The 115,343-nt window shown below is 67.3% G+C and carries 102 protein-coding genes, 5 tRNA genes, 1 pseudogene and 1 other annotated feature (1 of these 109 running past the window's edge); of the genes and pseudogenes, 70 read left to right on the top strand and 38 right to left on the bottom strand.

Going from position 1 to position 115,343, the window contains the following annotated elements:
• The 10 genes from IEW87_RS00535 to IEW87_RS00490 form a co-directional block, all read right to left on the bottom strand.
• A protein-coding gene (locus IEW87_RS00535; RefSeq protein WP_188710376.1) for a uracil-xanthine permease family protein crosses the window boundary here: on the bottom strand, positions 1-824 show its 5' portion. It extends 532 nt beyond the left edge of the window; the window shows 824 of its 1,356 coding nt (coding positions 1-824); the start codon lies at positions 822-824; the stop codon falls past the left edge of the window.
• Between the two features lie 71 nt (positions 825-895).
• Complete coding sequence (locus tag IEW87_RS00530; protein WP_188710375.1) at positions 896-1,840, bottom strand: phosphoribosylaminoimidazolesuccinocarboxamide synthase; 945 nt, start codon at positions 1,838-1,840, stop codon at positions 896-898.
• A 22-nt stretch (positions 1,841-1,862) separates the two neighbouring features.
• Positions 1,863-2,237: a nuclear transport factor 2 family protein gene (locus IEW87_RS00525; RefSeq protein ID WP_188710374.1), complete on the bottom strand. Its 375-nt coding sequence runs from the start codon at positions 2,235-2,237 to the stop codon at positions 1,863-1,865.
• 52 nt (positions 2,238-2,289) lie between these two features.
• A protein-coding gene (locus IEW87_RS00520) for an IS3 family transposase (RefSeq protein ID WP_229730800.1) occupies positions 2,290-3,554 on the bottom strand; the annotation gives its coding sequence in 2 pieces (ribosomal slippage) (positions 2,290-3,251 and positions 3,251-3,554; 1,266 coding nt in all).
• Positions 3,121-3,255, bottom strand: a sequence feature (AL1L pseudoknot). (Overlaps the previous gene by 135 nt.)
• A gap of 98 nt (positions 3,555-3,652) precedes the next feature.
• Entirely contained in the window at positions 3,653-4,957 is a 1,305-nt protein-coding gene (locus IEW87_RS00515; RefSeq protein WP_444543204.1) for an IS256 family transposase, read from the bottom strand.
• A 420-nt stretch (positions 4,958-5,377) separates the two neighbouring features.
• Complete coding sequence (locus IEW87_RS00510) at positions 5,378-7,411, bottom strand: glycoside hydrolase family 31 protein (protein WP_188710373.1); 2,034 nt, start codon at positions 7,409-7,411, stop codon at positions 5,378-5,380.
• Between the two features lie 36 nt (positions 7,412-7,447).
• Positions 7,448-8,272, bottom strand: a complete 825-nt coding sequence (locus tag IEW87_RS00505) for a carbohydrate ABC transporter permease (RefSeq protein ID WP_188710372.1) — start codon at positions 8,270-8,272, stop codon at positions 7,448-7,450.
• A complete protein-coding gene (locus tag IEW87_RS00500; RefSeq protein WP_188710371.1) occupies positions 8,269-9,216 on the bottom strand; it encodes a carbohydrate ABC transporter permease in 948 nt (315 codons plus the stop codon). The genes IEW87_RS00505 and IEW87_RS00500 overlap by 4 nt, the downstream gene beginning before the upstream one ends.
• Before the next feature lie 4 nt (positions 9,217-9,220).
• Positions 9,221-10,321 carry a sugar ABC transporter substrate-binding protein gene (locus tag IEW87_RS00495; protein ID WP_188710370.1) on the bottom strand — a complete coding sequence of 367 codons (1,101 nt, stop codon included), beginning with the start codon at positions 10,319-10,321 and terminating at the stop codon, positions 9,221-9,223.
• A 248-nt stretch (positions 10,322-10,569) separates the two neighbouring features.
• On the bottom strand, positions 10,570-11,607 hold the full coding sequence (locus IEW87_RS00490; RefSeq protein ID WP_188710369.1) for a LacI family DNA-binding transcriptional regulator: 1,038 nt from the start codon (positions 11,605-11,607) through the stop codon (positions 10,570-10,572).
• Positions 11,608-11,994: 387 nt separating this feature from the next.
• On the opposite strand from IEW87_RS00490, the gene IEW87_RS00485 reads away from it, so the two are divergent.
• The gene (locus IEW87_RS00485) at positions 11,995-13,305 is read left to right on the top strand and encodes an ISL3 family transposase (RefSeq protein WP_188710368.1); all 1,311 of its coding nucleotides are present in this window, start codon (positions 11,995-11,997) and stop codon (positions 13,303-13,305) included.
• Positions 13,306-13,733: 428 nt separating this feature from the next.
• Here IEW87_RS00485 and purD read toward each other — a convergent pair whose 3' ends face one another.
• The gene (gene purD, locus IEW87_RS00480) at positions 13,734-14,999 is read right to left on the bottom strand and encodes a phosphoribosylamine--glycine ligase (protein ID WP_188710367.1); all 1,266 of its coding nucleotides are present in this window, start codon (positions 14,997-14,999) and stop codon (positions 13,734-13,736) included.
• Between the two features lie 65 nt (positions 15,000-15,064).
• On the opposite strand from purD, the gene IEW87_RS00475 reads away from it, so the two are divergent.
• Genes IEW87_RS00475 through purF form a run of 4 tightly spaced genes read left to right on the top strand, consistent with a single transcriptional unit; the run spans position 15,065 to position 18,423 of the window.
• Positions 15,065-15,418: a sterol carrier family protein gene (locus tag IEW87_RS00475; RefSeq protein WP_188710366.1), complete on the top strand. Its 354-nt coding sequence runs from the start codon at positions 15,065-15,067 to the stop codon at positions 15,416-15,418.
• A gap of 46 nt (positions 15,419-15,464) precedes the next feature.
• Positions 15,465-15,809 carry a potassium transporter Trk gene (locus tag IEW87_RS00470; protein WP_188710365.1) on the top strand — a complete coding sequence of 115 codons (345 nt, stop codon included), beginning with the start codon at positions 15,465-15,467 and terminating at the stop codon, positions 15,807-15,809.
• 9 nt (positions 15,810-15,818) lie between these two features.
• On the top strand, positions 15,819-16,940 hold the full coding sequence (gene purM / locus IEW87_RS00465; RefSeq protein ID WP_188710364.1) for a phosphoribosylformylglycinamidine cyclo-ligase: 1,122 nt from the start codon (positions 15,819-15,821) through the stop codon (positions 16,938-16,940).
• Positions 16,941-16,947: 7 nt separating this feature from the next.
• Complete coding sequence (purF, locus tag IEW87_RS00460) at positions 16,948-18,423, top strand: amidophosphoribosyltransferase (protein ID WP_188710363.1); 1,476 nt, start codon at positions 16,948-16,950, stop codon at positions 18,421-18,423.
• Positions 18,424-18,433: 10 nt separating this feature from the next.
• Here purF and IEW87_RS00455 read toward each other — a convergent pair whose 3' ends face one another.
• A complete protein-coding gene (locus IEW87_RS00455; RefSeq protein ID WP_188710362.1) occupies positions 18,434-19,339 on the bottom strand; it encodes an alpha/beta fold hydrolase in 906 nt (301 codons plus the stop codon).
• A 167-nt stretch (positions 19,340-19,506) separates the two neighbouring features.
• On the opposite strand from IEW87_RS00455, the gene IEW87_RS00450 reads away from it, so the two are divergent.
• The 12 genes from IEW87_RS00450 (at position 19,507) to IEW87_RS00395 (ending at position 32,243) form a co-directional block, all read left to right on the top strand.
• Positions 19,507-19,998 carry a DUF3237 domain-containing protein gene (locus tag IEW87_RS00450; protein ID WP_188710361.1) on the top strand — a complete coding sequence of 164 codons (492 nt, stop codon included), beginning with the start codon at positions 19,507-19,509 and terminating at the stop codon, positions 19,996-19,998.
• 158 nt (positions 19,999-20,156) lie between these two features.
• Complete coding sequence (locus IEW87_RS00445) at positions 20,157-21,095, top strand: ABC transporter permease (protein WP_188710360.1); 939 nt, start codon at positions 20,157-20,159, stop codon at positions 21,093-21,095.
• Positions 21,095-22,858: a dipeptide/oligopeptide/nickel ABC transporter permease/ATP-binding protein gene (locus IEW87_RS00440; protein WP_188710359.1), complete on the top strand. Its 1,764-nt coding sequence runs from the start codon at positions 21,095-21,097 to the stop codon at positions 22,856-22,858. Before IEW87_RS00445 ends, IEW87_RS00440 begins: the two co-directional genes overlap by 1 nt.
• Positions 22,851-23,693 carry an ABC transporter ATP-binding protein gene (locus IEW87_RS00435; protein ID WP_188710358.1) on the top strand — a complete coding sequence of 281 codons (843 nt, stop codon included), beginning with the start codon at positions 22,851-22,853 and terminating at the stop codon, positions 23,691-23,693. Before IEW87_RS00440 ends, IEW87_RS00435 begins: the two co-directional genes overlap by 8 nt.
• Positions 23,694-23,740: 47 nt before the next feature.
• A complete protein-coding gene (locus IEW87_RS00430) occupies positions 23,741-24,346 on the top strand; it encodes a MarR family winged helix-turn-helix transcriptional regulator (RefSeq protein ID WP_188710357.1) in 606 nt (201 codons plus the stop codon).
• Between the two features lie 62 nt (positions 24,347-24,408).
• Entirely contained in the window at positions 24,409-26,496 is a 2,088-nt protein-coding gene (locus IEW87_RS00425) for a 3-hydroxyacyl-CoA dehydrogenase NAD-binding domain-containing protein (RefSeq protein WP_188710356.1), read from the top strand.
• Entirely contained in the window at positions 26,493-27,668 is a 1,176-nt protein-coding gene (locus IEW87_RS00420) for an acetyl-CoA C-acyltransferase (protein ID WP_188710355.1), read from the top strand. The genes IEW87_RS00425 and IEW87_RS00420 overlap by 4 nt, the downstream gene beginning before the upstream one ends.
• Positions 27,669-27,703: 35 nt before the next feature.
• On the top strand, positions 27,704-28,192 hold the full coding sequence (locus IEW87_RS00415) for a DUF3237 domain-containing protein (RefSeq protein WP_188710354.1): 489 nt from the start codon (positions 27,704-27,706) through the stop codon (positions 28,190-28,192).
• 1 nt (position 28,193) lies between these two features.
• Positions 28,194-28,676: a nuclear transport factor 2 family protein gene (locus tag IEW87_RS00410; RefSeq protein WP_188710353.1), complete on the top strand. Its 483-nt coding sequence runs from the start codon at positions 28,194-28,196 to the stop codon at positions 28,674-28,676.
• Positions 28,673-29,581: a nuclear transport factor 2 family protein gene (locus IEW87_RS00405; RefSeq protein WP_188710352.1), complete on the top strand. Its 909-nt coding sequence runs from the start codon at positions 28,673-28,675 to the stop codon at positions 29,579-29,581. Before IEW87_RS00410 ends, IEW87_RS00405 begins: the two co-directional genes overlap by 4 nt.
• Positions 29,582-29,720: 139 nt before the next feature.
• Positions 29,721-31,244 carry an ABC transporter substrate-binding protein gene (locus IEW87_RS00400; protein ID WP_188710351.1) on the top strand — a complete coding sequence of 508 codons (1,524 nt, stop codon included), beginning with the start codon at positions 29,721-29,723 and terminating at the stop codon, positions 31,242-31,244.
• 126 nt (positions 31,245-31,370) lie between these two features.
• Positions 31,371-32,243, top strand: coding sequence for a DUF8021 domain-containing protein (locus IEW87_RS00395; protein WP_188710350.1), 873 nt, complete (start codon positions 31,371-31,373; stop codon positions 32,241-32,243).
• A 26-nt stretch (positions 32,244-32,269) separates the two neighbouring features.
• On the opposite strand, the gene IEW87_RS00390 is transcribed toward IEW87_RS00395, so the two are convergent.
• Both IEW87_RS00390 and IEW87_RS00385 read right to left on the bottom strand, forming a co-directional pair.
• Positions 32,270-32,692 carry a PaaI family thioesterase gene (locus tag IEW87_RS00390; protein WP_188710349.1) on the bottom strand — a complete coding sequence of 141 codons (423 nt, stop codon included), beginning with the start codon at positions 32,690-32,692 and terminating at the stop codon, positions 32,270-32,272.
• Complete coding sequence (locus tag IEW87_RS00385; protein ID WP_188710348.1) at positions 32,689-33,519, bottom strand: PaaX family transcriptional regulator; 831 nt, start codon at positions 33,517-33,519, stop codon at positions 32,689-32,691. The genes IEW87_RS00390 and IEW87_RS00385 overlap by 4 nt, the downstream gene beginning before the upstream one ends.
• Positions 33,520-33,684: 165 nt before the next feature.
• Here IEW87_RS00385 and IEW87_RS00380 point away from each other — a divergent pair, with 165 nt between their 5' ends.
• Genes IEW87_RS00380 through IEW87_RS00360 form a run of 5 tightly spaced genes read left to right on the top strand, consistent with a single transcriptional unit; the run spans position 33,685 to position 38,270 of the window.
• A complete protein-coding gene (locus IEW87_RS00380; protein ID WP_308420903.1) occupies positions 33,685-34,509 on the top strand; it encodes an amidohydrolase family protein in 825 nt (274 codons plus the stop codon).
• Positions 34,506-36,098: an AMP-binding protein gene (locus tag IEW87_RS00375; protein ID WP_188710347.1), complete on the top strand. Its 1,593-nt coding sequence runs from the start codon at positions 34,506-34,508 to the stop codon at positions 36,096-36,098. The genes IEW87_RS00380 and IEW87_RS00375 overlap by 4 nt, the downstream gene beginning before the upstream one ends.
• Positions 36,095-36,592: a nuclear transport factor 2 family protein gene (locus IEW87_RS00370; protein ID WP_188710346.1), complete on the top strand. Its 498-nt coding sequence runs from the start codon at positions 36,095-36,097 to the stop codon at positions 36,590-36,592. Before IEW87_RS00375 ends, IEW87_RS00370 begins: the two co-directional genes overlap by 4 nt.
• Positions 36,589-37,428: an SDR family NAD(P)-dependent oxidoreductase gene (locus IEW87_RS00365; protein ID WP_188710345.1), complete on the top strand. Its 840-nt coding sequence runs from the start codon at positions 36,589-36,591 to the stop codon at positions 37,426-37,428. Before IEW87_RS00370 ends, IEW87_RS00365 begins: the two co-directional genes overlap by 4 nt.
• Positions 37,425-38,270 (top strand): SDR family NAD(P)-dependent oxidoreductase, encoded by an 846-nt coding sequence (locus tag IEW87_RS00360; RefSeq protein WP_188710344.1) that lies wholly within the window; start codon positions 37,425-37,427, stop codon positions 38,268-38,270. Before IEW87_RS00365 ends, IEW87_RS00360 begins: the two co-directional genes overlap by 4 nt.
• 60 nt (positions 38,271-38,330) lie before the next feature.
• Here IEW87_RS00360 and IEW87_RS00355 read toward each other — a convergent pair whose 3' ends face one another.
• Both IEW87_RS00355 and IEW87_RS00350 read right to left on the bottom strand, forming a co-directional pair.
• Positions 38,331-38,909 carry a DUF308 domain-containing protein gene (locus IEW87_RS00355; RefSeq protein ID WP_188710343.1) on the bottom strand — a complete coding sequence of 193 codons (579 nt, stop codon included), beginning with the start codon at positions 38,907-38,909 and terminating at the stop codon, positions 38,331-38,333.
• A gap of 18 nt (positions 38,910-38,927) precedes the next feature.
• Positions 38,928-39,689 (bottom strand): MerR family transcriptional regulator, encoded by a 762-nt coding sequence (locus tag IEW87_RS00350; RefSeq protein ID WP_188710342.1) that lies wholly within the window; start codon positions 39,687-39,689, stop codon positions 38,928-38,930.
• A gap of 128 nt (positions 39,690-39,817) precedes the next feature.
• On the opposite strand from IEW87_RS00350, the gene IEW87_RS00345 reads away from it, so the two are divergent.
• The 3 genes from IEW87_RS00345 to IEW87_RS00335 all read left to right on the top strand — a co-directional run bounded on the left by IEW87_RS00345 (position 39,818) and on the right by IEW87_RS00335 (position 42,672).
• A complete protein-coding gene (locus IEW87_RS00345; RefSeq protein WP_188710341.1) occupies positions 39,818-40,672 on the top strand; it encodes a DUF4097 family beta strand repeat-containing protein in 855 nt (284 codons plus the stop codon).
• The gene (locus IEW87_RS00340) at positions 40,672-41,271 is read left to right on the top strand and encodes a PadR family transcriptional regulator (RefSeq protein ID WP_188710340.1); all 600 of its coding nucleotides are present in this window, start codon (positions 40,672-40,674) and stop codon (positions 41,269-41,271) included. The genes IEW87_RS00345 and IEW87_RS00340 overlap by 1 nt, the downstream gene beginning before the upstream one ends.
• A 141-nt stretch (positions 41,272-41,412) precedes the next feature.
• Positions 41,413-42,672, top strand: a complete 1,260-nt coding sequence (locus tag IEW87_RS00335) for an MFS transporter (protein ID WP_188710339.1) — start codon at positions 41,413-41,415, stop codon at positions 42,670-42,672.
• A gap of 42 nt (positions 42,673-42,714) precedes the next feature.
• On the opposite strand, the gene IEW87_RS00330 is transcribed toward IEW87_RS00335, so the two are convergent.
• Positions 42,715-42,900, bottom strand: a complete 186-nt coding sequence (locus tag IEW87_RS00330) for a DUF3073 domain-containing protein (protein WP_188710338.1) — start codon at positions 42,898-42,900, stop codon at positions 42,715-42,717.
• Between the two features lie 160 nt (positions 42,901-43,060).
• On the opposite strand from IEW87_RS00330, the gene IEW87_RS00325 reads away from it, so the two are divergent.
• Both IEW87_RS00325 and IEW87_RS00320 read left to right on the top strand, forming a co-directional pair.
• Positions 43,061-43,594, top strand: coding sequence for a universal stress protein (locus tag IEW87_RS00325; RefSeq protein ID WP_188710337.1), 534 nt, complete (start codon positions 43,061-43,063; stop codon positions 43,592-43,594).
• Between the two features lie 208 nt (positions 43,595-43,802).
• Entirely contained in the window at positions 43,803-47,279 is a 3,477-nt protein-coding gene (locus IEW87_RS00320) for an efflux RND transporter permease subunit (RefSeq protein ID WP_188710336.1), read from the top strand.
• Positions 47,280-47,442: 163 nt separating this feature from the next.
• On the opposite strand, the gene IEW87_RS15195 is transcribed toward IEW87_RS00320, so the two are convergent.
• Entirely contained in the window at positions 47,443-48,435 is a 993-nt protein-coding gene (locus IEW87_RS15195) for a hypothetical protein (RefSeq protein WP_373285073.1), read from the bottom strand.
• Between IEW87_RS15195 and IEW87_RS15190 the strand changes: the two genes are divergently transcribed.
• The 3 genes from IEW87_RS15190 (at position 48,427) to IEW87_RS00305 (ending at position 51,830) form a co-directional block, all read left to right on the top strand.
• Positions 48,427-49,638 (top strand): DEAD/DEAH box helicase, encoded by a 1,212-nt coding sequence (locus IEW87_RS15190; RefSeq protein ID WP_373285072.1) that lies wholly within the window; start codon positions 48,427-48,429, stop codon positions 49,636-49,638. The two genes, IEW87_RS15195 and IEW87_RS15190, sit on opposite strands and share 9 nt — an antisense overlap.
• Before the next feature lie 235 nt (positions 49,639-49,873).
• Positions 49,874-50,800: an aldose 1-epimerase family protein gene (locus IEW87_RS00310; protein WP_188710334.1), complete on the top strand. Its 927-nt coding sequence runs from the start codon at positions 49,874-49,876 to the stop codon at positions 50,798-50,800.
• Between the two features lie 28 nt (positions 50,801-50,828).
• Positions 50,829-51,830: a M15 family metallopeptidase gene (locus IEW87_RS00305; RefSeq protein ID WP_188710333.1), complete on the top strand. Its 1,002-nt coding sequence runs from the start codon at positions 50,829-50,831 to the stop codon at positions 51,828-51,830.
• Position 51,831: 1 nt separating this feature from the next.
• Here the strand turns inward: IEW87_RS00305 and IEW87_RS00300 are convergent, their stop codons facing one another.
• Positions 51,832-53,970: an ATP-binding cassette domain-containing protein gene (locus IEW87_RS00300; protein WP_188710332.1), complete on the bottom strand. Its 2,139-nt coding sequence runs from the start codon at positions 53,968-53,970 to the stop codon at positions 51,832-51,834.
• The gene (locus tag IEW87_RS00295; protein WP_188710331.1) at positions 53,967-54,521 is read right to left on the bottom strand and encodes an ECF transporter S component; all 555 of its coding nucleotides are present in this window, start codon (positions 54,519-54,521) and stop codon (positions 53,967-53,969) included. The genes IEW87_RS00300 and IEW87_RS00295 overlap by 4 nt, the downstream gene beginning before the upstream one ends.
• Positions 54,522-54,708: 187 nt before the next feature.
• Between IEW87_RS00295 and recQ the strand changes: the two genes are divergently transcribed.
• The 6 genes from recQ to IEW87_RS00265 all read left to right on the top strand — a co-directional run bounded on the left by recQ (position 54,709) and on the right by IEW87_RS00265 (position 64,953).
• Positions 54,709-56,694, top strand: coding sequence for a DNA helicase RecQ (gene recQ / locus IEW87_RS00290; RefSeq protein WP_188710330.1), 1,986 nt, complete (start codon positions 54,709-54,711; stop codon positions 56,692-56,694).
• Positions 56,695-56,862: 168 nt separating this feature from the next.
• A complete protein-coding gene (locus tag IEW87_RS00285; RefSeq protein WP_188710329.1) occupies positions 56,863-60,333 on the top strand; it encodes a choice-of-anchor G family protein in 3,471 nt (1,156 codons plus the stop codon).
• Between the two features lie 142 nt (positions 60,334-60,475).
• Entirely contained in the window at positions 60,476-61,228 is a 753-nt protein-coding gene (locus tag IEW87_RS00280) for a DUF5819 family protein (RefSeq protein WP_188710328.1), read from the top strand.
• Positions 61,225-62,364, top strand: coding sequence for an HTTM domain-containing protein (locus tag IEW87_RS00275; protein ID WP_373285071.1), 1,140 nt, complete (start codon positions 61,225-61,227; stop codon positions 62,362-62,364). Before IEW87_RS00280 ends, IEW87_RS00275 begins: the two co-directional genes overlap by 4 nt.
• Before the next feature lie 141 nt (positions 62,365-62,505).
• Positions 62,506-64,560: an acyl-CoA dehydrogenase family protein gene (locus IEW87_RS00270; RefSeq protein WP_188710327.1), complete on the top strand. Its 2,055-nt coding sequence runs from the start codon at positions 62,506-62,508 to the stop codon at positions 64,558-64,560.
• 99 nt (positions 64,561-64,659) lie between these two features.
• Positions 64,660-64,953, top strand: a complete 294-nt coding sequence (locus IEW87_RS00265; protein ID WP_188710326.1) for a hypothetical protein — start codon at positions 64,660-64,662, stop codon at positions 64,951-64,953.
• Here the strand turns inward: IEW87_RS00265 and IEW87_RS00260 are convergent.
• Positions 64,950-65,315: a recombinase family protein gene (locus IEW87_RS00260; RefSeq protein WP_188710325.1), complete on the bottom strand. Its 366-nt coding sequence runs from the start codon at positions 65,313-65,315 to the stop codon at positions 64,950-64,952. The two genes, IEW87_RS00265 and IEW87_RS00260, sit on opposite strands and share 4 nt — an antisense overlap.
• 42 nt (positions 65,316-65,357) lie before the next feature.
• Positions 65,358-65,618, bottom strand: coding sequence for a glutaredoxin domain-containing protein (locus IEW87_RS00255; RefSeq protein ID WP_188710324.1), 261 nt, complete (start codon positions 65,616-65,618; stop codon positions 65,358-65,360).
• Between the two features lie 36 nt (positions 65,619-65,654).
• On the opposite strand from IEW87_RS00255, the gene IEW87_RS00250 reads away from it, so the two are divergent.
• The 7 genes from IEW87_RS00250 to IEW87_RS00220 all read left to right on the top strand — a co-directional run bounded on the left by IEW87_RS00250 (position 65,655) and on the right by IEW87_RS00220 (position 73,915).
• The gene (locus IEW87_RS00250; RefSeq protein ID WP_308420902.1) at positions 65,655-66,770 is read left to right on the top strand and encodes a glycosyltransferase; all 1,116 of its coding nucleotides are present in this window, start codon (positions 65,655-65,657) and stop codon (positions 66,768-66,770) included.
• A gap of 307 nt (positions 66,771-67,077) precedes the next feature.
• Positions 67,078-68,859, top strand: a complete 1,782-nt coding sequence (locus IEW87_RS00245; RefSeq protein ID WP_188712588.1) for a BCCT family transporter — start codon at positions 67,078-67,080, stop codon at positions 68,857-68,859.
• 83 nt (positions 68,860-68,942) lie between these two features.
• Entirely contained in the window at positions 68,943-69,836 is an 894-nt protein-coding gene (gene trhO / locus IEW87_RS00240) for an oxygen-dependent tRNA uridine(34) hydroxylase TrhO (protein ID WP_188710323.1), read from the top strand.
• A gap of 172 nt (positions 69,837-70,008) precedes the next feature.
• Positions 70,009-71,379 (top strand): ABC transporter substrate-binding protein, encoded by a 1,371-nt coding sequence (locus IEW87_RS00235; RefSeq protein ID WP_188710322.1) that lies wholly within the window; start codon positions 70,009-70,011, stop codon positions 71,377-71,379.
• A gap of 64 nt (positions 71,380-71,443) precedes the next feature.
• Positions 71,444-72,421: a carbohydrate ABC transporter permease gene (locus IEW87_RS00230; protein WP_188710321.1), complete on the top strand. Its 978-nt coding sequence runs from the start codon at positions 71,444-71,446 to the stop codon at positions 72,419-72,421.
• Positions 72,418-73,332 (top strand): carbohydrate ABC transporter permease, encoded by a 915-nt coding sequence (locus IEW87_RS00225; RefSeq protein ID WP_188710320.1) that lies wholly within the window; start codon positions 72,418-72,420, stop codon positions 73,330-73,332. Before IEW87_RS00230 ends, IEW87_RS00225 begins: the two co-directional genes overlap by 4 nt.
• Positions 73,333-73,432: 100 nt before the next feature.
• Positions 73,433-73,915: a DUF3817 domain-containing protein gene (locus IEW87_RS00220; RefSeq protein WP_268234585.1), complete on the top strand. Its 483-nt coding sequence runs from the start codon at positions 73,433-73,435 to the stop codon at positions 73,913-73,915.
• A 20-nt stretch (positions 73,916-73,935) separates the two neighbouring features.
• Here IEW87_RS00220 and IEW87_RS00215 read toward each other — a convergent pair whose 3' ends face one another.
• Positions 73,936-74,412: a DUF3237 domain-containing protein gene (locus IEW87_RS00215; protein WP_188710319.1), complete on the bottom strand. Its 477-nt coding sequence runs from the start codon at positions 74,410-74,412 to the stop codon at positions 73,936-73,938.
• A 153-nt stretch (positions 74,413-74,565) separates the two neighbouring features.
• Between IEW87_RS00215 and IEW87_RS00210 the strand changes: the two genes are divergently transcribed.
• The 4 genes from IEW87_RS00210 to IEW87_RS00195 all read left to right on the top strand — a co-directional run bounded on the left by IEW87_RS00210 (position 74,566) and on the right by IEW87_RS00195 (position 78,249).
• A complete protein-coding gene (locus IEW87_RS00210; protein ID WP_188710318.1) occupies positions 74,566-75,849 on the top strand; it encodes an MFS transporter in 1,284 nt (427 codons plus the stop codon).
• A gap of 65 nt (positions 75,850-75,914) precedes the next feature.
• Positions 75,915-76,829, top strand: a complete 915-nt coding sequence (locus IEW87_RS00205) for a LysR substrate-binding domain-containing protein (protein ID WP_188710317.1) — start codon at positions 75,915-75,917, stop codon at positions 76,827-76,829.
• A gap of 173 nt (positions 76,830-77,002) precedes the next feature.
• Complete coding sequence (locus tag IEW87_RS00200) at positions 77,003-77,623, top strand: hypothetical protein (protein WP_188710316.1); 621 nt, start codon at positions 77,003-77,005, stop codon at positions 77,621-77,623.
• On the top strand, positions 77,620-78,249 hold the full coding sequence (locus tag IEW87_RS00195; RefSeq protein WP_188710315.1) for a hypothetical protein: 630 nt from the start codon (positions 77,620-77,622) through the stop codon (positions 78,247-78,249). Before IEW87_RS00200 ends, IEW87_RS00195 begins: the two co-directional genes overlap by 4 nt.
• Positions 78,250-78,374: 125 nt before the next feature.
• On the opposite strand, the gene IEW87_RS00190 is transcribed toward IEW87_RS00195, so the two are convergent.
• The 4 genes from IEW87_RS00190 to IEW87_RS00175 form a co-directional block, all read right to left on the bottom strand.
• A complete protein-coding gene (locus IEW87_RS00190; RefSeq protein ID WP_188710314.1) occupies positions 78,375-79,571 on the bottom strand; it encodes a hypothetical protein in 1,197 nt (398 codons plus the stop codon).
• A 109-nt stretch (positions 79,572-79,680) separates the two neighbouring features.
• Positions 79,681-80,601, bottom strand: coding sequence for a hypothetical protein (locus IEW87_RS00185; RefSeq protein WP_188712808.1), 921 nt, complete (start codon positions 80,599-80,601; stop codon positions 79,681-79,683).
• Positions 80,546-80,866 (bottom strand): DUF4357 domain-containing protein, encoded by a 321-nt coding sequence (locus IEW87_RS15185; protein ID WP_188710313.1) that lies wholly within the window; start codon positions 80,864-80,866, stop codon positions 80,546-80,548. The genes IEW87_RS00185 and IEW87_RS15185 overlap by 56 nt, the downstream gene beginning before the upstream one ends.
• Positions 80,867-81,196: 330 nt before the next feature.
• Positions 81,197-82,447 carry an IS256 family transposase gene (locus tag IEW87_RS00175; RefSeq protein ID WP_188710312.1) on the bottom strand — a complete coding sequence of 417 codons (1,251 nt, stop codon included), beginning with the start codon at positions 82,445-82,447 and terminating at the stop codon, positions 81,197-81,199.
• Positions 82,448-82,495: 48 nt separating this feature from the next.
• Between IEW87_RS00175 and IEW87_RS00170 the strand changes: the two are divergent.
• Positions 82,496-82,819: pseudogene (locus IEW87_RS00170) on the top strand (integrase core domain-containing protein); the annotation flags it as partial.
• Between the two features lie 149 nt (positions 82,820-82,968).
• Here the strand turns inward: IEW87_RS00170 and IEW87_RS00165 are convergent.
• The 5 genes from IEW87_RS00165 to IEW87_RS00145 form a co-directional block, all read right to left on the bottom strand.
• Positions 82,969-84,507 (bottom strand): alpha-N-arabinofuranosidase, encoded by a 1,539-nt coding sequence (locus IEW87_RS00165; RefSeq protein ID WP_229730797.1) that lies wholly within the window; start codon positions 84,505-84,507, stop codon positions 82,969-82,971.
• Between the two features lie 86 nt (positions 84,508-84,593).
• Positions 84,594-86,387 carry a DUF5605 domain-containing protein gene (locus IEW87_RS00160; RefSeq protein ID WP_188710311.1) on the bottom strand — a complete coding sequence of 598 codons (1,794 nt, stop codon included), beginning with the start codon at positions 86,385-86,387 and terminating at the stop codon, positions 84,594-84,596.
• 5 nt (positions 86,388-86,392) lie between these two features.
• Positions 86,393-87,286 (bottom strand): carbohydrate ABC transporter permease, encoded by an 894-nt coding sequence (locus tag IEW87_RS00155; RefSeq protein ID WP_188710310.1) that lies wholly within the window; start codon positions 87,284-87,286, stop codon positions 86,393-86,395.
• Positions 87,283-88,221 (bottom strand): carbohydrate ABC transporter permease, encoded by a 939-nt coding sequence (locus IEW87_RS00150; RefSeq protein WP_188710309.1) that lies wholly within the window; start codon positions 88,219-88,221, stop codon positions 87,283-87,285. Before IEW87_RS00150 ends, IEW87_RS00155 begins: the two co-directional genes overlap by 4 nt.
• A gap of 64 nt (positions 88,222-88,285) precedes the next feature.
• Positions 88,286-89,554, bottom strand: a complete 1,269-nt coding sequence (locus IEW87_RS00145; protein ID WP_188710308.1) for an ABC transporter substrate-binding protein — start codon at positions 89,552-89,554, stop codon at positions 88,286-88,288.
• Positions 89,555-89,786: 232 nt separating this feature from the next.
• Here IEW87_RS00145 and IEW87_RS00140 point away from each other — a divergent pair, with 232 nt between their 5' ends.
• Complete coding sequence (locus IEW87_RS00140; RefSeq protein WP_268234584.1) at positions 89,787-90,836, top strand: LacI family DNA-binding transcriptional regulator; 1,050 nt, start codon at positions 89,787-89,789, stop codon at positions 90,834-90,836.
• 546 nt (positions 90,837-91,382) lie between these two features.
• Here IEW87_RS00140 and IEW87_RS00135 read toward each other — a convergent pair.
• The 3 genes from IEW87_RS00135 to IEW87_RS00125 form a co-directional block, all read right to left on the bottom strand.
• Positions 91,383-91,455, bottom strand: a tRNA-Phe gene (locus IEW87_RS00135).
• A gap of 64 nt (positions 91,456-91,519) precedes the next feature.
• Positions 91,520-91,593 (bottom strand) — tRNA-Asp (locus IEW87_RS00130).
• Between the two features lie 43 nt (positions 91,594-91,636).
• Positions 91,637-91,709: transfer RNA gene (locus IEW87_RS00125), tRNA-Glu, on the bottom strand.
• Positions 91,710-91,901: 192 nt separating this feature from the next.
• Here IEW87_RS00125 and IEW87_RS00120 point away from each other — a divergent pair.
• Positions 91,902-93,374 (top strand): M23 family metallopeptidase, encoded by a 1,473-nt coding sequence (locus tag IEW87_RS00120; RefSeq protein WP_188710307.1) that lies wholly within the window; start codon positions 91,902-91,904, stop codon positions 93,372-93,374.
• A gap of 60 nt (positions 93,375-93,434) precedes the next feature.
• Here the strand turns inward: IEW87_RS00120 and ppa are convergent, their stop codons facing one another.
• Positions 93,435-93,971, bottom strand: a complete 537-nt coding sequence (gene ppa / locus IEW87_RS00115; protein WP_188710306.1) for an inorganic diphosphatase — start codon at positions 93,969-93,971, stop codon at positions 93,435-93,437.
• 68 nt (positions 93,972-94,039) lie between these two features.
• Here ppa and tilS point away from each other — a divergent pair, with 68 nt between their 5' ends.
• From tilS to lysS, 12 genes are all read left to right on the top strand, one after another.
• Positions 94,040-95,050: a tRNA lysidine(34) synthetase TilS gene (tilS, locus tag IEW87_RS00110; protein ID WP_229730795.1), complete on the top strand. Its 1,011-nt coding sequence runs from the start codon at positions 94,040-94,042 to the stop codon at positions 95,048-95,050.
• A 64-nt stretch (positions 95,051-95,114) separates the two neighbouring features.
• Positions 95,115-95,666 carry a hypoxanthine phosphoribosyltransferase gene (gene hpt, locus IEW87_RS00105; protein ID WP_188710304.1) on the top strand — a complete coding sequence of 184 codons (552 nt, stop codon included), beginning with the start codon at positions 95,115-95,117 and terminating at the stop codon, positions 95,664-95,666.
• Positions 95,667-95,786: 120 nt separating this feature from the next.
• On the top strand, positions 95,787-97,784 hold the full coding sequence (gene ftsH, locus IEW87_RS00100) for an ATP-dependent zinc metalloprotease FtsH (protein WP_188710303.1): 1,998 nt from the start codon (positions 95,787-95,789) through the stop codon (positions 97,782-97,784).
• A gap of 21 nt (positions 97,785-97,805) precedes the next feature.
• Complete coding sequence (folE, locus tag IEW87_RS00095; RefSeq protein ID WP_188710302.1) at positions 97,806-98,441, top strand: GTP cyclohydrolase I; 636 nt, start codon at positions 97,806-97,808, stop codon at positions 98,439-98,441.
• Entirely contained in the window at positions 98,438-99,238 is an 801-nt protein-coding gene (gene folP / locus IEW87_RS00090; RefSeq protein WP_188710301.1) for a dihydropteroate synthase, read from the top strand. The genes folE and folP overlap by 4 nt, the downstream gene beginning before the upstream one ends.
• Positions 99,229-99,603, top strand: a complete 375-nt coding sequence (gene folB, locus IEW87_RS00085) for a dihydroneopterin aldolase (RefSeq protein ID WP_229731157.1) — start codon at positions 99,229-99,231, stop codon at positions 99,601-99,603. The genes folP and folB overlap by 10 nt, the downstream gene beginning before the upstream one ends.
• The gene (gene folK, locus IEW87_RS00080; protein ID WP_373285070.1) at positions 99,600-100,124 is read left to right on the top strand and encodes a 2-amino-4-hydroxy-6-hydroxymethyldihydropteridine diphosphokinase; all 525 of its coding nucleotides are present in this window, start codon (positions 99,600-99,602) and stop codon (positions 100,122-100,124) included. Before folB ends, folK begins: the two co-directional genes overlap by 4 nt.
• On the top strand, positions 100,121-100,609 hold the full coding sequence (locus tag IEW87_RS00075) for a DUF3180 domain-containing protein (RefSeq protein ID WP_188710299.1): 489 nt from the start codon (positions 100,121-100,123) through the stop codon (positions 100,607-100,609). The genes folK and IEW87_RS00075 overlap by 4 nt, the downstream gene beginning before the upstream one ends.
• Positions 100,610-100,883: 274 nt before the next feature.
• Positions 100,884-101,420 (top strand): PH domain-containing protein, encoded by a 537-nt coding sequence (locus tag IEW87_RS14940; RefSeq protein WP_229731156.1) that lies wholly within the window; start codon positions 100,884-100,886, stop codon positions 101,418-101,420.
• Complete coding sequence (locus IEW87_RS00065) at positions 101,417-103,069, top strand: PH domain-containing protein (protein ID WP_229730793.1); 1,653 nt, start codon at positions 101,417-101,419, stop codon at positions 103,067-103,069. The genes IEW87_RS14940 and IEW87_RS00065 overlap by 4 nt, the downstream gene beginning before the upstream one ends.
• A gap of 138 nt (positions 103,070-103,207) precedes the next feature.
• Positions 103,208-103,921: a Rossmann-like and DUF2520 domain-containing protein gene (locus IEW87_RS00060; protein WP_188710297.1), complete on the top strand. Its 714-nt coding sequence runs from the start codon at positions 103,208-103,210 to the stop codon at positions 103,919-103,921.
• Between the two features lie 216 nt (positions 103,922-104,137).
• On the top strand, positions 104,138-105,655 hold the full coding sequence (gene lysS, locus IEW87_RS00055; protein ID WP_188710296.1) for a lysine--tRNA ligase: 1,518 nt from the start codon (positions 104,138-104,140) through the stop codon (positions 105,653-105,655).
• On the opposite strand, the gene IEW87_RS00050 is transcribed toward lysS, so the two are convergent.
• Complete coding sequence (locus IEW87_RS00050) at positions 105,648-106,790, bottom strand: DUF4192 family protein (RefSeq protein WP_188710295.1); 1,143 nt, start codon at positions 106,788-106,790, stop codon at positions 105,648-105,650. The genes lysS and IEW87_RS00050 overlap by 8 nt on opposite strands.
• A gap of 170 nt (positions 106,791-106,960) precedes the next feature.
• On the opposite strand from IEW87_RS00050, the gene IEW87_RS00045 reads away from it, so the two are divergent.
• Together IEW87_RS00045 and cls are read left to right on the top strand one after the other, a co-directional pair.
• Positions 106,961-107,137 carry a hypothetical protein gene (locus IEW87_RS00045; protein WP_188710294.1) on the top strand — a complete coding sequence of 59 codons (177 nt, stop codon included), beginning with the start codon at positions 106,961-106,963 and terminating at the stop codon, positions 107,135-107,137.
• Positions 107,138-107,170: 33 nt separating this feature from the next.
• Positions 107,171-108,631 carry a cardiolipin synthase gene (cls, locus tag IEW87_RS00040; RefSeq protein ID WP_188710293.1) on the top strand — a complete coding sequence of 487 codons (1,461 nt, stop codon included), beginning with the start codon at positions 107,171-107,173 and terminating at the stop codon, positions 108,629-108,631.
• Here the strand turns inward: cls and IEW87_RS00035 are convergent.
• Positions 108,584-109,615 (bottom strand): diacylglycerol/lipid kinase family protein, encoded by a 1,032-nt coding sequence (locus tag IEW87_RS00035; protein ID WP_188710292.1) that lies wholly within the window; start codon positions 109,613-109,615, stop codon positions 108,584-108,586. The genes cls and IEW87_RS00035 overlap by 48 nt on opposite strands.
• Before the next feature lie 65 nt (positions 109,616-109,680).
• On the opposite strand from IEW87_RS00035, the gene serS reads away from it, so the two are divergent.
• The 6 genes from serS to IEW87_RS00005 all read left to right on the top strand — a co-directional run bounded on the left by serS (position 109,681) and on the right by IEW87_RS00005 (position 114,920).
• Complete coding sequence (gene serS, locus IEW87_RS00030) at positions 109,681-110,952, top strand: serine--tRNA ligase (protein WP_188710291.1); 1,272 nt, start codon at positions 109,681-109,683, stop codon at positions 110,950-110,952.
• Positions 110,949-111,812 carry an HAD-IIB family hydrolase gene (locus IEW87_RS00025; RefSeq protein ID WP_229730792.1) on the top strand — a complete coding sequence of 288 codons (864 nt, stop codon included), beginning with the start codon at positions 110,949-110,951 and terminating at the stop codon, positions 111,810-111,812. The genes serS and IEW87_RS00025 overlap by 4 nt, the downstream gene beginning before the upstream one ends.
• 95 nt (positions 111,813-111,907) lie before the next feature.
• Positions 111,908-111,995: transfer RNA gene (locus IEW87_RS00020), tRNA-Ser, on the top strand.
• A 19-nt stretch (positions 111,996-112,014) separates the two neighbouring features.
• Positions 112,015-113,271 (top strand): LCP family protein, encoded by a 1,257-nt coding sequence (locus tag IEW87_RS00015; protein ID WP_188710289.1) that lies wholly within the window; start codon positions 112,015-112,017, stop codon positions 113,269-113,271.
• 68 nt (positions 113,272-113,339) lie between these two features.
• Positions 113,340-113,431, top strand: a tRNA-Ser gene (locus tag IEW87_RS00010).
• Positions 113,432-113,678: 247 nt separating this feature from the next.
• Positions 113,679-114,920, top strand: coding sequence for an MFS transporter (locus IEW87_RS00005; RefSeq protein WP_188710288.1), 1,242 nt, complete (start codon positions 113,679-113,681; stop codon positions 114,918-114,920).
• Positions 114,921-115,343: the final 423 nt, after the last annotated feature.

Here is a 115,343-nt window from a genome sequence, read left to right as displayed (position 1 = left end):
ATCGACGGATCCTCGGTCATCGTCGCGACGCCGCGTACGTGACCGACGTTCTCGGCGATGAGCACGAGGACGACCGGAAGGAACATCGCGAGCGTCGACCAGGTGCCGGGCGAGGCGAAGTCCGGCAGGTGGAACTCCGGCAGCCCGATCCACGCGGCGCGGTCGATCGCCTCGGCCGGCGTGACGCCCGTGACGGCGTTCGGCACGTCGAAGGCGCCCGTGGCGATTGCGTAGACGTAGCCGACGATCACGCCGAGGAAGATCGAGATGCGGCCGAGGAACCCGCGGAACAGCACCGCGAAGAGGATCGTCGCGGCGAGGGTCACCGTTGCCGCGATCGGATCCACCTGGAAGTTGCCCCACGCGGTCGGCGCGAGATTGAACCCGATGAGCGCGACGATCGCGCCGGCCACGACCGGCGGCATCAGCGCATCGACCCACTTGAGCCCCGCGACCTGGACGACGACGCCGACGATCGCGAGCAGGATCCCGACGGCGACGACGCCCGCGAGGGCCGACCCGAATGAGCCGGACGCCGTTGCGGCCGTGATCGGCGCGATGAACGCGAACGAGGATCCCAGGTAGCTGGGCAGGCGGTTTCCCGTGACGATGAGGAAGAGGATCGTGCCGATGCCCGAGAAGAGCAGGGTCGTCGGGACCGGGAATCCGGTCAGCGTCGGAACGAGGAACGTCGCGCCGAACATCGCGACGACGTGCTGGATCCCGATCGCGATCGTGGCGGGCCACGCCAAGCGCTCATGGGGGGCGACGACCGCGCCGGGCGCCACGTCGCGCCCGTTTCCGTGCAACTTCCAACCGAACATGCGGATCCTCTCACACCGTGGACCGCACCTGCGGTCGGATCCACGTTACCGGCTGGCCGGCATCGGCTGCGTCAGGCCGTGAGGCGGGTGAGGAGGTCGCGGTAGCGGTCGAGCGTGCGGGTGACGATGTCCGCGGGCAGACGCGGGGGAGTGTCGCTGTCGTCCGCTTCGGGCGCACTCGGCCCGTCGCCAGCGGAGCCTTCCCTACACCGGCCTTCCGCATTGGTCCAGTTCGCGGCGAGCCAGTCGCGCACGATCTGCTTGTCGAAGCTCGCCATGCGCTCCTCGGGGGTGGAGCCGTTCTGCCACGCCGCCCGATCCCAATATCGGGACGAGTCGCTCGTGAGCACTTCGTCGCCGAGCCGCAACGTGCCCGCGTCGTCGACGCCGAACTCGAACTTCGTGTCGGCGACGATGAGGCCCTTCTCGGCGGCGATCCGGTCGGCGCGACGGTAGATGTCGAGCGACACGTCGCGCAGTTCGGCCGCGCGCTCCGCGCCGACGAGTTCCACGGTGCGTTCGTACGAGATGTTCTCGTCGTGCTCGCCCAGCGGCGCCTTGTACGCGGGCGTGTAGATCGGCTGGGGCAGCCGGTCGCCGTTCTGCAGCCCCTCCGGCAGGCGGATCCCGCACACCGTCCCGGCTTCGCGGTACTCACGCCAGCCGGATCCGGTGATGTAGCCGCGCACGACGCACTCGACCGGCAGCATGTCGAGGGTGGTCACGACAGTCGCGCGGTCCGCGACGGCCTCGGGCGGATCTTCGCCCGTGAGGTGATTCGGCACGGGGTCGCCGCCGTCGCCCCCGGCCAGCTGCGCGAACCACCACGAGCTCAGGGACGTCAGCAGCGCGCCCTTGCCGGGGATCCCCGGTTCGAGCACGTGGTCGAACGCGCTTACGCGATCGCTCGCGACGACGAGAAGGCGATCGTCGGATCCGCGAGTCGGCGCGTACAGGTCGCGGACCTTCCCGGAGTAGACGTGCTTCCAGCCGGCGATCTCGGGTGCTTCGCTCATCCGTCCATTATGGAGGCGCCGGCTACGCGGTCGTGACGACGCGGATCGACGCGAGTCGCTTGCCGGCCGCGCTCGTGAAGCGGAAGGCGTGCGCGAACGGCACCTCGGCGCCGGAGATCGTCCACGAGCCCCAGGCTGCGCCTTCTTTGCCGTGGCTGATGGCGCTGTCGACCACCGCCCGCGTCAGGTCTCCGCGCACCGATCGCAGTCGCTCGACGACGGCGTCCCGCCCGGAGAGGGTCTCGAACCCGCCGGCCACCGCCACCTCGAGCACCATCTCGTCATCCAGCACGGCCGCGACGTCGTCCCACTCGGCGTACGCCAGCGCGCGCTCCCAGTCGGCGAGCAGCAGATTCTTCGGCGAATTGCCGCAGTTCTCCGGGCCGACGTAATCCATGATTCTTAGGTTATATCCGGTTGAAGCGACCTGGGTCTGATGGAGACTCGCGCTATTTGATTCCGACCAGCAGGTTGTGGTCGTTGGGGACAGCATAGAACGCGTTCTCGAACTCGACGGGCGGGACGTCGCCGAGGTAGCCGTGGAGGCGCTGCGTGTTGTGCCAGTGCACCCAGCCGAGCGTCGCGAGCTCGAGATCCTCGATCGTCTTCCATGGCCCTGTGCGTGCGGGTGCGCGGACGAGTTCGGCCTTGTAGTAGCCGTTCACAGTCTCAGCCAGGGCGTTGTCGTAGCTGTCCCCGACGGTTCCAATCGACGGCGTGGCGCCGATTTCCGCGAGGCGTTCGCCGTAGCGAATGGAGGTGAACTGAGACCCCGCGTCGCTGTGACATCGCAGGTCGGCGTGGTGGTGGCCTCTGGACCAGCGGGCCATCTCGATCGCGTCGAGGACCATCTCGGTGCGCATGTGCGATGCGCACCGCCACCCGACGATCATCCTGCTGAACGCGTCGATGATGAAGCACACGTACGCGACACCGGCCCAGGTCGGCACGAACGTCAGATCCGTTACCCAGAGCCGGTTCGGCGCGGCCGCGGTGAACACCCGCTGCACCAGATCTGGGTGCCGCGCCGACGCCGGATCTGGCCTCGTCGTCTTGACCTTCTTCGACCGTCTGGCGCCTTCGATCCCCGCCAGCTTCATCAGCCTCGCGGTCTGGTCCCGCCCGATCATGATCCCCGCCCGCCGGGCCGCCTTCCAGAGCTTGCGGACCCCGTAGACCCGGTAGTTGGTCTCCCAAAGTTCGACCAGCTGGGGGATCAGCTCCTCGTCCCGCACCGCGCGGGCAGAGGGGGCGCGGGTCTTGGCGGCGTAGTAGCTACTCGGAGCCACCTGCAGCAGTCTGCAGATGAGCTCGACTCCGAGCCGGCGACCGTCAACGAGGTCGTCCTTGTTCGCGTCGATGAACGCGACTATTTCCGGTAGTGGCGGTCGAGCTCCGCCCCGAAGAAAGACGCCGCCCGCTTCAGCACCTCATTGGCCCGCCGCAACTCCCGGACTTCCTGCTCCAGCTCACGCACCCGCTGCGCCTCAGCGCTACTCACACCCGGGGTGACGCCGTCGTCGATGTCGGCCTGCTTCACCCACATCCGCACGGACTCGACCCCGTAGCCGAGCTGCGTCGCGACGCGCTGCACCGTCCCCTGCGTGACACCGAGCTCCGCGCGCAGCGTCCTCACCATCCGCACCGCGGCGGCCTTCTCCTCGACCGAGTAGCGACGCGTCGTCGGCTTCCCACTCGCCAGTTCCTTCGGCATAACCCCATCCTCGTTTCCAAGGTCAGGAGCCTCCAACAAACTCAGGGCGCTTCAGGTGCCGAGGGTCTGTCCGCTTCTTTGTGTGCGGGGGCTTCGGCTCAGTTGATTCCTAGGCGGTCGCCGTAGGTCATGGACAGGGTGTTCAGGATAGCTTTCCAGCCGGCGACTTGCCCGGTCGGATTCGTCCGGTTCGGTCGCCGTTCCAACACGGTGAGGTAGAGCACTTTCATCGCGGCCTGCTCGTTGGGGAAGTGCCCGCGACGGCGCGTGGCCTGCCGGAATCTCGCGTTGAGGGACTCGATCCCATTCGTCGTGTAGATCAGCCGCCGGATCTCGGGCGGGAAGGAGAGGAACGGGGTGAACTCACCCCACGCGTTCTCCCACATCTGGATCATCGCCGGATACAGGTCCCGCCACTGGTCGGCGAACTCCGCAAACCTCGCCTCCGCGGCGGCGACGGTCGGGGCGGTATAGACCTCGCGGAGCTGAGAGGTGATCTTCGACCAGTACTTCTTCGACGCGTACCGCAGACTGTTGCGCACCAGATGCACGACGCAGGTTTGCACCGTCGCGAGGGGCCAGATCGCGCCGATCGCGTCAGGGAGGCCCTTCAGCCCATCGCAGCAGACGATGCAGACGTCGGCGACGCCGCGGTTGCGCAGCTCGGTGAGCATATTCATCCACTGCTTCGCGCCTTCCCCGCCCGTCGGTCCCATCCACAACCCGAGGACGTCCCGACGCCCGTCCAGATCGATGCCGACAGCGACATAGACGGGCCGGTTCGCGACCTGCCCGTCACGGACCTTCACGACCAGCGCGTCGATCAGCACCACCGGATACACGGCGTCCAGCGGGCGGGCCTGCCATTCCTGCATGTCACCGATGACCTTGTCGGTCACCGTCGAGACGAGGTCTCTGGAGACCTCGGACCCGTAATGGTCTGAGAGGTGCTTCGCGATATCGCCGGTCGTCATCCCCTTCGCATACAGCGAGATCACCGCGTCGTCGAACCCCGCAATCCGGCGCTGATGCTTTGGCACCACCACCGGAGTGAACGTGCCCGCCCGATCCCGCGGCACCTGGATCGTGACCTCGCCGATCTCCGTGCGCACCGTCTTCGGTGTCGACCCGTTCCGACTGTTCGGTGTCTGCTTGCCCGCCCGATCCCCGCTCTCATAGCCCAGGTAAGCACTCAGCTCCGCCTCGAGCTCGGACTGCAACACCTGCCGGGTCAGGCCCGTCAACAGCCCGTTCGGGCCGGTCAGGTCGATCCCCTGTTCGCGCGCGGCAGCGACCAGCTGATCCGCCACGGCCGTCACATCCGGCGGAGCCAGAAGGACCTCGCCCGTTCGCAGATCGACCCGCTCGTCATCTTCAGTTGTCAATGTCGTATCGGTATTCATCGCGTGACTCATCTTCCCGCGCAGCACGTGCCGCGCCGATCACGCCGAACCCCTCACACACAAACTTCCCGACAGACCCAAGGGTGGGCACCCGCACCGTAGGCTGGAGGCATGGCCCGTCGCAAGCGTCCGTTCCTCACCACCGCCGTCGTGCTGTGGGTGGCTGCGGCAGTGCTGACGGTGCCCGCACTCAGTCAGTCAGCTGTTCAACGGCGTCCCGCCGGACCACGGCCTGGGTCCGATCGGCTTCCTCATCGGACCGGTGCTCGCAATCGGCGGCATCCTGCTGTTCCTCGTGAAGAAGCCCGAGCCCGAACGGCCGCCCGAGCCGCTGGAGTGAGCGGACAGGTCTCAAGGACCGGCTCGCATGACTCGACTGGGTCGCCTTGCGTGCGCAAGGCGACCCGGTCCATGCGATTCTCAGCCACCGGCCGGGGTCGCGCCTACCGGTAGTCCGCCGCTGCGGCCTTCGCGGCCGAACACCGGGATGCGGTCGAGGGGCGCGTCCACCTCTATCCAGGCGCCTCCGTCGTGGACGTCTCCGCTGCGCACATCGGTCCACGACGTGCCTCGTCCCGGCAGATACACTCGGCGACGGCGAGCGCCGGCCTCGACGACCGGGCACACGAGCAGGTCGGGGCCGAACAGGTACTGGTCCGCCACCTGCCATGCCTCGGAGTCCTCCGGGAACTCGTGGAACAGTCCGCGCATGACGGGAGAACCCGTCTCGTGCGCCGCGCGCATGGCGTCTCGCGTGTACTCGCGCAACTGCTCGCGCATCTCGATCAGCCCGGTGAGAACATCGAGCACCTCTGCCCCGTAGCTCCACACCTCATTGGCGGCCCCCGACGCTAGCCGTCGTGAACCATCTGCGGCGGTGACCGGCTCACTCGGCGAGCGGTCGCCGTGCAGCCGCATCACCGGCGAGAACGCGCCGAACTGGAACCACCGGATGAGCAGTTCATGAAATGCCGGGTCCGACACGTCGCCGCCGTGGAATCCGCCGATATCAGTGGTGAACCACGGGATTCCGGCGACACCCATGTGCACGCCGGCCGTGATCTGAGCCCGCAGGTCGCTGAACGTGGACCCGATATCGCCGGACCACACCAGGGCACCGTATCGCTGGCTTCCCGCCCACGCGCAGCGCACCAGGTTGACGATGTCGTTCTGCCCTGCCGCCTGCTGTCCATCCCAGAAGGCCTGGGAGAAATCCCGAGGATAGACGTTGCCCACCTCCAGCAGGCTGCCGCGATGGTAGCGATAGGCATCGAAGTCATACCGGCCCAGCTCGGGCTCGGCCTCGTCCAGCCAGAACATCTTGACGCCGAGGTCGTGGTAGTTCTTCTGGCACAGCTCCCACAATGCCGCCCTGCCCTCAGGATTCGTGACATCAAGGAAGGCGCTTGGTCCTTCGAAACTCATCTGGACATCGAGGCCGCGGTCGCTGCGGGCGAGCAGATTGCGTTCGCGGAAGTACTCGTAATTCTCCGACTCGATGGACACCTGAGGCCAGACGGAGACCATCAACGCGATGCCGAGCTCGTCGAGCTCGCGCACCATGGCGGCGGGGTCCGGCCAGAACTCGTCCTCGAAGCGGTAGTCGCCCATCTTCGGCCAATGGAAGAAGTCGGCGACGATGACATCGATGGGGATGCCGCGCCTTCGGTACTCACGCGCCACCTCCAGCAGCTGCTCCTGGTTCGAGTAGCGGAGTTTGCACTGCCAGAACCCCAGACCGTACTCCGGCATCATCGGAGGATGCCCCGTCGCGTCCGCGTATGAGCGGGCGATCGCCGCCGGGTTCTCGCCGACGGTGATCCAGTAGTCCAGCTGCTGGGTGGCCTCGGCGACGAACTCGGTGCGGTTTTTCGCGAATGTAGCCCTCCCGACCGCCGGGTTGTTCCACAGCAGCCCGTAGCCGCGACTGGAGACGACGAACGGCACCGACGCCTGGGAGTTGCGATGCGCGAGCTCGAGCGTGCTGCCCTTCAGATCGATGACGTCCTGCTGATAGAGACCCATCCCCACCAGATGCTCATCCGGATCGGCCTCGAAACCGACCGTGAGCCGCGACGAGTTCGACCCGAGCATCGGCCGCCAGCTTCGGGCCTGCAGTTTCAGCGCCCCACCGGACGGCAGCTCACTCAGCAGCCTCTCGCCGTCCGCGTTCCGGAACTCGATGCGGCACTGCTCCCGCGAGTATCCTGCCTGAGCGTCGAAGAAGCGGGACGCCCGCAGCGTTGCAATGATGCCGCCGCTTCGGATCGTTGCCGTATCTCCGTCGACCCGCACCTGCGCGGGAGCATCCCGCCGCTCCGCAAGCGCCCACGGCTCATCGCTCACCGCAGTGAGCGAGGCACGGACGCGAAGCGAATTCCGCCCCCACGCCTCGACGCGCAGAGTTTCACCTCCTCCAGTCCAGGTGATTGCCGATTCATCTGTTGTGAACACGGATTGTTACTCCTTCTGAGTCGACCGCCGGAGCGATCAGTCCTTGACGGCGCCGGCGGTGAGGCCGGCGGAGATGTAGCGCTGAGCGAGGATGAGCAGCAGCATCGCGGGGATGGATGCCAGGACGGCGGATGCCATCACGGCGTTCCAGTTCGTCGTCTCCGCTCCGATGAAGCGGAAGAGAGCGAGGGTGAACGGCAGGATCTCATTGCCCGAGGTCAGCGACCGGGCGTTAAGGAAATCTCCCCACGCGAACAGGAACGAGAACAGCGCCGCCGTGACGATGGCATTTCTGCTGAGCGGAATCACGATCGAGAAGAACACCCGCACCTGACTCGCCCCGTCGATCCGAGCGGCCTCGATCAACTCCTCGGGGATCTGACCCATGTATGCGCGCAGCACCACGACCGCGAGCGGCACGGCGGCTGTCGCGTTCGCGAGGATAAGCCCGAGGTAGGTGTTGATGAGTCCGAGCTGCGAGTAGAGCGTGAACAGCGCCATGACGAGCACGATGCCCGGGATCAGCTGGGCCAGAACCAGCAGGAAGATGACCAGTCCGCTGCCCTTCGCGCGCAGCTTCGACATGGCGTAGGCCGCCGGAAGCGAGATCGCCAGCGCCAGCAGCGCCGTGCCCAGACCGATGACGATGCTCGTCAGGATGCTGGGCAGCTGTGAACCGAGAGAGGCGATGTATCCGTCCAGCGTCGGATTCGTCGGGAACAGATTCGGCCGCGTGCGCAGCAGGTCCTGCGGGCGCGTCAGTGAGACATTCACCATCCAGTACAGCGGGAACAGCATTAGCGCACATAGGACGACGCCAATCACGACGTCGCGGGCTGAGCGGACAGATGAGCGCTTCATCGTGCCTCCTCTCGACGCAGGGCCCACAGATAGATCAGGCCGAAGACCAGTGTGATGACCACCAGGATCTGTGACACCGCGGCGCCCATCCCCAGCGCACGGTCGCCCTCGAACGACAGTTGATACGACCAAGTCGACAGCGTGTGCGAGCTGTTCACCGGTCCGCCCCTGGTCATCACCCAGATGATGTCGAACGCCTTCAGCGTGTAGATCAGCCCCAACAGCAGCGTCACCGCGGAGACCGGCCGCAGGAGCGGGAAGGTGATGGACCAGAACGACCGCCACCCGTTTGCGCCGTCCAGCGCAGCAGCCTCGTACAGCGATTCGGGGATCGACTGCAGGCCGCCATACAGCAGCACCATGTTGAACGGGATGCCCAGCCAGATGTTCGCGATGATCACGGCCCACAGCGACAAGTCGGTGTTGGAGAGCCAGCCGATGTCGGCTCCGCCGAACAGCGCGGAGTTCACGACGCCGTAGTCCTGGTTGAACATCCATCGCCAGACCGTTGCAGTGACGATCACCGGCAGCAGCCAGGGCAGCAGGATGAGTGAGCGCAGGACAACGGACAGCGGGAACCGCCGGGAGAAGAACACCGCCAGCCCCATGCCGATCGCGTACTGGAACACCAGCGACACCACTGTGAAGACGAGCGACTGCCACGAGATCGGGAAGAAGTCCGGGTCGGACACGATGTCGATGAAGTTCTGCAGCCCTACGAACGGCGCCTCTCCTGTGACGAAGGAGATTAGGGTCCAGTCCTGCATCGACAACACGATGCCGCGAATGATCGGGATCACGAGGAACAGACCCAGGAAGGCGATGACCGGCAGGAGGAACGCGATGCCAGCGAGATCCGACAGCTTCAGTTGCCTGCGACGGTGGACCGGAGGGAGACTGTGCACCGCCGTGTCCGCAGCCACCGGCTCGGTTTGGAGCACCATCGTCTTAGTCGAGCGACTTCTGCGCGGTCTCAAGAGCCTCCGACGGCGTCTTCGCGCCGGTCAGCGATTCCTGCATGGCCGTCCAGATCGCCTGGGATGCAATGGGGTACTCCGAGCCGAGGTCGCTGGTACGTCCGTACGCCGCCGCCACCGCATCGACCCAGGGCCGCAGAGCGGGATTCGCCTCCGCCTGCGCCTCTGCCTCATCCGGGTACGGAGAGATGTAGTTCTGGCCCTCGATCCAGGCCCGTGCGTTCTCTGGGTCGATGAAGCACTGCGCGAAGTCGGCGCTCGCCGCCTGCGTCTTCTCATCGCTGGCCACGACCTCGATGAACTCGCCGCCCAGGGGGCTCGGTGCCGGACCGCCGTCGATCGCGGGGATCGGCACGACGGCATAGGGGATGCCCGCATCGTCGAGCGCACCGAGCTGCCATGTGCCGTTGACCATCATCGCCGCCCCTCCGGCGAGGAACTGGTCGCGGACGTCCTGCTGGTTGGAGTTGATGTTCGACTCCGCAGCCTGGCCGCTCTGCATCCAGTCGGTCCACAGCTGCAGTGCTTCAGTAGCCTCCGGCGAAGAGAGGTCCGCGAGGTCGGCACCGGCGCCCCAGAAGAAGGGGAGGAACTGGAACGTACCCTCCTCGGAATTTGTCGCCGAAAATGCGATCCCCCTGGTGTCGCCCTGTGTCGTGGCCTGGACTGCGGCTCGCAACTCATCCCACGTGGTGGGTGGTGCGACGTCGGCGGCCTTCAACTTCTCCGTGTTGTAGAACAGCGCCAGCGTGTTGGAACCGAGCGAGCCTCCGTAGGTCTTGTCGTCGACCTGCGCGGCTGCGAGCACGTTCTCCCGCTGACCATCTGTGTCGAGTCCGGACGTCGCGTTATCCACGAGCAGTCCGGTCTCGGCGAATTGCGCGACCGTCGGATTGTCGAGGATCACGAGGTCAGGCGTACTGCCAGCGGATGCCGACTGCAACAGATTGTCCGTGACGGCAGCATCTGATGTGCGCTTGATCTTGATGCCAGTCTCGTCCTCGCACGTCGAGATCAGCTGGCCGAACGGGGAATCGGCGTCGTACTGCGTGAACCCGTCCCAGAACGTCAAGACTGAGCCATCAGCGCTGTCCCCGCCAGCGCCTGCCGAGCACGCTGTGACAGCAAGAACGAGCGGGGCGACTGCGAGAGCCGCGATGACGCGTGAATATTGCATTTCACTCTTCCTCTCTGAAGGGTGCGGTGTCTCCATCAATGGAGAACCGGTTCGCCATTGCGTAAGACATTAGCAAGTGAACCGGTTCTCCGAAAGCCCGAATTTCAGATCAGCGCGCCGGGCGCACTCCGAGCGGCGATCCGTCAGCTCGAATCGCGCGACTGGCGCAGCGCATTGACGAGACCACGCAGACGGACCGGACCCGACGAGCGCTTCGCGAGCAGGGTGGGGGGAATCAGCTCAATGACGCCGGGGAGCTCCCCGGCGAGTTCAGCGACAGCGCGGTCCACTGCGCGCTCGAGCATCTTCCTGCCGGGCAGGTCGAGCACGGTCAGATCCGGATACAGCGGCACCATCCGCTCGATGGGCGCGAGGGTGACCACGGAGAGATCGTCCGGAATGGAGAAACCGCGCTCACGCGAGCAGCGCAGCAATGCGTCCAGCAGCGGGACGTTGTGCAGGATGATCGCCGTCGTGTCGGGCCTCTCCTCGAGCAGCTCGTCGAGCCATCGATCGAAGTCGTCTGGCTCTGCCCCGACCGATTGAAAGCTCACGTTCACACCTGCTCTCGCCCCGGCATTCGCGGCCCCCGTACTGAATCTGGTCATCCATGACAGCTCCGCTCCGGCGCGCGGCGAACCCACCACCGAGATGTCGCGGTGCCCGAGTTCGACCAAGTGGTCGACGGCCAGTCGCGCAGATCCTTCGAAATCCAGATCGACGGCGCTGAGCCCTGCCGTGTCCTCCGGCATCCCGACGATCACCGCAGGCTTGCCGATGGAGCGGATCATCGGGAGTCGATGATCGTGCATCAGTACGTCCATCACCAGCAGCGCATCGACGATCGGATCCGTGACGGTCTGGTCCTCGTCCCTGCCCATCACGAGCAGATCGTAGCCGCGTTCCTTGGCGGCGAACATGGCTGAGCGCACGAATCGCATGAAGATGTCGGCATCAGCCTCGGGCTGATGCGGGGCCACCGACGCGAGCAGCCCGATGATGTTCGTCTTGCCGAGCGATAGAGCTCTGGCCGTTGGGTCCGGCCGGTAGCCGAGGCGCAACGCGCTCTCGCGCACGCGGGCCACCGTCTCCGCAGGCAGACGCTTGTTGCCGCTGAACGCATATGAGACTGTGCTCGCGGACACACCTGCGGCTTCGGCGACGTCTCGGATGGTGACCATACACACATTTCTAGCCCACCCCGACACAGAAGCCCGCTCAGGTTGTCCTCGGCTGACCGCGACGGTCGAGCCACCGGTTCGTTCACCCGCCAAGCCCCGGAGCCGGGGCACCCGCCAACACCCTCCCGGCTCGCGGGTCGCAGCACGCCGCAACCCTCCAGCTGAAGCGGCGAGCTGCGACCTGCGAAGGCCGGGAGACGCCGCTCAGGGAGTGTCGGACTTACGCCCGCCGGCCTCCAGCATGTCTCCCGCCGGCAGCTCCTTGTGCCCACCGGGCTCTTCGCAGTTGAGCGTGTAGCGGTCGGCAACGTCGTGGTCGCCGAGTAGGCGTCGAGGTCTCCGTCAGGATGGAAGTTCCTACGCTCCCCATCCGAGAAGACCTCGACGGTGATCAACGCTACCTTCACGCGCCCTGACCTGACCACGTTCGCCCGACTCGACGAACTCGGCATCGACGCCGTCGGCATGCACCTGACACCGGACCGGGCGGTGATCGAGTGCCGTCTCGCCGAGCCCGACCCGTGGTGCCACGCATGCGGCGCTGAGGCGACTGCTCGGGGAACAGCCGCGCGCTGGTTGGCGCATGAACCGTTCGGGCATCGCCCCACGACCTTGCTGCTGCGAGTTCGCCGGTTCCGTTGCGAGCCCTGCGCCCGGTTCTGGCAGGAGGACACCAGGAGGGTTGCCGAGCCCCGCGGCAAGCTCACCCGCACAGCGCTGGGTTGGGCGCTGCGTGCGCTCGTCGTCGATCACCTCACCGTCTCTCGGGTCGCAGCAGGCCTTGATGTCGCCTGGCACACCGCGAACACCGCCGTTCTCGAGGAAGGGCGCAGGCTGCTGATCGATGATCCGGAACGGTTCGACGGTGTCACCGTGATCGGCGTCGACGAGCACGTCTGGCGGCACACGCGCCGCGGCGACAAGTTCGTCACCGTGATCATCGATCTCGCTCCGGTCCGTGAAGGGACGGGCCCGTCGAGATTGCTGGACATGGTCGAGGGCCGCTCGAAGTCAGTGTTCAAGGGCTGGCTCGCCGAGCGGCCGGAGCGCTGGCGGGCGGGAATCGAAGTCGTCGCGATGGACGGGTTCTCCGGGTTCAAGACCGCCGCCGCGGAGGAGATCCCGACCGCTGTCGCGGTGATGGATCCGTTCCACGTGGTCCGGCTCGCTGGGGAAGCGCTCGACACCTGTCGTCGTCGGGTTCAGAACGACATCTTTGGCAGGCGGGGCCGGAAGAACGATCCTCTCTACAAGGCACGTCGAACCCTGCACACGGGAGCGAGCTTGCTGACGGATCGACAGGTCGCCCGGTTGGAGACGTTGTTCGCGGACGAGAAGCACGTCGAGGTCGAGGCAACGCATGGGATCTATCAGCGCATGGTCACCGCCTACCGGCAGGAAGACCGCAAGCTCGGGAAGTTCCTCATGCAGAGCGTGATCGACACCGTCGCGGACGGCGTCCCGGCATCGTTGGTCGAGGTTCGCAAGCTCGGGAGAACGCTCGCGAAGCGCGCGGCGGACGTCCTGGCTTACTTCGATCGGCCGCGGACGTCCAACGGACCAACGGAAGCGATCAACGGCCGACTTGAGCACCTCCGCGGCTCCGCACTCGGCTTCCGGAACCTGTCCCACTACATCACCCGCAGTCTCCTCGAAGCCGGAGGATTCAGACCTCAGCTACACGCTCAACTGCGATGAGCCCTTAAAGTTTTACTCGCCGCGTTGAAAGCATGGATGCCCTTCGGACGCCAGAGGTTGTCACTTTAAGAAAGGACAATGAACTGGAGCTTCTGCGGAAATGCGATTCCCGTGAAACCCGCCCGCAATAATGCCCGTTGTGCGGACCCCATATGATGCAGAAGCTGAAGGCCCCGGAGTCATCCGTTGGGACTGAAAAGCGAGAGGGAATCGGTGGAAGAACTGTGTGGGATCAGCTCTCTGAACTCCACTGACCACGGTAGACTAGATACCGCACACCGGGGTGTACTTTCCATTCCTTGCTGAGACGATGACTTTTCGCCCTCGCGATGGCGAAATGCGCCGATTCACCATCCGCTCAGGGAAAAGTCATCCGCTGGGCGCGGCGAAAAGTCCTCCGCTCGCCGCGGCCGCACGGCCCCGGGACGTTACTCCGCGGCCGCCGCGATATCGGTGCGGAACTGGCCGCCGTCGAGGTGGATCCGCGACATCGCTTCGTACGCCCGTGCGCGCGCCTCGCCGACGTCGGAACCGAGCGCGACGACGTTCAGCACGCGGCCGCCCGTGGTGACGAGGCGTCCGTCTCGTTCGGCGGTCGCGGCATGGGTGATGTGCACGCCCGGCACCTTCTCGGCCTCGTCGAGACCGGTGATCTCGCGGTCCGTGATCGACGAAGCCGGGTATCCCTCGCTTGCGAGCACGACGGTCACCGCGACCTCGTCGCGGAACGACGGATCCGGGCGATCCTCGAGCGTGCCGGTGGCGGCGGCCATCAGCAGGTCGGCGAACGGCGACGCGAGGCGCGGCAGCACGATCTGCGTCTCCGGGTCGCCGAACCGCGCGTTGAACTCGATGACGCGCACGCCGTCGTCCGTCACGATCAGCCCCGCGTAGAGAAGCCCGATGAAGGGCGATCCGGTGCGATCGAGCTCGCGCACGACCGGCCGTGCGACCGTCTCGGTCACCTCGTCGACGAAACCGGCGATGCCGCCGGTGCGGTCCTCGAGCCAGGGCAGCGGGGAGTAGGCGCCCATGCCACCCGTGTTCGGCCCGGCGTCGCCGTCGAGAGCGCGCTTGAAGTCCTGCGCGGGCGTGAGCGCGCGCACCGTGTCGCCGTCGCTGAGGAAGAACAGGGACACCTCGGGCCCGGAGAGGAACTCCTCGACCAGCACCGCGCCCTGCGGCAGGTAGGTCTCGGCGTGTGCGAGGGCCTCGGCACGGTCGGACGTGACGATCACGCCCTTGCCGGCCGCGAGTCCGTCGGCCTTCACGACGTAGGGAGCACCGAGATCGTCGAGGGCCGCCGCCGTCTCGTCGAGCGTGCGGGTGTGCACGGCGCGGCCGGTGGGCACGTCCGCGGCCTCCATGATGCGCTTGGCGAATGCCTTCGAGCCCTCGAGCTGTGCGGCCCGTCGGCCGGGACCGAAGACGGGGATCCCGCGCTCGCGCAGGTCGTCGGCCACGCCGGCGACGAGCGGCGCCTCGGGTCCGATCACGACCAGATCGACGGCTTCCGACCGTGCGAAGGCGGTGACGGCCTGCGGATCCATCATGTCGACGTCGACGATGGTCGCATCTCGCGCGATGCCCGCATTGCCGGGCGCGGCGAGAACCTCGTGCCCCGCGTTGTCGGCGTTGAGCGCGAGGACGATGGCATGTTCACGGGCACCCGACCCGAGCACGAGGATCTTCACGCCCCCAGGGTACCCGCGGCCGCCGACGCCCGCAGATCGCGCCGCTTCGGACGACAATGGGATCCATGGCTCGCAAGATCGACATCGCCTCCGGACGCGCCGCCATCGACGCGGTGCAGCAGGGATCCGTCGCACGCACCGACACGGCCACCGCCGTGCGGTACCTGCTGCAGCTGCTCGAGGAGCGCGCCCCTGGCCGCAGCGTCGAGGTGCGCGTGCCGCCCTTCGGAGCGGTGCAGGTCATCCAGGGGCCAACGCACACGCGCGGCACGCCGCCGAACGTCGTCGAGATGGAACCGCGCACCTGGGTCGCGCTCGCGACGGGCGAGATCGCGTGGACGGACGCGATGAGCGAGGGGCGGATCGCGGCGTCCGGAACGCGCGCGGACATCGCCGCGCTGATTCCCGTCCGGTGGTGAGGGAATGCCCCGACCTCTTTCAGCATTCGAGTGGGAGAATTGAGCCATGGACGACGCGCGAAGTGACCACGAGGCTCCTCGCGTGACGCACTCCCCGGCCAGCAGCGTCACGGTGCGTCGCGCGCCCAAGTACGGCGTGTTCACGGCGCTCGGTGTCGCGCTGGGCATCATCGCGGCTCTGATTCTCGCGACGGTGTTCGACGGCACCAGCGACCCGAGCCCCTTCACCGAGGTCACGTACTCGCAGACGCAGGTGTTCGGCTTCATCCTGCTCTGGTGCGTCCCCGCCGGTATCGCGCTCATGATGATCGTGGCGATGATCCTCGACCGGGCCTCGTCCCGTCGCGTGCAGAAGGTGACCGTGCAAGTCGACCATGTCGACGAGCGGTAATCTGGACGCGTGACCTCACCCGACACCCCCCGCTCCACATACTCGGAGGCGGGCGTCGACACGGCCGCCGGTGACCTGGCCGTCGAACTCATGAAGTCGTCGGTCCGCGCGACGCACGGCCCCGAGGTGCTCGGGGGCGTCGGAGGGTTCGCCGGCCTCTACGACGCGAGCTTCCTCACGACCTACCGCCGCCCGCTCCTCGCGACGAGCACCGACGGCGTCGGCACGAAGGTCGCGATCGCGCAGGCGATCGACAAGCACGACACCATCGGCCAGGATCTGGTCGGCATGGTCGTCGATGACATCGTCGTCACGGGCGCGAGGCCGCTGTTCATGACCGACTACATCGCGACGGGCAAGGTGCACCCCGAACGGATCGCCGACATCGTGCGCGGCATCGCGGAAGCCTGCAGCGCGACGGGCACGGCGCTCGTCGGCGGCGAGACGGCGGAGCACCCCGGCCTGCTCGGCCCCGACGACTACGACGTGGCCGGAGCCGCGACCGGCGTGGTCGAGGCCGACGACATGATCGGCGCGCACCTCGTGCAGCCGGGCGACGCCGTGGTCGCGATCGCCTCGAGCGGCGTGCACTCGAACGGCTACTCGCTCGTGCGTCACATACTCAAGAACGCCGGCCTCGGCTACGGCGACCGCGCGGAGGACCTCGGTGCGACGTGGGGCGAGGCGCTCCTCGAGCCGACGCGTCTCTACACACTGCCGCTTCTGCTGCTGATGCGTCGCCTGCCGGGCGCCGTGCACGCGCTCAGCCACGTGACCGGCGGCGGCATCGCGGCGAACCTCGCGCGCGTTCTGCCCCAGGGGACGTGGGCCGAGGTCGACCGCTCGACCTGGAGCCCGGCTCCGGTCTTCCGCGTGCTGAGCGACGTCGCGGGTACGACCCTCGAATCGAGCGAGGGGACCTGGAACCTCGGCATCGGCTTCTTCGCCGTCGTCGCGGCCGACCAGGCTGAGGCAGCGATGCAGTCGCTGACCGCAGACGGATTCCCCGCGTGGCAGGTCGGCACGGTCGAGCAGGGCGAACCGCCCGCGGCCGGCTTTACGCAGGGCGCGAAGGGCGTCGACGGCGGAGCCGTGCGACTCGTTGGCACGTACCAAGACGGAGCGAAGTAACCACCCCATGTGCGGCATCGTCGGAATGGTCGGACGCGGCCATGTGAACCAGGACATCTACGACGCTCTTCTTCTGCTGCAGCACCGCGGGCAGGACGCCACCGGCATCTCGACCGCCGAGCCGAGCGGCGTGATGCATTCTGTCAAGAACCCGGGCATGGTCCGGGAGGCGTTCCGCACCCGTGACATGCGCACGCTGCTGGGGAACGTCGGCCTCGGTCATGTGCGGTACGCGACGCACGGCACCGCCTCGAGCGAAGAAGAGGCTCAGCCGTTCTACGTGAACGCGCCGTATGGGATCACGATGATCCACAACGGCAACCTCACGAACACGCGTGCTCTCGCGGACGACATGGCGCGCAAGGACCGTCGCCACGTGAACTCGTCGAGCGACACCGAGCTGCTGCTGAACGTCCTCGCGAGCGAGCTACAGGCGACGACGAGCGCCGTCGACTTGGATCCGGACCGCATCTTCAAGGCGGTCGCGCGCACGCACCGCCGCATCGAAGGCGCGTACGCCGTCGTCTCCTTCATCGCGGGATACGGGCTGCTCGCGTTCCGCGACCCCCACGGGATCCGTCCCCTGATTCTCGGCCGCCGTACCGCAGGGCTCGCGGGCGACGAATGGGTCGTCGCGAGCGAGTCGCTCGTGCTCGAGAACGCCGACTACGAGGTGGTGCGGGAGATCGCACCGGGCGAGGCGGTCTTCATCACGCACGAGGGCGAGATGTTCAGCCAGCAGTGCGCGACGGATCCGGTTCTCGCGCCGTGCGCGTTCGAGTACGTCTACCTCGCGCGTCCCGACTCGGTGATGAACGGGCAGAGCGTCTACGAGTCTCGCCTGCGCATGGGAGAGAAGCTCGCGCGCACGATCGCGAAGCACATCCCGGCCGACGAGATCGACGTCGTCATGCCGATCCCGGATTCGTCGCGCCCGGCCGCGATGGAGGTCGCGCGCGTACTCGGCATCGAGTATCGCGAGGGCTTCTACAAGAACCGCTACGTCGGGCGGACATTCATCATGCCCGGCCAGGAGACGCGAAAGAAGAGCGTCCGGCAGAAGCTCAACACGATGTCGATGGAGTTCCGCGGCAAGAAGGTGCTGCTGATCGACGACTCGATCGTGCGTGGCACGACGAGCCGCCAAATCATCCAGATGGCCCGCGACGCGGGAGCCGCTTCGGTGACCTTCGCCTCGGCGGCGCCGCCCGTGCGGTACCCCCACGTGTATGGCATCAACATGCCCTCGGCCGAGGAACTCGTGGCACACGGCCGCTCCATTCCGGAGATTGGTGCGGAGCTTGGTGCGGACCACATCGTGTTCCAGGAGGTCGAAGACCTGAAGGCCGCGATCGTGGACGGCTGTGCCGCTGGTGGAGTCGTCCTCGATGACGTCGACATGAGCTGCTTCGACGGTCGTTACGTCACGGGCACGGTGACCGAGGAGTACCTCGAGTGGGTGGCCACGACTCAGCGGTCCTGAGCCGTCAGCGTCAGTCGCCGATCGAGGCGGCGTTCGCGATCATGCGCTCGGCGTGCGCGACCAGGGTTTCCACGTAGCGAGGATCCCGGATGATCGAGCCATGGTCGGCCTCCAGCAGCTCGACGCTGTCCAGCGCTTCTACGCGGTCGGTCCACGCGGCGACCTCGGCCGGCGAGTAGAGCCCCCCTTCGCGGGGCGGGAGCCCGCGGCCCGCGCGAACGAGGACCGTCGGTGTCGTGAGCTCGCGCAACGTGCGATCGGAGGCATCGCCCGTGATGTGAACGGAGTCTTCGGCGATCGCGTCGAACGACCCGGCCACGCGCAGCTCGCCCTCAGGGGTGCTCACGAGGTCGTATCGGGCGATCTGCTCGGCCTCGGGGGTGAGGGTCTGCCCCTCCGGCAACTGGGCCGCGAGCTGACGGAGGTACGTCGCGGGGCTGTCGAACCGCTGGTCCAGACGGGCCTGGGCGGCGTCGAGCACGATCCGGGTGAGAGCGTCGCCGCCCTCATTGGCCTCGACTGCCGGCAGACCGCCGTCGACGAGCAGGATCGCCGAGACCCGGTCCGGGAATAGCACCGCCGTCTGCACGGCGACGAACCCGCCCATCGAGTGTCCGACGAGCACGCCGCGTTCGATCCCCATGGCGTCCATGAGCGCGACGACGTCGCGCGCGTGCGCTGGCATGCCCCACGGACCGTCGATGTCCGAGCTGCGGCCGCGCCCACGGAGATCCGGCGCAATCACACGGAGGCGGTCGTTCGCGATCTCACCGAACGTCATCCAGTCCATATGGGTGCTGGTGACTCCGTGGAGCGCGATGATCGGCGGCGCGGTGGCTGATCCCCATTGGCCGTACTCGAGAGAGCCGCCCTCGACGGGCAGTGATGCGCGTGTGTAGGGGGTCGCTTCGCTCATGGGGACGGCTCCTTCGCCGAGGAATCGGGTGGTAATACAACGTTTAAGTGAATCGTCGCATGCTTTTGCGTGTTCGCTTGACATTCGGGGGAGGACTGGGTCAAATTAGTTAGACATCAATCTATTTTGTGAGGCGGTTGACGACGGTGTCGATTGAAGAAGAGTTCGTGCCCCCCGCGGCGCCGGGGCTGGAATACGCCCTGTCGGTTGCGTTGGAGTTGGACCACGCATTCGGTGCGGTGCGCACCGCACAGATGGCGAATGGATCTGCATACGGGTTCATCGCGGTGAAGGGCGGCTGGTTCCGCGGGCCCAACATCCAGGGCCGGGCGATTCCCGGCGGCGGAGACTGGCCGACGATTCGTGCGAACGGCGTCGCCGTATTCGATGCCAGCTACATCCTCCAGGCCGACGACGGGACGAACATCCGGCTGCATAACCGCGGTCTGCGTGTCGACCCGGAGCTGTCGGTGGACGGATCGACGTTCGTCCCCGGCGTCGCACGCACCTTCCACGAGCCGAAGGACGTCTACTTCCGCGTGACGCCGCTGTTCGATGTCGAGGAAGGCCCGCACGACTGGCTCGCCAAGCGGGTGTTCGTCGGCATCGGCGAGCGTCGCGAGAGCGGCAACCTCATTCACTACTACGCCGTGCAGTAGCAGCGAGCCGCGGGCCGACGACCTGCGCATCGCAAAGAACCACCCGAGCAGTTTGATCGTGCGATACGACGAGGTACCCAGATGATCGAAAACGCCAATGGCCGCGCGCGCCAGCGCCGTCGAACGCGTGGCTGCACGCCGCGCGGGGAGGGGCAACCGTGTTGACAGTGATCCTGCGGAGACTCGCGGTCTCGGTTCCCATGATCTTTGTGATCGCCTCGCTGACGTTCCTCCTGATCAACGCCATCCCGGGCGACCCTGCGATCGCGATCCTGGGCCCGGAGGCGACTCCCGCGGAGTACGCCGCCGTGCGCGAAGCGCTCGGGCTCAACCGGCCGCTGATCGTCCAGTACGCCGACTGGCTGGTGTCGGCCCTGCAGGGTGACCTGGGCACGTCCATTCGCACGAACCGGCCCGTTGTCGCGATGATCGCCGAGCGGATGGAAGTGACGGTGTCACTCGCGGTGATCGCGATCATCGTCACGGCCGTGCTCGGTGTACTTATCGGCCTCGTCGGCGCGCTCAAGGGCGGCTGGGTCGGCAAGACGTCCCAGGTCGTCGCGATCCTGGGGACGTCGGTGCCGAACTTCTGGTTCGGTATCGTCCTCGTGCTGCTGTTCGCCGTCGGTCTCGGCGCGCTCCCCGCGACGGGATACGCCCCTCTCAGCAGCGGCGTCGACGTCTGGGCGAAGCACCTCGTCCTCCCGGTCGCCGCGATCGCACTCGCCGGTATCGCGGGCGTCGCGCGTCAGACGCGCGCATCGATGAACGAGGTGCTCGGGCGTGACTTCATCCGTACGCTGATGGCATCCGGCGCCCCCTACTCGAGCGTGGTCTTCCGACACGCTCTGCGCAACGCGGCGATTCCCGTCGTCACGAGTCTGAGCTTCCAGTTCATCGGACTGCTCAGCGGCGCCATCGTCGTCGACCAGGTGTTCGCGCTCCCCGGTCTCGGAGCGATCATGCTCGTCGCGATGAACGGCCGAGATATCCCGGTCGTGCAGGGCGTGGTCATCCTCACGGCACTGCTCGTGATTGTCGTGAACCTGATCGTCGACCTGCTCAACGCGTGGATCAACCCGAAGGTGAGAAGCTGATGACACAGGCACCGATCCTCCCCACGACGTCGATCACGGCGGTCGGCGCGGGTCGCACCAGGAAGCTCGCCTTCCTCCGTCACGTGCGCCGCGCCCCGTTGGCCGCAGCCGGGGTCGTCTGGCTCATCATCCTCGCGGTCGCGAGCTTCTCCGCCCCGTTCCTCCCGTTGAAGGACCCGCTCAAGCAGAACCTCTCGGCGGCGCTCCAGGGGCCTTCCGCGGAGTACCTTCTCGGCACAGACGCGCTCGGGCGTGACGTGTTCTCGCGGATCCTCTGGGGCGGCCAGGGCGCGCTCCTCGGGTCGCTGGAAGCGGTTGTGGTCGCGATCGTGCTGGGCGTCACGGTCGGCGTCGTCGCCGGCTACTACGGCGGATGGCTCAACGGCGTCGCCAACCGCATCGCCGAGCTCGTCTTCGCGCTCCCGGCCATGGTCGTCCTGCTCGCGCTCGCCGCAGTGTTCGGCACGAGCATCGTCGCATCGATGGCCGCCTTCGGTGTTCTGGTCTCGGCCTCGTACCTGCGCATGGCGCAGGCCTCGACATTGGCGGTTCGTAGCGAGCTCTATGTCGATGCGGCGAAGGTGGCCGGGCTCTCCACTCCGAGAGTCGTGTTTGGTCACGTGCTGCCGAACGTTGTCGGGCCGATCATCGTCATGAGCAGCCTCACCTTCGGCGCCGCGCTCCTCGTGCAGGCCAGCCTCGGCTTTCTCGGGCTCGGTCCGCCCCCGCCCGCCCCGACGTGGGGTGGCATGATCGCCGAAGCTTCGACGTACATCTATCAGCACCCGTGGCTTCTCGTGCCGACCGGTGTCGTCCTCGCCCTGACGATTCTTGCGGCGAACCTCATCGGCGACGCACTGCGCGACGGAGACGGCAAGCGGCAGCGCTTCAGTCTCCTGACGCGGGCCGCGAACACCGCGCCGACCCTGCCCGCGCGGACGGACGCCGCGCAGTCGGAGCGCCTCCTGGAGGTGCGCGACCTCAGCATCACCTTCTCTCCGGACGACTCGGGGGAGAAGGTCGTCGACGGCATTTCCTTCGGAATCGACCGCGGCGAGATCGTCGCGGTCGTCGGGGAATCGGGATCCGGCAAGACGATGACCGCGCTGGCGATCATCGGACTTCTGCCGGTGCCCGGGCACGTCTGCGAGGGAGCGATCGAGTTCGACGGCGTCGGCATCTCCTCCCTCTCGCCGTCGAAGATGGCGACCTATCGGGGCAAGCGGATCGGGATGATCTCGCAGGAGCCCATGATGGCTCTCGACCCGTGCTTCACGGTCGCGTCGCAGCTGGTGGCTCCCGTGCGGCGACACCGGAAGGTGGGGCGCGCTGAAGGGCGGCGCATCGCGCGTTCGCTGCTCGAAGAGGTCGGCCTGCGCGACATCGATGCGGTGATGCACAGCTACCCCCATCAGCTCTCCGGCGGGATGGCGCAGCGCGTCGCGATCGCGATCGCTTTGACGGGCGAACCGGAACTTCTCATCGCAGACGAGCCCACGACGGCGCTCGATGTGACGGTGCAGGCGGGAATCCTCGATCTGCTCCGGTCGCTGCAGAAGAAAACGGGGATGGCGATCATGTTCGTCACGCACGACCTCGGCGTCGTCGCCGATATCGCCTCACGCGCCGTCGTGATGGAGAAGGGGCACATCGTGGAGAAGGCCACGGTCGAAGGCCTGTTCGCCGATCCGCAGCACGAGTACACGCGCGCGCTCATCGGCGCCACCCCGAGCCTCGTCGACGTCGGAGGACCCCATGTCTGAACTGCTCACGGTCCGTGACCTGTGCGTCGAGTTTCGTGTCGCCGGCTCTCGTCGAAAGAAGATGCGGGCAGTAGACGGCGTCTCGTTCTCCGTGTCTCCCGGCGAGACGGTTGCGCTCGTGGGGGAATCGGGGTCGGGGAAGTCGACGATCGGTCGCAGCATCCTCGGGCTCAACGCGATCCAGTCGGGAAGTGTCGTCTTCGACGGTCGGGACATCACCCGGCGGTCGGCCCGGACGCAACGTGAGATCGCGCGGGATCTGCAGGTTGTCTTCCAAGATCCGTTCAGCTCGCTGAACCCGGCCAAGACGATCGGCGAGAACCTCGCCGAGCCCCTGCGTGCGCAGGGAGCCGTGACGTCATCGGAGGCGCGGCAGCGCATGGAAGGCCTCCTGCGACAGGTAGGTCTCCCCGACGACTCGCCTGACCGGTACCCCGCGAACTTCTCGGGCGGCCAGCGCCAGCGCATCGCGATCGCCCGCGCCCTCATGCTGGAGCCGAAGCTCGTCATCTGCGACGAGCCGACCAGCGCGCTCGACGTGTCGACGCAGGCATCCGTGCTCCAGATCCTCCGTGATCTCCGATCCCAACACGACGTGGCGTACCTGTTCATCACGCACGACCTCGCCGTGGTGCGTCACTTCGCCGACCGCGTGCTCGTGCTGCGGCAGGGAGAACTGGTCGAACACGGATCGGTCGACGACATCTGCGAGCGTCCTCAGCACCCGTACACGCGTCAGCTCATCGAGACGGCACCGGTTCCCAACCCGAAACTGCAGCGTGAACGGCGCGAAGCGAGACTGCGCGCGGCTGAGGCGAATGCTCAGTCTGTATGACGTTCACGCAGCGGATCCGCGGCGTCGCGCAGATAGAGTGAGGGGCTATGACCGTTGAATCTGCGGACTCCCGCTCGAGCGACGCGGCTCACTACGACGAACTCACCCGTGCGGCTGCGCTCGGCATCGACGGCGATGCGGACCTCGCGGCGATGGACTTCGGCCTCACGATCGTGCGCGCAGGGAACCGCCTGCAGCAGGATCTTGAGCAGCAGGTGCACCGACCGGCGGGGATGACCTGGGCCGCGTTCCGCGTACTGTTCACCATCCGCTCGGTGGGGAGAATCTCCCCGATGAAGCTCGCCCACCTGTCGAACACATCGGCGGCGAGCATCTCGAGCGTGATCAAGACTCTCGACAACTACGGGATGATCACGCGCACGGCCGATGAGTCGGACGGCCGCGCCGTGCTGTTGGCGTTGACGCCGGAAGGCGAGCGTGCCGTCGCGGAGCTGTTCACGCGCAATAACACGCGTGTGGCGCAATGGGCGGAACGCTACACGCCGAAGGAGCGCGCCGAGATCGCTCGGTTGCTCCGACGCGTGCTGCACGAATCGAGCCCGCCCGCGCTGTCGCCGGAGGAGCGTCGCGAGCCGATCCGGCAGCGCGTTCGCCGTTCGCGCCAAAAGGGCGGATCCACCGAAAAGAAGTAAAACTTCTCAGGAAAAGTAATAAGACGTTTGACCTTTTTCTGAGATTCGGCAACGATAGGCGCATGCCCCAATCTCGCGTGCCGCTCGTCGAAGAGCGACGCTCCCCCGACGGTGTCGTCACGGTGTTGATGCGCCACGGCCGACTCAACACTCTCGTTCGCCCGCTGCGTTCGGAACTCATTGACGCCCTCGACCGTGCGGAGAGCGACGCGGACGTTCGCGCCGTCGTACTGGCCGGGGCGGAGGGGGTCTTCTCGGCAGGGGCGGACCTCAGCGAGTTTGACTCCGGGCAGGGACTGGCCGAGCCCTCGCTGCACTCGACGATCGCCGAGTTCCTCGACGAGATGTCGACTCCGGTCGTCGCGCTGATCGATGAACTGGCGCTGGGTGGGGGCCTCGAGTTGGCGCTCGCCTGCCACTACCGGGTCGCCACGGCGCACGCGCGTCTCGGTCTCCCCGAGGTGAGTTTCGGGTTCCTCCCGGGTGCTGGCGGCACGCAGCGGCTGCCGCGAGCGGTCGGCCTCGAGCGCGGCGTGGACCTCATGCTGCAGGGTACGTCGTTGCGCGCGGAAGCGGTCGCGGGAGGTCGCCTCGTCGCGGCCATCGTCGACGCCGCAGATCCCGTCGCCGGTGCGGTGGCGTTCGCGTCCACCGTCGTCGACGCGCCCGTCCCGCGCTTGCGCGACGTGACGCTGCGCGATGACCATGCCGAGAGCTTTCTCGCTTTCGCTGCTGCCGCCGTGCAGGGGGACGATCCCCGCAGCGCCGTGATCGGTGCGGTGCGCGCGGGACTCGATGACGTCGACCGCGGGTTCGTCGAAGAACAGCGGCTGTTCCGGCGCCTGGCCGAGTCCGAGAGCGCGTCGGCCCGACGTCACCTCTTCCTCGCCGAGCGCGCCGCCCGGCGACGTCCTCGGACCGAAGTGCGCCTGCTCGACCCCGCGCGCATCGCCGTGATCGGCGGCGGCACGATGGGGCGCGGTATCGCCCTCGCGCACAGTCTCGCGGAGTTCGAGGTCTGGGTCGTCGAACCGGATGCCGCGCGGCGTGCGGAGACCGAGCGGGCGATCGCGGTCGATGCGGCGCGGAGCACACGCGGGCGTCAGGCGGGCGTCGGCTCGGCGGAGGAGATCATCGCGCGCATCACCTGCGTTGCCGAGATCGAGCAGCTCCCCGACGTCGGCCTCGTCATCGAAGCAGTTCCCGAGGTCATGGAGCTCAAGCTCGACGTGTTCCGGCGACTCGACGCTCGGCTGTCGCCGGGAACGATTCTGGCGACGAACACGTCGTCCCTCGACGTCGACGCGTTGGCGGCGAGCACGTCGCGTCCGCAGGATGTCGTGGGGCTTCACTTCTTCTCGCCGGCGCACATCATGCGCCTGCTGGAGATCGTCCGCGGCGCGCAGACGGCGCCGGAGGCGATCGCGTTCGCGCTCGCACACGCCGAGACGATCGGTAAGGTGCCCGTCGTCTCGGGCGTCGGTCCCGGGTTCATCGGCAATCGCATCCTCGAGACGTCGAGCCGCGAGGTGGCACTCATGCTCCTCGAAGGCGCCGCACCCGCGCAGATCGACGCCGCGCTGGAGCAGTGGGGAATGCGGATGGGGCCGCTGCGCGTTCTCGACCTCGTCGGTAACGACGTCCCGATGCATGCGCGTGAGGCGAGTGGGACCGCGGGAGAACTCGCCTGGCGTCCCGCTGCCGCGCTGGTCGAACGCGGCTGGCTGGGTGTGAAGAGCGGTCGCGGCTGGTATCGGCACGAATCGGGGCAGCCCGTGCGCGACCCGGAGGTCGAAGAGCTCATCCGCACGATCGCGGTCGACGCCGGAGTCCTCCCGCGCGAGCACACCGATCAGGAGATCGCCGAACGCGCCATCCTGTCGATGGTCAACGAGGGTGCTGCCGTGCTCGCGGATGGCGTCGCCGACCGCGCGGGTGACATCGACGTGGTGTTCGCGAACGGATACGGCTTTCCCGCGGATCGCGGCGGCCCCATGCACTTCGGCGACATCCTCGGGTTGACGAACGTCGTGCGAATCATGGAGCGTTACGCCCGGCGTCCCGGCGGTCACCGCTGGACGCCGCATCCGCTCATTGTCGAGCACGCACACAGAGACGAACCGCTGGGTCGTTGGGAGGCCACACGATGAGGCGCGCCGTCATTGTCGACACCGCACGCACGGCGCAGGCGCGCTCGTGGCGAGGTGGGTTCAATCTCACGCATCCCGTGACCCTCGCCGGCGCCGCCGTTTCCGCGGCGGTGGAGCGCAGCGGAGTCGACCCCGCTGAGATCGCTGACGTCGTCATGGGCTGTGCACAGCCGGAGGGAGCGGCCGGAAATAACATCGGCCGGGTCGCCGCTCTGCGTGCCGGGTTGCCGGAGTCGGTGCCGGGGGAGACGGTCAACCGGTTCTGCGCGTCCGGCCTGCAGTCGCTGGCGATCGCGGCGCAGCGGATCATCGCCGACGAATGCGACGTCGTCGTCGCCGGCGGCGTCGAATCGATCACGGCCGTGCAGAACGACCTGAACACGACACAGGCCATCGACCCGTGGATGAAGCGCACGGTGCCCGACATCTACCTGCCGATGCTCGAGACGGCGGAGATCGTCGCGAGCCGATACGGTGTGACGAGAGAAGCTCAGGACGCGTACGGCGTGCGCAGCCACCTTCGCGCGGCGGACGCCCAGAGCGCCGGGCTCTTCGACGAGGAGATCGTTCCTGTTGCGACGCGCACGGCGATTCGCGATCGATCGGGCGAGATGTCCGTCGTGGACGTCGTCGTCGACCGGGACGAAGGCATCCGGCCGAACTCATCGCTCGAGAGCTCCGCATCCCTCCGACCGGTGATGGCCGAGGGGACGGTCACCGCCGCCAGTGCGAGCGGGTTCGCCGACGGCGCCGCGGCTGCCGTCGTCATGGACGAGGATCTCGCGGCTCGTCGCGGATTGACGCCGCTCGGCCGATTCGTCGGGTTCGCCGTCGCTGGCTGCGCACCGGACGAGATGGGGGTCGGGCCCGTCGTCGCTGTACCGAAGCTCCTCGAGCGCTTCGGGCTCGGGGTGGACGACATCGACCTGTGGGAGCTCAACGAGGCCTTCGCGTCGCAGGTGCTGCACTGTCGCGACACCCTCGGGATCCCCGACGAACGACTCAACGTCAACGGCGGTGCGATCGCGATCGGGCACCCCTATGGCGTCTCGGGCACCCGGCTTGTCGGTCACGCGCTGCGCGAAGGGCGGCGACGGGACGCATCCCGCGTCGTCGTCACGATGTGCATCGGCGGCGGACAGGGCGCTGCCGCGCTCTTCGAGATCCTCTGACCACTTTCGAATCGACCTCAAGAAAGCGAGACGCTATGACCGAGCTGGTGTGGCACGACGGAGTACCTCAACCGCGGCTGGAGCACGTTCTGACCATCCGCCTCGAGCTGGACGGAGCGCACACGACTCCGACGATGGGAAGCGGTGTACAGCACGGCCAAGTGGGCGTGATGTCGGGAAGCTTCGAAGGCCCCCGACTACGCGGACGCGCACTTCCCGCCGGGGGCGATTCGCCACTGGTGTTGCGTCACGGGATCGCCCAGCTCGACGCGCGCTACTTCCTCGAAGTCGACGACGGCACCCTGATCCGGATCCACAATCGCGGCATCTTCCGGATGCCTCCCGAGGTGCGCGAACGGGTCAATCGGGGCGAGGACGTTTCGCCGAATGAGTACTACATCCGCACGTCGCCGACGTTCGAGGTGCCGGAGGGTCCGCACGACTGGCTGTGCCAGTACACCTTCGTCGGCTATGGCCGCCGCGACGATCGCGGCAACGAGATCTCGTACTTCCTGGTGCACTGAGATGGCATTCGAGTACGCGGCGGCGGAGCAGGTCAGCGCGGCGATGCGCTTCGAGCTGCGTGAGACGATTGCGCATTGGAACCGATGCCTCGACGCGCAGGACATCCCGGGGATGCAAGAGCTCTCTGCGTCCGGCCTGCGGATCGTCTACGAGGGTGTCTCCTACGAAGGCGCGGACGCAGCAGCGCGGTTCGCTGCAGTTCACGGCAGCACCGACGAGGTGCATCGCCGCACGCACGTCAATCACCTCCAGGCGTGGCCGGACGGGGAGCGCGTGCGCTCACGGTCCTTCGCCATGGTGGCGCAGGTCGTCCCGACGACGTCCCCGTTCGGTGCGGGCACACCGTCTGTCGGCTGGGTCGGCTACACCGACGACGTGTTCGTGTTCGAGGAGGGGCGTGCGGTACTCGCCTCTCGCGAGTTCATCCGCTGGGGCGGCGACGTGCTGAGCGGCTTCCCGAACGTGCAGGAGGTGGCGGCATGACCGGTGCGGTCGATCGTCTGTCTGAGAAGTCCGCGATCCTCGACGTTCTCGCACGGGCGGCGTGGGCGCTCGACGAGAAGCGCCCGGCCGAGTTCGCGGCGCAGTTCACCGACGATGCGCTGATCGAGCGACGCACGCAGGATGGGTCCTCTGAGCAGTGGAGCGCGGCGGCAGGATCCCTCACCGACTTCATCGACGCCGCGCGCGAGGGTGTCAGCATCGAAGAGTTGCAGACCTGGACCTCGGATGCCGTGTTCTCGGGGGCGGATGACAGCGATGTGTCATCGACCTCGCTCCGGATCGGAAGCGCGGCGGGCGGCCTCTCGAACGTCATTCTCGGAGACGATCGAGTGCACGACACGCTGGTGCACACGTCCGAAGGCTGGCGCATCCGCCACCGGGTGATCGAGCCCTTCGGCGCCCGGGACCGTGCGGGCACGTCGCCCACCTGGGACGGTGGCGCGGAAGTCGTGACACGAGACCGCGTCGAGATCGAGGCGCTCATTGCCGACTACGCATGGGCACTCGACATGGCCGATATAGATCGGGTGCTCGCACTGTTCTCGGACGACGCGGTGATGCAAGATCCGTACGGCCGCTTCGCCGGATCCGGCGCCGGAGGGGTGCGACGCTTCTTCGAAGGGCTCTTCGCCCGTCCCGAGTTCTCGGGTCGAATCCACTGGGTCAGCCAGCTCGTTCTCACCCCCGTCGGCGAGGACTACCGCGTCGACTCGTACGCGCTCGTTCCCGCCGCGTTCCCGAACGGAGCGGCCAATCTGCACCTGGTCGCGTTCTATCGCGACCTCGTGCGCCGGGAGAAGGGCCGTTGGGTCTTCGTCGAGCGGCTCGTGGGTGCTCGATGGCCGCGAGAGGGTGAGTCGACCACCGCTCAGCCGGCGTCCTGATGGCGCGGGATGACGGGACGATCACGAAATATACTTAGACCTTGACATAAATCGTCGAGGCGCAATAATACTTAGACATTCAACAAAGTTGGATTCGCCGTCACCCGCGGCGCACCTCCCCTTTACAGCTGGAGTTTCAATGACGAACCTACCTCGTGTCGCAGCCGTGGCGGCCGCGGCTGCGATGACCCTTGCCCTGGGCGCGTGCTCGACGAGTACGGAGCCGGCCGGCGGCGGCGAAGCCGAAGGGCCCCACGACATCACTCTCGCGATCGAGCGCGCGCCGGCGGGCGGATTCGACACCACGATGTGGAACTGGTCGACTTTCGCTCAGCTCGGAATGGCGGCGTACGAGGGCTTCCTTCGCGGAGAGCCCGACGGCACCTACTCGGCGGCGCTCGCAACGGAGTGGGGATGGGAATCGGATACGACCTTCCGCATGACGTTGCGCGAGGGCGTGACGTTCTCCGATGGTGAGGAGTTCAACGCGGAGGCAGCGAAGGCCAACCTCGAGATTCACCAGGGCGGACAGGCACTCAAGGCACTGGAAGAGATCGAAGTCGTCGGCGATCACGAGATTGCTCTCCACTTCGGGTCGTTCCTGCCCGGCCTTGACCGGATCCTCTCTCAGCAGACCGGCCTCGTGATCAGCCCGGCAGCGCTCGCCGCCCCGGAGAGCCTCGCGGAGGCGCCGGTCGGAGCTGGTCCGTACACGCTTAACGTCGACAGCACGGTCTCGGAGAGCACGTACGTGTTCGAGAAGAACCCGGACTACTGGAACGCCGACGAAGTCGCCTTCGACACGATGACGTTCCGCATCATCGACGACGCGCAGGCCGCGTTCAGCGCGCTGCAGGCAGGCGAGGTCGACATGACGTGGGCGCGATACCAGAACGTCGACGCGGCCACCGGCGCCGGCTTCGAGATCTTCGAGGGGCCCGGATCCGTGCTCATGATGCAGTTCGTCGACATGGACGGCGAGGAAGTGCCGGCGTTGGCCGACCAGCGCGTACGCCAGGCGCTCAACTACGCGATCGACCGTGACGCGTTCGCCGAGGCCGTGAGCCCCGGACGCATCACGTCGCAGTGGGCGAATGCGGAGACGGAGGCGTACGATCCCGAGTTGGACGACTTCTACACCTACGACCCCGAGAAGGCGCAGTCTCTGCTCGAGGAAGCGGGCTATGCCGACGGCTTCACACTGCCCATCTCGACGACGCCGGTGAACCAGGTGGCGCTCGAGGCGATCGCCTCATCGTTCGCCGAGGTCGGTGTCAACGTCGAGCTGATCGTCAAGCCGATCGCGGAGTGGGTGCCGGCAGCGACATCCGGACAGTTCCCCGTGATCCTCGTGCCGCTGTCGAGCAACGGTTCGTACACCGACTTCGGCGACTTCGTGTTGCCGGACGGCGGCTCGAACACGCGCGGTTACGAAGACACCGAGGCCGTCGAGCTCTTCAACGCGGCAGCCACCACGCGCGACGACGACACGCGCATCGCCGCGTGGCAGGACCTCTCGGCGTACTTCACCGAGGACGCCTGGACGGTGCCGATCCAGCAGACGACGACGTTCTACTTCTACAACGCCGATGTCGTCGACGGCGTCGCGCGCCCGTACGGCAACCTGCTGCCGGCGATCTACTGGCTCGAGCCCGCGAGCTGACGCACCTTCCCTGATTCGGCCCGATCGGCGTCGCTCCGTGCGCGTCGGCCGGGCCGAATCGGCCTCCGCTGCATGCGCACCAGGTGACGTCGGCGCGCTGACCTATTTCGCAACCGAAAGGATCCCATGACGACGCCACACCACCTCGACGACTATCTCGCCGCGCTCGCGGCCTCAGACCCCTCACGGGTGCCCTGGGCGCCGGGTGCGGTCACGACGGAGAACAACGTGCGCCTGCCCATCGGAGACGGCGCCTGGCAGACCGTCACCGACGTCGACCGCCTTGATGTGCGCATCGACGACGGTCGCGGTGCAGCGGTCATGGGCATTCTGCGCGAGGGCGATGACTGGAACCCGTTCTTCCAGCGGATCCTGGCCGACGACACCGGCCGCATCGTCGAGAGCGAGCTCGTGGTCACCCGCGGAAAGGACGCGGCCGGCGCCTTCCACAACGCGGACATCGCATCGCGCCCGGAATTCGCCGCCGCCGTCGCCGCCGAGGATCGGGCTGACCGAGCGGAGCTGATCGCGCTCGTGGACGGCTACTTCTCGACACTGCAGCAGAACACTGGCGAGATCCACACACGATTCTCGGAGGAGTGCCGCCGGCGCGAGAACGGCGTGTGGACGACGCAGAACACCGACCCGAACGTGCCGCCGACGCTGAGGATGGACTGCCGCTCATCGTTCGAGCTCGGCTTCTTCCGCAGCAACGAGCGCGTGCGCGGGCGTCGCTATCCGATCGTCGACGTCGAGACCGGCCTCGTGCTCGCGGGGGCGTTCATCGACCACAGCGGACGTATCAAGGAGTACACGCTCACGGATGGACAGCACATGCGGTCGGGTTTCCTACGGCCCCACACCTACGCGATGCTCGAAGCATTCAAGATCGTCCGGAGCGAGATCGTCGCTATCGAGGCCGTATTCCATCCCGTGCCGTACCGGATGGAGGCGGCGTGGCCCACGGTCGACGGCGATGGGCGAACCGGCGACGCGTAACGCCGCTCGCGCACGGCCGGCACGCGTCAGGAGGGATCCGTCTGACGCGGCCGGCCGGCGCGCGCACCGCCTCGGAAGCTCGCTACCCGGTGGCCGGCGTCATTCGAGACGACGACGTCGATCAGCAGCGTGGACCGCGTCTGCGTGACCACCTCTGCTTCGGCGACGAGCCGTGTGCCGGCGGGCGCCGGTCGGTGAAACCGGATATCCGCGTCGGCCGTGAGCGCGTTCGGCAGACGCGTGGCCGCTGCGTACCCGAACGCGGTGTCGGCCACCATGAACACCCATGCTCCGTGAGCGACGCCGGCGCCGTTGGTCATGTCCGCGCGGACGGTGAGCGAGATCGAGACCCGCCCGTCCGCCACGGATTCCACGGTCATCCCCTGTGCGTGGAAGGTCGCGTCCTGGTCATTCAGGGCGGCGACGGTGCGCTGGACGTCGTCGGTCATGGCACGATACTCCGTTCGATGTCTTCGAGGTGGGCGAAGGCGCCCGGGAGCCACAGGGTGTTGCGGCTCTCGAACAGTTCCCGCGCGCGGTCGCGCGGCCAGTTCGGCGGCAGGAGGTGGTCGGGCAGTTCGGGGTCGAACAGCGGAAAGTGTCGCCATGACGTCACCAGCTCGACCCATTCCGACCACACTTCGGGGCCGCTGCGCGGCTGCGAGTCGGTGAATCGTGTGACGAACGCGTCGTAGCGGTCGCGGAGGGAGCCGATGTCCCACGCGGCGTTCGCAAGGCGCTGCGGCCGCGCGTCAGCGTACGTGGCCGAACGAAACAGGTGCGAGTCGCCGATTCCCTCCGCCGATGCCAGCAGCGCCCTGATCTCGTCCTCGCTGTCGACGTGGGGTGAGATCCACACACCGTTGCCGAGCGACCCGAATCCCAGCCACCCGAGTTGCGTGCGAAAGCGGTGACGCAGAGCGCGAGCCTGTTCCGGGACAGTCAGGATGAGCACGAGCCATTCTCCCGACCAGGGGGGCTGCGTCCCGAACCGCTCAACCCGCCGGGCGCCCTCGTCGAGCCCCTGGCGGTGCTCGGCCGGAACCGAGAGCCGGCTGCGTCGACCTTCGCGGCTGCTAGCGAGCCACCCGGCGGAGACGGCACGCGAAATGGTCTGGCGGGCGGCCGCTTCGCTGGCGCCGAGGTCAGCCAGCGCGCGCACGTACGTCTCCTGCCAGAGCGTGACGTTCCGCGGGGCGACGGCGGAGCCGAGCACGGTCAGCAAGAGCGTCTTGGTCTTGCGTCCGGCGCTCGTCGTCACGGGCTGAGAGGGCATGGCGACACAGTAGCGCTGGTTCTCGGCGCGATGCGGGAGAAATGACAGTGTGTTGACGATCGTGTTGAATTAGTAGTACCGTGACGGGCAGGTCGGTGCTGATCGACTGTGAGGCGAGGAGGCCCCCGTGTTCGCCGCTTGCACACCCCCTGCTGAGGGGGAGCGATGACGATCGACCTGACGCGGATCGACGCGATCGACGTCCACGTCCACGTGGAGGCGTCGGTCTCGACACCTGCGGCCGACCGCGTGCACCCCGTGTTCGGCGTCCAGCTGCCCACGGTCCCGGAGCTCGCGGAGCTGTATCGCGGGCTGAAGATGGCGGCCGTCGTCTTCGCCGTCGATGCCCCGGAATCGCTCGGCCACCGCGTCAGCAACGAAGAAGTCGCGGAGCAGGCGGCGTTGGCGGACGACGTGCTCATTCCGTTTGGGAGCATCGATCCGACTCGGCGTACCGACGCGGCTGCCATGGCACGACGGCTTGTCAACGATCACGGGATCCGCGGGTTCAAGTTCCACCCGGCCACGCAGGGGTTCTTCACCAACGATCCCGTCGTCTACCCCCTGTACGAAGCGCTCGAGAGTCTCGGCGTGCCGGCGCTGTTCCACACGGGGCAGGTCGGCGGGGGAGCAGGGGCGCGGTTGAAGTACTGTGACCCGATCTTCCTCGATGACGTCGCTGTCGACTTCCCGGGGCTGAAGATCATCATGGCGCACCCGTCCTACCCCTGGCAGGACGTCGCGCTATCCATCGCGACGACGCGGCCGAACGCCTACATCGATCTGTCGGGATGGTCTCCGCGATATTTCTCCCCCCAACTCATCCAGCAGTCCAACACCCTCCTGAAAGACAAGGTCATGTTCGGTTCCGACTATCCCGTCATCCACCCCGAGAGATGGCTCGCGGACTTCGCGCAGGCGGACTTCCGCGACGCCGTTCGCCCCGCGATCCTCAAGGGCACCGCAGCGAATGTGCTGGGGCTGACATGAGCGCGCCGCAGACCGTCGACCGCCTCCTCGATCAGCACGCTCGCGAACGCGGAGACCATCCCTTCCTGCTGTTCGGTGGCGAGACGACCACGTATCGCGAGATGGCGGAGCGCACCGTGCGGCTCGCCAATGCACTGGCTGCGCGCGGGATGGTCGCGAGCGATCGCATCGCGATCATGAGCGGCAACCGCCCCGAGTTTCTCGAAGCGTGGTTCGCGAGCGCGCGACTGGGAGCCGTCGAGGTCCCCGTCAACGTCGCCCTGCGCGGTCGCTTCCTCTCGTATCTGCTCGCCGACTCCGGCGCGCGCTTCCTCGTCGTGGAGGCGCCGCTCGTGGAGCACGTTGCCGCCGTCGCGGAAGCCATTCCGCAGCTGGAGACGATCATCGTCCTCGGCGCCGAAGAGGGGGCTTCGCACACGGTTCCCAGCTGCACCGTCATCGATATCGACGAGCTTCGCAAGAACGGATCCGACACCCCGATTGGCGGCGTCGCGGACGTCACCGACACCGGTGTCATCGGTTACACGTCGGGCACCACAGGGCCGTCCAAGGGCGTGATGCTGTCCCATCGTGCCGCCTGGTACGCGGGCCATGACGCCGCAGTGGAGCGTGGTCTCACTGCCGACGACGTCTTCTCCACGAGCCTGCCGCTGTTTCACCTCAACGCCCAGCACCTGACAACGGTCGCTGTGCTCTCCGTGGGGGCCACGCTCGCCCTCGAGCCGCGGTTCTCGGCGAGCGGGTTCTGGCAGAACCTCGCCGACGTGCGGGCCACGCACGTGAATGTCATCGGCGCGATGATCGGGATTCTTCTGCGCCTGCCCGAAACGCCCGTGGAATGGACCGACTATCCGCGCATGACGTTCGCCGGCCCCCTGAACGACGAGATCATCAGAGAGTCGCGTCGTCGGTGGAATCTCGGATTCGTCACGGGGTACGGCGCCACGGAGTCGGGCATCGTGACCTACGCCGGAACCGACGGGCTCCCCGATGGATCCTGCGGCAAGGCGAGCCCCCACTTCGAGGTCGAGCTGGTCGACGACGACGGCGGCCCCGTCGAGGTAGGCGAGGTGGGCGAGTTCGTCACCCGTCCGCGCCGCGCCGGATCGATGATGACGGCCTACTGGGGGATGCCCGAGAAGACCGTCGAGGCGTTCCGTGACCTCTGGTACCACTCCGGGGACCTGGGTCGCCGCGACGAGGAGGGCTACTTCTACTTCGTCGACCGCAAGAAGGACGCGATCCGCCGACGCGGCGAGAACATCTCGTCGTTCGAGCTCGAGCAGGCCATCGGCGAGTACCCGGGCGTTGCCGAAGCCGTGGCGCTCGCGGTGCCGTCCGACCTGAGTGAGGACGAGGTGAAGGTCTGCGTGCGACTGGCCGAGGGCGCCGCGTTCGATCCAGCGGCCTTCCTCGACTGGGCCGCCGACAACCTTCCGCGCTATATGATTCCGCGCTACCTCGAGGTGCTCGACGATTTTCCGCGGACGCCGACCCAGCGGGTCGAGAAGTATCGCCTTCGGGAAACGGCGTTGTCGTCTACGACGTGGGATGCCGAAGCTGGCGGCTACATCGGCGGGTCGCGATGACCGCCTGGATTGTTCCCGCGGAGATCGGCTTTGAGAGCGACGACCGCGCGGCGATCGCGGCCTGTCAGGATGTCGCCGTCGCGTTCTGCGAATTGCTCGATGCCGGCGACGCCGACGCCGCATTCACCTTGCACACCGAGGACCTCGCCTTCTTCCCTCCCGGTGCCGAGGCGCCGCTCGGGCGAGACGCGGCGCGGGCGGCCGGCGAGCGGATGCTGCACGCCTACGAGGGGCGGCGCACACTCCACGTGGTGGGCAACTTTCTTGGCCGCGCGACGGGCGCCGACCGGATCGAGGCGCAGTACGTCGTGTCCGTGTACGAGCTGACGCAGAATGTCGACGGCAGCGCGGTCGAGCGCGACGTCCCGGCCATCTTCGCGTTTGCCCACGAACACGCCGTGTTCCGTCGCGGCGCTGCGGGCGCATGGCGCTACGCGGAGCAGCGGATGCTTCCGATCGCTCCTCGTGACCCGTTCGCCGGGGTGACGCGATGAGCTCTTACGCCGACACACTCAGTGACCCGCTCGCGCGCCCGGGGCGGCCCTCGGAGGGCCGCCGGGTGCTCGTCGCCGGTGGCGGGCTGAGCGGAGTCCACGGCGCGATCGGATTCGCCAGCGCCTTCACGCTGGCCCGCGACGGTGCGCGCATCGTGATCGCCGACCGCGATCTCGAGGCCGCCGAGCGCGCGCGAGAGCTGATCGTCGCGGAGGGCGCCGAGGCGCACGTCGTCATCGGCGACATCGCGAATGACGAGACGTGTGCGCAGCTGGTCACCGACGCCGAGGCGGCTTTCGGCGGCCTCGACAGCGTGATCACGACGATCGGCCGGGGTGACCTCGAAGGGATCCTCGACGTCGACCGTGCCGGCTGGGACTCGATGCTGGAGGTCAACCTCACGACCGCCTGGCAGCTGATTCGTCACGCCGGCCCGCGGCTCACGCGCGGCGGCAGCATCGTCACGACTTCGTCGGGCGCGGCGGGATCACGCGGCCCGGGCACTCCCTACAACGTGGCGAAGGCCGCGCTCGAGCAGCTGACGATCGGAGCGGCGGCGACGCTGGCGCCGCGCGGTGTGCGTGTCAATGCGGTACGGGTGGGAACGATCTGGTCGACGTTCGCATCGCGAGCGTTCGATGACACGCTGCGCCGAATGCGAGCAGAGCAGGTCGCCCTGCGGACGGAGGGGACGGTCTGGGACATCGCCCAGACGATTGCGTTTCTCGCCGGGGACAGGGCCCGCTGGGTCAGCGGGCAGGTGGTCGCCGTCGATGGCGGCGGCCCGACGCCGGCGCCGGCAGGACACACGGGGCAAGAAGAGGAGACATCATGACCGAACGCGTCGCGTTGGTGACCGGGTGCGGGAAGCCGGATGGGATGGGGCAGGCGATCGTTCGTCGCCTCGCCGCGCAGGGATACCGCGTCGTGGCGTCGGACGTCGCGCCGCAGGGGCTCGCGAACGACGCCCAGCGCGGCGACGCCCCTGCGGCAGGCTGGTCGGGCGTCGACTCGCTCGTCGAACAGGTCCGAGCGAGTGGAGGCACGGCGGATTCTGTCCTCGGGGACATCTCCGATGAGGCGGACGCGCACCGCATGGTGGCCGAGACGGTCGAGCGGTTCGGGCGTCTCGACGTCCTGGTCAATAACGCGGCCGCGCCGCAGGGCGACGACCGCGCTGACATCGAGGAGGTGCCGGTGTCGACGTTCGATCGGATCGTCGCGATCAACCTCCGCGGTACCTACCTGATGTGTCTGGCCGCTGTGCCCGTGATGCGGACGCAGCGCTATGGGCGGATCGTGAACGTCGCTTCGATGGCCGGCGTCGAGGCGATGCCGCTGGCGACGGCGTACTCCGCCTCGAAGGCGGGCGTCCTCGGTTTCACCCGCGCGCTCGCGATGGATGTCGGCGCGTGGAGCATCACGGCCAACGCCGTGTGCCCCGGGCTGGTGTGGACGAGCCGTGGCCGATTCGGCGTCTCCACACCAGAAGAGGAAGCGGCGGCGCGCACGCGTTTCGACGCCGGTATCGTGTCCGGTCGCGTCGGTGTCCCCGAAGACATCGCGGCAGCGGTGGCCTACCTCGCCGCCGACGAGAACGGGTACGTGACGGGCCAGGAGATCCACGTGAATGGCGGCGGCATCAGCGTCTTTCCTCGTCCGCGCCCCGAGGCGTAGAGCGACCGCGACTGACGGCTCAGGGCCCACACGATACCTGCGGACCCTGAACCGTCAGCGTCAATCGCCGATCGAGGCGGCACGGATGATGCCGCCGATCCCGAGCACGATGAGCGACGCTCCGAACAGAAGCCACAGCCACAGCGCGGCGAAGAGCGGCGAGGCGACGACCGCGACGCCGGCGACGACGCCCACGACCGCATAGAAGATCGTCCACCCCTTGTGTGCCTTGTCTCCGCGGGGGAGGACTGGATCCTTCAGCCGGAGTGAGAACAGGGCGACGATGCCGTCGATGATCCAGGCCGCTCCGATGAACGTCGTCACGATGACTGCGAGCAGCAGCGTCGTTGTGCCGAGGCTGCCGAACGCCAGCACACCGGCGGCGATGAAGACGAGCCCGAGCGCGACGAAACCTACCCGTGTCCAGCGGCCAGTCCCCTGCGAGAGCACGCCGTGCGCGAGATGCAGCAGTCCGCCGATGATGGCGTAGACCGCCACAAGGATCGCGACGATCATCGCCGACTTCACGGGCCAGATCAGCATCAGCGCACCGAAGATGAGCGAGACGATGCTGGTCGTCATGGTGATGGTCCGCAGGCTCTGCCGCTGACCGAATTCGGAGCGGATCTCGGTGGTCATGGCACCGAGCGTACTCCGTCAGTCGTCCGCGTGGTCGGCCCAGGCGTGGAGCGCGTCGCGCACGAAAGCGGCGCCCTGGGGCCCGCCGTAGTTCTTGCCGAACCGCGGATCCGCGATGTACATGTCGCCGAGTCCGCGCACGTAGCCGACGACCTGGGAGGGATCCTCCGCGGGGCTCCCCGGCATGCCGCGCAGCCAGGCGACGTGCCGCTCGGCGAGTTGCTGTACTTCCTCGGAATGCGAATCCGCGCCGGCGTTCGCCGCGCGCTGCCACGCGTCGTTGAGCTCGCGCACCTCGCGCTGGAAATCGGCCCGGTCCTCCTCGCTCAGCCCGCGCCACCAGCGGTCCGACCGCGCGTACGCGTCGGCGCCCCAGCGCTCGATGACCTCGTCTTTATACTTCGTGTGGTCGAACCCGTCGAACATGTTGGTTGTCATGGGGTCGTCTCCTTTCTCTAATCGTGCGACCGTCTCGGTGACCGCGGCGATCTGCCGCGTGATCCGGTCGCGTTCCGTGTCCAGCCACGTCAGGTGGGTGCGCAGCGCGACGGTTTCGTTGCCCTGCGCGTCGAGTGCCCGCCCGATCTCAGGCAGGCCGAGACCCAGCTCGCGCAGCAGCAGAATCCGCTGCAGACGCACGAGCTCGTCGGATCCGTATTGGCGGTAACCGTTCGCGGCGACGCGCGACGGGCGCAACAACCCGATCTGGTCGTAGTGCCGCAGGGTGCGGCTGGTCGTGCCCGTCAGCCGCGCGACCTGTTGGATCGACATTTCGTTCATGGCTTCCACGGTAGAAGTTGACGCAACGTCAAGGTCAAGGAGGGAAATCTGAGAGTATCCCGATTCGGAGTAGCCAAACGCGATACATCGTGTTTAACTCAAGATATATCTCGAGGGAAGGGTCGAGCATGACACATGAGAAATGGGTGATCCAGCCGGGAGAGACGCGCGTGATCGACATCGCGGACGTCACCCGTCTGAAGGCATCGCTCGTCGGCGGCCAGATTGATGTCGTCGGCCATGACGAGGATCACGTGCGCGTCGAGATCCACAGCATCGCCGTGAAGGAACTGCGCGTCGAGGTGACCGGATCTGAGTTGGAGGTCGACCACCCGCAGGTGCGCTGGGACAACTTCATCAAGGCCTTCGGGCACTTCGGATCCTCGGGCCCGCGCGCGGAGATCAGCGTGGCTGTGCCGCGGCACCTCGAGCTTTCGCTCGGCGTGGTGAGCGCGAGTGTGCTCGTCGCCGGTGTTGCCGGGGACGCGACGCTCAACACCGTCTCCGGAGACGTCCTCGTCGACGGGCTCAATGGAGACCTCAACACCCACGCGGTGTCCGGCGATATCCAGGTGCGCGGCCTCGTCGGAGACTTCGCCAGCGACATGGTCTCAGGCGACATCGCGGTCTCGGGTGAGGTGCGAGAAGCCGACGTCAACACCGTTTCGGGATCGATCTTCATCGACGCGGACGGCCCGTTGCAGGAGGCCAGCATCAATTCGGTGTCGGGATCCACGACGTTGCGCCTCGACGACGACTACGCCGCGAAGTACAACATCCACACCCTCAGTGGGCGCGTACAGCTCGACGGCGTGTCGCGGTCGAAGCACTACGAGGGGCACGCGGGGGCGCTCTCGGGAATGTTCGCCGATGTCCGTGCGAACTCCGTCGGCGGGGACATCACGGTGCTGCGCCGTGGCGGGGGCGTGCCGGTCAGCGAGACCGACACCGAGGTCGAGTGGCCGACCGGCGGCGAGCGCTGATGCCTCCCGTCTTCAGCCACGGCGACCTGCGCCTCTACCTGCTCAGTCTTCTCGACGAGAAGCCGCTGCACGGATACGGCATCATCCAGGCGCTCTCCGAGCGCACGGGCGGGACGTACACGCCGAGTGCCGGCACGATCTATCCGCGTCTCGCGAAGCTCGAGGAGGAGGGGCTCGTCACGAAGACGCGCGACGGGCGCACCACGATCTACGCGATCACCGAGGCCGGCCGCGCCGAAGTACGTGCCCGCGCGGATGACATCGACGGGATCCAGGACGGCCTCTCAGACTCGGTGCGGCTCATCGCCGACGGCGTGCGTCAGAACGTGCGCGAGGCGATGAAGAGCCTCCGCGCCGACCTCGCTGCGGCGGCATCGGGCGGGACCGCGGACGAGCCGCCGCACGAGGACCCGCGCCAGGCCGCGCGTGCCGAGCAGGCGCGTGCCGAGGCCGTGCTGGCGTCGTTCCGGGGATCCGTGCGCGCCGACCTGCGCACGCACGTCGCCCGGGGCGGGACCCTGGACCCCGCGGTTATCGATGCGCTGCAGGCCGACCTCGACGCCGCGACGGCACGTGTCCGGGAGGCCCTGCGCGGCTGACCCACGCGGATGGGTCGCCAGAGAATGCGGCGCCGCGCCGCGCGCGGCCGCATTCTCTGGCGACCCATCGCTCGCCGGGGCAGGAGCCCGCCGCGTGATCGCCGGATCTTTTGAGGTGCGCGTGGGAGAATGGGGCGCGACATGGCGCTCCTCTCCCGTTCCCCGCGTTGGTTGCGGGTGGCGGTGTGGGTATTCGCCTGTATCGCGTATCTCTCCGCGATCATGTCGCGCACCTCGCTCTCGGCCACGAGCGCCATCGCGAGCGACCGCTTCTCCCTGACGAGCGACGACCTCGCGGCGTTCGGAATTCTCCAGCTGCTCGTCTACGCCGCCGCGCAGATCCCCATCGGGATGCTCGTCGACCGCCTCGGCGGCCGGACCGTACTGCTCGGCGGCCTCGTGATCGTCGCGGTGAGCCAGGTGCTCATCGGCTACGGCGAGGGCTTCAGTGCCCTTCTCGTTGCGCGCGCCCTCGCCGGCTTGGGCGACGCGATGGTGTTCCCCTCGGCCGTGCGACTCACGGCGGTCGCGCTGCCGACGCGGTGGACGCCGCTCGGGATGCAGTCGATCGGCATCGTCGGAAACTTCGGCATGGTGATCACGGCGACGCCGCTCGTCATGCTCATCGACGTCACGAGCTGGCCGACCGGATATGCGGTGATGGCCGCATTCACGGGCGTCGTCGCGCTCGCCGCCGGGGCGGTGCTCGCGATGATGGGGCGGGATCCGTCGCGTACGGCGAGCGGCGAGAGCTTCGGATCCGTGATGCGAGGAACCGTGGCCGCGATGCGCGAACGCGGGTCGTGGCTCGCGTTCTCCGCGCACCTCATCACGGCCGCGCCGTTCACGGCGTTCGTCGTCACGTGGGGCCCGCTGTTCCTCGAGCACGGCGCCGGTTTCGACGCGGGGCAGATCGGCGTCTATCTGCTCTCGATCCCGCTCATCGGCATGGTCGCCGGACTGGTGATCGGCCGCGCCATCGTCGGGCGCCCGCGCGTGCGGACGGGGATCATCGTGGGCTTCGTGCTCCTGCAGCTCGTCACGTGGACCCTCGTGCTGACCTGGCCGACGCCGACCCCGATGTTCCCGCTCGTCCTGCTCGCGTTCGGTCTGAGCATCGGCGGTCCGGCCTCGCTCACCGCGTTCGAAATCTCGCGCGACTACGTCGCGGGGTCGCTGGCGGCGCGCGCGAACGGCGTCGTCAATACGGGCGGGTTCTCGGGCGCGCTCATCACGATCTGGCTCACCGGGGCGATGCTCACGGCGCAGGGTGCCGAGACGCCCGATGACTACTCGATGGAGCTGTTCCGCGTCGCGTACCTGCCGATGCTCGGGTTGCTCGTCGTGGGACTCGTCGTATTCATCCTGCTCTCACGACGCGTCGGGCCGACGCAACGTTGAGCGCCGTGGGACGATCCCACGGCGCTCAACGACGAAAACGGCTCAGACCCTCGCGGGTTCGTCGTCTTCGTCCTCGTCCTGATACATGTCGGCCCACCGGTCGACGTACTCGTTGTCGCTCGGACTCGTGAGCTCACGCTCAAGCGCCGCGTAGTCCACTGTGGGACTGAACGACTTCAACTCGCGAGCGAGCTTTGTGTGCTTCGCCTTCTGACGGCCACGCCCCATAGCGCGTCGACCCCCTTTTAACGTCGATCTGCTGGGTGATTCCTCGAACCCTATTCAGATACATGCTTCCATGGCACCCGGAAATGCCCCGGGAAAGAGTAGGATTCAGGATACCACGGGGCCTGATCGACGGGCTCCGCCGGCAGGAGGTGCGCATCAGATGTCCGACCCCCAGAATGCTGCAGAATCAGCCACGAACGCCCCGCACGGCGCGGTGATCGCGGCCATCACGCCGGAGCAGTCGGCGCGCGTCGTGACTGAGGCGGCGCGTTATGCCGAGCTTCACGGCGCGCCACTCGTGGTCGTCCACGTCGACGTCACGCGTTTCGTGACCTACGAGGATCCGGACGGCGCGCCGCACACCGCACCGATCGACATCAACGTCGATGCCGGTGTGGCGGAGCTCGCGGAGGTGCGTCAGCATGTGGCCGAGACGCTCCGCGGCTCGGATGTGGAGTGGTCGACAACGCAGCTCGTCGGCGACCCGGCTCTCGCCATCAAGCACTTCGCCAACAAGATCGACGCGCCCCTGATCGTGATCGGCACCCGGAACCGCGGCTTCGGCGAGTCTCTGCGCGAGTTCTTCACCGGATCCGTCGCGGCGCGACTGTCGCACCGTCAACACCGTCCGCTGCTGGTCGTGCCACTCAGCGAGGACGTTGACGACGACAAGCCGGTCTTCGGAGACGAGTAACCGCATCACCTTCCACGAATGCACCCAAAACGCGCGTTTTGGGTGCATTCGTGGAAGGTAGAGCGGCGTCTTCCTCCTCCCGGAGGAACCGCCTCTCATACCCTGGGATGATCTTCGCCGGTTCGAAGCGCATGCATAGTGACCGCGTGGAAGACTGGCACGCGGGCATACACCTCTGTATCGCGTCCGACTTTCCCGGAGAGACCCTGTGTCGAAACTCGCCGTCCTCAGCCTGAAGAACCGCGCGCTGATCGCCCTCATCACGATCTGTGCGGCGATCGTGGGCGGCGTCTCGCTGACGAATCTGAAGCAAGAGCTCATTCCGACGATGGAGCTCCCGGCGCTCATCGTGACGGCGAGCTACCCGGGCGCGTCTCCCGACGTGGTCGAGGAAGACGTCGCGACGCCGATCGAAGAGGCGATCCAGGCGGTCCCCGGCCTCGAGTCGACCACCGCCACGAGCTCGTCGAACATGGCATTCATCCAGGCCATGTTCGACTACGGCACCGACATGGCCACGAGCGAGCAGAAGATGCAGCAGGCGATCAGCCGCATCGACAGCCAGCTTCCCGACGCGGTGGATCCGCAGATCGTCGCGCTCTCGCTCGATGAGTTCCCGGTGATCCAGGTCGCGGCGTCGGGCTTCGAGGATCCCGCGACGGCGCAGGACGACCTCGAGAACATCGTGATCCCCGAGATCGAAGACATCGACGGGGTCGGATCCGCGACCGTGACGGGCGCCGCGAGCGAGCGGATCACGATCACCCCGGTTCCCGAAAATCTCCAGACGGCGGGCGTCACGCAGCAGGCGATCAGTGACGCGCTGCAGCAGAACGGCAACCTCTTCCCCGGCGGCGAGGTCACCGAAGACGGTGAGACCCTCACCGTGCAGACCGGCCTCAAGCTCACTTCGGTCGACGACATCCGGGCTCTGCCGCTCGTGTCGAACGCCGAGCCGCAGGTGGATCCCAACACGGGCGAGGTCACCACGCCCGAGACCTACACGATCGCCGACGTCGCAAACGTCGAACGCGAGGACGACCCCACCACCTCGATCTCTCGCGTCGACGGTCAAGACGCGATCTCGATCTCCGTCACGAAGCTTCCCGACGGCAACACCGTGGCCGTCTCCGAGGGTGTCATCGCCGCTCTCGACGAGGCGAACGAGCAGCTCTCCGACGTCGAGTTCACGGTCGTGTTCGACCAGGCGCCGTTCATCGTCGACTCGATCGAGACGCTCGCGGTCGAAGGCGTGCTCGGCCTCGTGTTCGCTGTGCTGGTGATCCTCGTGTTCCTGCTGTCGATCCGTTCGACGCTCGTGACGGCGATCTCGATTCCGACCAGCATCCTCATCTCGTTCGCGAGCATGCAGGCGTTCGGGTACTCGCTCAACATGCTGACGCTCGGCGCGCTGACGATCTCGATCGGGCGCGTCGTCGACGACTCCATCGTCGTCATCGAGAACATCAAGCGACATTACGTCGCGGGTGCCGACAAGGGTGACGCGATCCGCCTCGCTGTGCGCGAGGTCGCGGGCGCCATCACCGCATCGACCCTCACGACCGTCGTCGTGTTCCTGCCCATCGTGTTCGTGGGTGACATGGTTGGGGAGCTGTTCCGGCCGTTCGCCATGACGGTGACGATCGCGATGCTCGCCTCCCTGCTCGTCTCGCTCACGATCGTGCCGGTGCTCGCATATTGGTTCATGCGCCCGGGCAAGGCGCTCGTGACCGACAGCGGCGAGCCGATCGATCCTGAGCACCCCGATGCCCCGAAGACGCGTCTGCAGAAGGCGTACCAGCCGATCCTGTCGTGGACGCTGCGACACTCGTGGTCGACGCTCGCGCTCGCGGTCGTCGTCATGATCGGCACCGTCATGCTCGCGCCGATGATGAAGACGAACTTCCTCGGCGACACGGGACAGAACACTCTGACGGTGACGCAGGATCTGGGCGAGACGGCGAGCCTCGAGTCGAAGGATGAAGCGGCGCAGCGCGTCGAGGAGTCGCTCGGCGACGTCGACGGCGTCGACACGGTGCAGGTCACCATCGGCTCCGGCGGCATGATGAGCATGTTCGGCGGCGGTGACAATGCCACCTTCTCCGTGATGACCGACCCCGACGCCGATCAGGAGCAGATCAAGTCTGACGTCGAGGCGGCGCTCGCTGACCTCGACGACGCCGGGGACCTCATGGTGCAGTCCGCCGCGGGAATGGGCATGTCGACCGACATCTCCGTCGAGGTGGAGGGCGCGAGCGACGCCGACATCCGCGAGGCGACCGACGTGCTCATGGAGGAGCTGGATGGCCGGGACGGCCTCGGTGACATCACCAACAACCTCGAGGCCGCGATGCCGTTCATCGCCGTGGACGTCGATCGGGGCGCGGCCGCCGAGGCCGGCCTCAGCGAGGCGGCGATCGGATCCCTGGTGAACAGCACGATGCAGCCGTCCGAAGCCGGCACGGTCGAGATCGACGAGTCGTCGCTCACCGTCTACATCGCGAACGAGGATCCGCCCGCGACGATCTCCGAGCTGCGCGCGCTCGAGATCCCGACCGCGACGGGCGTGATCGAACTGCGCGATGTCGCCACGGTCGAGGAGAACACGAGCCCCGCGTCGATCACGACGGCAGGCGGGCTCCGCACCGCCACGATCACGGTTCCGCCGGCCACGGACGACCTCATGGCGGCGACGACCGCCGTGCAGGCCGCGCTCGATGACGCCGACCTGCCCGAGGGCACGCGCGCCACGCTCGGCGGTGTCTCGGAGGACCAGGCCTCGGCCTTCGAGCAGCTCGGTCTCGCGATGCTCGCAGCGATCCTCATCATCTACATCGTCATGGTCGCGACGTTCAAGTCGCTGCGTCAGCCGCTGCTGCTTCTCGTGTCCGTGCCGTTCGCCGCGACGGGCGCGATCCTCCTGCAGATCGTGACGGGCGTGCCGCTCGGCGTCGCGAGCCTTATCGGCGTGCTGATGCTCATCGGCATCGTGGTCACGAACGCGATCGTGCTCGTCGACCTGGTGAACCAGTATCGCGATCGACACCGCCTCAGCACGTACGAGGCGACCCTCGCGGGCAGCTCGATGCGACTGCGGCCGATTCTCATGACGGCGCTCGCCACGATCTTCGCGCTCACGCCGATGGCGCTCGGCATCACCGGTCACGGCGGGTTCATCTCGCAGCCGCTCGCGATCGTCGTGATCGGCGGTCTCGTCTCGTCGACGTTCATGACGCTCATCGTGCTCCCGACGCTCTACAACCTCGTCGAGGGCGCGAAGGAGCGGCGCGCCAAGCGCCGCGGCGACGGCGGATCCACTCCGAGCCCGGACGGCCCGGACCACGGCCCCGGAGCGACGGATGCGCGCGACGCCACTGACGACGAGCCGTCCGTGACCGCGGGGGTCGCATCCCCGTCCGGCACGCGGCCGGCCCGCACGGGATCCGCGAACGTCGTTGCCACGGGTGCGGAGCCGTCCGCGCACGACCGCCACGGTGGATCCGCCGTGGCGCGCGTCGTCCCGCACGAGCCCGCGCCGGCGACCGCAGGCCAAACGGTCGTCGACGTGCGACAGCCGGGTGCCCCGGAGGGATCCGCGCCGCTCGTGACCGTCACGGTGCAGCTTCCGGACGAGCGCGGCACCTCCGTCCCGACGGCCCCGCCGCTTCGCCGCCGTCGCGACTGAACGCGAGGGCAGCGCGCCGCAGCACAGGGGGGATTCGGACAGGCAAGGCGGTTTCCCAGGGCGTTTCGATACTCTGGAACGTCGGCTGAGGGATGCCACGTAGTGTGCGTGGGTGTTTATGTGTCCTGTCATGGCCGCATAACACCTACGGAAGGTGCGTGTATTACGCATGCCAAAAAGTAAGAAGCCCGCGGGCGGACGCCCCGTGAAGAACTTCGACCCTCGCTACGCCTCCAAGAGCGGCGGATCCCGTAAGCCGCGCTGGTCGCGCGACGATCGCGCACAGCGCGGAGGCTTCGATTCCCGCGGCTCGTCGTCGCACGAGCGCGACGATCGTCGCTTCGACCGCGACAGCTCGGGCGACCGCCCGTCGACTGGCGGCTACCGCGCGCGTGGCGGCGACGACCGTCGATTCGATGGCGCACGCGGCGGCGCAGGCCGCCAGGACGGCGCGCGTCGCTTCGACCGCGACGACCGTCCGCGCGATGACCGCGGCGGACGCCGATTCGACTCGGACAACCGCGGCCCGCGTCGTTTCGAGCGTGACGACCGTGCGCCGCGTCGTTTCGATCGTGACGACCGTGCGCCCCGCCGTTTTGATCGTGATGACCGCGGTCCGCGTCGTTTCGATCGTGACGACCGTGCGCCCCGCCGTTTTGATCGTGATGACCGCGGTCCGCGTCGTTTCGATCGTGATGACCGTGCGCCGCGTCGTTTCGATCGTGATGACCGTGCGCCGCGTCGTTTCGATCGTGATGACCGCGGCCCGCGTCGCTTCGATCGCGATGACCGCGCGCCCCGCCGGTTCGACGGCGACGCCCGCGAGGGACGCGCGGGCCGCGGTGCTCCGAACGACCGTGGCGGACGCTTCGACCGTGACGCCCGCGGACACAACCGCTTCGACCGCGGCGCGCAGGGTGGCGGACGCCGCTTCGACCGCGAGGGGCAGGGCGACCGTCGTCGCTTCGACCGCGATGCCCCGCACGGTGGCGGACGCTTCGATAACCGCGCGCCGTCCGCATCCGCTGACGTCGTCGCCGACACCGCGACGACCGAGGGGGCCCGTCCGCAGACCGCGGGTGAGCGTGCCTGGCAGGAGCGTCGCGACGCCCCGCAGCGCACGGCCCAGCAGGAGCAGCAGATCGACGTGGTGCACGAGCGTCTCACCGCGGAGGCCGTAGAGGCCGCCGAGGTCGAGGGACAGACGTTCGGCGACCTCGGTCTGGGCGACAACATCTGCCGTGCCCTCGCCGACCTCGGCGCGGCGAGCCCCTTCCCGATTCAGGCCGCCACGATCGGCCCGATCCTCGAGGGCAAGGACGTGCTCGGCCGCGGCCGCACCGGATCCGGCAAGACGATCGCCTTCGGTGCGCCGATGGTCGAGGCGCTCCTGCGCGGACGCGACGGCGGACGGCGCGCTTTCGGACGCGCACCGCAGGCGCTGATCGTCGCTCCGACGCGCGAACTCGCGCTGCAGATCGACCGCACCGTACAGCCGATCGCCCGCAGCGTGGGTCTGTTCACCACGCAGGTATACGGCGGCGTCCCGCAGGGCAAGCAGGTCGGCGCGCTCAAGAAGGGCGTCGACATCGTGATCGGCACGCCCGGCCGCATCGAGGACCTCCACGCCCAGGGCAAGCTCGACCTCAGCGAGGTCAAGATCGCCGTCCTCGACGAGGCCGACCACATGTGCGACCTCGGGTTCCTCGAGCCCGTGCAGCGCATCCTGCGCCTCACGAAGGAAGGCGGCCAGAAGCTGCTCTTCAGTGCGACGCTCGACCGCGAGGTCTCGGCGCTCGTCGACGAGTTCCTCAAGGACCCGCAGGTGTACGAGGTCGCGGGTGAAGACCAGGACTCGGGCACGATCGACCACCAGGTGCTCGTCGTCGACCAGCGCAGCAAGCGCGACGTCATCGAGCAGCTCGCCGACCGTGGCGGGCGCACGATCATCTTCAGCCGCACGCGCGCCTTCGCCGACCAGCTCGTCGAGCAGTTCGAAGATGCGGATATCCGCGCGATCGCCCTGCACGGCGACCTGAACCAGGCCAAGCGCACGCGCAACATCGAGCGTTTCTCGAAGGGACGCATCAGCGTGCTCGTCGCGACCGACGTGGCCGCACGAGGGATCCACGTCGACGACGTCGATCTCGTCGTGCAGGCCGACGCCCCGGACGAGTACAAGACGTACCTGCACCGCTCGGGCCGCACCGGGCGCGCCGGTCGCGAGGGCCGCGTCATCACGCTGATCCCGCGCAACCGCCGCCGCCGCATGAGCGACCTGCTCAAGCGCGCCGAGATCGACGCCCCGTTCCGCGACGTGACACCCGGCGACCCCCTCATCACCGAACTCGCCGGCTGACCCGGCGCCGCCAGAGGCCCGCTCGCGGCGTTGTCGGCGGTCAGCGCACGCTCGGTGCGCCTCCCTTCTCCGCCTTGCGAGCGAACCGCTGGCGACGCCGGGCGCGTGTCGTGAGCGTCACGAATCGAGGAGATCTCACGAAAAGAGGACGGATTCCGCGCGAATCGCCTCCCCTCGTGAGATCTCCTCATTTCGTGTCGCCAACGACCCCGCGCTCATGCGACACAATGGGGGAATGGCTCATACCCCCGTCGACCCGACCGGCAAGCAGATCCATCTCACCCGCGGTGACGTCACGGCGCACATCGCGCAGGTCGGCGCCGGGCTGCGCGGTCTCACCGTCGACGGCACGTCGATCGTCACGCCGTACCCCGAGCACAGCGCGACGCCGTTCGGATCCGGCACCGTTCTCGTGCCGTGGCCGAACCGGATCCGTGACGGCCGGTGGGAGCAGGTCGACCCGCACGGCCGGTCGTACAGCCAGCAGCTCGCGCTGAGCGAGCCCGACCTCCACAACGCGATCCACGGCCTGCTGCGGTACGCGCCGTACGCGATCGAGGAGGGCGACGGATCCGTGACCCTCACGGCGACCGTCGTGCCCCAGAAGGGCTACCCGTTCGCGCTCGTCACGCAGGTCGTCTACGAGCTCACTGACGACGGGATCCGCGTGACGCACCGCCTCACGAACGTCGGCGACGCCGCGGCCCCCGTGGGCGTCGGCGCGCATCCGTTCTTCCACATCGGTGACGCGGATCCGCGCGAGTTCGTGCTCACGCTCCCGGCGGCGACGACGTTCGAGGTCGACGACCGACTGCTGCCTCTCGCCGAGAAGCCCGTCGAGGGCGGCACCGACCTGCGCACGGGCGAGTTCCTCGGCGATGTTGACCTCGACACCGGCTTCGGCACGCTCGCGCGCGACGCCGAGGGGCGCGCGACGTCGACGCTCGAGGCGCCCGACGGACGCACTGTCGCCGTGTGGCAGGACGAGAGCTTCGGGTACCTGCAGGTGTTCACGACGGAGGCGTATCCCGGCCAGCCCCGCGCGGTCGCGATCGAGCCGATGTCCATCCCCACCGACGCTTTCAACTCCGGCCAGAGCCTGACGTGGCTTGAACCGGGCGACACCGCCGAGTTCGTCTGGGGTGTGTCTTATTCGGGCTGACGCCGGGATGAACGGGGACAATGAGGGCGTGACGACTTCGCACCACGCGTCCGCACGCCGCGCCGAACGGCGCCGGCGGATCGAGCGGCGCCGTCGCCGGGCGGTCGTCACTGTCACGTCGACGCTGTCGGCGTGCACCATGATCGTGGCGGGCGCGTTTGTCGTCGCGGGAGCGAGTGGATCCGATTCCGGTCCGCAGGCGCTCGGCAGCGGCGGCATCGAGACCCGACCGGTCACCGAGACCCCGTCCCCGACCCCCACGCCGACTGCCACCGCGACGCCCGATGCCGAAGACACGCAACAGCGCCCCTTCTGCTCGCAGGACGTGAAGGACGCGATCCAGTCGGACGACGCGGAAGCGGTGGTGCGTGCGGCGGGCGGCGGCGATGAGTTCCGCGAAGGAGTCCTCTCCGGCCGCGCCGATCGCTGCATCGCCCTGAATCATCCCGCGTGGGACTGGGTCGTCGTCAACAAGCAGCGCCCGATTGAGCCGCTCGACTACGAGCCGGAGCTGACGGCGCCGCAGACCTACAGCCCCATCGGCGCTCAGCTGGACCCCGCGGCCGCCGATGCACTCGATGCGCTCACGACCGCCGCGAGCGAGGCGGGCGTCGGCGACATCGGGCTCGAGAGCGGATACCGCTCGTACGCCGCGCAGGTCGAGGCGTATGAATCGCAGGTCGCGAGCCGCGGCAGCACCGAGGAGGCCGACCTCACGTCGGCACGCCCCGGATACAGCGAGCACCAGCTCGGGCTCGCGATCGACATCGTCGCGTGCGACGGCACGGTGTGCGGATCCATGTACGACTTCGGCGGGACGCCGCAGGGCGAGTGGGTGTCCGAGAACGCCTGGCGCCATGGGTGGATCGTCCGGTATGAGGCGCACGCCACCGAAACGACGGGGTACGAGGCCGAGCCGTGGCACCTGCGGTACGTCGGCGTCGAGATCGCGACGGCGTACAAGAACGGCGGGTACGACACGTACGAGGATTTCTGGGGCCTCGACGCGGCCGCCGAATACACCGACTGAGTCAGGCCACGAGCGGGCCGGCCACCATCGCGGCCGCGGTGAGGATCCACGCGCCGGCCACGAACGCCGTGTCCGCGAGATGCCACCGGGGTCGCCGGCGTTCCGTGCGCGTGGGGAAGGCGCCGAATGCTCGGGCGTCCATCGCGAGCGCGACGCGCTCCGCATGGCGGATCCCGCTCGCGAGCAGCGGGATCAGAAGCCGGGGGTACGCGAGCGGGCCGAGGGCGCGTGATCCCCGTAGACGGTGTGCGGCACGGATCACGCCGAACTCGTGTCGGAACCGCGGCACGAACCGCAGCGCGGCGAGGGCCGAGTATCCCACGCGGTAGGGGATCCGCAGATGCGCCGTGAGGGCACGCACGGTGTCGACGCCGTCGCTGGCCAGTCCGGGGATGAGCGCGAGCGCGAGGAGCGCGACGAGGCGCAGCGCGGTCGCGATCCCGTTATCGAATCCGGTCCACAGGCCGAACCCCGCGGCGAGAACGGCACCGATCGCGGGCAGCGTGCCGAGCAGCCATAGCACGAGGCGGCGGGAGGGAGGAACGCCCACGAGAAGCGTGATGTAGGCGAGGCCGACGAAGACGGCGGGCGTCATGATGTCACGCGTGAAGATGAGGGCGACGAGTCCGGGGAACACCGCCAGCAGGGTCGCGAGGGGGTCGCGGCGCTCCAGGAATCGCCGGCGTGCGGCACCCGCCGCACCGAGCGCTGTCGGTCGCGTGGGATCCTTCGGCAGTCCCTCGACGGGCGTGACGCGGCCGGCGTTCATCTCGATCACGTGGGTCGCGTGCGACGCGACGAGGCGCAGATCATGCGTCACGACGACGATCGTGGTGCCCTGCTCGTGCAGCTCCTCGAGCATTGTGAGGAGGCTCGCGGTGTGGGCGCGGTCCTGACCGTACAGCGGCTCGTCCAGCACGAGCATGCCGCCCGGTCGCATGCCGATCGTGACCGCGCCGAGCGAGAGGCGGCGTTTCTGCCCGCCCGAGAGACGGAACGGGTGACGGTCGGCGTGCGCGGTGAGGTCGAGCCGTGCCAGCATGCTCTCGACGCGCTCCGCCGCTTCGTGACGGGGGAGCCCGCGCACGCCGTGCGCCAGTTCCTCCCGCACGGTGTGCGCGACGAACTGGTGCTCGGGGTTCTGGAACACGAACCGCACGTCCGTCTCGCGCAGCACCGTGCCGCGCGGTGTGCGGAGCACGCCGGCGATCGCCTGCGCGAGCGTCGTCTTGCCGGCGCCGTTCGGTCCGACGATCGCGGTGACGGAGCCGCGCGGGATATCGACCGAGACACCGTGCAGCACCGTGTGCCCGCCGCGAGCGAGGGTGAGCGAGTGCGTGGTGAGGATCGGATCCGCGGGCTCGGCAGCGGGGCGCGGCACGTGGGCCGGAGCGAGGCCGACGCCGAGCTCTTCGAGCTCGTCGGCATGATCGCGCAGGAGCGTCTGCGGCGCATCGTCGAACGCCGGGTGCCCGGTGCGGTCGAGCACGACCATGCGCGTCGCGAGCGGAAGCGCAGCGTCGAGGGCGTGCTCGATCAGCAGCAGTGACGTCTCACCCGACGCGACGATCTGATCCAGTGCGTCGTAGACGCTTCGCGCGCCCTGCGGATCCAGGTTGGCGGTGGGCTCGTCGAGCACGATCAGCGGCGTCTGCATCGCGAGCGCGGCCGCGATCGCGAGCCGTTGGCGTCCTCCTCCGGACAGCGCGGCCGGATCCTCTTCGCGGCGTTCCCACAGCCCGACGATCCGGAGGGCGTCCGCCACGCGGTCGCGCACCTCGTCTTCGGGGACGCAGAGGTTCTCCGGGCCGAAGGCGACCTCGTCGTAGACGGATCCCGTCACGACCTGCACATCCGGATCCTGGAACACCATGCCGACGGTCCGGCTGAGCTGCGCGGGCGACGACGCGGCCGTGTCGGTGCCGGCGACCGTGACCCGGCCGGTGAGGTCGGCGTCGATCGCGTGCGGGACGAGGCCGTTCATCGTCATCGCCAACGTCGACTTGCCGGATCCGCTCGGCCCGGCCAGCAGCACGACTTCGCCGCGGCCGATCGCCAGCGTCACGCCTCGGAGTGCGGGATCCGCGCTGTCGGCGTACGTCACGGTGACGTCGTGCAGCGCGACGAGCGGATCCGTCACCGCCTGCCGGTCCGGGGTCCGATGCCCGCTCGGGCGAGGCCGCGGCCGACGGCGAGCCCGATCAGGGTCCAGGCGACCGGGCCGAGCAGGGAGAGTACGAGGTAGACGATCCGCGACCAGGCGGGCAGGGCGGCGAGATCGGCGATCGCCCAGATGACGGCGGCAATGGCGGCGCCGATCGCGAGGGCCGAGAGCAGGAAGCGCCACCAGCCCCAGGCGCGATAGCGGAAGGCGGCCGCGATGAGCTCCTGGATGCCACCGAACAGCAGAGCCGATCCGAGGAACTGGAACGCGTAGACGGGAGCCACGGCGATGCCGACCAGCGCGGCCATCCCGTGTGTGATGAGGGCGACCCACGGCGCACGGAACAGCTCCTGCGCGATGATGCCCGGCAGCACGTGCACCCCTAGGACGAACCCATAGAGGAAGGGGGTGGCGGCGAGGACTGGCACGGCGAGCCATCCCTCGATCCCGCCGATCAACCCGGTCGCGACGCCGATGGCTGCGCACACGAGCAGCACGCGCGTCGAGAGCACGGATGGTCGGGGCACGATACGAGCCTATTGCGTGCGTAACGGTTCGCTCTCGAAAGCCCTGAGATGCGCGGCGAGTTCCCATTCGCATGGATACTTGGAGTGTGGGCAGCGCATCCCCACACTCGAAGCCGGTCTCACCAGACCGGCTTTCGTGTTCTCCACAGGCGATCTGTCTGTCAGCGCTGGCTCGTAGGCTGGAGAGATGACCCAGCCGCCGTATGAGTTCGAGCCCGACGACGGCTGGATCCCGCCCGAGGAGCCGCCCGACGACGGATACGCCGACTACGAGGGGGGCGCGGTCGCGTGGGCGGATCCGTTCGTGTCGGAGCCGCCCGCGGGCTTCGCCGCGCAGCCCTCGGGTCACGCTCGCGCGCCTCAGCACGCGAGCGGCCTCGACGCGCTCCGCACGGTGTACGGATTCGAATCCTTCCGCGGCGACCAGGCCGAGGTCGTCGAGCACGTGGCATCGGGCGGCGACGCCGTCGTGCTCATGCCGACGGGTGGCGGCAAGAGCGTCTGCTATCAGGTCCCCGCGCTCGTGCGCGAGGGAACGGGGCTCGTCGTCTCGCCGCTCATCGCGCTCATGCACGACCAGGTCGAGGCGCTGCGCGCGAACGGCGTCGCGGCGGCTTACCTGAACTCGTCGCAGGATCCGTCGGAGCGTGCCGAGGTCGAGCGCGCGTACGTGCCCGGAGAGCTCGACCTCATCTACGTCGCGCCCGAGCGGCTCAGCAGCCCGCAGACGCGCGGCCTCCTCGCGCGGGGAGCCCTGAGCGTGATCGCGATCGACGAGGCGCACTGCGTGAGCCAGTGGGGCCACGACTTCCGCCCCGACTACCTGACGCTCGGCGACCTCGGCGAGGCGTTCCCCGGGGTCCCGCGCGTCGCGCTCACCGCCACGGCCACGCGCGAGACGCACCGCGAGATCACCGAGCGCCTGCACCTGGGGTCGGCCCGGCACTTCGTGGCGAGCTTCGACCGGCCGAACATCCAGTACCGCATCGAGGCGAAGACTGAGGCGCGGCGGCAGCTGCTGCAGTTCATCCGGTCGCAGCCCGACAGGTCCGCGGGCATCGTCTACGCCCTCAGTCGCAAGTCGGTCGAGCAGACCGCCTCCTTCCTCGCCGGTCAGGGCATCGACGCGATCCCGTACCACGCGGGGCTCCCGGCCGAGACGCGCACGGCGCACCAGGCGCGCTTCCTGCGCGAGGACGGCGTGGTCGTGGTCGCGACGATCGCGTTCGGCATGGGCATCGACAAGCCCGACGTGAGGTTCGTCGCGCACATCGACCTGCCGAAGTCGGTCGAGGGGTATTACCAGGAGACGGGGCGCGCGGGACGCGACGGCGAGCCGAGCGTCGCGTGGATGGCGTACGGCCTCGGCGATGTCGTGCAGCAGCGACGCCTGATCCAACAGGGTGACGGCGACCGCGCGCGTCAGCAGCGTCAGCAGCAGCACCTCGACGCGATGCTCGCGCTGTGCGAGACCGTCGAGTGTCGGCGTCAGAACCTGCTCGCATATTTCGGGCAGTCGTCGGATCCGTGTGGCAACTGCGATACGTGCCTCGAAGCGCCCAAGACGTGGGACGGGCTGGTCGCGGCGCAGAAGCTGATGTCGACGATCGTGCGGCTGCAGCGCGAACGCGGACAGTCGTTCGGCGCCGGTCATCTCATCGACATCCTGCGCGGCAAGGAGACCGAGCGGATGCGCCGGTTCCGGCACGACGAGTTGTCGACCTACGGTATCGGCGACGACCTGTCAGACCAGGACTGGCGCAGCGTCATTCGCCAGCTGCTCGCGCGCGGTCTGCTGGCACCGCAAGGGGAGTACAACACGCTCGCCGTGACACCGGAGTCGGCCGGCGTTCTGCGGGGGGAGACCCCGGTGCCGCTGCGCCACGACGTCATCGGACGCAAGAGTCGGCCCGCCTCGGCGAGGAAGACGACCGCCGCCGAGACGCTCGCACCCGAAGACCGGGACCTGTTCGAGAAGCTGCGCGAATGGCGCGCCGGCCAGGCACGTGAACAGGGCGTGCCGGCATACATCGTCTTCGGCGACGCGACGCTGCGGGCACTCGCGGAGCATCGCCCCGCGAGCCTCGACGCGCTGGATGCCATCAGCGGTATCGGGCAGAAAAAGCGCGACGCGTACGGAGAGCAGGTCCTCGAAGTGATCCGCACGGTATAGATACCCGCGGTATCCGACCATCGGAATACTGGACTCGGGGGCAATATATGTGCATGATGGTTCGAGACTGAGCGTTTCCTGCGTTTCGCTCCACGTTCGCTGGCAGCCCTCAGTCGCTGGGAGTGATCACTTCCTGTCATCCATGTGGACGTATCTGAGGGGATACCAATGCGTGCTGAAAAGCATCGGCAGCCCACGCGCGGCAACGCGCGCTGGCTGACGAAGAATAAGCGTGTGGTCGGGGGTGTCGCCACTACTGCAGCCGTCGTCGCCGCGTTCGTGGGTGCCGGCGCTGCCGCGACCGCCGCAGAGACCGATAATGCCGAAGCGGAAGGGCGGTTCCTGACGTTCGGCGGTTCGCTTGGCGACACCGTCAACTTCCTTGCTGAACTCGCTCCCGCTTACTCAGCGGAGCCGAGTGGCGATCCGGAGAACTCGCGTTCTCTGGACCTTGAGCTCTTGAGCGCTCTCGACATTCCGCTCGGCGATGGCCTGCAGCTGTTCGGCGAGAACCCGATTCTCGGGCTTGGTGCACTGGGTCAGTACTCGCGCACAGATGCCGGGTCGGCCTACGCGTCGTCCGGTTTGCTCGGCGAGGAAGGCGCGATTGCGCCAGCCGCGGGTAACGACCCCTCGGAGAACGCCTACCTGGACCTCACGCCGATTCTCGCTCAGGCGGGGCTCGACGTCCTTCTCGACAACGCGCGTCTCGAGCTCGGTGCGATCTCGGCCTCCGCCGCGCTCGATGCGGGCGGCGAGCCCGTCGGCGACTACCAGATCGCGGGCGGAACGCTGTTGCTGACGAGTCCTGTGGTGGAGGAACTCTCTGGCACTCTTGTCGAGGTACTCGATGAGGTTTCCGGACCCATCAACGACTTGACGGGCGAAGGTGGGGCGATCGACACCACTGTCGACCCACTTCTCGATGGCCTCACGTCGACGCTGAACACGCTTCTGCTGGGCGTCGGTAGCATCGACGACCTTGGTGTGACGGCGACGGTAGATGTGGATCTCGAGGCCGCGGTTCAGTCGGTTCTTTCCGAGCCGATCACCTCGAGCGACAGCGTCATCACGATCGACTTCAGCACGGGTGAAGTCAACGTCGACCTGGCGCGCCTGGTCGCCGATACACAGGGTGGCGATTACGACGGCACGCTGAACGGTCTCGACCCGAACACCGAGCTGCTGGACCCTGACCTCGTTCAGGCTACGCTCGACGGTGCCATTGGGTCGGTCTTCGACCAGATCCCGGCGCTGCTCGTCAACGCGGTGACTGACGCTCTCCACGCGGTAGACGTCAACATCGCGATCACCGGCGAGATCAATTCGCTTCTCGGCAACATCGGCATGGTTGACGTGCAGCTCGCAGGGACGCTCGGCGACTTCATCGGGGCCGAAGGCTCGTCGGAGCCCACCGTCGACACGTCGGGAACCTCGATTATCGGTCTCCCGGTCGGAGAGCTGCTCGAGCCGGTGCTCCAGACCGTGACCAACACGATCCTGCCGGCACTCGTCACGCCGCTGTCGAACGCGATCACGGACGAGGGCACGCTGGACACGATCTTCCGCCCAGTTGTCGAAGCAGCGAACCAGGTGCTTCAGCCGCTGTTCGGGATAGTGACGAACAACCTGCTCTCGCTGACGGCGAACGTGCAGGAGACCGGCGGGACCTTCACGCACGAGGACGCCGCGAACACGGAGGGCACGTTCACGGAGCGCGCACTGCAGCTCTCGCTGCTCCCGCAGTCGCCGATTCTCGAGCTGTCGCTCGGTTCTGCCACGGTTCGTGCCGGTGACGCTGTCGTCTACGAGACCTCGATCGATGTCACCCCCGGCTCGGTCGAGCAGGGTGAGTCCACCACGATCACGGGTTCGGGCTTCGAGCCCGGCGAGTCTGTGTCGGTGACGCTCGATGGTCAGGAGATCGGGCCCGTAACGGCGGACGCGGACGGCAACATCGAGCTGCCGTACACGACTGAGGCCGACGACGCCACGGGCACGTTCGACGTCATCGCGACTGGTGACGTGTCACAGACGCCGGCGGAAGGTTCGTTGGAGATCACCGAGGCGACTGCTGACCCGGATACCGACACGGACGCCGACAGTGCAACTGACCCGGACACGGCCGCTGACCCCGACTCCAGCTCGAACGTGGATGCGGATGCTGACCCGGACACGGCCGCTGACCCGGACTCGAGTTCGAACGTGGATGCTGCCGCTGACCCGGACGCTGACGCGAACGTGGATGCGGATGCTGACCCGGACACGGCCGCTGACCCGGACTCGAGTTCGAACGTGGATGCTGCCGCTGACCCGGACGCTGACGCGAACGTGGATGCGGATGCCGACCCCGAGGCTGACTCCAGCTCGGATGGCTCGGACACGACCGGTGACGTGAACGTGGACGCCGACAGCGCCGCCGATGGCGACGATGCCGACGAGAACACGAACGCTTCGTCTTCGGCTTCCGCTTCGGCGGACGCTGACGACAACAGCAACGCGTCGGCTCAGGCCGCTGCGCAGGCTGCTGCTCAGGCAGATGCTTCGACGTCGGCTTCGGCCGCTGCCGATGCTGACGCCACGGCTGCTGCTCAGTCCGCTGCGAACGAGGATGCGTCCAGTGACGCGTCGTCGGATGTCTCGTCTGAGGCGAACGCGTCGAGCCAGGCTGCTGCTCAGTCCGCAGCTCAGGCAGACGCCTCGTCGACGTCGAACGCCGACGCGACCTCCGCTGCTGACGCCAACGCGGCTGCTGCTTCAGCTGCTGCTTCGAACGCTGACTCCTCGACGGATGCCTCGGCTGCTGCCGCGGCGAACGCCGACGGTGACGCGGACGGCGCCAATGCTGACGAGAACACGAACGCCTCGTCTTCGGCTTCCGCTTCGGCGGACGCTGACGACAACAGCAACGCGTCGGCTCAGGCCGCTGCGCAGGCTGCTGCTCAGGCAGATGCTTCGACGTCGGCTTCGGCCGCTGCCGATGCTGACGCCACGGCTGCTGCTCAGTCCGCTGCGAACGAGGATGCGTCCAGCGACGCGTCGTCGGATGTCTCGTCTGAGGCGAACGCGTCGAGCCAGGCTGCTGCTCAGTCCGCAGCTCAGGCAGACGCCTCGTCGACGTCGAACGCCGACTCTTCGTCCGCCGCTGAGGGCAACGCGAGCGCCGCGTCGGCTGCAGCGTCCAACGCTGACTCGTCGTCTGATGCTTCGTCTGCTGCCGCGGCAAACGCCGACGCAGACGGCGACGCTGACGGTGCGCAGATCTCGATGGACCTCGAGAACGACCGCCTCCAGGTCGGCGAGGAGCAGGTGGCCCACGGCTACGGCTTCGAGCCTGGCGAGACGGTCACTGCGACGCAGTTCTCGGACCCGTACGCGATCGGCGAGCAGGTGGCCGACGACAACGGTGAGGTCACGTTCACGTGGAATGTGCCCGCCGGTACCGACGACGGCAACCACCTCGTTGAGCTCGCGGGCGAGACGTCGGGTTCGGTTGACCAGTCGTTCGAGGTCTACAGCGGTGGCGACCTGTCGCCGACCGGTGGCGACCTGGCGCTGACGCTCGGCGGAATCGCTGCGCTGATGATGCTGGCCGGTGCCGGAGTCTGGTTCGCCGTGAGGCGCCGGGCCGACGCCTGAGGTAGTGAGCGAGTCCCGGTGCTTCGGGAGGTCGTAACCGAACGAAGCACCGGGTCGCACCCCTAACCGCCTGTGGTCCGGTGATATTCTCGCCGGACCACAGGCGTTTCGTCGGCGATATCGCCATTCAAGGAGTCACTCGATGCCCCAGAGGAACACGCCCCGGCGTCGCCTCTCCATCCGAATCGTCATGTGCATTGTCGCGCTCGTGACCGCGTGGCACATCTTCGCGTCCTTCCTCTGGATCGCGCCGTGGGCACCGATCCGCGAGGTGGTCGGACAGGAGCGCCTCTCGAGCTACATGATCCCGATGTTCGGCCAGTCATGGAGCGTCTTCGCGCCCGAGCCGGTCAACGGCGACTACCGCTTCGAAGTGCGCGCGCTCGTCGACGGTGAAACGACCGATTGGGTCTCCGCCTCCGACACGGAGCTGTCGATGATCCGCTACAACCTCTTCACACCGCGCGCCGGCATCATCGCGATGGACGTCTCCAGTCAGCTACGCAGCGCATGGGGAGACCTCAACGACGAGCAGCAGGAAATCGCCGAACTCAACTACTTCAAGGACGCCTGGGAAGAGCGCATGGGAGACGCGATGTACGCCAGCGGCGACAACGACAGTGACGTCGCGCAGTACATCGAACAGGAGCACCGCGCCACCGCCTACGCCACGCAGGTCGCCTACGCCGTCTGGGGCGACGACGTCGAGCGCCTGCAGTACCGTGCCACCCGCCAGAACGTGATCCCGTTCCGTGACCGCCACGATCCCGAGGCTGAACGCCCCGGGATCCAGTACTCGCCGACCGGCTGGCGCGGTCTCGTCGTCAACGACGGGCAGTCGCAGGACGCGTTCACGGACGTATTCCGCTCGACACACGAACGGATCTCCGAATGAGCGAGCGTACCGGCGGCGCGAGGCCCGACGTGCGCGCCATCGGCGCGACCGCAGGCGCAATCGTCAGGCGCGCTCCGCGCGCGATCGGCCGACTGATCCGCCTGCTGATGGTCACGCTCGCGGGGGTCGTGCGCACCACCTGGCTGGCCGGCGAATCCTGGCTCCTCGACGAGAAGAAGTCGGTCTACGGCCTCGCCGTGACGCGCATCGTGCTGGGTCTGACCGGCATCGGTCTGCTGCTGTCGAACTTCTCGACGCGCCTGTACACCTTCGGCTCCGGATCCGCATGGAACGGCGAGGGATCCGAACCTGTCAGCGACTTCCCGCAGATGTGGCTGTTCAGCTGGTTCCACCGTGTCGCATACGACGACGTGCTGTTCACGACGCTGTATCTCGTGCTGCTCGCGCTCGCCGTGGCGTTCACCATCGGCTGGCGCTTCAAGATCGTCCTGCCGTTCTACTTCGTCCTGTGGATCAGCTTCATCGAGATGAACGACTCGGTCGGCGACCAGGGCGACAACATGTACCGCATCGTGCTGCTCCTGCTGTTCTTCGCGGATCCGGCAGCGCGACTGTCCGTCGACGCCCGCCGTCGCGCTCGCAAGGGCTTCCGCACGATTCTCCCGCGCGAGATCAGCAACCTCCTGCACAACCTCGCCCTCGTGGCGCTCGCCGCGCAGGTCATCTTCGTCTACGTCTCCGGCGGCCTCTACAAGGCGGCTGGCGATCCCTGGTCCGGCGGTTACGCGGTCTACAACCCGCTCATGACCGAACGGTTCGGCACCTGGCCGGTGCTGAGCGATCTGGCCACGGCCTGGGGCCCGGCCGTGACGATGATGAGCTGGGGGTCGATCATTCTCCAGATCGCCTTCCCGTTCATGCTGCTGCTGCGCCCCACGCGCATCCTCGCGCTGTTCGGCATCATGTCGTTCCACATCGGCATCGCCGTGCTGATGGGCCTGCCCTGGTTCTCGCTCGCGATGATCGGCATCGACTTCATCTTCATCCGCGACCGATCGTGGAAGCGCATGGGCGACCTCGTGACCCGTGCGTTCCGCAGCGACGCGGAACGGTGGACCGACGATCCGGACGCGCGGCTCGCGGACGCGAAGAAAGTCCGCGCGACGTCGGCGTGAGCGCGGCTGTGCGGATCCGACACCGACCGGCCGCCCGCGTGCCCGCGGTACTTGTGTGAGGAGCACAAAGAATCCGCGTCAGCGTGCACGATCTCGTACGTTCGAGCGTGAAGTCACCTCACCCCCAATGAGAGGAACGCCGTGGCCGACACAGCTGTTCGCCCTGAGAACACCACCGACGAGCACGCCGACGTCAGCCTCGACGTCGATACGCTGACGACCCACCTGCTCGGGAAATGGCGCGACATCCGTCTCGAAGCACGCGAGATGATCAAGGACGAGCGCTTCTGGCAGATCCCCGGACAGCACTACGAGGAGCACCGCGAGCGCGTCTTCGGACAGACGAAGCTGCTCGCCGAGCGGGGCGCGGGTGCCCGGGCGTTCCCGACCGAATACGGCGGCCTGGGCACGCAGGGCGGCAACCTCGCGGGCTTCGAAGAGCTCGTGCTCGCGGATCCGAGCCTGCAGATCAAGTCGGGCGTGCAGTGGGGGCTGTTCACGTCGGCGATCTACCAGCTCGGCACGAAGAAGCACTGGGACCGCTGGCTGCCCGACGCGATCAGCCTCGAGCTGCCCGGTGCCTTCGCGATGACCGAGACGGGCCACGGATCCGACGTGCAGTCGATCGCGACGACAGCCACCTACGATCCGGAGACCGAGGAGTTCGTGATCCACACGCCCTTCCGCGGGGCGTACAAGGACTACCTCGGCAACGCAGCGAAGCACGGCCGCGCCGCGACGGTGTTCGCGCAGCTCATCACGGGCGGCGTCAACTACGGCGTGCACTGCTTCTTCATGCCGATCCGCGACGAGGCGGGCGAGATGCTTCCCGGCATCCTCAGCGAAGACGACGGGCCCAAGGGCGGCCTCAACGGCGTCGACAACGGTCGGCTCGCGTTCGATCACGTCCGCGTCCCGCGTGAGAACCTGCTGAACCGCTACGGCGACGTCGCCGCCGACGGCACCTACACGAGCTCCATCGCGAGCCCCGGCCGCCGCTTCTTCACGATGCTCGGTGCGCTCGTGCAGGGTCGCGTGTCACTCGATGGCGCCGCCACGTGGGGCGCGGCTCTCGCGCTCGACATCGCGGTGACCTACGGCAATCAGCGCCGCCAGTTCGACGACGGCACAGGGCAGGAGACCGTCCTGCTCGACTACGGCAAGCACCGCCGTCGGCTCATCCCGCGCATCGCCACGGTCTACGCTCAGGCGTTCGCGCACGAAGAGCTGCTGCAGAAGTTCGACAGCGTCTTCAGCGGCGAGAGCGACACCGACGAGAACCGCCAGGATCTCGAGACGCTCGCGGCCGCGCTCAAGCCGCTGTCGACGTGGAACGCGCTCGACACGATCCAGGAGGCGCGCGAGGCGTGCGGCGGCCAGGGCTATCTGTCCGAGAACCGCCTCGTCGGACTGCATCAGGATCTCGATGTCTACGCCACATTCGAGGGCGACAACAACGTGCTGCTGCAGCTCGTCGGCAAGCGCCTGCTCGGCGACTTCGCACAGCAGTTCAAGGGCAAGGACTCCGCGGCGCTTGCCGCCTACGCGGCGAAGCAGGGCGCCTCGAAGTTCTTCCACGGCGCGGGCCTGCGCCGCCTCGGGCAGACGGTCGCCGATCTCGGATCCACCGCCCGCTCGGTTGAGTTCGGGCTGCGCGGCGACGACCAGCACCAGCTGCTCACCGACCGCGTGCAGCAGATGGTCGCCGACGTGGGCGCCCGCCTGAACCAGGCGCGCAAGCTGCCGCCGGCCGAGGCGCAGGCCGTCTTCAACGAGAATCAGGTAGACCTGCTCGACGCCGCGCGTGCGCACGGCGAGCTGCTGCAGTGGGAGGCCTTCACCGACGCGATCGACCAGATCGACCACGAGGGCACCCGCACCGTTATGACCTGGGTGCGCGATCTGTTCGGGCTTTCGCTCATCGAAGAGCACCTGTCGTGGCACATCATCGGCGGGCGCCTGTCGACGCAGCGTGCCGCCGCACTGACGCGCTACATTGACCGTCTCTGCACGCGTCTCCGGCCGCACGCGCAGGATCTCGTCGACGCTTTCGGGTTCGCCCCAGAACATGTGCGGGCACCGATCGCCTCGGGCGCCGAGCGCGAGCGGCAGGACGAGGCTCGCGCCTACTACGCCGACCTGCGTGCGAAGGGCGAGGAGCCCATTCCGGAGAAGAAGGCACGCGCGGCGTCATAACAGCGTCGTGCGCGGCCCGGCGGAGTAGAATGTGGCCGTGACCGACCGCGCAGAGATGCGCGCCATCTCCGAAGGGGTGGTGTTGCGATGAGAGGGCGGATGCCCGCCCGGCCGCCCGGCGCCGGGATGCATACCAACAGCGGAAACGTGCCCGCGATCCCCAACACGTCGGGCCTTCGCGTCGTGAGCACGACGTCTGATGCGGCGGGGGAGCCCCCGCCGATCACGCGCACGTCGATGTCCGCGATCGAGAATCACGCCCGCTCGCGACGCAACCGCGTCATGGTCGCGGTCGTCGTGGGCGTGGTGGTCCTCGTCATCGGCGCGGCCGTGGCCGCGGCCCTCTTCACGGGCGACGAGGCGAACGCGCTGGCGCTCGCGAGCACCCTTTAGCCCGCGGGCGCTGCGTGCGCGAGCACCTTGATGATGATGCCGCGCCGCCCGAGCTCCGCGATCGTCTGCGTCTCCTCGGTGGCATCGCGGCCGAACACGTGCGCGCTCGTCACGACGACGACGTCGCCGCGCTGAAGGCGGCCGAACAGGCGGTTCAGGCGCTCCTCCCACGTCTCGGAGACGTTGGGGGCCGGATGACGGAAGCCGTCGATGGGGACGCCGAAGTCGGTGAGCTGCTTGCGCTGCTCCACGATCGACGGCATGCCGTCCCTCGCGACGACGATGCCCACGAGCCGAGCATCGGCGGGGTGCGCGCGCCAGATCTGATCGCGCGTGCTGACCTCTTCGACATGCTCGCTCACACCGCCCATCCTAGCCAGTGATGGGCGGAACCTGGGATGGGGTCAGACGAGCCCGAGAGCCTTGAGCTTGCTGTCGACGTCGGCGTTCGACGGCTCGACGTGGTGGCTGCCATCCGGGTACACGACGACCGGGATGTTCATGCGGCCGGAGATGTCCTTGGCCACGTCGGCAGCCGACGGTTCTGCCTCGAGGTCGATGTACTGGTAGTCGATGCCGAGGCCATCGAGCTGCGCCTTGGTGCGGCGGCAGTCGCCGCACCACTCGGCGCCGAACATCGTGATCGTGTCATTTGCGACGGTCATGGTTCCAGGATAGGCGCGTGACGTCGCGGAGGCGCCGTGTGGAACGATGGACTGTCTGAGTCGCTGGAGGAGATGGGGGCCGCCGTGGGGGTGACCGTCGTGGTCCCGACGTTCAACGAGGCCGGCAACGTCGCCGAGCTCGTCTGCCGTATCGCGAGCGCCCTCCGGCACGAGGACGCCGAGATCCTCTTCGTCGACGACTCCACGGACGGCACCGCCGACGAGGTACGGCGCATCGCACCCACAGCAGGCCTGCCCGTGCGGGTGATCCATCGCGACCGCGCCGAGGGCGGCCTCGGCGGCGCCGTCGTCGAGGGCTTCCGCAACGCGCGCTACGCCACCTGCGTCGTCATGGACGGCGACCTGCAGCATCCCGCCGCCACGATTCCTCAGCTGCTCGCGCGGCTGCGGCGCGGCGACGTCGACCTCGTGGCCGCGTCGCGGTACGCCGAGTCGGCGAGCGCGTCGGGGCTTGCCGACTCGACCCGCCACCTCGTCTCTCGCGGATCCAACCTCGTCACGCGCGCGATGTTCCCGCGCCGACTGCGCGAGGTCACGGATCCGATGACGGGGTTCTTCGCGATCGACACGACCGCTCTCGACGTCGCTCGCTTGCGCCCGCGCGGCTTCAAGATCCTGCTCGAGATCATCGTGCGCACCTCGGTGCGGGTCGCCGAGATCCCGTTCGCCTTTGGAGAGCGTTTCGCGGACCGCTCGAAGGCCTCGGTTCAGCAGGGCATTCGGTTCTTTCATCAGCTGGCGCTGCTGCGGTTCGGGAAGATGAGCGGGTTCGCGGCCATCGGCGCGCTCGGCGCGGTCGCCAACGTCGCGATCGTCTGGGCGCTCGACGTACACATCAACTACCTCTGGGCCGCGATCATCGCGGCCGAGGTGACGATCATCGGCAATTTCCTGCTCATCGAACGGTTCGTCTTCCGCGCCGAGAAGCGCGAGGCGCGCGGCGTCTGGCACCGCTTCGCGTCGTCTTTCGTCTTCAATAATGTCGAGTCGGCGATACGGATCCCCGTGATGAGCCTCATGGTGACCGCGTGGGGCATGCCGAGCGCCCTCGCCACGGCGATCACGCTCGCTGTCGCCTTCCTGATCCGGTTCACGTTCCACTCGCTCGTCGTGTACCGCCCGCGCGCCTGATCCGGCGACGTTCCCAGCAGATTCAGAGGATCCTCGCGTCAGCCACTAGGGTGGGGACAGATTTCCAGCCTGTACGACGCGACGGGGAGCCGACGCGTCGTGGGGAACAGACACAGGAGATGAATCCGTGAGCTCACCGATCGCTAACGGCGACGAACCGACCGAGAACGGCGACACCGAGTCGCGTCGTGAGGCGGCGACGCCCGACGACCTCATTCCCGAGGTGTCGTACGACGACCTCAATGGGTCCAAGCCACCCACGCTTCAGAACCCGCTGAGCGGTGAAGAGATCCACCTCGACCCGGCGATGGCCAGCGTTCCCGTCGAGGTGTTCCCGGCGGAGAGGGACACGGACGACGAGATCACCGAGAAGCTGCGCCGCCAGGGCGTGAAGATCGGCAAGGGCCTTGTCGCGCCGCGCGTGTTCTGGCCGGCGTTCATCGTGATCTTGCTGGTCGCGGTGCTCTCGCTCGTCTTCCCCGACGCGATGGGCGGCGCGTTCAACAACGCGAATGCGTGGATCTCCGACACGCTCGGCTGGTACTACATGCTCATCATCAGCGCGTTCGTGGTGTTCGTCGTGGCGGTCGCGTTCTCGAAGCTCGGCACGATCAAGCTCGGGCGCGCGAACGACAAACCCGAGTTCGGGCTCTTCGCATGGTTCGCCATGCTGTTCTCGGCGGGCATGGGCATCGGCCTCATCTTCTATGGCGTCGGTGAGCCCGTCACATACGCCACGATCGGCGGCAACCCGAGCTGGGACGGGTCCGAGCAGGAGCTCGCCGGACTCGCGATGGCGCAGACGTTCGTCCACTGGGGTCTGCACCCCTGGGCGATCTACGCGGTCATCGGCCTCGCGCTCGCATACGCGATCCACCGACGCGGTCGCCCCGTCTCGATCCGCTGGGCGCTCGAGCCGATCTTCGGCAACCGCGTCAAGGGGTGGGTCGGCGATGTCATCGACATCATCGCGATCTTCGGCACGGTGTTCGGGATCGCGACGTCGCTCGGTCTGGGTGTATCGCAGATCGCCGCGGGCATGCAAGCGATCGGCGTCGTGGGCGGCGTCGACACGACGCTGCTGGTGGTCCTGATCGTCGTGATCACGCTGCTTGCCACGATCTCGGTCGTCAGCGGCCTCGGCGCGGGCATCAAGTGGCTGTCGAACATCAACCTGTCGCTTGCGGGCGTCCTGCTCATCTCCGTGCTGCTGCTCGGACCGACGCTGTTCCTCCTGCGCAACTTCGTGCAGTCGCTCGGCGTGTACCTCGCCGAGGTGATGCACATGAGCCTCGACGTCGGCGCTTACGCAGGCGCGGACACCCACGAGTGGCTCTCGGGCTGGACGCTGTTCTACTGGGGATGGTGGATCGCCTGGGCGCCGTTCGTCGGCGTCTTCATCGCCCGCATCTCGCGCGGCCGCACCGTACGCCAGTTCATCGCCGGCGTGCTGCTCGTGCCGACCGCCGTCGGCTTCCTCTGGTTCTCCGTGATGGGCGGAGCTGGCATCTTCCGCCAGATGTTCGGCGCCGGCGACCTGGTGCAGTCCGATGAAGACGGCGTGCCGTCCGTATCGCCGGAGGGATCGCTGTTCACGGTGCTGCAGGACCTGCCGCTCGGGCAGATCCTCTCCGTGCTCGCGGTCATCATCGTGGCGATCTTCTTCATCACGTCGTCCGACTCCGGATCGCTCGTGGTCGACATGCTCGCCTCCGGCGGCCACCCGAACCCGCCCGTCTGGTCGCGCCTCGTGTGGGCGCTTCTCGAGGGCGCCCTCGCGCTCGCCCTGCTCGTCGCCGGCGGATCCGAGGCGCTGTCCGCGTTGCAAGCCGGGTCGCTCATCACGGCGCTGCCGTTCAGCGTGGTCATGATCCTGATGGCCATCGCGCTCGTCAAGGCGCTCAGTTACGAGCTGAAGACCCTCGAGCATCGCGAGAGCGTCGAACGCCTCGAACGTGTCGCTGACTACTTCAGCGGTCGCATCTCCTCCAGCGGATACCTGCAGGAGTACGTCGACGACCGCATCGATTACCGCATCTCGCGAACGCGCGGTCTGCTGCGACGGCAATCGTCGCGCGGATCCGAGTAGCGGTGTGACGAGGGGCCCGCCAGGCTGCCTGGCGGGCCCCTCGTGCGGTGTATGCGCGGCCGCGGCGTCGTACGCTGGAGTCCGTGCTCCCCAAGATCCTGCTGTTCTACCGCTTCACGCCGATCGCCGACCCCGACGCGGTGCGGCTGTGGCAGCGCGACCTGTGCGAGCTGCTCGGGCTACGCGGGCGGATCATCATCTCGGAGCACGGCATCAACGCCACCGTTGGCGGCGAGATGGCCGCGATGAAGACCTACGTGCGCAAAACGAAGCAGTACGCGCCCTTTGCGGACATCGACTTCAAATGGTCCCCGGGATCCGGGTTCGACGACAGCGGCGGCAGCCTCGACTTCCCGCGCCTCTCGGTGAAGGTTCGCGACGAGATCGTCACGTTCGGTGCCCCGGAAGAACTGCAGGTCGACGGGGCGGGAGTGGTTGGCGGCGGCGCCCGACTGAAGCCGGGAGAGTTGCACAAGCTGGTGGCGGAACGTGGCGACGACGTCGTGTTCTTCGACGGCAGGAACGCGTTCGAAGCGGAGATCGGCCGCTTCCGGAACGCCGTCGTGCCGGACGTCGAGACCACGCGCGACTTCGTCGCGGAGCTCGACGCCGGGCGCTATGACCACCTCAAGGAGAAGCCCGTCGTGACGTACTGCACGGGCGGGATCCGCTGCGAGGTGCTCTCGAGCCTCATGCGTTCGCGCGGTTTCGGCGAGGTCTATCAACTCGACGGCGGGATCGTCCGGTACGGCGAGACGTTCGGCAACAACGGACTGTGGGAGGGATCCCTGTACGTGTTCGACGGGCGCGAGGCGACGACGTTCGGCCGAGGCGCCGCAGTGATTGGCCAGTGCGGTGCGTGCGGCGACGCCACCGATCGGCTCGTGAACTGCGACGATGCGTCCTGCCGCCGCCGCACCGTGCTGTGCGCCGGGTGCGGCGACCGAGCTGTCTGCTCCTCGCACGCCGTCGCGTAACAGTCCCTTCTCCCGCTGGTTCCGGTGCGCTCGTAGACTATGCTCGGGAGCGCTCCCACGCACGTCATGAATCGTTATCCGCAGGTGCTGGCCTTTCGGACGGTGACGCGCTTGTATGTCGTGTGACGGGTGATGCGTGCCCGATCATCCCAAGTCAGAGAGGACTCACAGCATGAGGACACAGAAGCTGCGACGCTACGGTGTCGGGATCGCCGGAGGGATCGCCATGACGCTCGCACTCGCGGGCTGTGCCGGTGACGACCTGGGCGGAGGCTCCACCGGCGGCGGGGGCGACACTGACGCCGACTGTGCCGCGTTCGAGCAGTACGGCACGTTCGAGGGCGACCGTGTCACGCTGTCGTCAACGATTTCCGACCAGGAGGGCGACCAGCTCGAGGAGTCGTGGGCAGACTTCGTCGCGTGCACGGGCATCACGATCGAGCACAACGGCACCAACGAGTTCGAGTCGCAGATCTTCGTGCAGGTCGAGGGCGGCAACGCGCCCGACCTCGCGATCTTCCCGCAGCCGGGTCTCATGCAGCGCATGAACGAGGGCGGACACCTCGTCCCGGCGGGCGACGACGTGCTCGCCGCGGCCGAGGAGAACTACACCGAGGACTGGCTGAGCTACGGCAACATCGATGGCACGCAGTTCGGTGTTCCGGTCATGGGATCGGTGAAGTCGTTCGTCTGGTACTCGCCGAGCGTGTTCGAGGAGAACGGTTACGAGATCCCCGAGACGTGGGACGAGATGATGGAGCTGACCGACCAGATCGTCGCCGACCACGGCAGCGACACGGTCAAGCCCTGGTGCTTCGGCATCGAGTCGGGCGGAGCGACCGGATGGCCCGCCACCGACTTCGTCGAGGACATGGTCCTCCGCGAGGCAGGCCCCGACGTCTACGACCAGTGGGTCGACCACGAGATTCCGTTCGACGACTCGCAGATCGTCGCGTCGCTCGACCGTGCGGGCGACATCCTCAAGAACGAGGACTACGTCAACGGCGGCATCGGCGACCCGCGCTCGATCGCGTCGACCCCGTGGGCCGACGCCGGTCTGCAGGTGCTGAACGACAACTGCTTCCTGTTCCGCGCGGCATCGTTCTTCGAGGCGCAGCTGCCCGAGGGCACGGATGTCAGCCCCGACGGCGACATCTTCGCCTTCTACCTGCCGGCCGACAGCGCGGACGAGCAGCCGCTGCTCGTCGCGGGCGACTATGTCGCCGCGTTCAACGACAACGAGGCGACGCAGGCCCTCCAGGCCTATCTCGCATCGTCCGAGTGGGCCAACTCCCGCGTCTCCATCGGCGGCGTCGTGAGCCCGAACCAGGGCGTCGACCCGGCGAACGCGTCCTCCGACGTGCTGCGCCTCACGCTCGAGCTCATGCAGGATGAAGACGCCATTGCGCGCTTCGACGGATCCGACCTGATGCCGTCCGAGGTGGGCGCTGGCACGTTCTGGTCGCAGATGACCGCATGGATCGACGGTCAGACGGAAAGCGACGCGGCGCTCGCCGCGATCGAATCCAGCTGGCCCGAGTGATCCCCTCGACGGGCCGGGGCGCCGAGGCGCCCCGGCCCGTCCTCGCCTGACGCGGAGGTGCCCTGTGGGCTTCTTTCTCTATTCCAAGAACGGCCAGTTGATCCTCGCGGTCCTGGCCTTCGTGGCGCTCCTCGCGGTGCTGTTGCTGATCGCGAAGTTCGCGGATCGCATCAAGGGGCGCAAGCAGACGCTCGTCATGGTCGCCGTCTTCGGCGGTCCGGCGCTGCTGCTACTGGTTCTCGGCCAGGTCTATCCCGCGATCCGCACGATGTGGATGTCGCTCATGGACCGACGCAGCGAGAACTTCGTCGGCCTGACCAACTACGCCTACCTCTTCGAGGACGGTCTTACCGCGCTCGCGAACACGATGCTGTGGGTCGTTCTCGTTCCGGCTGGCTCCACCATCATCGGTCTCGTCTACGCCGTTCTGATTGACAAGTCCCGGTTCGAGAAGGTGGCGAAGTCGCTGCTGTTCCTGCCGATGGCGATCTCGTTCGTCGGCGCGGGCATCATCTGGAAGTTCGTCTACGAATACCGCGGCTCCGCGCAGGAGCAGATCGGTCTGCTCAACGCGCTGATCACGAGCCTCGGTTTCGAGCCGGTGCGCTTCCTGCAGGACGCCCCGCTGAACACCGTCTTCCTCATCGTCGTGATGGTGTGGATCCAGGCCGGATTCGCGATGGTCGTGCTGTCCGCCGCGATCAAGGCGGTGCCGATCGACATCATCGAGGCCGCCCGCCTGGACGGCGCGAGTGCCTGGCAGCTGTTCACCCGGGTGACCGTTCCGAGCATCCGCCCCTCGCTTGTCGTGGTGCTCACGACGATCTGCATCGCGACGCTGAAGGTGTTCGACATCACGCTGACCATGACCGGCGCCGAGTTCAACACTCAGGTGCTCGCCAACGAGATGTACGACTGGTCGTTCACCTTCGGCAACAACGGCATCGGCTCCGCGATGGCCGTCGTGATCTTCCTGCTCGTTATCCCACTCGTCGTCTACAACGTGCGACAGATGAACAAGAACAAGGCGGTGCGCGGATGACCACGAAGGCTCTCACCTCTGTCAATCCGTCGAAGTCGACGGGCAGCGCGGCCGGATCCTTCAAGCGCCTCGTCGGCAACCGCATCGGCAGCGCATTCGCGCTCGTCATCGCGGTGCTCTGGACGGTTCCGACGTTCGGCCTGTTCCTGTCGTCGTTCCGCCCCGAGGCCGAGATCAAGGGCAGCGGGTGGTGGACGGTGTTCACGGATCCGCAGTTCACCCTCGACAACTACGCGCAGATCCTCGGAGGCGCCACGTCGACGAACCTCGCGGTGTACTTCCAGAACTCGGTCGTCATCGCGATCCCGGCGACGATCGCGCCGCTCATCCTCGCGATCATGGCGTCGTACGCGTTCTCGGTGCTGCAGTGGAAGGGGCGCGACATCGTCTTCGTGGCGGTGTTCACGCTCCAGATCGTGCCGCTGCAGATGGCCCTCATCCCGTTGCTGCGGGTGTTCTCGGGAACGGCGGTCGCCGATGTGTTCCCGTTCCTGTCACTGTGGGTCGCGCACACGATCTTCGGATTGCCGCTCGCGATCTTCCTGCTGCACAACTTCATGTCGGAGGTGCCGCGCGATCTCATTGAGGCCGCGCGCATCGACGGCGCGGGGCACGTGACGGTGTTCATGCGGGTGATGCTGCCGCTCATGCTGCCGGCGATCGCGAGCTACGCGATCTTCCAGTTCCTCTGGGTATGGAACGACCTCCTGGTGGGTCTGACCTTCTCCGGCGGATCCCGCACCGTGCAGCCGCTCACGGCGGCGCTCGCCGCGATGACCGGCGACCGCGGTCAGGACTGGCACCTGCTGACCGCGGGCGCGTTCATCTCGATCCTGCTGCCGCTCGTCGTGTTCTTCGCGCTGCAGCGCTTCTTCGTACGCGGCCTGCTCGCCGGATCCGTCAAGGGGTGACCTGGCCCTCCATTCCACGAATGCGCCGATCCCGACCGGGGTTCGGTGCATTCGTGGAGGGTGGGGGATCGCTCATGTTGGCCCGGGTAGATTCGAGGGCGTGAGTACGCCGACTGAACAGACGAGGATCACTCCGCGCGGGCTGTTCCGCACCTTCGCGACCGCCGAGATGATCACCTGGGCGGGGCTCATCACCGCGCTGATCCTCCGGGCGGTCGACGTCGGGAACTTCGTCCCGATCGCCGGCGGCGTGCACGGATTCGTGTTCCTCAGCTACTCGGTGACCACCATATTCGTGTGGGTCAACCAGAAGTGGCGTCCGGCCGTGGGCATCACCGGCCTGCTGCTCGCGATCGTGCCGTTCGCGACCGTGCCCTTCGACATCGCCATCGACCGCAGAGGTCTCCTCGCCGGCGGCTGGCGGCTCGCCCGCGGCGGCGACGAGCCGCGCGGTTTCATCGAGCACGTGCAGGCGTGGGTGCTCAGGCACCTGCTCGTCGCCATCATCGGCGTGGTCGTGCTCGTGGCGGCGGTGTTCGTCTTCCTGCTGTGGCTCGGCCCGCCGCCGATCCCGCGCGGCTGACCCCGCGCGGCGCGAGCGCGTCACTCGATGGCGAAGACCGTGAGCTCCACGGCGTCCGGGCGACGCACGCCGGTCGCCACGAACAGCGTGCGATTGACCCACTCCCACGGGCCTTCCGGCGCGCGCAGCCGCGGTGTGCCCCGGAAGTAGATGCGCGCGGGGTCGACCGGCTCGCCGACCATGAGGCGCTGGATGTCCTCGGCGGATCCGGCGCGGATCGCCTCGTTGATGACCTCGAGCCGCGTGCCGTCTTCCGTCTCGATCGGGTACCGCGCCTCGAGCTCCGTCACCCCGTCGGGACGGCGTGACTGGAAGTCGGCACCGCCCGGCAGTACGCGCCCGCTGATCTCGCCGATCGCTGTTCCCGACAGGATCGGGATGATGCGCCGCCACCCATCGGCGCCCTCGCCGAGGTCGATCGGCTCGTCGACCTCGATCGCGATGGTTGACACGTGGCGCAGCGTGGGGGCGGCAGGGGCAGCGGAATCGCGAGTCATGTTGGCATCGTATGCGTCATATGAACCGCCGTGATGGTGGAATTTGCGACATCGCATGGTGGACCTTCGTCCTTGACCCGTCGTCACGCGCGCTCCCAAGGTAGGGGTCAGGCCGGTGGCCCGAACCGGCTGATCATCGAGGAGGATGTGCCCGTGGCTGCTGTCACCCGGACCCCCGTGTCGCAACGTAAGCGTCGTAGCGACCTGGTCGCCGTCAACATCGGCAATGCGCTCGAGTGGTTCGACTGGAACATCTACGCGATCTTCGCGCCGTTCTTCGCCGCGCAGTTCTTCCGTGATGACGACCCCCTCGCCGGCCTGCTCGCGGCGTTCGCCGTCTTCGCCGTCGGCTTCCTCATGCGTCCGATCGGCGGATGGGTCTTCGGGCAGATCGCCGACGCGAAGGGGCGTCGTTACAGCCTCACGCTCGCGATCGCACTCGCGGCGGTCGGCAGCCTCATCATCGCCATCGCGCCGACGTTCGAGGTGGTGGGCGCGTTCGCGGCCGTCATCCTCGTCTTTGCCCGCCTCGTGCAGGGCCTGTCGCACGGTGGCGAGACCGGATCCGCCTTCACCTATCTCGCCGAGGTCGCGCCGGAGGGGCGCCGCGGTCTGTGGGCGAGCTCGCCCTGGATCGGCGTGGGGGTCGGCTCGATCGCGGCGACCGGTCTCGGCGCGCTGCTGACATACGTCCTCACGGACGAGCAGATGACGCAGTACGGCTGGCGCATCCCGTTCGGAATCGCGGCCGTGCTCGGGCTCTACGCTCTCTGGATCCGCGTCGGCATCACCGAGTCGGACAAGTTCACGGGACAGACGGAATCCACGCCGACCGTGCGCGAGACCTTCCGCCTGGTCGCGAAGCACCGCATGGCGATCCTACGCATCACGGGGCTGACGATCGGCGGCGTCACGGTGTTCTACACCTGGCTCATCTTCGCTCCGGGGTATGCGACCCGCACGTTCGGCATCGATCCCACGATCGCGCTCGTGATCGGCGTCATCGGCCAGGCGGTGCTCGTCGTCGCAGCCCCGTTGTTCGGCCGGTTCTCCGACAAGGTCGGTCGCCGCCCCGTGCTGCAGATCTTCAGCATCGGGTTCGCGGTGGCGGCATTCGGCCTCGACGCGATTCTCGGGCCGAACCCGTGGACGCTTCTCATCACGATGTGCGTCGCAGGCCTGCTCATCGGCGCAAATACGGGGCCACTCGGCGCAACCTTCGCCGAGCTCGTCCCCACGCGAGAGCGCGCGACGGTCATCGGCATCGGTTATGCCACCTCCGCGGCCATCTTCGGCGGGACCGCGCCGTACCTCAACACGTGGCTCGAGTCGCTCGGCATGCACTGGATCTACACCGCCTACCTCGTGGTGCTCTGCCTCATCAGCGCGGTCGTGATCCACGGCATGCGCGAGACGAACCGGGATCCGCTGCGCTGACGCGCAAGCGAGGCACTGGCGTGCGGCAGATTGCGCGGGGGAGGATCCGCGGCAACACTGGGCGGATGCCGGTGCCTCGCTTCTCCCTTCGTCAGCTCGCCTATTTCGCCGCGGCGGCGCGGGCCGGCAGCATCTCGGCGGCGGCGGATGACGAGCACGTCTCGCGCTCGGCGGTCGCCTCGGCGATCAACGAGCTCGAGGAGCTCTTCACCGTTCCGCTCGCGTCGCGCAGTCGCGGATCCGGTTTCACTCTCACCCCCACGGGCGAGCAGGTGTTCGAGCTGTCGCTGTCGCTGTTGCGCGAGGCGGACGACCTGCCGGGCCGCGCCACCGGCGCCGCGCTCACCGGATCGCTGACTGTCGGCGCGTTCCCCTCGCTCGTGCCGACAGTGTTCCCGTTCCTCTACGAGCTCTTGGCCGAGCAACACCCAGACTTGCGCCTCGAGGTCCGATCCTTGCCGCAGCCGGAACTGCTCTCGACGCTGCGGGCAGGCGAACTCGACCTCGCGGTGGCGTACAACGTGCACCTCGAGCACGACCTCGACAGCCGCCTGATGTACGACACCGTGATGCACGTGATCCTGCCGGCAGACCACCCGCTGGCAGAGCGCGACGTCGTGCCGGCGGCCGAGGTAGCGAAGGAACGGCTCGTCGTGATGTCGCATCTGCCGGGCCCCGACGACACCCTCGCGTACTTCGTCCGGCAGGGGCTCGCGCCGCAGGTGTGGGTGCGCACCGGGGACTTCGAGCTCATGCGCAGCCTGGTCGCGCGCGGGCTCGGCCTCGCGCTGTGCATCCAGGCACCCCAGACGGAGGTCAGCTACGAGGGACGCCGCCTGGTGCGCCGCCGCCTCGACCCCACACCGAACCTCGAGCGGCTCTCGGTGGTCTGGCCGCGGTCGCGGAGGCGCTCGCGTGCGGCGGCCTACGTCGCCGGACTGCTGGAGGAGTATGGCCCGGCTCTCGCTCCCCGCACCTGAGCCCGCGCTCCACCTTCCACAGATGCATCCAAAATCGCGCATTTGGGTGCATTTGTGGAAGTTGAGCGGCGTCCGGTGCGCTTCCGTCGGTCGCTCACGAGTTGCGGCGGATCCGTCGGAAGCGAACCCGATACGCTGAGACGCGAACGCTCATCCGTGGGGCGGAAAGGGGGATGCGTGTTCGGATCCTGCTGGGCGGTGAGAGCCGCGTGACGCTGCGTCGCCGCGGCCTGTGGATCGGGCTGGGCGTGGTCGCGCTGTTCGCGGTCGTGCTCCTCGCGGTGGTGTTCGTCGTGGGCCGAATGATGGCTGCAGACGGGCAGCGCATCTCGCTTCGCGATGACGTCCTGGAGATCGAACTCCGGGTGCCGGACGGCCTCGGCATCACCACCGTGCATACCGCCGCCGCGGAAAGCGAGTGCTCCACGATCTCCTACGGATTCGAACGGAAGCTGACGGTCGAGTCCATCGGAGCGGCCTGCGAGCTCTCGGACCCGACGCGCATCTTCAACGGACACCACGGCGACTATCGGTCGATCGACGATGTCGCGGATCCGCGGGACATCGACGAGGTCGATACCCCGATCGGGGCCGCCGTTGTGTTCACGCAAACCTATTCTGAGTGCACGAACTACTGTCGTGACTGGGACGAGCCTGTTGCGATCGTGGCGCTCGACGATCCGGTTAGCGAGGCGCACGGATCCGTCGTCCTGCGCGGTGACAGGGCTGAGATTTCGCGGGACGAACTGGTGGAGATCCTAGAATCGCTGCGGCCGCTGGACGGTTTCGTGTGACGACGAGCGGTCCCGTGTTGCTCGCGCAGAGCGTCCGGCTCCTCGAGACGCACGGGTGCGTGCGGCTTGCCGGCGCATACTCGGGTGCCAGTGCGCGGTGGGCGAAGCGGCGCCGAGCGATCATTCCGGTGTCCCTCGCCGTGGGGGCCGTCGGCCTGCTGTTGATCATCGCGGGAATCCTCTTGGCGCGCTCCGGGGCATGGATCCTGCTCGTTCCGCTCGGGGGCTTCCTATGCTTCGTGGGCGTTCTCAACGCGGGTGTGCTCGCGCTGCACGTCCACGCCTACCGCGGCCGACTGGAGGCCGAATTGGGTCCCGTCGTGATCGACGCGCGCGGGATCGTCGCACGAGGCGTCGGACCGATCCCGTGGGGTCATCTCGGCGCGCCCGAATGGCGTCGCGTGTGGACGAGGATGGACATCGGCGGCATCTGCACGGTCATGCCGCTCACCCCGGAGGGTTTCGCGCGCGTGAATGAGCAGCCGTCCTGGTGGCGGACGCGGATCGGTCCCCAGCCGTACTTGGCGTTCAACATCCCCTACTTGCTGCTGCCGGGTGTGGCCGGCCTCAGCGAGGAGGAGGGGCTGCAGCTGTTCGCCGCCGCCCACCGGCGCTTCGCACGGTAACGCAGCGTCGGCCCGCGCAACGTGTCGCGAATGCACCGAAGACCGCGCGTTCGGATGCATTTGTAGCATGTTGGCATGCGGGCCAGGCATCGTGTTCAGCCACCGTGGCGCTTAGTGGCGCACGATCAGCTCGCCGGCAGGATGTCCGCGTGCAGGAAAAGCGCGCTGAACTCGTCGCCATTGCGGAGCTCGTACACTTCTCGTTCCTCGACGAGCATGATCAGGTCGCCTGTCACGGGCGTGCCGTTCTCCAGCATCGTGGTGAGCTCGACGTCATCCGGCATGTTCCCGTTGAGGGAGAATCCGACGCGAGTGCCGTTCCCCTCGGCGCCGAGCCGCTCCTCGTCATGGGGCTCTTGCAGGGCCAGCCGCTCGCGCATCCGGCGGTAGGGTTGAGCCTCGTACTCCGGGACATTGCTCGCCTCGATCGTGACCTCGAAGGCAACGGGGAACCAGTCCTCCTCGGCACCGGCGGGATAGGCATCCTCGGGAACCTCCACGCGTCGTGGCTGCTCGACGGTGTACGTGTAATCACCGCTCATCGTCCTCACCGTGACCTCCTCGCCGAAGCCCACGATGTCATCTTGATCGATGCTGATCTCGTCGATGGACTCGACCGGGGGAAGGTCGACCTGACCGGCGGCGTCGGTGTCAGCGGGATCGGCCTCGGCGATCTCGGTCGCTTCGACAGCGATGGCGATGTCCGAAATGCCCTCCAATCCGTGGTGGGTGAGGAGGTACGGGCCCTCACGTGCCTCGTCCGTCACCCCGAACGTGAGGGTTGCCTCGCGTGTGTCTCCGGTCGAGACCTCGGCACGGAGGTCCGGCCCCGCGAGGGTGTCGAAGAACCACGTGTCGTTGCTGCCTGCGCTCCCTCCCGGGCCGCCCTCCAGCAAATCGTCGACATGGAGGATGGAGAAGTCGAAGAAGTCATCGAGGGCCAACGGCTCGCTGATCTTCCCGTCTTTCAGGGCGGTGACTGTCGCGTCGACGCTGAAGAACCACTCGCCGCCCTCGAGGAGGTCATAGTCATCGACCATCTCCTGCGGAGGGTTCAAGATACGCGGATTGTCCAGGATCATCTCGTGCTCGCCGAAGCTCGACTCGAGCGACACCGGCTCACCGAGGCCCGTGACCACGTCGTATTCGGCGAGGGCGTCCTGGACCTCTGGTGCGTACCCCGAGAGGTCGGGCGAGCCGTCTTCCGGCTGATTCGAGGCTTGTGCCGGCTCCTCCGCGCTGGGCTGGTCAGCGGATTCGGAACAACCGGCGCTGAGGAGGACAATGGTGGTTAAGCTGGCCAGAATGGCGCCACGTCGCATCGTGCGAGCTCCTATCGGTGGGATCATGTGCGGTGGTCCGCGCGCGGCGCACCTGCCTCGGCGCGGCGAGACGGCGAGGAGGATGCCGCGTTGCGGCATCCTCAAGCTTCTAAAACTCGTCCTGTCGCACGACGATGGTGTGTCCGTCGTGCCCGACGTCGAATCGGAAGAAGGAGGAACCGGTGCCGTCCTCCTCGCTGATCTCGTACACCACCGGCCCGTGGCTGGTGCCGTCGTCCTCGTTGTCCAGGACGACATCGAGATCATCGTTGGCGGTGCGGATGAGATCACCGTCCGCGTTCCGCAGATTCTTCATCACGTACGGCGGTGCGATGAAATAGTCGCCGCTCAGGGCCTTCGCTTCGAGTTCTGCGACGAGGAAACACCCCTCCTCGGCCGCGTGGTCGTTGAACTCGTCGACTTTGGTCACCGAGTGCACCGTGAACTCGAAGTGGTGGTTCTGAATCCCGTCGTGATAGTCGACGGTGATGGTTTCGCCCAGATCGACGACGGTCTCGTCACCGCGTTGGTCGATCCGCTCCCGGAACTCCGCCACGTCCTCGTCGGTCTCGTTAGTGTCGCCCGTGTAGGGATCGGCGCACGCCATGTCCCCCGCGACGGGTTCTTCCGCATCGTCCGTTCGCGAGCCGTCGGGCTCCTCGACATCGGGCGATACGGTCGCCGGTTGTGAAGGACCGGACGTTGGTTCGTTCGCGCCGCCGGGTTCGCCGTCTGATGCAGAGGAGCACGCGGCGAGACCTAGGACCAGCGCGGCGCTCGCGAGCATACTTGCGCCGTGACGCATCTCTCTCCTCGATGCACCGGACCCGGAGCCGTGGTGAGGTCGTAGGGCGCTTACTCGGCCGTCGACCGGGTCGGGAATGCTGTTGTGATCTGGCAGGTGGTGGCTGAGCCAGCGACGACCATAGCGATATATGCCGCTCGGGCACAAATCAGTGGGCTTGCTGCCGCGGTCAGTCGGCGATACCCCGAGCCTGCCACTCGCCGAAGTTGATACCTGAAGCCTCATCGATCCACGAAGTGCGTCCGTTCGCCGAACGTCCGGCTACAACTGCTGCGGCGGCGGACGAAGACGTGAACACCACGTCCTGGGTGAACCGAGCCCGTCCACCTTCGATCGCTTGCAGCGAGCCGTCAGCGAGGAGACTTGCATGTAGTTGATGCCGATGCGCGCGGTGGGAATCGTGGCTCGAAGTCGACGCATGGTGCTCTCGTTGCAGTGCTGTAGTTTCCGAACTACAGCAGGGGGATAGCCCCCGGCGCAGTGCACGCAAGTGCGACGGCCGGGGTTCATTTTTCTCTAAGCGGTTCCGGTCTTCGTGAACGGTGGGTTGCCCCCACTATTGCGCGTGAAGGCGCCACCTGAAAGCGTCCCTTCTGCTTCGGCAGGAGGGACGCTTTCGTTATGTTTGGCTTCAGCGTTGCTGACCTTCGTGCGCAGCGCGCTCCCGGTCGGCGCGAAGCGCGCTCTTGACAGCGGAGAAGATGACGATCCAGACGATCAGCACCTGAAGGGCAAGCAATCCGACTCCGACGAGAAGCCAGGGGAGGTCAAGTCCCGTGGGGTGGTGTAACGCTCGGGTGATCGATCGAGCTGGGGTTGGTCAAGCGGACAGGGCAAGGTCGGGGTCTTCGGTGTCGATCTCCTCTCCGGTGTCGGGGACGAGGCTCAGACGGCAGCGATTCAGGAGCTCGAGCCCGAGGTAGCGTCGTCTTTCAGCCCACTCATCGGTCTGCTCGGCCAGGACCGCGCCGACGAGGCGGACGATGGCGTCCCGGTTCGGAAAGATGCCGACGCTGTCGGTCCGGCGACGGATCTCCCTGTTGAGACGCTCGTTGGGATTATTCGACCAGATCTGCGACCAGACGTCTTTCGGGAAGCCTGTGAACGCGAGGACGTCCGCGCGGGTGGCGTCGAGATGGTCGAATACGTCGGGGAGCTTCTCGGCGACGTAGTCGAGGAGACGGTCGAACTGCGCGTCGACGGCGGCCTTGTCGGGCTGATCGTAGACGGAGTGCAGCATTGCTTTGACCGCGGGCCAGAGGCTCTTCGGTGTGACAGACATGAGGTTCGCCGCGTAGTGGGTGCGGCAACGCTGCCAGACCGCGCCGGGCAGGTTCGCAGCGACTGCCTCGACGAGCCCGGCGTGCGCGTCGCTGGTGACGAGACGAACACCGGTCAGGCCGCGCGCGACGAGATCGGCGAAGAACTGGTTCCAGGCAGGACCGGTCTGCCTGGTCGCAACGCGCAGTCCGAGGACTTCGCGCCTGCCGTCGGCGTTGACGCTGGTGGCGACGAGGACGACCGTGTTCACCACGCGCCCGCCCTCGCGAACCTTCATCGTCAACGCGTCGGCAGCGACGAACGTGAACGGGCCAGCGTCATCGAGACGCCGGTTGCGGAACTGATCGACATGTTCGTCGAGATCGGCAGCCATCCGGGAGACCTGCGACTTCGAGAGGGCATGGATGCCGAGAGTCTTCACAAGCTTGTCCATGCGCCTGGTGGAGACTCCGGCGAGGTGGCACTCGGCGACGACCGTGATCAGTGCCGTCTCGGCGCGTTTGCGGCGTTCGAGAAGCCATTCCGGGAAATACGAGCCTTGCCGGAGCTTCGGGACGGCGACATCGACCGTGCCGACACGAGTGTCGAGATCACGGTGGCGGTAGCCGTTGCGCTGGGTGGCCCGGTCAGGAGAGGGCTGTCCGTACTCGGCTCCTGCGACCGCGTCGGCTTCGGCAGACAGGAGCGAATTGATGATCGTCTGCAGCAGCTGCCGCATCAGATCGGGTGACGCGTCGCCGAGCGCTTCACGCAGGACGGTGGCAGAGTCGACAATGTCAGGAGCGGTCATCGTGTGTCTTCCGTTCGAGAGGCTGTAGGAGGTTTCCTCGAAGGATCACACGGTGACCGCGTCTACGTCAGAGACGAGGCAGACCACCGCGCGTTACACCACTATGCGGGACTCCACTGCCACCGGCTGGTCGGGTCGATGGGTCGTGTCGGCGCTGCTGGCGACAACGCGGCGGTGGAGAGCTTCTTCTCGTTGTTGCAGAAGAACGTCCTCGATCGTCGTCGCTGGGCCACGCGAGATCAGCTGCGGATCGCGATCGTGCGGTGGATCGAGCGGACGTATCACCGGCGTCGTCGACAGGACGGACTGGGGAAGTTGACCCCGGTCGAGTACGAGGCCATCATGAACCCGCCCATGGCCCTCGCGGCCTAAACATCAACTGTCACCTGTTCGTGCATCAGACCCGGTGCTGCGGCGCTCGCAGCAAACCTCGGGCCTTCGGCCCGCGACATCACGATAGAGGTCGACGGAACGCTACGCCAGACGACGCTTCCGGCCGGCGGCTGGGTCAGCCTGTAACCTCACCCGCCATCCGGGGCGAGCAGGAGTTCGATCGCGACGTAGGAATGCCTCGGGATCTCAACCGCCAGCCCGCGCTCGTTCATTGTGAGCGGGAAGTCCTTCGGAGCCACCTCCGTCGGCGCGAGCGGGGTGTTGTGAGATTGTGGCTTGTCTGCGGTGAGGATGCGAGCTCGAACGTCCTGAACCTCGCGTCCACGCAGGTCGAATTGAACTGATTGAGTCGCCTCTACGTCGAGATTCGATACGGAGATGAGAGCCCGGTTGTCGCGCGTGGATGCCGATGCGGAGAGTACTGGAAGATCCATTCCGTCCACGGACCGGCAGGGTATGTCACCTACGAAGTTCACAGCGAGAGACTCGGCATCGTGATGGCCCGTGTTCATCTCGAAGACGTGGTAGGTGGGGGTCAGGACGAGAGATTCGGTCTCGGGATCTGTGAGGATCATGGCCTGGAGGACATTCAGCGTCTGCGCGATGTTCGCCATCACGAGCCGATCCGCGTGGCGGTGGAAAGCGTCGAAGTGCACGGACGCAACGAGAGCATCGCGCATGGTGTTCTGTTGGTAGAGGAAGCCGGGGTTTGTTCCGGGCTCAACATCGAACCACGTTCCCCATTCATCGAGCACGAGACCGATCGTCTTGCGTGGATCGTAGTGGTCCATGACCGTCGCATGCCGGCCGATGATCTCATCCACGCGTCGCGCCTGGATCATCGTCCGGTAGTACTGAGCATCGTCGAAGACGGTCGCCAGTCCCCGTTCTTGCCAGGAAAGCGGGATCGTGTAGTAGTGAAATGAGATCGCTTCGAAGAGTCGCTGCGGGTCCGGTCCGCATCCGAGGCACGTCAGCGACTTCATGAGGGCCTCGGTCCACGAGTAATCGTCGTCACGAGCACCGGCTGCGATGCGGTACAGCTTGTTGCCGCCGTGATTGCGGAGATACGTCGAATATTGACGAGCGAGATCCGCGTAGGCTTCGGCGCGCATGTTGCCGCCGCAACCCCACGGTTCGTTGCCGATTCCCCAGAACGGTACATGCCATGGCTCATCCTGCCCGTGCGATCGACGCAATGAAGACATCGGCGAGTCGTCACCACGAGTGAGGTACTCGACCCACTCGCTCATCTCACGCACGGTGCCGGATCCGACGTTGCCGTTGACATACGCATCCGCGCCGAGGAGTTGGCAAAGGTCCATGAACTCGTGGGTGCCGAAATGGTTGTTCTCCACCACGTCGCCCCAGTGGCTGTTCACCATCCGCGGCCGCGATTCGCGCGGCCCGACACCGTCCCGCCAATGGTAGTCGTCCGCAAAGCATCCGCCTGGCCAGCGAAGGTTGGGGACACGAATCGCGCGCAGCGCCTCGACGACGTCGAGGCGGATGCCGCGCTCGTTCGGGATGTCCGAGTCCTCCCCAACCCAGAACCCACCATAGATACATCGGCCCAGGTGCTCCGCGAAATGCCCATACAGGTGGCGGCTGATTCGCGGCCCTTTCACATCCAAGTCGATCACGGCACGAAGCATCCGGTCACTCATCCGATCCACCTTCACTCAACATACGTATGTCCGCGCGACAACCGCCCCCGACTGTGGAGTCTGGGACGTCACGCTCCCTGATCTCGCTACGCCGTCGCTCTGAACTGAGCGGACGTCGTCGCTTGGAACCTCAATGCGATGTACGGCTTGCCGGGCATGTCCACGGTGAACCGTCCACTGACCGTCCCCGGCAATCGCTCCACCGTCATGTTCCATGTGTCGATGACATCGACGGTGTACTCCACCTCCGGGTCCCACAGGAACCGGCGGAACCTGGGTTGGCTGAAGCCGAAGTAGAAAAGGAGGTACTCGCCTTGCCGGCCGGCGCTGGGGATGTCCCAATCAGTGTTCACCGGGTCGAGTCCGAACGGCGCGTCTTCAAGGATCTCGCGGAGGAATCGGATCCGGGCGGGACTCGAGCCGATCAGGTCGCCACCCTTCGACCACCACAGCTCATCGCGCTCACGAAGATACGTCTCGCCGTGCCCGACGTAGCCACCTCGCACGGCACCTTCCCAGAAGCGTCGCACCATCTCGACGCCGGTGATGTTCCCCCAGCCTTGGTCGATGTCGCCTTCGTACCCGCACTCGTCGACCACGATGGGCTTCGCCCAACGCTCCCTCCACTGGTCGGTCATCTCGGCCGTCTTGTAGATGTCCTGCCGCTGCACGCTCGCGTGCGTCACCCAAGCGCGGCCATGGTCGTAGAAGTCGAAGCAGTTGTGAATGGACAGAAGATGGCCCGCAGGATCGTTTCGCTTCACGATCGCGGCGAAGCGCTCCCAGTCGTCCTCGGACTTCGTGGGCATCAAGTCATACTCGTTTGCGAGCGACCACCACACGTTCTGGAACCCGCCAAGACGAGCGACCGCGTACTGAAGGTATCGATCGTCGGCGGCGGCGCCCATGTCAGAGAAGCCCCACCGGTCGTAGGGATGGAAGAGGATCAGATCCGCTTGGATCCCGAGATCGTCAAGCTGCTGCACGCGCGTCTCAAGGTGCCGCCAGTACCGCTCATCGAACCGCTCGAAGTCGAACCCCTGCTCGGGGCCTCCCACGAAGGGATAGAGACTCGGCTCGTTCTCATTGAAGATGTACGACTTCGGAAATATGCACATCCGGATCTTGTTGAACGGGGACGTCTCGAGCGACGCGAGCGTCCGCTCCTCCAGCGTGTCGCCTTGATGCGTCCAGGCATAGGCAGTCGTCCCCACGGGAACGTACCTCTGCCCGGTTGCGTATGCGAAGTGATGACGGTCGTGGACTCGCACCGGCCCCCGCCTGTTCCCTGGGTCAGGGTGAGCGTCGAATCGCCCTTCGATCGCGTCGAGCGAGGGTGCGTTGCTCACACTCCGGAAGCGATGCGGCCCAGTCTCCTCAACGAGACACCTGACCCGATACGTGCCGTCCCCATCGTAGAAGCCTGGCACTTCGATCCGCCCGCTCGGCGACTCCAGCTGGATGCTCAGCTCGACGTCGCAGAACGGGTTCCCGTTGCTCGGGCCCTGAAACACCGCTTCGAACGTCTCATACCGCGAGACGGACTGGGCGAAGGAGACGACAGCGGACGACGGCGCGGAGTCCTGATCGAAGATGCGCGCGGCGCGTTCAGGGGACTGTCCTCGCCGATCAGAATCGTCTGCCGGTTCAGGCGGCAGCGACTCCAGTTCCTCGAACAGCGCCTGCACATCGTCGGGTCCGGCGAGAGCAGGTGAGGTACGTGCAACGAGGCTCAGCGGGTGCCCCCCCAGGGTGAGTATGGTCGAGAGGCTCTGGAGCTCAGGCATGTGACGCTGGAGCACGGCACGCGCCCGCGCATCTCTCATTACAGTTCCGAGTTTGTCGTCACGCGAGAAGACGTTGGTGACAGGATTCGGCATGAGTGTCATCCCTTCACGGACCCGGCGAATGCGCCGGACACGAAGTAGCGTTGGAACAGCAGGTAGACGATCACGACCGGTATCACCGACATGATCGTGAATGCATTGATGGGCCCGTACGAGCTCGTGTACTGAGACTGGAACCCCTGAAGCGCGAGCGGCACGGTCCACGAGTCCGAACTCTGAAGAAGCACCAGTGCCATCCCGTACTCGTTCCATGTCGCGACGAAGTCCAGAATGAACAACGCCGCGAGCGCCGGCCCTGAGAGCGGAAGGATGATCTGCCAGAACAGTCGCGCGTAGGAGGCGCCGTCGATACGTGCGCTTTCGTCGAGCTCTTCCGGGATCTGACGGAAGAAGCCGTAGAGGATGAAGATCTGGTAGGGAATGCCGAACCCGATGTATGGCAGGATCACGCCGATGTGAGTGTTCAGAAGACCGAGCGAGTTCACGACCTGGAACAGCGGTGCGATCGCGACTTGTACCGGCACCATCGCTCCGATGGCCATGGCCGCGAGCAAGATCCGGTTGCGCTTGAACTTGATGCGAGCAATCGCGAACGCAGCCGATGCGGAGATCAGCAGCCCGACCGGAACCTTGATGAGGGCGATGATCAGACTGTTGATTCCGGCGCCGAGAAGGTTCCCGGACTCGAACGCTTCAGGGTAGTTCGCCCAGTCGAAGGTCGTCGGGAGAGAGAACACCGGGGTGCCGATGGCATCCGCTTCAGTCTTGAGCGATGTGAGCAGGATGAAGACGAGTGGCAGCATCCAGATGATCAACGAGAGCACCAGAGCGATCCACAGGCCGATGCGGATGTAGTTGCGGCGACCGCGGCGTGGCTCTTGTGATGCGGACTGACCGACCACACGACTCGCGGGTGCGATGACGGTGCTCATTTGTCCTCCTGTCTTGCCGTCCATGCCAGGTACGGCAGCACGACCATGAGCGTCAGCACAAGCAGCACCGTGGCGATGGCGTTGCCGGGCCCGTATTCGTGGTTCGTAATTGATTGCTGGTAGGACCAGAGCGCGAGCACCTGGGTCATCTGAGCGGGGCCCCCGCCGGTCATTCCGACGAGGAGGTCGAATACCTTGATCGCCCCGATGAATGTAAGGACGATGACGATCACCATCGTGGGGCGCAACGCGGGCAAGGTGACGTTGCGGAACACCTGCCAGGCATTTGCGCCGTCGATGCGCGCAGCGTCGATGTGATCCTTCTGCACCGACTGGAGTCCTGCCAAGAAGAGAACCATGTTGGTGCCGACCGCCTGCCACACGAAAGCGATGAACACCGAGTAGAGGGCGATGTCCTGGTTCCCGAGCCACTGGATGTCAGCCAGCCACTCCCACCCGAGCGCCTCGCCGAGGCTTGCCCCGATGCCGTAGTTCGGGTTGTAGATCCATCGCCACATGTTGGCGACCGCGATCGAGGCGAGCACTCCGGGGATGTAGAACATGGAGCGGAAGAGATTTCGGCCGAACAGCGGCCTGTTCAGTGCAACCGCGAGAACAAGACTGATCGTCAAGGGGATGATCAGCGAGAGCACGATCCAGATGACCGTGTTTCCGAACGCTCTCCAGAAGACGGGATCCTGCGTGAAGATTCGGACGTAGTTGTCGATACCGACGAACACCTGGGGCGCACCGACGAATCCGGTCCACTCGAACAACGACAGCCGTACTGACTCGACCATCGGACCGATGACGAAGATGAGGTACGCGACCAGGGCCGGGGCGAGGAAAGGAAGTGCGACGAGGAACGGAGACCGGCGGCGTCGACGACGTCGATCGGGTACAGGCGCTGAAACTGACGCAGATGATGTTGCCATGGGAGTCCAATGCAGGTGATGGCACGCCGGTGGGAGGCCCTAAGACCTCCCACCGGCGATGAGGTCACTGGTTGTCGATGAACTTCTGCATCTCGGCGCCCGCCTCCGAGGGATCGAGCTGGTCTGTCGCCACCAGGTTCTGGATTCGCCAGTACTCGGTCGTCAGGGCAGGCGTCATCCCCTGGTCGTTGAAGTAGTAGAGCCCGGTTGCCTCATCGAAGATCGGGTTCCACTGCTTGTCGAGGCTGTCCTGTGTCGAAGAGTCGACCTCGACATTCACGTTCACCGGGCGCGAACCTACGAGTTCCTGGTTGATGCGCTGCGGCTCTTCGCTCGTCAGGTAATCGAGGAACACCGCAGCCTCGTCAGGATGCTCCGTCTGAGCGGAGACATAGACGTTCGATGTGTCGCCGTACAGCTCACCGGTGCCCGTCGGGAACAGGAAAACGCCGATCGTACTGGTGTCGACGTCGTTTGCGCGCAGGACGTTGTCGAACCAGTTCCCTTCGATGACCATCGCCGCTTCGCCCGTGAAGAAGAGCGCGTTGGCCTCGGAGTCGCTTAGGCTCACCCAACCATCGGTCAGATACTCCTGGGTCCAAGTGTGGAACTCGGAGTACGTCGAGTCGACGCACGGTTCCGCAGACCAGTCCGCCTGCTCCGTGATCAGATCCCGGAAAGTGTCGGCGCCACACTCAGTCATCAGGATGTTGTCGAGCAACCGCATCAGGTGCCAGTTGACCGTGCCACCGAACTCGATCGGTGTGATCCCCGCCGCGACAAGCTTGTCTGCGGCCTCGACCAGTTCGTCGTACGTGGTGGGGGTCTCGGTGATGCCGGCCTCAGCGAACAAGTCCTTGTTGTAGAAGACCGCGGCCCCTGCGAATCCGTTCGGGACGCCGTCATAGCCGCCGTACTGCTGCACGCTGGCCATGCCCACATCGCTGAAACGGTCCTCCCAGCCGTACTCGTCGTAGTACTCCGCGAGGTCGAGGCTTGCACCACTCTCGACGTAGTCGCCCCCGATGCCCGGACCCGCCCACGACCAATACACGTCAGGCGCGGCCGACGTTCCCAACGACGTCCGCAGCGCTTCCTTGTGACCATCGGTGGAGCGCTCCTCCACTTCGATGTTGATGTCCGGGTGGGCTTCCTCGAACCCGGCGAGAGTTTCCTCCCAGGCCTGCTTCGAAGCGTCATTCGTGTCGGCAAGCTTCCAGTAAGTCAGGGTGATCTGCCCCTCCTCGGCGCCCCCACCATCAGAGCAGGCCGCGAGGCCCGCAGTGAGCAGCAGCACACCGCCCAAAGCCAACGTCTGTGTCGTTCGCATCATTGCGCATCCTTTGTTGCTTGGCTCCGTCGCCGCCGCGAAGGCGTTCGGCGCATCTTGGAATTTCCATGTTAGCGTTTGCATGTGTCCTGTCAAGGGGCGATCTTGGCTCCACTAAATTGCTGATTTATCGGGCATTTCTGTCTCAACACGCTCGATGAACTAGTGACGCAATCGCTAACATGGTGACAACTCGATACCATAAGGATGAACTGAGCCCGGACCGGAGCAGCACATGCCACGAGGCGCACCAGCGAACGCCGCCCCATCGAGGCGCCCCACTCTCAACGATGTCGGGCGCCTCGCGGGCGTGTCCGCCCAAACGGTGTCTCGCTTCTTGACCGGCGCCTCTTTCGTTGGCGTAGACACAGGCGCGCGCATCCAGCAGGCAATCGACGCGCTCGGCTATCGCCCGAACCGCCTGGCCCGAAGCCTCCAGAATGGCAGGGCGGACACAGTCGGGGTACTGACGTCCGCCCCGCTCAATTACGGTGCCGCACAAACCCTCTCGGGCCTCAGCTTCGCAGCGCATCAAGGTGACATCACCCTCGTCACCGCGCATCTCCCTGATACGAACACGCACCCGGCGGAAGCGACGCGCACGTTGGAGCGGTTTCTTTCCATGCGTGTCGATGGGATCGTCGTTTCCGCACGTGTTGATGGGCTCGAGTCCGTCCTCGAGAAGACTGTTCGCCACGAAGTTCCCGTAGTCGTGATCACCGGTAGACCTCTCCCCCAGACCGGTAGCGTGGGCGCGGACTCCTACGCCGCAGGACGAATGGTCATGGACCACCTGCTCGAGCTCGGTCACCACCGCATCGCGTTCCTGTCCGGCCCCGACGACGGCGCGGAGTCGCAAGAGCGCGAGCGTGCTTACTACGAATCGATCGCACACGCCGGTGCGGTTCTGCTGCCCAAGCTTGCGGGTGGAGCATGGACCGGGGATGCGGGCTACGCCGCTGGTCTGCGTGCTGACTTCGAATCCTTCACCGCCGTGTTCGCGGCTGATGACGAACTCGCGCTCGGATTCTCCGCCGCCGCGCGGGAACGGGGATACCAATCCCCGCAGGACTTCTCCCTGGTCGGCATCGACGACATGCCGGAGGCGCGATACTTCTCGCCACCACTGACAACGGCCCGACTGGACTTCGTCGCGCTGGGACAGCACGCATTCGACGTGCTGCAGCATGCTGTCCGGACCGGCGAACAACGCCCTCATGTCGTCGTCTCGCCGCAACTCATCGTTCGCGACTCGACTGCCCCTCCGCCTGCTCGTTCGCAATAGATCGAGCGTGGATCGGGACTGCTTTGCAGCGCCGCCACACCAGCGGCCGATCTCGTGAGCATGCTCCTGCTGGCCGGGATCCTGGTCGTGCTGTTCTTCGCCGCGGCAGCCGACGCGTGACGGTCGACCACAAGAGAGGTCGTCCGGGCCGACGCTCCGCTGAGGCCCTTAGGTGCTGACGCGGCGGTCAGGACGGCGGAGCTGTGCTTTCTCGCACGGGCGAGGGTCGGTGTCATCGACGAGTCCTTCGGTCGTTCGCCCGTCCGCATCCAGGAGTGCAGCAACCCGAAGTGCGTCGCCCCAGGGAGACGGTTGTGAGGGACGGAAACCACTGCGCAGCGACGCAGGGGCGTGAGGATCGACCCAAACCGGCACAGCTGTTGCGGAGCAGCTGTTTCACTGCGGCCAGCTTCAGGAAGGGGAGCACGCGCGCCCAACAGTCTCAGCCGGCCAGCCCGGGGGAGTGCCACTACCCGGGCAAAGCAAAACCCCCGCCATGTAGAAGCTAGGCGAGGGTTTCTAGGATGATTGTAACGACCATCCCTGTGGCTCCGACCGGCGTCGATCCGGTGACCTTTCGATTTTCAGTCGAACGCTCTACCAACTGAGCTACAGAGCCGAGCGACGGTATGCCGCTTCCTACACGAAGGGCCTTCTTTTTCAAGAAGGCCCGCCGCTCAGAGCGACCCTGACGGGACTTGAACCCGCGACCTCCGCCGTGACAGGGCGGCACGCTAACCAACTGCGCTACAGGGCCAGATGTGTGCATTTCGCACAATTTTCAATTATATCAGGCGGTGTGACCCCAACGGGATTCGAACCCGTGCTACCGGCGTGAAAGGCCGGCGTCCTAGGCCGCTAGACGATGGGGCCGAGCGGCTGACCGAACCCATGGGGCCCATGTGCCAACTCATCAATCTTACGCACGGCCTGTCCTGATTCGCAAAATCGGGGCGCGCCATACGGCTTCCGGGCGTGTCGGTAGGGGAGGATGCAGGCGCAGCGACACGTGATCCGCATGTGTCACCTGTTGATTATGTGTCGAATGTTGTTACTGTGACGAATGTGAACTCAGCTCCTCGCGCGCCCGAACGCGCAGACGACGCCGCTGAGGCGTGCGACTGCGCGCCGACGCCCGACGAGCGGCGCCGCCTCTGGGCGCCGCTGTCGCGTCGAGGCGCGCTCGTCGCGGGAGTGCTCGGTGTGGCCTCCCTCGGAGCGCTTGCCGCTTTCAACGGATCCAGCCGCGCCGCCGCGATCACGTACAACCCCGAGGACTACCCGACGTGGGATGACGTCGAGCGCGCTCGACGCAACGAAGCCGACAAGGCCTCGGAGATCTCGCGCATCGAGTCGCACATCGCGCAGCTGAAGAACGCCGTCGCCGAGGCACAGGCGGCCGCCGAGAAGGCGGCTGACGAGTACTACGAGGCTCAGCAGGCGTATTACGAGGCCGCCTACCGCGCCGACGAGCTCCAATCGCAGGCCGACGAGCAGGCGAAGCAGGCGACGAAGGCCGCTGGCGCCGCCGCGAAGGTCGCCTCCCAGCTCTCGCGCTCGAGCGGCGACAGCACCCCCTACGAACTGCTCTTCGCGGAGTCTGCCGACGATGCCGACGAGCTCCTGTCGAAGCTCGGGCGCCTCGACAAGCTCGCGCAGCGCAACGAATCGATCTACGCCGAGGCCGTGGCCGCGCGCGATTCGGCGCAGCACCTCACCAATCAGGCCAAGGAGGCGCGCAAGGAACGCGACCGTCTCCAGCAGGTGGCGCAGGAGAAGATGGCCGCCGCGCAGGAGGCGCAGCGCGTCGCCGAGCAGGTGCTCGCGGACCAGGAAGATCACCTCATCACGCTCGAGCAGCAGCTCGCCGCGCTCGAGGACAACTCCGACAAGAAGCTCGCCGACTACAAGGAAGGCGAGAAGCGTCGCAAGGCCTACGAGGAAGAGCAGCGCCGTAAGGAAGAGGAGCGCCGCCGTAAGGAAGAGGAGCGCCGGCGAAAGGAAGAGGAGCGCCGCCGCAAAGAAGAGGAAGAGCGGCGCCGCCGCGAGGAAGAGAACAACAACGGCGGCGGTGGGGGGTCCCCCGCGCCTCCGCCGCCTCCCCCTCCTCCCTCGCCGTCCAACGGCTGGGTGCGACCCAGCAGCGGAGGGCGCACCTCGGGCTACGGATGGCGCGTCTCGCAGTGCGGACCGTCGTACTGCTCGAGCTCGTTCCACGCGGGCGTCGACCTCGCGGCCGGCTGCGGTGCGCCGATCTTCGCGGCGCACTCCGGCACGGTGGAATATGCGGGCTACAACGGCGGTTACGGCAACTACATCCGGATCAACCACGGCGGCGGCATCGGCACCGGCTATGCGCACATCGTCGACGGCGGCATCGTTGTCGGCTACGGCCAGTACGTCAATGCCGGCGACGTCATCGCCTACGAGGGCAACACCGGCAACTCCTTCGGCTGCCACCTGCACTTCGAGGTCTACGTCAACGGACCGACGGTGAACCCGATCGACTTCATGGCCAACCGGGGCATCTGGGTCTGACCCTGCGGCAACGCCGCGGCGCCCCGGTCCTTTCGGATCCGAGGCGCCGCGTTATCGCGATCAGTTGCGCGAGTCGGGGAACTCTCCCTCGCCCTGCGTCTTCGTCTGGCCCTCGCCAGCTTCGAAGCGCTCGTAGGCTTCCGTCACGAGGCGCTCCGCCTCTGCGGCGTCGGCCCAGTCATCGACCTTGACCCACTTGCCGGGCTCGAGGTCCTTGTAGTGCTCGAAGAAGTGCTCGATCTCCTTGCGGGTGTACTCGCCCAGATCGTTCACGTCCTGGATGTGGTCCCAGCGGGGATCCTTCGCGATGACCGCGACGACCTTGTCGTCGCCGCCGGCCTCGTCGCTCATCTTCAGCACGCCGACCGGGCGCACCTTCACACCGACGCCGGGAAACACCGAGTGGTCCATGACGACGAGTACGTCGAGCGGGTCGCCGTCCTCGCCGAGCGTGTTCTCAAAGAACCCATAGTCCGTCGGGTAGCCGAAGGTCGTGTAGAGCACGCGGTCGAGGAAAACGCGCCCCGTGCCGTGGTCCACCTCGTACTTCACGCGGCTACCGCGCGGAATCTCGATTACAGCGTCGTACGCGCCCATACCTGTTGTGCTCCTTGTTGTCGAGGGGGAGACGTCCGCGGATAACCCTAACCGCTACCGTGGGGAGCGTGCTGGATCCCGTTATCGCCGCCGTTCGCCGTGCCGTTCGCGAGTCGCTCGCGCCGCTTGCCGGATCCGGTTCCCGCGTTCTCGTCGCGCTGTCCGGCGGCGCCGACTCCCTCGCGCTGGCCGCGGCCACCGCATACGAGGCGTCGCGCGCGGGGCTCGAGATCTCTTCGGCGACGATCGACCACGGGCTGCAGAGCGGATCCGCCGAGGTCGCCGCGCGCGCCGCGGAGCAGGCTCGCGACATCGGGATCGCGGACGCGCGCGTCGTCCGCGTCGACGTCGATGGTGTCGGCGGGCCGGAGGCGGCGGCGCGTGACGCACGGTATGCTGCACTGCGCGAGCTCGCGACGACAACCGGATCCGCCGCTGTGCTCGTCGGCCACACGCACGACGACCAGGCTGAGACCGTGCTGCTCGGGCTGGCACGCGGATCCGGCACCGCGAGCCTCAAGGGCATGTCGCCGCGCGCGCTCGACGACCGCGGCATCGCGTGGATCCGGCCGCTGCTCGGGGTCCGCCGCGAGGAGACGCGCGCGTTCTGCGCCCACGAGGGCCTTGAGCCGTGGACAGACCCGCACAACGCGGATCCCCGCTTCGCGCGCGTGCGGGTGAGAGATCGCGTGCTCCCGGTGCTCGAGCAGGAGCTCGGCCCCGGCATCGCCGACGCCCTCGTCCGGACCGCCGATCAGTTGCGCGAAGACGACGAGGCGTTCGCCGACATGATCGACGAGATCATCGAGGACATCGTCGAGCCGTCGGAGGCGGGCATCGCGGTGTCGGCCGCCGCGCTCGCCGCGAACCCTCCGGCGCTGCGCAATCGCGTCATCCGCCACGTCGTGCGCAGCGAGTTCGGCGTTTCGCTGACCCGCACGCAGACGCAGGAGGTCGCGCGCCTCGTCACCGACTGGCGCGGCCAGGGCCCCATCGATCTGCCCGCCTGCATCGCCACTCGCCGCGGCGGTCTCGTCCACGTCACCGCGAACGAACACGATTCTCGCCAGAGCACATGAAGTAGCGTGTGCGTTCGCGAAAAACGTGTGCGTTCGCGCCCGGGTGCGCGCGTAGGGTGGATCCATGCGAGCCGCAGACATTCAGGCAGACCTCGACCGCGTCCTCGTCACGGAGGAGGAGCTGCAGGCGAGACTCGCCGAGCTCGCCGCCGAGGTGAACCGCGACTACGCCGGCAAGGACATCCTGCTGGTGGGCGTGCTCAAAGGCGCGATCATGGTCATGGCCGACTTCGCGCGGCACCTCACCATCGACGCACCGATGGACTGGATGGCCGTCTCCAGCTACGGCGCCTCGACGAAGTCGAGCGGCGTCGTCCAGATCCGCAAGGATCTCGACACCCCGCTCGACGGGAAGCACGTGCTCGTCGTGGAAGACATCATCGACTCCGGCCTGACGCTGCACTGGCTGCTCGAGCACTTCGCCACCCGCGGCGCCGCCTCGATCGAGGTGCTCACGGCGCTGCGCAAGCCCGACGCGATGAAGGTCGAGATCGACGCGAAGTACGTCGGCTTCGACATCCCGAGTGACTTCGTGGTCGGCTACGGTCTCGACTACGCGGAGGGCTACCGCGGCCTCCGCGACGTCGCCGTGCTCGCCCCCCACGTCTACTCCTGATCCAGCGGGGTCGTTCCGCCGTCGGCGAATCCCCGGCGGCCTGATAACTGCGGCCGGTAACCTGGGAGGAACCGCGTCAGTTGCGCGACCAGCCAGGAGGAGTCGGGGCACCCGAAGCACATGAACGTCAAGAAGATCATTCGGCATCCCGTCCTGTACGTGGTGCTCATCGCCGCCGCACTGATCGCCGGCTTCTCACTGTTCACGACGTTCAGCGGCCCGAAGCACGTGACCGTGCAGGAGGGCATGGAGCTGCTCGGCGGCGAGAGCGTGACCGAAGCGCTCATCACCGACGGCGACCAGCGCGTCGATCTGACGCTCTCCGACGCTTACGAGGGCGCCACCGAGGTGCAGTTCTACTACGTCTCGGCGCGCGCTGACGACGTGGTGCAGGCGGTTGAGAATGCGGATCCGGCAGACGGCTACGACGACGCGGTGCCGCAGGCGTCGTTCTTCGGCAGCCTCCTGTCGATCATGATCCCGGTCCTGCTGCTCGGCCTGCTGTTCTGGTTCCTGCTCGCGAACGCCCAGGGCGGCGGACGCATGGCGCAGTTCGGCAAGTCGCGCGCGAAGAACGTCACGAAGGAGAACCCCGACGTCACGTTCGCGGACGTCGCCGGCTCGGACGAGGCCGTCGAGGAGCTGCAGGAGATCAAGGACTTCCTGTCGGACCCGACGCGGTTCCAGCAGCTCGGGGCGCGGATCCCCAAGGGCGTCATGCTCTACGGTCCTCCCGGAACGGGAAAGACCCTGCTTGCGCGCGCCGTCGCGGGCGAGGCGGGCGTGCCCTTCTACCCGATCTCCGGATCCGACTTCGTCGAGATGTTCGTCGGCGTGGGCGCGAGCCGCGTGCGCGACCTGTTCAACCAGGCCAAGGACAACGCCCCCGCGATCATCTTCATCGACGAGATCGACGCGGTCGGACGTCACCGCGGTGCCGGCATGGGCGGTGGCCACGACGAGCGCGAGCAGACGCTGAACCAGATGCTCGTTGAGATGGACGGCTTCGACCCCAACGCGAACGTCATCGTGATCGCGGCGACGAACCGCCCCGACATCCTCGACCCCGCGCTGCTGCGTCCCGGCCGCTTCGACCGGCAGATCGGCGTCGACGCCCCCGACTTCAAGGGGCGCCTGCAGATTCTGCAGGTTCACGCGCGCGGCAAGCCCATCGCCGACGGCGTCGACCTCGAGGACGTCGCGCGCAAGACGCCGGGCTTCTCGGGCGCCGACCTGGCGAACGTGCTCAACGAGGCGGCGCTGCTGACGGCACGCTCGAACGCGCAGCTCGTCGACGACCGCGCCCTCGACGAGGCGATCGACCGCGTCATCGCCGGCCCCCAGCGTCGTACGCGCGTGATGAAGGACAAGGAAAAGCTCATCACGGCGTACCACGAGGGTGGGCACGCGCTCGCCGCGGCGGCGATGAACTACTCGGATCCGGTCACCAAGATCACGATCCTGCCGCGCGGCAAGGCGCTCGGCTACACGATGGTGCTCCCGCTGGAAGACAAGTTCTCGATCACGCGCAACGAGCTGCAGGACCAGCTGACGTACGCGATGGGCGGCCGCGTCGCCGAAGAGATCGTGTTCCACGACCCCACGACGGGCGCCTCGAACGACATCCAGAAGGCGACGGACATCGCCCGCAAGATGGTCACCGAGTACGGCATGACGACGGCCGTCGGCCCGGTCAAGCTCTCGGGCAGCTCGGGCGAGGTCTTCATGGGCCGCGACATGGGGCACGGCCGAGACTATTCGGACGGGATCGCGGAGCGTATCGACCAGGAGGTGCGCGCGCTCATCGAGCAGGCGCACAACGAGGCCTACGAGGTGCTCAACGCCAATCGCACCGTGCTCGATCGGCTCGCTCACGAGCTGCTCGAGAAGGAGACGCTCGATCACCGGCAGATCGCGGAGATCTTCCGTGATGTGAAGAAGATCGACCAGCGTCCGCAGTGGCTCTCGAGCGAAGAGCGCCCGGTGTCGCCCGTGCCGCCGATCGACGTGCCGCGCGCGGCCGCGCAGGCGGATCCGGGCCCGGCTGCGGAGGCAGCGGCGCCGCAGGCGAACACCAATCCCGAGACCGGCGGATCCCCGCGACCCGCGACTGCGTAGCCCGGACGACAGGAGAGCGTGATGGCCGTCGACACGGAACGGGTTGCCGCCCTGACGCGCGAGCTGCTCGAGGCGATCGGAGAGGATCCGGATCGCCCCGGCCTGCGCGAGACGCCCGCGCGCGTCGCGCAGGCCGCGGTCGAGCTCTACTCGGGTCTCGACGCGGATCCGATGGAGCCGCTCGCGAAGACGATCGACGTCTCGCGCGGGCCCGCCCCCGAGACGGTGCCGACGGGCGCCGTGCTCGTACGTGACCTCGGGTTCCGGTCGACCTGCGAGCACCATCTGCTGCCGTTCCAGGGGCGCGCGCACATCGCGTACATGCCGGGGGAGCGCGTCGTCGGACTCGGCTCGCTCGCGCGCGTGCTCGACATCGTGTCGGCGCGTCCGCAGGTGCAGGAACGACTCGGGGAGCAGGTGGCCGATGCGATCCACCACGGTCTCGACGCCGAGGGCGTCTTCGTCATGCTCGACGCGGCGCACGACTGCCTGCGGACCCGCGGTGAGAAGCGCCCGGACAGCACGACTGTCACCATCGCGACGCGCGGCAGTCTCGCCACCGAGGCGGCGCGCGCGGAGATGGCCGCCTACGTGATCATCGGCGTGCAGAACAAGACGACGGACGAGCCCACGATCGCGGGCCGGGACCAGCCATGATCGAGATCATGGGCATCGTCAACGTGACGCCCGACTCCTTCAGCGACGGCGGCGAATTCCTCGACCACGACGCGGCCGTGACACAGGGGCGTGCGCTCGTCGCCGACGGCGCGACGATTCTCGACATCGGCGGCGAATCGACGCGGCCTGGATCGCATCCCGTAGGGTCGGAAGAAGAACTCCGGCGGATCCTGCCGGTGATCGAGCGCCTCGCAGACGGGCCCGCTCTCGTGAGCGTCGACACCTATCGTGCCGATGTCGCCGAGCGCGCGGTCGCCGCCGGCGCGGCCATCATCAACGACGTGTCGGGCGGCCGGGCCGATCCCGACATGTTCCGGATCGCGGCCGACACCGGCGCGCAGATCGTGATCGGGCACTGGCGCGGTCCGTCGGCAGACATGTACGCGCTCGCCGACTACGACCGGGTCGGGCGCGAGGTCGCCACCGAGCTCGCGGCCCGCGTCGAGGCCGCGCTGGCGGCAGGCGTCGCGGCCGAGCGGATCGTCGTCGATCCCGGCATCGGCTTCGCAAAAGCCGGCGAGCAGAACTGGCAGCTGCTGCGCGAGCTCGCCGATGTGACCGCACTCGGGCACCGCGTGCTCGTGGGCACCTCCCGGAAGCGGTTCCTCGCCGGACCCCTCGGCGGCGACGCCTCGCGTGAGCGACGCGATCACGCGACGGCGATCACGAGCGTTCTCGCGCAGCGGGCGGGGGCGTGGGGGGTGCGCGTGCACGGCGTCGCCGCGACGCGCGACGCGCTCGCGGTCCTCGATGCGTGGGACGGCGGATCCGCATGACCGACGAGATCACGCTGACGGGCCTTGCGGCCTACGGCTATCACGGAGTCTTCGCGCACGAGCGCCGCGAGGGGCAGACCTTCCTCGTCGACGCGACGCTCCGGGTCGACACGCGCCGGGCATCGGCGAGCGACGATGTCGCCGACACGGTGAACTACGGCGAGCTCGCGGACGCGATCGTGGCGATCGTGGAAGGCGAGCCCGTGGACCTCATCGAAACGCTCGCCGACCGCATCGCGCGCGCCGCGCTCCGCGACGACCGCGTCACCCAGGTCGCCGTCACCGTGCACAAACCCGACGCGCCGATCTCCCACCGGTTCGCCGACGTGTCGGTCACCGCGCGCCGCACACGGGAGGACGTGTGACGCGCCGCCTCGCTGAGCCGATTCGCCAGGCGATGACGCGCCACGGCGCCCCGATCGTCATCGCGCTCGGGGCGAACCTCGGCGACCGTTCGCAGTCGCTCGACGCGGCGGTGCGCGAGATCGCTGAGCTGCCGCTCACGAGCGACGTTGTGTGCTCGGATCCCGTCTCGTCGGTCGCGATGACGCGTGACGGGCCGGATCCGACCAAGCCGGGCTACCTCAATGCCGTCGCGACGGCGCGCACGCGGCTCGCTCCTTCGCTCCTGCTCGCCGGTCTGCACGCGATCGAGCAGCGCCACGGCCGCGTGCGCTTCGAGCGATGGGGAGATCGCACCCTCGACCTCGACCTCATCGCGTACGGCGCGATCACGAGCGATGATGAGCGCCTGACGCTGCCGCACCCGCGTGCCCACGAACGGGACTTCGTCCTCGCGCCGTGGCTCGCCGTCGATCCCGATGCCCATCTCCCCGGGCACGGCGCGGTCGCCGACCTCGTCGCGACGCTGGCGGAGGCGACGTGAAGCGCACCGCTCCGATGACGCTCGTCGCCTGCGCCGCTCTCGGTGCCGCGACCGGATACATCGTCGACCTCGCGCTGACGAACGCCGGGCGCGCGACGTACGCGCCGAGCATCATGCTCCCTGTCCTGCTCGTCGCCCTCGGAATCTGCTGCCTGCTGTTCGCGTGGCCGATCCGACGCGCCGTGCGCGACGAGAAGGCGCCGCGCGTGGATCCGTTCCGCGCGGTGCGCGTTGCAGTGCTGGCCAAGGCCTCGAGCATGGTCGGCGCGCTCGCCGGATCCTTCGCGCTCGGACTCGTGACATTCGTCCTCACACGACCCGTCTCTCCCGCAGTAGGCTCGATGGCGGAGACGATCGCGACAGCGGTCGCGGGGGCTGTTCTTGTGATCCTCGCGCTCGTCGCCGAACACATGTGCACGCTGCCGAAGGATCCAGATGACCGCGAGTCAGACCCCTCCTCTTCCGGAGCAGAACCCGAGTTCTGAGCCGGCCACGCGCCGCGAAGCCGCGGAGCGCGCCGCTCAGGAACAGCCGCAGCAACCAGCCTCGGATCCGTCGGCGGAGCCGGCACCCGATCAGCCCGTGCCTCCCGCGCCGCAGCAGGTTCCGCCGCGGCCCCCTGCGCCGCCGCAGGCCCCACCGTCCGCGGAGCCGCAGCACTCACCGCCGCACGTGGCGCCGGGACAGGAGCCCGCGCCGCACGGCGAGCCCGCGCAGAGCGTTCCCTCGGCGCCGGACTTCCCACCCGCCGGAGATCCGATCGCCGCGCCCGAGAGCCTCGACGAGGAGACCTACACCGCGTTGCGCGAACCACGTGCGGGCGGCCTGCAGCTCGATGGCACGTGGCACCAGATCTCGCCGAAGTACGTGGTGTCGCAGGTCGTGCAGAGTGTGGCCCTGGTGGTGTTCGTCGTCGCAGCTGCCGTTGTCGTGTCGCTCATCTCCGAACAGCCGTGGCCATGGATCGCCGCCGGAGTGATCGTGATCGTCCAGGTCGTCGGGCTCATCATCCTGCCGCGCCAGGCGCGCGCACTCGGCTACATGCTGCGCGCGGACGACATCGTGTTCCGCAGGGGCATCCTGTGGCAGCGGGTCGTGGCGGTGCCGTACGGGCGCATGCAGCTCATCGACATCACGCATGGGCCGCTCGACCGGGTGTTCGGCATCGCGAAGCTCAAGATGGTCACTGCCGCCGCGTCGACCGGCGTCGAGATCCCTGGCCTCACGGACACCGCCGCGGAGGCGTTGCGCGACACGCTCATCGACGTCGCGGAGACCCGGAGGACCGGTCTGTGAGCGTTCCCGCGGATCCGCAGCAGCAGCCCGCCGAGGCGGTGCTGCCGGGAGGCGGGAACAGCAACCTCGCGGACGGTGAATGGCACCGCCTGCACCCCTTGACGCCGCTGTTCAAGGGCGGCCTCGTGATCGTGATCCTGTTCGGTGTCGTGATCGCGAATCTCCGCGACCGCCTCATCTTCATCGGCATCGGAATCTTCGCGCCCGACGAGGTGCAGGACGACATCGAGTTCGAGTCCGAGGATCCGATCAGCTGGGCGCTCGACTGGACGTTCGCCAACAACATGATGTTCCTTGCGGCGATCGCCATCGTGCTGGTCGTGGCGGCGTTCGTCGTCGGGTACTGGCTCGTCTGGCGGTTCCAGCAGTTCCGCATCACCGACGAGAACGTCGAAGTCAAGAAGGGCATCATCTTCCGGTCGCAGCGGCGTGCGCCGCTCGATCGCGTGCAGGGAGTGAACCTGACGCGACCGTTCCCCGCGCGCCTGATCGGCATGGCCAAGCTCACGCTCGAAGGGGCGGGGACGGGGGCCGACGTCGCGCTCGAGTACCTCGCGACGAACCGCGCCGAAAGTGTGCGCGCCGACATCCTGCGCCTTGCGTCCGGCGCGCGCCAGCAGCGTGCCCAGGATCGATCGTCCGGCGAACAGCGGGAGTCGCTCAGCGGGACCGTCAGCAGCGGGGTGTCGGACATCATCGGCGGCGTCGAGCAGGACGATGTCGCTCCTGAGACGGTGGTGCGGATCCCGCTCGGCCGCCTGATCGGCTCGCACGCAATCACCGGTGCGATGTGGATGGTGTTCTTCCTCGTGGTCATCGGCGGAACCGTGTTGGTGCCGATCGCGATCTTCGAGGATGGTCCGGACAGGTGGATCGCAATGTTGATCGCGGGGCTCAGCACCGCGATCCCGATGATCATCGCGGCGGTCGCCGTCGTCTGGAACGCGCTCCAGAAGGGATTCCGCTACTCGATCGCGCCGACGCCGGATGGCGTGCGCATCTCGAGTGGCCTGCTGACGACCGTCAGCCGCACGATCCCGCCGGGACGCGTGCACGCGGTCGAGATCACGCAGAACCTCCTGTGGCGTCCGTTCGGCTGGTGGAGCATCCGCATCAACCGCATGGGCGGGACGAGTGCGGCGCAGCAGAACAGCTCGCAGGCGCAAGCCGCGGCGATCATCCTGCCCGTCGGAACTCGCGCGGACGTCGAACGCGTCGCGTCGCTGCTGCTGCCCCACGCCCCCGAAGGGGATGAGCTGTTCGTCTGGCAGCACGGCATGCTCGGGCCACAAGAGAACGACCCGTTCACGACGACGCCGAAGCGTGCGTTCATCTGGCACTGGCTGCAGCGCGGTCGCCTCGGCGTACGCGTGACGAACTTTGCGTTGCTCGTGCGCCGCGGTCGGCTCGGACGACGTCTCGCGATCTTCCCGCTCGCGCGGCTTCAGGGGGTCGGGGTGAGCCAGGGCGTCATCGCGCGGAATCAGCGTCTCGGCCACCTGCGCGTGCATACCGTTCCCGGGCCGGTCTCCGGCGCGGTCAGCTCGCTCGATGTCGATGATGCCCAGCGCCTCGCCGACGTCGTCAGCCGCGGTGCGATGGCGGCGGCGAACAGTGACCAGACCCACCGCTGGGCCGAGGTGTCATAAGCGCGGATCGCTCTCGCCGAGCGTCGGGTAATTGCGCGGGTTGCGGCCGATTCGACACATATCTCGAGACGGCCGACGAATTCCGAGACGCTCGACAAAGTCATGCGCGGGCCGACTCCGGCGTGGAAAGGTGGACGAATGAAGCGAGACGGCAGGCTGGGCGTCGGCATCGTCGGCGCGGGACGCGTGGGACCGGTGCTCGGCGCCGCGTTGGCGGGAGCCGGGCACCAGATCACGGGCATCACCAGCGGATCCGACGATGAGCGCGCGGCCGCGGTGCTGCCAGGGGTCCCCGTGCTCGACGCGCCCGACGTGATCCGCCGCAGTGAACTCGTGCTCATCGCGGTACCGAGCGCGCGCCTGGCTGAGATCATCGCGGGATTCGCCGAGGCGGGGCTATTTCAGCCCGGGCAGCTCGTGCTGCACACGGACGCGGCGCACGGCATCGACGTGCTCCGACCGGCGGTCGCGGCAGGCGCGATCCCGCTCGCGGTGCACCCCGCGATGACTTTCACCGGCACGTCGATGGATCTGCGCCAACTGGCGGCCACCTATGCCGCCGTCAGCGCACCGGGGGCCGTGCTGCCGATCGCGCAGGCGCTCGCGGTGGAACTCGGGTGCGAACCCATCGTCGTCAGGGACGAGGATCGCGCGGCGTACGCCGAGGCGATCGAGACGGCGACGCAGTTCTCGCGTCAGATCGTGCAGCAGTCGACGGGGATCCTGCGCGGCATCGGCGTGGAGAATCCCGGCGGCTTCCTCTCGGCCCTCGTGCGCTCGACGGTCGACCACGCGCTGCAGCAGGCGACGCCGGCCATTCCCGACGTCCTCCCGCCCGACCTCGACGCCTGAGGATCGCCAGTTCTCGCACGGGGTGGATCGCCCGACCCACCCGCCGGTCCCCACGTGACGTGGGTCGCCAGAGATTGCGGCTGGGCGTCGCCCAGCGCCGCAATCTCTGGCGACCCACATGGTGACTGACGGGCACGACCCGCGGGAGGGGGTTTCCAGCAGGTGGCCAATAGACTGGGGCGAGCCTCCAGCCGACCCGAATGAGAGACCTCGCGCATGACTGATACGCCCGCAGAGCACGCTGCCACTGAAGAGGACGACGTCTTCGAGCAGAAGTCCGTGCGGATGGCGAAGCGCGCGCGTCTGATCGACGAGAGCGCCTCTGCCGCGGACGGCCCCTACCCGGTCTCGGTCGCGGTGACCACGACGATTCCGGCGATCCGGACCGAGTACGGCGACCTCGAGGCTGGCGCCGAGACGGGCGTGATGGCAGGCGTCGCCGGCCGCATCGTCTTCAGCCGCAATACGGGCAAGCTCTGCTTCGCGTCGCTCCAGGCGGGCGACGGGTCGCGGATCCAAGCAATGGTCTCGCTCGCGAAGGTCGGCGACGACTCGCTCGCACGGTGGAAGGAACTCGTCGACCTCGGCGACCACGTCTTCGTCTCCGGCGAGATCATCTCGAGCCGTCGTGGCGAGCTGTCGATCATGGTCGAGGACTGGCACATGGCGGCGAAGGCGATCCTGCCGCTGCCGAACCTCCACACCGAGCTGAGCGAGGAATCACGCGTCCGCCAGCGTTACCTCGACCTTCTGGTGCGCGACCAGGCGCGCGCGACCGTGCGTGCCAGGGCGACGGTGATGAAGAGCCTGCGGCAGACCTTCGACGGGCAGGACTTCCTCGAGGTGGAGACGCCGATGCTGCAGGTGCAGCCGGGCGGCGCCGCCGCGCGTCCCTTCGTGACGCACTCGAACGCCTTCGACACCGAGCTGTTCCTGCGGATCGCCCCCGAGCTCTACCTGAAGCGCGCCGTCGTCGGCGGCATCGACCGGGTCTTCGAGATCAACCGCAACTTCCGCAACGAGGGCGCCGACTCGACGCACAGCCCCGAGTTCGCCATGCTCGAGGCCTACCAGGCGTACAGCGACTACAACGGCATCGCCGACCTCACCCAGCAACTCATCCAGCAGGCGGCGATCGCGGTGCACGGATCGACGACAGTGACCTGGGCGGACGGCAGCGAACACGATCTCGGCGGTGACTGGTCGCGCATCTCGATGTACGCGTCGCTCTCCGAGGCCGCGGGCCGCGAGATCACGCCCGAGACCTCGCTGTCGGAGCTCACCGCGCTCGCCGAGGCCAATGACGTAGAGATCCCCGAGCACGCGACGCACGGCAAGCTTGTCGAAGAGCTGTGGGAGCACTTCGTCAAGCAGCACCTGACCGCGCCGACCTTCGTCATGGACTTCCCGGTCGACACGAGCCCGCTCGTGCGCGATCATCGGTCGGTCGCCGGCGTCGTCGAGAAGTGGGACCTGTACGTCAACGGGTATGAGCTGGCCACCGGCTACTCGGAGCTCGTCGACCCCGTCATCCAGCGGGAGCGCTTCGTCGAGCAGGCCAAGCTCGCCGATCGCGGCGACGTCGAGGCGATGCGCATCGACGAGGACTTCCTCCGCGCGCTCGAGCACGGCATGCCGCCCACGGGCGGGATGGGGCTCGGCATCGACCGGCTGCTCATGACGCTCACGGGCCTCGGCATCCGCGAGACGATCCTCTTCCCACTCGTCAAGTAGCCGGCTGGGCGACCCACCACGAGGGGGCGAGCGGCGACCCCTCGGGGTCGTACGCCCACCCGGGGATCATGCCGCCATCGGTCATCCGCGCGACGAGACTCGCGAACGACAGATGCGGATCCAGGTCGAGCGCGAGCTGCGCATACCGCGCGGCGTGGGTGGCGCCGCCGAGCGCCCACGAGAGCCAGCCGCACACGGCGAGAAGGCTCGCGCGATGGGAATCGGGCGTGCGCGCGACGAGGGAACGGACCGCGTCGCGGGCCCTCTCGAGGCGTGCGCGGTCGGGCCGCGGGCCCTCGCCGGCGATGCGGACGGCGAAATCGGGCGTGCGCGTCTCTCCGCGCAGCCAGCTCGCCTGCCATTCGCGGGTCATCCGCGCCTCGTCGGCGTCGCCGGTCCACTGCGTCAGCACGACGTCGCGCAGAGCAGGGCTGCGCAGGATCCACGCCCAGAGCGCCGCCTCCGCAGGGTCCGGAGCGGCGTCGTCCGTGACGAGCCGCTCGGCCAGTGCGTACGGATCCGCGTCGAACGCCGCCAGCTGCGCGTCCACATCCGCGAGATCCGTGGTCCCCTTGGCTTCGTCATCCAGCCGAGTGAAGGCGTCTCCGGGAAGGCGTGACAGCGCGGCCAGTCTCGGGCGGACGAGCGCGATCTCGTCTTCGGACACCGCGATGTCGATGCCCGCCCACTGGCTCGGTTCGACACGGAGTTCGCGCTCGGGATCCGCCTCGGCGATCTCGGCCAGTGGGCGCGGGACCGCCTCGTCGTAGGACGCCCAGCCGTCGGCGGCGACGCACAGCTCTCCGACGACGCGCAGGCCGCATGCTTCGGCCCGGTCTCCCACGAGCGCGACGAGATCCTCGTGCGCGACGCCCGCGCCGTCGAGCACGGGGCCGTCGGTGTAGATCACGACGATCACGCTCTCAACATCGGGCACGCGACAGGCATACCCGATGGCCGTGGCGGCGGTCTGGGCGATCTGGGCGGCTGGCGGGAGATCGATGCGGAGCACGCCGCGCGTGTGGGTGCCGCTGACCGGCACCAGGACGAGACTGTCGCGCGGCGTGAACCCCACCTGGTGGGGGAGCGAGGCGAGCAGAGGAAGAGCGGACGGGGGAGCGATTTGTGAGGTCATGCCCCGATGTTCGCGGCATCACCGGTGCGCGAGTGCGGAGTCCACAGGCTCGCGGCGGCGAACCGTGCCTGTGGACCAGTCTCCCGACCGATTCGACACGCGCGGCGGCTGATCCGCGGGCACCGGTCGGCACACAGCCGCCCCCGATCTCGTGCCGGTAAGATGAAGCCGTGGACGATTACTGGATGGCGGCTGCCTGGTCGATTCTGCCGACCATCGTCATCACGATCCTGTTTTTCTGGATCCTCCGCAACATCCTGAAGTTCGACCGCACCGAGCGCCGCTCCTACGCGAAGATCGAAGCCGAAGAGCGCACGAGACGCGGTCTTCCTGCACCGCGCGACTGACTCCTCTAAGCTCGTCCGCAGGGAGGTCGAGTGTTGGAGTGGCTGACATGGTCCGCGGCCTGGGCCACCTTCGTCGTCGTCATCGACATGACGATTCGGATCACAGCAATCATGTTCGTGCCTCCGGGGCGTCGTCCGACCTCGGCGATGGCATGGCTCCTGCTGATCTTCTTCCTGCCGGTGCCCGGCGTCCTGCTGTTCCTGCTTATCGGAAACCCGCGCCTGCCGAAGAAGCGCCGCGAGGTGCAGAGCGAGGTCAACAGCTTCCTGCACGCGGCGAACGACTCGCTTGAGCTCGGCACCCTGCTGCCGAACCCGCCGGAATGGTTCGAGTCGATCGTCGACATGAACCGAAAGCTCGGCGCCCTGCCGCTGTCGGGAGACAACGGTGCGCGCCTCATCTCGGACTACCACGAGAGCATCCGGGCGATGACAGAGGCCGTCCGCGGCGCGCAGCGCTACGTGCACGTCGAGTTCTACATCCTCAAGGCCGACGCCGCGACCGAGGACTTCTTCGTCGCGATGGAAGAGGCGATCGCGCGGGGCGTGCCCGTGCGTGTGCTGATGGACCACTGGGCGAACCTGTCGAAGCCGCTGCACCGGCAGACGAAGGAGCGCCTCACCCGCATGGGCGCTGACTGGCACCTGCTGCTGCCGCTCCAGCCGCTCGCGCGCAAGTTCCAGCGCCCCGATCTGCGAAACCACCGCAAGCTCCTCATCGTCGACGGCGACGTCGCGTTCCTCGGTTCCCAGAACCTCACGGATCCGTCGTACAACGTGCCGAAGAACATCCGCCGCGGCCTGCAGTGGGTCGACCTCATGGTCCGCCTCGACGGCCCCGTCGTCCGCTCCGTCGACGCGGTCTTCCTCACCGACTACTACAGCGAGACGAATGAGGTGCCGGACGGAATCGACCTCGCGGAGGTCACGGCCGGATCCGACGACTACGACTGCCAGGTCGTGCCGTCCGGCCCCGGGTTCGAGAGCGAGAACAACCTCCAGCTGTTCCTGAGCCTGCTGTACGCGGCCCAGGAGCGCGCGATCATGGTCAGCCCCTACTTCGTGCCGGACGAGGCGCTGCTGCGTGCCGTCTCTGGAGCGGCCGCGCGCGGAGTGCAGGTCGACCTGTTCGTCAGCGAGACGAGCGATCAGGCCATCGTCTACCACGCGCAGCGCAGCTATTACGAGACGCTGCTGCGCGCCGGGGTGAACATCTGGCAGTACCGTGCGCCGTTCATTCTGCACACGAAGTCGCTGTCGATCGACGACGAGACGGCCGTCATCGGGTCCAGCAACATGGACATGCGCTCGTTCGGCCTCAACTTCGAGGCGTCGTTGCTCGTGCGCGGGCGCGAGTTCGTCGACGAACTGCGCGACGTCGAGGAGCTGTACCGTCAGAACTCCACGCTGCTGACGCTCGAGGAGTGGCTGAAGCAGCCGTTGCGCTCACGCGCCCTCGATAACCTCGCGCGTCTCACGAGCGCGCTGCAGTAGGCGACCGCCGCGCGGCAGAGCCACGAGCAGGGCGCCCTGGTCGACGCGGCAGTGGATCCGCGAGGCGAAACCGAAGCCGTCGCCGTCGAGCTCCACCGGACTCGGCTCCGGTGACGCCGCCTCGACGGCGCGACCCGCCAGATAACGGATCGACTGGTTGCGCGTGCGCTCGACCACGCGTCGGCCGAGGCGGGAGCGGCGCAGCACCGAGTTGTCCCACCACACCTTCCGCCACACGCCGATCCACCCGAACAGTCCGGCGGGCTGGATCAGCGCGACGTCCAGGAGTCCGTCGTCGATCTTCGCACCCGGCACGAGCTCGATACCCGCGGGAAGCGCGCCGCAGTTCGCGAAGAGCACGCTCTGCACCTTGACCGAGTGCAGCGAGCGACCGTCGACCTGGTAGGCGATGCGGAACGCCTTCGCCGTCGGCAGCGACCGCGCGGCGCCGTCGACGTACGCCACCCAGCCGAGCTGCTTCTTCATGCGGGGGTTCGTGTTCGCGATCATGGCGGCGTCGAGCCCCATGCCGGCCATCACGACGAACGCGTGCGTCTCGGCCTCGCCGCTCGCGCGCGTGAGTGTCGCCAGTCCGATGTCGACGCCGGTCACGTCGCCGTCGAACGCGGCGCGCACCATCGGATCCATGTCGTCGAGTGGCAGGAGCAGGTTGCGCGCGAGCAGGTTGCCCGTGCCGCTCGGCACGATCGCGAGCGGCACCCCGGATCCGCGCATCGCCTCCGCGACCGAGCGCACGGTGCCGTCCCCACCCGCGACGAGAACGACGTCGACGCCTTCCGCGAGCGCGCGACGGGTCGCCTGCTGCCCTGGATCCTCGATGGTCGTCTCGAGCAGGAGCGGTTCGCGCCAGCCGGCTCGCGCGGACTGCGCCGTGACGGCCGCGACGAAGCGGTCGACGCTGCGCACCTTCACGGGGTTGTAGACGGCGGCGGCCCGCTTGCGGTCGCCGAACTCGTGGCCCATGCGCTCACTCTACGCACGCGCACGTTCCCCGGCTTCGTGCACATCCGGCCGATAGACTGAGTGCTGTGATCGATCCCGCACTTCTTCGCGAAAACCCCGAGGCCGTCACGCGTTCGCAGATCGCGCGCGGTCGCTCTCCCGAGAGCGTCGATGCCGCGATCGCCGCCGAGGCGCAGCGCCGGGCGGCGCTGACGACGTTCGAGGAGCTGCGCGCCGAGCAGAAGGCGTTCGGCAAGCAGGTCGCGCAGGCGTCCAAGGAGGACAAGCCCGCCCTCGTGGCGAAGGCACAGGATCTGGCGCAGGCCGTGAAGGACGCGCAGGCCGCGTCGAACGCGGCCGAAGACGCGTACCGCGCGGCGATCGATGGCATCGAGAACATCGTGCTCGATGGCGTCCCGGCTGGCGGCGAGGAGAACTTCGTGACGCTCCGCGAGGTCGGCGCGGTCCCGACCTTCGACTTCGAGCCGCGCGATCATCTGCAGCTCGGCGAGATGCTCGGCGCGATCGACATGGCGCGCGGTGCGAAGGTGTCGGGCGCGCGCTTCTACTTCCTCACCGGCATCGGCGCCCGCCTCGAGATCGCGCTGATGAACTACGCGCTCGACACGGCGCTGAAGAACGACTTCACGCCCATGATCACGCCGACGCTCGTGCGCCCGGACATCATGGCGGGCACCGGTTTCCTCGGTGAGCACTCCGACGAGATCTACCACCTCGCAGACGACGACCTCTACCTCGTCGGCACGAGCGAGGTCGCGCTCGCCGGGTACCACCGCGACGAGATCCTCGAGCTGCCCGAGAGCGGATCCCTGCGATACGCGGGCTGGTCGACGTGCTACCGCCGCGAGGCCGGCGCGCACGGCAAGGACACGCGCGGCATCATCCGCGTGCACCAGTTCAACAAGCTCGAGATGTTCGTCTACTGCGACCCCGCAACCGCCGAGGCCGAGCACGAGCGGCTGCTCGCGCTCGAGGAGCAGATGCTCACCTCGCTCGGGCTCGCCTACCGCGTGATCGACGTGGCCGCAGGCGACCTCGGATCCAGCGCCGCGCGCAAGTACGATACCGAGGCCTGGGTGCCGACGCAGGACGCCTACCGTGAACTCACCTCGACCTCGAACTGCACGACCTACCAGGCGCGTCGACTCGGGATCCGGCACCGTCAGGACGACGGCGGCAAGACGCAGACGGTCGCGACCCTCAACGGCACCCTCGCGACGACTCGATGGATCGTCGCGCTGCTCGAGACGCATCAGCGCGCCGATGGATCCGTCGTCGTGCCGGAGCCGCTGCGCCCTTACCTGGGTGGCCTCGAGGTGATGGAGCCGATCACGTGACGGATCCTCTGCTCACCGCAGCGCCCCGCGCCGCGCGCGACGGACAGCAGTGGCTGATCGCGCTCGACATCGACGGCACGGTGCTCCTCGAAGATGACTCGCTCAGCCCCGGCGTCGTCGACGCCGTTGCTGACGCCGTTGCGAACGGACATATCGTGACGCTCGCGACGGGGCGCAGTTGGGAGTCGACCGTCCACGTGCTCGAATGGCTCGGCCTGACCCCCCGCTATGTGGTGACGGCGAACGGCGCCACCATCATGGAGCGCGACGACAGCGAGGCGACGAAGTACCGTCGGCACATCATCGAGACCTTCGACCCGACCGAGGTGCTCACGCACATCGAGCAGCACCTGCCCGACGCTCACTACATGGTCGAGCTCGCCGACGGCACCCGCCTGTTCAATCAGCAGCTCGATGACTGGAACCTCTCCCACGCGAACGCACACCGCGTCGACATCGCGGACATGAAGGGCCAACAGGTAACCCGCGTCGTCGTCATCTCCGAGGAGCACGACGACGGCTCGTTCAACGACTTCGTCGAGCGCATGGGCCTGCATCAAGTCAGCTATTCCGTGGGCTGGTCGGCGTGGCTCGATATCGCCCCGCACGGCGTCGACAAGTCGACCGCGCTCGAGCAGGTCCGAGAGAGCCTCGAGATCGCACGGGATCGCGTCGTCGTCGTGGGTGATGGGCGCAACGACATGCAGATGCTCGACTGGGCACGCGAGGCCGGCGGCGAGGCCGTCGTGATGGGCCAGGCGATCGCCGAGGTCGCCGAACGCGGTTCGCGCATCACAAGTTCTGTCGAGGCGGGCGGCGTCGCCCACGCGCTCGCGGCGATCGGCGTCATCGCGCGCTGAAGCAACCCATATGCGACGCTCAGGTATGGCGTGCAGAATCTCGCGAACGTTCCTCCGCTAGAATCGGCCCCGGCCGGTGAGCACCGCTCACCTGGGGAGAGTTGTCCGAGCGGCCGAAGGAACTGGTCTTGAAAACCAGCAAGCAGCAATGCTTCGTGGGTTCGAATCCCACACTCTCCGCCATCAGCCGGAAGGGAACCGAGTGAGCAGTTCGTCGAGGGGCCGCCTGCCCGGTCCGATCGCGCGCCACACGAAGCTGCGCTCGCCGAGTTTCGTCCGACGGATCCTCGCCGGCATCGCCTTCGCACTGTCCGCAGTGCTGGTCGCGACCGTGGGCGTCGCGGCCTATGCGTACAACGACTATTTCGGCGCACTGCGGGACAACGCCGTGACGATCGGCGACCAGGGGACCGAACCGCCCGACGTCGACGTGCTGCCGGATGAGGAAGTCAACATCCTCATCGCGGGCGTCGACAAGTGCGAGGTCGACTGGGTCGAACAGTTCGGCGACCGCTGCTCGATGGAACAGGCACTTGCGCAGGAAGACACGTTCTCGAACCAGCTCAACGACGTCAATATGGTCGTGCACGTGTCTCCGGAGCCGCGGCGCGTGACCGTCGTCAGCATCCCGCGCGACCTCATGACCTCGCGTCCGGAGTGCACAGACATCGACGGGAACCCGACGTCGGGGGCCACCGTCGCGGCGTTCAACGAGTCGTACGGCACGGGCGGACTCGACTGCGTGGCGCGGACGGCGGAGGAGCTGACGGGCCTCGAGATCCATCACGCTGCCCTCATGACCTGGGGCGGCGTGATCGAGGTGACTAACGCCATTGGCGGCGTCACGGTCTGCCTCGAACAGGAGATCCCGTTCGACCGCGAGACGAACTTCGAGCTCTCGGTCGGCGAGCACACGCTCGTCGGAATGGACGCGCTGCAGTTCCTCCGCACGCGCAAGACCCTGCAGACCGGATCCGACCTCGACCGCATCGGCAACCAGCAGCTGTACATGGGGGCCCTCGTGCGCAAGCTCGTGAGCGAGGAGACGTTCGGTGACGTGGGCAAGCTGTTGCGGCTTGCGAACGCGGTGACCGAGAACACGACCGTGTCGACGGGCCTCGCCGACCCGATGGCGATGGTCTCGATCGCGAGTGCGCTGCGCGGAATCCCGCTCGACGACTACGCGTTCATTCAGTTCCCGGCGGTGGATTACGCCCCGGACCCCAACAAGCTCGCACCGGTGCCGGAGTCGTGGGACCTTATCGCCCAGGCGCTCGCGAACAACCAGCCGATCGATCTGGGCGAGGACGATCCCGATGCGACTGAGACGCCCTCGCCGACGGACACTCCGGAACCGACGGACACGCCCGACCCCAACCAGGTCGTGCTGCCCGACTACCTGCGCGGCTCCAACGCCGACGACGCGGCAAACTGCGCGCCGGCCGACGGCCTGTTCTGACACGCACGGTTTCGTGCTCGGGGTCGCGACCCGTTAGGATTATTCGACGCACCCCGCGCGGGCTGCGAGGAGACGTGCCGGAGCGGCCGAACGGACTTCACTGCTAATGAAGGGTCGGGGTTAAACCTGACCGGGGGTTCAAATCCCCCCGTCTCCGCCAGCGAAAACCCCAGCATTGCTGGGGTTTTCTCGTTCCCACCCTGAACATGACACAAATGGCTCGAAATCCGGTGTTTTCGGTGCATTTGCGTCAGGTTCGGGGCGGAGCGTTTCGGGAGTGTGCAGGTGCGTTCGCTACCCTCGACGCGGGTTCCCCTGCGGCGGGGCCCACCACAGGCTGTGCATCTACCGGCCGTCGGCATCTCCGGCGGACAGCGGCGGCACTCACCGCTCACCGTGAGGTGTCAATGTCCCACATCGACCTCGAATCCGCCCCCGCGGACCGCCCGCCTTCGCTCCTCCGCAGCGTCGGGCTCGGCTACTTCCTGATCGCGTTCTTCGCCCGCGTGCCGTTCGCGATGATGGTCGTCGGCGTGCTGACGATCGTGGCGACCGCGCGCGGATCCATCTCGGCTGCCGGGATGAGTTCCGCGGCGGTAGGCGTCGGCACCGCGTGCTTCGGTGCGTTGCTCGGAGCCGCGGCGGATCGTTTCGGCCAGCGGCCCGTGCTGATCGTCGTGGCGACCGCCAACGCGCTGCTCATGGTCGCGTTCGCCGCGGTCGTCTACAGCGACGCTCCCGATCTCGCGATGTACGCCGTGGCCTTCACCGTCGGCGCGACCGCGCCCCAGGTGGCACCGATGTCGCGAGCACGCCTCGTCGGGATGATCGACCGGATCACGCGACCCGAGCGACGGCCCCGGATCGTGTCATCGACCATGGCCTACGAATCCGCCGCCGACGAGACCGTCTTCGTCCTCGGTCCGTTCGTCGTGGGGATCCTCGCGGCCGGGCTGGCCCCCTGGGCGCCGCTCGTCGGGGCCGCGGTCCTCACGATGGCCTTCGTCGTCGCGTTCGCACTGCACCCGACCGCCCGTCGCGCACGCAACACCGGGCACGACAGCCAGCTGGCGTCACCCATCCGCGAGCTCTTCCGCGCACGCGTGCTCGTCATCGTGATCGGGATCTTCGGCGTCGGGCTCTTCTTTGGAAACACGCTCACCTCGCTGACCTCGTTCATGGCGGACCGGGGTGCGGCCGAGAGCGCGGGCGTCATGTACGGCGTGATGGGCATCGGATCCGCGATCTTCGCGCTGGGCGTGTCGATTCTGCCGGCGCGGTTCACGCCACGCGCGCGCTGGGTCGTGTTCGCGGCCGTGATGCTGCTGGGCAGCACGCTCGTCGCGACGGCCGACAGCATCGTCACCATGGTGGTCGCGCTCGGACTCGTCGGCATCGGGATCGGACCGACGATCGTCACGCAGTACAGCTTCGGCGCCGCGGCGAGCCCCGTCGGGCGATCGACGACGGTCATGACGATGCTGGGCTCGGGCGTCATCGTGGGTCAGTCGTTCGGATCCGCGCTCACGGGACAGATCGCGGAGACGCTCGGCACGCCGGCGGCCCTGCTGCTGCCGGCTCTCGCGGCCGCCGTCGTGCTCGGATCCGGCATCGTGAACGCCCGGCTGTATCGGCCCGTACTCCGCTGATTCCCGCGAGACACGCCCGGCGGCAGCCCCGATTGGCGCCCCAGGGGACACCCGCGTAATGTTTACATCTGTTGCCGCCAAGCGGTGAGGTCGAGTCGAGAGGCTCCCCGCCCCAGGTCGAGCAACAGACATCCTCTTCAGGTCGGGCTCAGGCTCGTGTGATTGGATGTAATTCTTCCCGCACACAGACGGTTTCAACTGCTTCGGCGTGTTGTTTTGACTGTTGATTGTGGTGTGGTTAGGATTGAGAAGTTGCCCCGGAGGGCTCGGCTTGGTTGTCGAGGGCTGGGTGCGTCTGATCTTTGAGAACTCAACAGCGTGCACTTGTCAAATGCCAAATTTTGTCCCTGTAGCCCTTTTTGGGGTTATGGAGATTCCTTTGGATCAATTGATGTCAGTTGACATTTTTATTGGTCAGTTTCA

The organism is Microbacterium faecale (genome assembly GCF_014640975.1).
Classification (GTDB): domain Bacteria; phylum Actinomycetota; class Actinomycetes; order Actinomycetales; family Microbacteriaceae; genus Microbacterium; species Microbacterium faecale.
The sequence above is the reverse complement of the archived record's forward strand: the minus strand, read 5'-3'. Positions and strand labels throughout refer to the sequence as shown.

Coding starts and splice junctions, on each gene's coding strand:
- IEW87_RS00415 (WP_188710354.1), top strand. CDS start 27,704: ATGACCGAGCTGGTGTGGCACGACGGAGTACCTCAACCGCGGCTGGAG.
- purF (WP_188710363.1), top strand. CDS start 16,948: ATGTGCGGCATCGTCGGAATGGTCGGACGCGGCCATGTGAACCAGGAC.
- IEW87_RS00060 (WP_188710297.1), top strand. CDS start 103,208: ATGAAGCGAGACGGCAGGCTGGGCGTCGGCATCGTCGGCGCGGGACGC.
- IEW87_RS00385 (WP_188710348.1), bottom strand. CDS start 33,519: ATGCCCTCTCAGCCCGTGACGACGAGCGCCGGACGCAAGACCAAGACG.
- IEW87_RS00205 (WP_188710317.1), top strand. CDS start 75,915: ATGCCGGTGCCTCGCTTCTCCCTTCGTCAGCTCGCCTATTTCGCCGCG.
- IEW87_RS00375 (WP_188710347.1), top strand. CDS start 34,506: ATGAGCGCGCCGCAGACCGTCGACCGCCTCCTCGATCAGCACGCTCGC.
- IEW87_RS00470 (WP_188710365.1), top strand. CDS start 15,465: ATGGACGACGCGCGAAGTGACCACGAGGCTCCTCGCGTGACGCACTCC.
- IEW87_RS00245 (WP_188712588.1), top strand. CDS start 67,078: ATGGCCAGCGTTCCCGTCGAGGTGTTCCCGGCGGAGAGGGACACGGAC.
- IEW87_RS00530 (WP_188710375.1), bottom strand. CDS start 1,840: ATGAGCGAAGCACCCGAGATCGCCGGCTGGAAGCACGTCTACTCCGGG.
- IEW87_RS00255 (WP_188710324.1), bottom strand. CDS start 65,618: ATGACCGTCGCAAATGACACGATCACGATGTTCGGCGCCGAGTGGTGC.
- IEW87_RS00350 (WP_188710342.1), bottom strand. CDS start 39,689: ATGAACGAAATGTCGATCCAACAGGTCGCGCGGCTGACGGGCACGACC.
- IEW87_RS00165 (WP_229730797.1), bottom strand. CDS start 84,507: ATGAGTGACCGGATGCTTCGTGCCGTGATCGACTTGGATGTGAAAGGG.
- IEW87_RS00355 (WP_188710343.1), bottom strand. CDS start 38,909: ATGACCACCGAGATCCGCTCCGAATTCGGTCAGCGGCAGAGCCTGCGG.
- IEW87_RS00410 (WP_188710353.1), top strand. CDS start 28,194: ATGGCATTCGAGTACGCGGCGGCGGAGCAGGTCAGCGCGGCGATGCGC.
- IEW87_RS00365 (WP_188710345.1), top strand. CDS start 36,589: ATGAGCTCTTACGCCGACACACTCAGTGACCCGCTCGCGCGCCCGGGG.
- IEW87_RS00420 (WP_188710355.1), top strand. CDS start 26,493: ATGAGGCGCGCCGTCATTGTCGACACCGCACGCACGGCGCAGGCGCGC.
- folE (WP_188710302.1), top strand. CDS start 97,806: ATGGCCGTCGACACGGAACGGGTTGCCGCCCTGACGCGCGAGCTGCTC.
- IEW87_RS00285 (WP_188710329.1), top strand. CDS start 56,863: ATGCGTGCTGAAAAGCATCGGCAGCCCACGCGCGGCAACGCGCGCTGG.
- IEW87_RS00215 (WP_188710319.1), bottom strand. CDS start 74,412: ATGACTCGCGATTCCGCTGCCCCTGCCGCCCCCACGCTGCGCCACGTG.
- IEW87_RS00345 (WP_188710341.1), top strand. CDS start 39,818: ATGACACATGAGAAATGGGTGATCCAGCCGGGAGAGACGCGCGTGATC.
- IEW87_RS00360 (WP_188710344.1), top strand. CDS start 37,425: ATGACCGAACGCGTCGCGTTGGTGACCGGGTGCGGGAAGCCGGATGGG.
- IEW87_RS00425 (WP_188710356.1), top strand. CDS start 24,409: ATGCCCCAATCTCGCGTGCCGCTCGTCGAAGAGCGACGCTCCCCCGAC.
- IEW87_RS00050 (WP_188710295.1), bottom strand. CDS start 106,790: ATGACCTCACAAATCGCTCCCCCGTCCGCTCTTCCTCTGCTCGCCTCG.
- IEW87_RS00505 (WP_188710372.1), bottom strand. CDS start 8,272: ATGAAGCGCTCATCTGTCCGCTCAGCCCGCGACGTCGTGATTGGCGTC.
- IEW87_RS00440 (WP_188710359.1), top strand. CDS start 21,095: ATGACACAGGCACCGATCCTCCCCACGACGTCGATCACGGCGGTCGGC.
- ppa (WP_188710306.1), bottom strand. CDS start 93,971: ATGGGCGCGTACGACGCTGTAATCGAGATTCCGCGCGGTAGCCGCGTG.
- IEW87_RS00035 (WP_188710292.1), bottom strand. CDS start 109,615: ATGGGCCACGAGTTCGGCGACCGCAAGCGGGCCGCCGCCGTCTACAAC.
- IEW87_RS00160 (WP_188710311.1), bottom strand. CDS start 86,387: ATGCCGAATCCTGTCACCAACGTCTTCTCGCGTGACGACAAACTCGGA.
- IEW87_RS00330 (WP_188710338.1), bottom strand. CDS start 42,900: ATGGGGCGTGGCCGTCAGAAGGCGAAGCACACAAAGCTCGCTCGCGAG.
- IEW87_RS00430 (WP_188710357.1), top strand. CDS start 23,741: ATGACCGTTGAATCTGCGGACTCCCGCTCGAGCGACGCGGCTCACTAC.
- IEW87_RS00175 (WP_188710312.1), bottom strand. CDS start 82,447: ATGACCGCTCCTGACATTGTCGACTCTGCCACCGTCCTGCGTGAAGCG.
- IEW87_RS00435 (WP_188710358.1), top strand. CDS start 22,851: ATGTCTGAACTGCTCACGGTCCGTGACCTGTGCGTCGAGTTTCGTGTC.
- IEW87_RS00380 (WP_308420903.1), top strand. CDS start 33,685: ATGACGATCGACCTGACGCGGATCGACGCGATCGACGTCCACGTCCAC.
- recQ (WP_188710330.1), top strand. CDS start 54,709: ATGACCCAGCCGCCGTATGAGTTCGAGCCCGACGACGGCTGGATCCCG.
- IEW87_RS00455 (WP_188710362.1), bottom strand. CDS start 19,339: ATGAGCGAAGCGACCCCCTACACACGCGCATCACTGCCCGTCGAGGGC.
- folP (WP_188710301.1), top strand. CDS start 98,438: ATGATCGAGATCATGGGCATCGTCAACGTGACGCCCGACTCCTTCAGC.
- IEW87_RS00325 (WP_188710337.1), top strand. CDS start 43,061: ATGTCCGACCCCCAGAATGCTGCAGAATCAGCCACGAACGCCCCGCAC.
- ftsH (WP_188710303.1), top strand. CDS start 95,787: ATGAACGTCAAGAAGATCATTCGGCATCCCGTCCTGTACGTGGTGCTC.
- IEW87_RS00400 (WP_188710351.1), top strand. CDS start 29,721: ATGACGAACCTACCTCGTGTCGCAGCCGTGGCGGCCGCGGCTGCGATG.
- IEW87_RS00515 (WP_444543204.1), bottom strand. CDS start 4,957: ATGAATACCGATACGACATTGACAACTGAAGATGACGAGCGGGTCGAT.
- IEW87_RS00005 (WP_188710288.1), top strand. CDS start 113,679: ATGTCCCACATCGACCTCGAATCCGCCCCCGCGGACCGCCCGCCTTCG.
- IEW87_RS00500 (WP_188710371.1), bottom strand. CDS start 9,216: ATGGTGCTCCAAACCGAGCCGGTGGCTGCGGACACGGCGGTGCACAGT.
- IEW87_RS00390 (WP_188710349.1), bottom strand. CDS start 32,692: ATGACCGACGACGTCCAGCGCACCGTCGCCGCCCTGAATGACCAGGAC.
- IEW87_RS00490 (WP_188710369.1), bottom strand. CDS start 11,607: ATGGTCACCATCCGAGACGTCGCCGAAGCCGCAGGTGTGTCCGCGAGC.
- IEW87_RS00525 (WP_188710374.1), bottom strand. CDS start 2,237: ATGGATTACGTCGGCCCGGAGAACTGCGGCAATTCGCCGAAGAATCTG.
- IEW87_RS00280 (WP_188710328.1), top strand. CDS start 60,476: ATGCCCCAGAGGAACACGCCCCGGCGTCGCCTCTCCATCCGAATCGTC.
- IEW87_RS00310 (WP_188710334.1), top strand. CDS start 49,874: ATGGCTCATACCCCCGTCGACCCGACCGGCAAGCAGATCCATCTCACC.
- IEW87_RS00405 (WP_188710352.1), top strand. CDS start 28,673: ATGACCGGTGCGGTCGATCGTCTGTCTGAGAAGTCCGCGATCCTCGAC.
- lysS (WP_188710296.1), top strand. CDS start 104,138: ATGACTGATACGCCCGCAGAGCACGCTGCCACTGAAGAGGACGACGTC.
- IEW87_RS00200 (WP_188710316.1), top strand. CDS start 77,003: ATGCGTGTTCGGATCCTGCTGGGCGGTGAGAGCCGCGTGACGCTGCGT.
- IEW87_RS00150 (WP_188710309.1), bottom strand. CDS start 88,221: ATGGCAACATCATCTGCGTCAGTTTCAGCGCCTGTACCCGATCGACGT.
- IEW87_RS00190 (WP_188710314.1), bottom strand. CDS start 79,571: ATGCGACGTGGCGCCATTCTGGCCAGCTTAACCACCATTGTCCTCCTC.
- IEW87_RS00395 (WP_188710350.1), top strand. CDS start 31,371: ATGACGACGCCACACCACCTCGACGACTATCTCGCCGCGCTCGCGGCC.
- IEW87_RS00225 (WP_188710320.1), top strand. CDS start 72,418: ATGACCACGAAGGCTCTCACCTCTGTCAATCCGTCGAAGTCGACGGGC.
- IEW87_RS00185 (WP_188712808.1), bottom strand. CDS start 80,601: ATGAGGCTTCAGGTATCAACTTCGGCGAGTGGCAGGCTCGGGGTATCG.
- IEW87_RS00235 (WP_188710322.1), top strand. CDS start 70,009: ATGAGGACACAGAAGCTGCGACGCTACGGTGTCGGGATCGCCGGAGGG.
- IEW87_RS00475 (WP_188710366.1), top strand. CDS start 15,065: ATGGCTCGCAAGATCGACATCGCCTCCGGACGCGCCGCCATCGACGCG.
- hpt (WP_188710304.1), top strand. CDS start 95,115: ATGCGAGCCGCAGACATTCAGGCAGACCTCGACCGCGTCCTCGTCACG.
- IEW87_RS00140 (WP_268234584.1), top strand. CDS start 89,787: ATGCCACGAGGCGCACCAGCGAACGCCGCCCCATCGAGGCGCCCCACT.
- IEW87_RS00335 (WP_188710339.1), top strand. CDS start 41,413: ATGGCGCTCCTCTCCCGTTCCCCGCGTTGGTTGCGGGTGGCGGTGTGG.
- IEW87_RS00145 (WP_188710308.1), bottom strand. CDS start 89,554: ATGATGCGAACGACACAGACGTTGGCTTTGGGCGGTGTGCTGCTGCTC.
- IEW87_RS00340 (WP_188710340.1), top strand. CDS start 40,672: ATGCCTCCCGTCTTCAGCCACGGCGACCTGCGCCTCTACCTGCTCAGT.
- IEW87_RS00370 (WP_188710346.1), top strand. CDS start 36,095: ATGACCGCCTGGATTGTTCCCGCGGAGATCGGCTTTGAGAGCGACGAC.
- IEW87_RS00275 (WP_373285071.1), top strand. CDS start 61,225: ATGAGCGAGCGTACCGGCGGCGCGAGGCCCGACGTGCGCGCCATCGGC.
- IEW87_RS00265 (WP_188710326.1), top strand. CDS start 64,660: ATGCCCGCCCGGCCGCCCGGCGCCGGGATGCATACCAACAGCGGAAAC.
- IEW87_RS00155 (WP_188710310.1), bottom strand. CDS start 87,286: ATGAGCACCGTCATCGCACCCGCGAGTCGTGTGGTCGGTCAGTCCGCA.